This is a genomic window from Streptomyces sp. LZ34, from assembly GCF_053890475.1.
In genome coordinates, this window is record NZ_CM132680.1 from 12,039,039 (window position 1) to 12,152,342 (window position 113,304).

Genomic DNA, 113,304 nt, shown 5'->3' on the forward strand with positions numbered 1-113,304 from the left:
GCGCACGGCTCCGGCACCCGGCAGAACGACCGCCACGAAACAGCCGCCTTCAAGCGCGCGCTCGGCGAGCGGGCCCGCGAGGTGCCCGTCAGCTCCATCAAGTCCATGGTCGGCCACTCGCTCGGGGCGATCGGCGCGATCGAGGTCGCCGCCTGCGCGCTGGCGCTGGAGCACCAGGTCGTGCCGCCCACCGCCAATCTGTGTCACCGGGACCCCGAATGCGACCTGGACTACGTCCCGCTGACGGCCCGCGACCACACCATGGACGTGGTGCTCTCGGTCGGCAGCGGCTTCGGCGGCTTCCAGACGGCGATGCTGCTCAGCCGGCCCGGGAGGGCCCGGTGACCCCCGCGGCCGGGCCGGCCACGCGCACCGCCACCGCCGTCGTCACGGGCCTTGGCATCGTCGCGCCGGGGGGCATCGGCGTCGAGGAGTACTGGTCGGCGATGCTGCGCGGGCACAGCGCCATCGGCCCCATCACCCGCTTCGATGCCTCCGGCTATCCGGTGCGGCTGGCCGGCGAGGTGTCCGGCTTCCGCACCGAAGAGCGCATCCCCAGCAGACTGGCCGTCCAGACCGACCGCTGGACCCACCTGGGCCTGGCCGCCGCGGAGGCGGCGCTCGCCGACGCCGGGGCCGAGATATCCGCGAAATCTCGACTGTCTGCACTATCTGCACTGTCTGAACTGTCCGAATACGACATGGCGGTCGTGACCGCCTCCTCCTCCGGCGGCACCGAGTTCGGGCAGCGGGAGATCGAACGGCTGTGGTCGCGCGGCCCCCGGCACGTCGGCGCGTACCAGTCGATCGCCTGGTTCTACGCCGCGACCACCGGCCAGATCTCCATCCGCCACGGCATGCGCGGGCCGTGCGGGGTCATCGCGGCCGAGCAGGCCGGCGCCCTGGACGCACTCGCGCACTCCCGCCGGGTGCTGCGCGACGGCGCCCGGCTCGTGGTCAGCGGCGGCACCGACGCCTCGCTGTGCCCCTACGGTCTGGTCGCCCAGCTCTCCACCGGCCGGCTGTCCACCCGCCAGGACCCGGCGCGGGCCTATGTGCCCTTCGACGCCGAGGCCTGCGGCCATCTTCCGGGCGAGGGCGGGGCGATGCTGATCGTCGAGGACGCGCGCTCGGCCCGGCGGCGCGGCGCCCGCCACGCGTACGGCGAGATCGCCGGGCACGCGGCCACCTTCGACCCGCCACCGGGCTCCGGCCGTGAGCCCGGGCTGCGCCGCGCCGTCATGAACGCCCTGATCGACGCCCGGATGGCCCCGGAGGAGATCGACGTCGTCTTCGCCGACGCCGCCGCCGTACCCGCCCTCGACCGTGCCGAGGCGGACGCCCTCGCCTGGGTCTTCGAGCCGTACGGCGTGCCCGTCACCGCGCCCAAGACGCTGACCGGCCGGCTCTACGCGGGCGCCGCGCTGGACGTGGCCACCGCGCTGCTGGCCATCCGCGACGACGTCATCCCGCCTACCGCGGCCGGGGTGACCCCGCACCCGGACCACCGGCTCGACCTGGTGGTGGGCGAGCCGCGGCCCGGCCCCGTGCGGGCGGCCCTGGTGGTCGCCCGGGGCTTCGGCGGCATGAACGCCGCGCTGGTCCTGCGCCGGACGGACCCGCGCGGGTGAACGAGCAAGGAGACACCATGACCGAATTCACCATCGACGACCTGAGGCGGATCATGCGCGGCAGCGCGGGGGCCCAGGACGGGGAGCGCATCGACGGGGAGAACCTCGACGCCGACTTCGCCGACCTCGGCTACGACTCGCTGGCCGTACTGGAGATCCAGTCGCAGATCGAGAACACCTTCGATCTGACGCTGCCCGACGACGCCCTCAGCCAGATGCGCACCCCACGGGAGACCGTCTCGGTGGTCAACGCCTGTATCGGAAAAGAGGAGTGAGCCGACACATGACCGAAGCGATCGAAGCGACTGAAGCGACTGAAGCGACCGAGCATGCCCGCACCGACAACTCCATCGTCATCGATGCGCCCCTGGACCTGGTCTGGGACATCACGAACGACGTCGAGAGCTGGCCGCGGCTGTTCAGCGAGTACGAGAGGGCCGAGATACTCCACCGCGACGGCGACACCATACGGTTCCGCCTCACCATGCACCCGGACGAGGACGGAACCCGCTGGAGCTGGGTCTCCGAGCGCACTGCGGACCCGGCCACCCACACCGTCCGCTCCCGCCGCGTCGAGACCGGCCCCTTCGCGTTCATGGACATCTTCTGGGAGTTCACCCCGGAGCCCGAAGGGGTGCGGATGCGCTGGGTCCAGGAGTTCCACATGTCGCCCCGGGCGCCCGTCGACGACGCCGCCATGACCGCGCACATCAATCGCAACACCAGGATCCAGATGGCGCTGATCCGCGACCGGATCGAGGCCCGCGCCCGCGCGGCGGCCTCCTGAGCCGGCCCACCCCGACCACCGCAACCCCACACCGAGGAGATCCCCATGGCCACGACCTTGATCGTCGCCCGGCTGAAGCCCGGCGACCACCAGACCGCGATCAGCGGCCTGTTCGCGGAGTCGGACGCCACCGAACTGCCCGACCTGGTGGGTGTCCAGGAGCGGCGGCTGATGACCTTCCAGGACCTGTACTTCCACCTCGTCCGCACGGACGAGGCGCTCTCCAAGACACTCACCCCGCAGCACGACAACCCGCTGTTCCGGTCGATCAGCGAGGCGATGGACGAGTACGTCACCCCGTACGAGGGCGCCTGGGGCAGCGTCCAGGAGGCCTCGGCCCGGCAGTTCTACCACTGGAAGCGCGGCATCGGCCAGGTCCAGCCCTGACGCGCGGCCACGAAGTCACGCGCCCGGCGGACCCCGCCGCGTCCGGCGACGGCCCGGCCGCGGCCCACCATCCCTCACGAGAGGCGGAAACGCTGTGACCGACACCGACTACACCCCCGAGCTCGCGACCGCGGCCCGGGTGAAGGAACTGGCGATGGGCCTGTGGGTCTCCGCCATGATGATGACGGCCGTTCAACTGCGGATCCCCGACGAGATCGACGACAAGCCGGTCGAGGCGGGCGAGCTCGCCGCCCGGCTGGATCTGCACCCCGAGGCCCTCGCCCGGCTGCTGCGGGCACTGGCCGCGCAGGGCGTCTTCGCGGAGGTGGCCGAGGACCGCTTCGGACACACCGAGCTCTCCAGGGTGCTCCGCGAGGACCACCCGAACAGCGTGCGCTACCAGGTGCTGTGGACCGTGGCCCCCTGGACCTGGCAGGCCTGGCCGCACCTGGAGGAGGCGGTACGCACCGGCGAGCGGGTCTTCCCGCGCCTGTACGGCAAGGAGTTCTTCGCCTATCTCTCCCAGGACGCCCCGCAGTCCGCCGAGGTGTTCAACCGGGCCATGACCCAGTCCTCCACCTTCACCTCGGCCATGGTCGCCGAGGCCCTGGACATGACCGGCGTACGGGTCGTGGTCGACGTCGGCGGCGGCCGCGGCCACCTGCTGCGGACCGTCCTGGAGCGGTACCCCTGGCTGAGCGGGGTGCTCTACGACCTGGCGCCCGTGGTGGCCTCGGCGGATCCCGCGCTGCGGCCCGGCGGCGAACTCGCCGACCGCGCCCAGGTGATCGCGGGCAGCTGCCTGGACGGCGTCCCGCCCGGCGACCTCTACATCCTGAAGAACCTGCTGGAGTGGGACGACGAACGGACCGTCACCACCCTGCGGCATGTGGCCGGGGCGCTGCGCTCGGGCGGCCGGGCGGTGCTGGTGCAGAACCTGGTCGACGACAGCCCCGAACCCAAGGTCACCACCGGGATGGACCTGCTGCTGCTCCTCAACGTCGGCGGGAGGAAGCACACCAGGCGGCAGCTGACCCGGCTGCTGTCCGAGGCGGGCCTTGAGATCACCGAGACCCGCCCCACGGCCAGCAGCCTCTTCGCCATCGAGATCGCCCTGCGCGGCTAGGCCGCCCCGTCCCCGCCCCGTGCGTGTCCTCGCCCGCCGGTCTGTCCGGGCGGTCGAGGGCGACCGGGGGCAGGAATTCGCGGATGAGCGTGCGGTGCCACCACGCGCCGGTGGCCCGCAACTCACGCCAGGTCGTGAAGCGGTACAGAAACAGGCGGGCGCGGATGTGCGTGGGCGGCGCGTCGGGGAAAGGGCACACCCGCAGCAGCTTCAGCGTCGCCCGGTCACCCTCCAGCAGCTTGGTGACCAGCGGGCCGAACCAGGCCCGGGCGTAGGCCGGCGAGATCCCGGCGAACCACATCATCCAGTCCAGACGCAGGTGGTACGGGGCGAACTGGCGCGGCATCCGGCGCACATCGCCCGGCTTGCCCCGGAACTCATACTCCTTCCACACCGCGTCCGGCGTGGGCAGCGGCTCGTCGGTGCCCTGGATCACCACCTCGAACCGCGCGCGGTTGACGCTGCCGAAGGCGCCGTAGGTGTTCACCAGGTGCAGCGGATTGAAGGAGTAGTTCATCAGCTGACTGCCCGACACCAGGTTGCGGGCCGGCCAGTAGCTGAGCACCACCACCAGAGCGGTGGCGGCCGGCACCAGGGCCTCGAACCACAGCGGGGGAGCGGCGAGCGGCGGTGGCTCGGGCAGCCCCAGGGCCTGGGCCGCGCGCCGCCCGTCGACCACGGTGAGGGCCAGCAGGATGGTCACCCAGTTCAGCCAGGAGAAGTTGCCGGACGCGACCAGCCACAGCTGGGTGACCACGATCACGCCCCCGGCCACGCTCGCCACCGGCTGCGGCGTGAACAGCGCGAGGGGCACGATCAGCTGGGCGAAGTGGTTGGCCGCGACCTCGACCCGGTGCAAGGGCTTCGGCAGCCGGTGGAAGAACCAGCTCAGCGGGCCCGGCATCGGCTGAGTCTCGTGGTGGAAGTACAGACAGGTCAGCTGCCGCCAGCAGCGGTCCCCCCGGATCTTGATCAGTCCGGCGCCGAACTCGACCCGGAACAGCAGCCAGCGCAGCAGCCACAGCACCAGGACCGGCGGCGCGGTGCGGGCGTTGCCGAGGAAGACGGCGAGGAAGCCGGTCTCCAGCAGCAGCGACTCCCAGCCGAACCCGTACCACACCTGCCCCACGTTGACGATCGACAGATACAGCAGCCACAGCACCAGCCAGATCAGCATCGCGGCCCACAGCGGCACCCGGTCCGCGGCCCCCGCCACCACCGCGGCGGCGAGCGCGGCCCCCAGCCAGGCGCAGCCGGTGAAGAAGCGGTCCGAGAAATGGAGGTGGAAGAGGCTCGGGGAGCGCCGGAACGGCACCCGCGCGGTGAACCGGGGCACCGGCGTCAGGCCCCGCTCGCCGATCAGGGCCCGCCCCTGGCTCGCCGCGACCACAAAGGCGATCAGGTAGACGGCCGCCAGCCCCCGTTGGAAGACCAGCCGGGTCAGCCAGTAGTCGGATGAGGTGAACCACTCCATGCGGAACCGCTCCCTGGGCCTGTTTCCCGGCTCGGTTCGTGCTCGCTGCCGGGCACCCGGCTATCCGTACCACCTGCGGCCGGACGCGCGCGCCCCGGCGGGCCCCGGGGCGGGCCGGTTCATCCGGTCGGCACGCTCGCCCGCCGGCCCTCGCTTAACCGGTTCAGGGCCGCCGTGGCGGGGCGGTGCTGCCGCGCGGGGTGAGGGCCGGAGTGGGCGCTTGGTGGGCGCTGGGCGCCGCCTGGCCGAGTACGTCGAACAGGCGGCGGGCGACCTCGGCCCCGAAGCCGAAGACGTCGTGGCTCATCGCCGACAGCGTGGGGTGGGTGAGCTGGCACAGCTGGGAGTCGTCCCAGGCCAGCAGCGAGACGTCCGCGGGCACCGACAGACCCATCTCGGCGGTCACCGACAGGCCCGCCACCGCCATGATGTCGTTGTCGTAGATGATCGCCGTCGGCCGGTCGGCCGAGGCCAGCAGCGCCCGCGTGGCGCGCGCCCCTTCCTCCCCCGAGAAGTCGGTGGCGACCGTGCGCCCGTCGGCCAGGCCCAGCTCCCGCACGGCCGCTTCCAAGGCGGCGGTGCGGATCACGCTGTGCCCCAGCGTGGCGGGGCCGCTCACCCGGGCGATCCGCCGGTGGCCCAGGGCCGCCAGATAGCGCACCGCCTCGGTGACGGCGCTGCCGTCGTCGGTCCATACGCAGGTGAAGCCGCCGACCAGGGAGGGGTGCCCGGCGGCCACGGCGGGCAGCCCGAGCCGGCGCAGCTCGGGGACGCGCGGATCTCCGTCGTGGAGGTCGACGAGAATCGACCCGCCGACCTGCCGCCCCCGCCACCACGCCTCCTGGACCGCGATCTCCTCCCGCACATCCCGCACCAGCCGCAGCAGCAGCGAGCAGGACCGCTCGACGAGCACGCTCTCGATGCCCGAGACGAACTCCATGAACCACGGCTCGAGCCCCAGCATCCGGGCCGGCCGGGCGATGGCCAGACCCACGGCGTCCACCCGCGCGTTGGACAGCGACCGGGCGGAGAGATGCGGCGCCCAGCCCAACTCCCGGGCGGCCTCGAAGATCCGGGCCCGGGTGGCCTGCGAGACGCCCGGGCGGTCGTTGAAGGCCAGCGACACGGCGCCCTTGGAGACCCCGGCCCGCGCGGCGACGTCCCTGATGGTGACGCGCCGCGGTGGGCCCGCCGTGACCTCGCTGTCCATGCACCGACTCCCGCTGCTCGGCTGCCGCTCGCGACGAACGCCACACCCTACCGCGTCGGTAAACCGGTCAAGGTCGCTTTTCGCGTGCGCAGCGCCTCGAACGGCCACCGGCCGAGCCGTGCACGGTCCCTCACCCGCTCCGCCGGTACGCCGACGGCGAGGGTGAGGGGCCGCGGCCGAGGACCTGGCCGAGCGTGCCCATCGGCGGCTTGAGCAGGTCGCCGGCGCGGGGGAACGACGGGCGCGGCGCCACCAGGTCCCGCAGCCCGGCGGGGAGGGGTAGCCGGTGCCAGGGGACGTACCGGTTGACCAGGTCGAAGGCCGCGCGCACCGGGGCCGGCAGGACGGCGTCACGGCGCGGTGCGACGGGAGTGAACGGCTCGATGGGGGCGAGCCGTTCGACGGAGGTGAGCGGTTCGAGGGGGATGAACGGCTCGACGGGGGTGAGCGGTTCGACGGGGGTGAAGCGCGGCCCCGGCCGATGAGCGCCGCTCGCCTCGTACGCGGCCTTGCGGGCGCGGTTGAGGTTGCCCAGCGGGCGGAACTCCTCCGTGGTGTACCAGGGGTTGAAGGCGAGCTGTTCCACCCGGCGCGCCGCCGAGTGGGCCGCGGCCGCGTCCAGGTCCTGGCGCGGCACGGTCAGCAGGGCCACCGGGACGACGGGCGTGTCGCTCTCCTGCCACTCCACCGAGCCGTCCTCGACCGGGGTGCGGCGCTCGTCCAGATACCGCTGCACACACAGCTCGAAGCAGATGTCGCCGGTGAACAGGCGCTGCGTCAGCTCCCGGTGGAGGTAGCCGGGATCGCCGCGGTCGGGCGGCGGGGCCGGGGTGCCGCCGGGGGCGGGGCGCAGCTGGTAGCGGACCGGCCCCGCGTCGCCCCACAGGATCGCTCCGCAGCTCCAGAAGGTCTCGCGGGCCAGCGAGCCGACGGCGTACCGGGCGGCGGTGTGCACATTGCGGCGCATCCGGGCGGCGGTGGACCAGCCGACGGCCAGCGGAAGCTTCACCAGCAGCCCGAAGGCCTGCTCGGCGGCGCTGCCCGCGCCCGCCATGGCCTTGGCGAAGGCGACGTATTCGCGCGCGTCGGCGGCGTGCGACACCGGGAAGCTGGTGGCCAGCAGATCGTGTGTCCCCTCGGGCCCGGCCAGCACCCGCACGGCCATCCCGCGCAGATCGGGCGCGGCGTCGGGCCGCTCGGTGCCGTTCGCGTTGGACAGCCGTACCGTGGCCGGGTACTCGGCGCCCGGCTGCGCGTAGCCGACCCGCAGCGCCTCGGGCAGGTCGTCGTGGAAGCGCAGCCGGGCGTTGTCCACGCCGAGCGCGGGCTTGGTGTGAAAGGTGCGCAGGAGGTGCGCGGGGCCGCCGCCGTGCCGGTTCGCCCGCTGCACGCCCACCAGCTCGTGCGCCAGCTTGTCGAGGACCAGCCGCTCCGCCTCCAGGCTGCCTCCCTCGTACCGTTCGTAGCGGAGGAATGACGCAGCGTGATGTCGCGTGGACCGCTCGTGCTGTGCGGTGTCGACCATGGGGGAAGCCTCCGTGCGGGACGGGGAGAGACGTGGTACGGCGGGGCGGCGCGGGCGTGCCGAGCCGGTGCGCGGCGCCGGTCCGGCTCTTGGGTCAGCGTAGGGGCGGGCCATCGGACCCGCAGCTCAGCGCCGCCGGCGGGGTGACCGGCGGGGGCCCGGCCGCTGCGGCACACTGGTCTCATGCCGGAACTGCCGGAGGTGGAGGCCCTGGCCCAGATCCTGGCCGAGCGCGCCGTCGGCCGGGAGATCGCCCGCGTCCACCCCGCCGCGATCAGCGTCCTGAAGACGTACGACCCGCCGCTGACCGACCTCGAAGGGCGCACCGTCACCGCGGTCCGCCGCCACGGCAAGTTCCTCGACCTGGCCACCGACGGCCCGCATCTGGTCCTCCACCTCGCCAGGGCGGGCTGGCTGCGCTGGCGGGACGGCCTCCCGGAGGCCCCGCCCCGCCCGGGCAAGGGCCCGCTCGCGCTGCGGCTGCGCCTGGCCGGCCCGGAGGGCTCCGGCTTCGACCTCACCGAGGCCGGCACCCACAAGGCGCTGTCCGTCTCCTGTGTGCGCGACCCCCAGGAGGTGCCGGGCATCGCCCGGCTGGGGCCGGACCCGCTGGCGGAGTCCTTCACCCTCGAGGCGTTCGCCGGGCTGCTGCGCGGAGTGCGCCACCGGATCAAGGGCGTGCTGCGCGACCAGAGCGTCATCGCCGGCATCGGCAACGCCTATTCGGACGAGATTCTGCACGCCGCCCGGATGTCGCCCTACCGGCTGGCCGGAGACCTGACCGAGGAGGAGGTCGCCCGGCTTTACGGGGCGATGGGCGCCACGCTGCGCGACGCCGTCGAGCGCTCCCGGGGGCTGGCGGCGCGCGACCTGAAGGCGGAGAAGCGCGGCGGCATGCGGGTGCACGGCCGTACCGGCGAGCCTTGCCCGGTGTGCGGCGACATGGTCCGCGAGGTGTCCTTCGCGGACTCCTCCCTCCAGTACTGCCCCACCTGCCAGACCGGCGGAAAGCCGCTCGCCGACCGGCGGCTGTCCCGGCTGCTGAAGTAGCGCCGACCGGGGCGGTCTCAGGCGCGCGTCGCCGTCTCGTAGTCGCCCAGGAAACGGAACCGCCCCTTCTCGACCCGGTAGAGGAACAGCCCGGTGCCCGGGGTCAGGGAGCCGTTGCCCCGCTCGAATCCGTACGTCTTGGTGATCCCCCGGTACCGGACCGCGCGCAGCCGGCGCGCCATGGCTTCCCGGTCGACGCCCTGCGGACCCAGCTCGCGCAGCGCCTGGGCGATGAGCCCGACGATGTCGTACGCCTCCGCGGCGTAGCGCCCGGGCGCGGCCCTGTACCGCTTCCGGTAGGCGGCCGCGAAGGGCCGCGCCGCGGGCAGGGCCGTCGCGTCGGTGAACGCCGAGCTGAGCAGCCAGCCGTTCGCCGCCTCGCCCGCCCGCCCCGGGAACGCGGCGTCGATGACCGGCTGCGTGGCCAGCCGTGCTCCGGTGAAACCGGCGGACGCCAACTCCCGGGCGAACCGCGCGGCCCGGGGCGCGAGGCCGCCGAAGACCACCGCGCGGACGCCGCTTCGGCGCACCTCGTCCACCGCCCGGCCGAAGTCCCTCGCGCCCGCCGGGACGGTGACGGTCACCGACGGCAGGTCCCCGCCGCGCATCGCGGTGGCCATCGACCGGATGAGGTTCCAGCTGTAGTCCCCGGCGGCGCGGTCGTCGACCAGGGCCGTGCGGTGCGGCCGGATGTGCCGGGCGAGATAGGACAGCAGCGGAAGGCCGAGGCCGCCGTCGTCCGGCCGGGTCTGTAGATAGGACGTGTACTCGACGGTGGACACCTCGGCCGTGCCGACCGACACCGACAGCAGGGGCAGCGACTCCTGGTCGTAGGTGCCGATCGCGGCCGCGCAGGTCGCGTCGGTCGTCGGCCCGATGACCGCCATGACCGCGGGGTCGGTGGCCATCCGCTGGGCGACGGTACGCGCGCCGGCCGGGGCGCCACGGTCGTCCAGGACCTTGAGGGCGAGCGTGACGGGCCGGTCCGCACGGGCGTTGAGGTGCTCCACCGCCAGCTCGGCGCCCCGGCGCTGGGCCGTCCCGGCCGCGGCCTGCCCGCCGGTCAGATCCGCGTGCACCCCGACCGTCCACCGGGGCGGGGTGCGCCGGCCGCCCCCGCCCGCCCGGCCGCCCCCGTCGGGGCGCGCGGCCGCCCAGATGGCGAAGCCGCCCCCGGCCGCCAGCACCGCGCCGCCCGAGGCCAGCACCAGGAAGCCGCGGCGGCCGGGGCGCGGCTGCGGCGCCCCACCCGCCGGACCGACCACGGTCGGCGGGATGTCGGGCAGCGCCAGCAGCTCCGCCGAGCGCTTGGCGATCAGCTGGGCGACCGGCCGCGGCAGCCACCGCGTACCGTCCGGCGGCGGCTCGCCGTCCGCCGGCCGCCGCCCTATCTCGGCGGCGGTCGGCCGGCGCTCGGGGTCCTTGTCGAGGCAGGCCTCGATGAGCGGGCGCAGTTGATCGGGCACGCCGGTCAGATCGGCCGTGTCGTGCACCGTACGGAACAGCATCGCGGCCACCGGACCGGTGCCGAACGGCGGGCGTCCGGTGGCGGCGTAGGCGAGGACGCAGCCGAGCGAGAAGATGTCGCTCGGCGGCCCGAGCTCCGGGCCCCGGCCCAGGGCCTGCTCGGGCGAGAGATAACCGGGCGATCCTATGACCACGTCCCGCGCGGTGATGGCGGTGTCGTCGAGGGCGCGGGCGATGCCGAAGTCGATGAGGCGGGGGCCGTCGGGGGCGAGGAGGATGTTGGCGGGTTTGACGTCGCGGTGGATGAGTCCTGCTTGGTGGATGGCGTGGAGTGCTTGGGCGAGGGTGGTGGCGAGGGTGTGGGTGGTGGTGTGGGGGAGGGGTCCGTGGGTGGTGATGGCTTCGGTGAGGGAGGGGCCTGGGATGTAGGTGGTGGCGAGCCAGGGGGTGTCGGAGTTGGTGTCGGCGTCGGGGACGGTGGCGGCCCAGGGGGTGTTGATGCGGCGGGCGGCGGTGACTTCGCGGTGGAAGCGGGTGCGGAATTGGGGGTCGTGGGCGTATTCGGCTTGGATGACTTTGAGGGCGAGGAGGGCGCCGCCGGGGGAGCGGGCGAGGTAGACGACGCCCATGCCGCCCGTGCCGAGTCTGGCCAGCAGCCGGTAGCCCCCGATCCGCGCCGGATCCCCGGAACGCAGCGGCCGCACGGCTAGCCGTCCTCGTACGGGGCGTCGCCCAGGAAGCGGAACCGGCCCCCTTGGACCCGGTACAGGAAGAGCGTCCCCTTCGTGTGTTCGAAGGAGCGGTCCTCCGCGCTGAACGTGAACTTCTTGGTGATGCCCTGATAGTCCGTCTTCAGCAGTTGCGACAGCACCGAGGCCCGGGCCGGCGCCCGCCCGCCGGCGGTCCGGATGCTCCGGGCCAGCAGCCGCCCCGCGTCGTAGGCCTCGGCCGCGTACCGCTCCGGTGCGGCCTTGAAGCGGCGCCGGTAGGCGGTCATGAAGCCGGCCGCGGACGGTTTGGCGGCCGGGTCGACGAACGTGGCCGTACACGTCCACCCCTCGGCCGCCTGCCCGGCCCGCGCCACGAAGCGGGGGTCGACGACCGGCTCGGTGGCGTAACGGGGCCCGCGGAACCCCGCCCCGTCCAGCTCCCGGGCGACCTTCGCCGCCGACTCCCAGAAGCCCGCGAAGACCACTGCCGCCACCTTCTCGCCCATGAGATACGACACGGCCGGGCCGAAGTCGTCGGTTCCCGCGCGGACGACCTTCGGGACGATCTCGTACTGGGCCGACTGCATCAAGCGGGCGAACGTCAGGGCGAGCCGCTGGCTGTAGTCGTCGCCCTTCCGGTCCTCGATCAGCCCGATCCGCCGGCTGTGCAGCGTCTGCCGGAGCCGGAGGCCGAGGGGGTACCCCTGCCAGATGTACTCCGGCCGGGCCAGCAGGGCCGATCGGTAGGCGACGGCCGGCGGGAACGTCCTGACGGACACCGCCAGCATCGGCAGCTTCGCCTCGTCATAGACCGCGACGGCGGTCTCGGCCGTCTCGTCGGTGGTCGGGCCGATGACGGCCAGCACCGAGCGGTCGGCGGTCAGCTTCTTCGCGACGGCCTTCGCCACGTCCGGCCGACCGCCGTCGTCGAACACCTTCAGGACCAGCTCGAAGGGTCTGTCCTCGCGGGCGTTGAACTCCTCGACCGCCAACTGGGCGCCCCTGGCCTGGGCCCGGCCCGCCGCGGCGGCGCCGCCCGACAGATCCGCGTGCAGCGCCACGGTACGGCGGGGCAGCCCGGGGGCCTTCTCGGCTCCCTTCGCGTCCCGGCCCCAGGCCGCCCACGCCGCGAGGCCGCCGCCCGCGAGCACCACGGCCCCGGAGGCCGCCAGCAACCGCCGGCGGCCGGGCCGGGCCGGTGCCTTCCCCGGCTCCCCCGCCGGGTCGGCCTCGGTCGCCTCGACGCCCGGCAGACCGACCAGCGCCGCCGACCGCTCCGCGATGAGATGGACGACCGGTTCCGGCAGCCAGCCGTCACCCTCCGGCGGGACGTCCCGGGCCAACTCCCGCGCCAGGTCAGCGGCGGTCGGCCGGCGCCCGGGGTCCTTGTCCAGGCAGGCCTCGACGAGCGGGCGCAGTTGATCGGGCACGCCGTCCAGCGGGACCGCGTCATGGACGGTGCGGAACAGGACCGCGGCGGGGGCGCCGGTGCCGAACGGCGGGCGTCCGGTGGTGGCGTAGGCGAGGACGCAGCCGAGCGAGAAGATGTCGCTCGGCGGCCCGATGACCGCGCCATGCGCCTGCGCCTGCTCGGGCGACAGGAACCCGGGAGAGCCGATCACCATGTCGGTGGCCGTGATGGCGGTGTCGTCGAGGGCGCGGGCGATGCCGAAGTCGATGAGGCGGGGGCCGTCGGGGGCGAGGAGGATGTTGGCGGGTTTGACGTCGCGGTGGATGAGTCCTGCTTGGTGGATGGCGTGGAGTGCTTGGGCGAGGGTGGTGGCGAGGGTGTGGGTGGTGGTGTGGGGGAGGGGTCCGTGGGTGGTGATGGCTTCGGTGAGGGAGGGGCCTGGGATGTAGGTGGTGGCGAGCCAGGGGGTGTCGGAGTTGGTGTCGGCGTCGGGGACGGTGGCGGCCCAGGGGGTGTTGATGCGGCGGGCGGCGGTGACTTCGCGGTGGAAGCGGGTGCGGAATTGGGGGTCGTGGGCGTATTCGGCTTGGATGACTTTGAGGGCGAGGAGGGCGCCGCCGGGGGAGCGGGCGAGGTAGACGACGCCCATGCCGCCCGCGCCGAGTCTGGCCAGCAGCCGGTAGCCCCCGATCCGCGCCGGATCCCCGGAACGCAGCGGGATCACTTCAGCTCCTCCTTCACGGCCTGGGCCATCTTGATCAGCGGGGAGTACAGCATGTCGTCGGTCTCCTTCTCGCTGTATCCCTTGGCTCCTTTGATCATCACCGCCACGGTCACCGGCCCGATCCGCGAGCTGCCCCAGATGTAGGGATACGGGCCGCCGGCCGAGTCGCTCTCGTACTCGCCGTGCTCCCAGATCTGGTCGTCCGCCGTCTCCTGGCCCCGCCGCCCCCACGGGGCGCCCGAGGACAACAGCGAGATGATCCGCTCGTCCTGGTTCAGCCGCTGCTCGGGGCAGCGCACCACCTCCTCCAGCGTGGTGGCCATCTCCTGGTCGGCGCTGTCGGCATCGGCGTGCACCGATACCACCGCCATCACCCGCACCGGCCCCTTCCCGGCCTCCTTGGCGGGCAGCACGCTGTGCTGCGACAGACTGGCGAGCACCCCCTCGGGCAGCTCCTCGCGCTGCCACACACACGCTCCGTCCAGCACCGCCCAGGTACGCGCATCGCTCTCGAAGGGGCGCTGCCGCACGAACTCCGCCCCGAAGTCCCGCGGCCCGGCGATCACTTGGCGGGCCAGCCGCAGCGCCCGCGCGGAGGTGTCGGGCACCCGGTCGGGGCGCACCGTGAAGTCGGGGCCGGCCGGGCTCGGGCTCGGCTGAGGCGCGTCGTTCACCGACGGCGGCGACCCCAAGTCCGGAGGCGCACCGGAGCCTTTGGGGCCCGGCCCGCCGGACCCCGATGAACAGCCGGCCAGCAGCACGCCGACCGACAAGGCGGCCACACCGCCCCGAAGCACCACGCGCCATCGCACAGTTGCCCCCTCCCCCCACACACGAGCGTCAATGACACCTTAAAATGCCGCCGTTCCGCGAGGGACCCGGCGTCACATCGGCCGGGGACTGGACGGCGTCGGCCGACCCTGATAGCGCTGTGCCGAGAAGCACCCGCACCACCCACAGTCCCCCCACCCCACCCCACTCCACGGAGCACCATGACCAATGCCCTGATCATCGGTGGCGGAATCGCCGGAACCGTGACCGCGATCGCCCTGCGCAAGGCCGGGATCAACGCGGCCGTGTACGAGGCGTACCCCACCAACGATGCAGCTGACACAGCCGAGACAGCCGACACCGAGGCGGGTGCGTTCCTGCTCATCTCCGCCAACGGCATGGAGGCGCTGCGCACCATCGACGCACACCAGCCGGTGCTGGACAACTCCTTCCCGGCAGGCCGCGCCGACTTCATCAGCAACACCGGCAAACGGCTCGGCGGGCGGCCCATGGCCGGCTCCGAGGAGGGCGCGCTCGGCGCCCGTACGATCAAACGCGCCACCTTGGGGCGGGTGTTGCGCGAGGAGGCGGCGAGCCGCGGCGTGCGCGTCGAGCACGGCAAGCGCCTCCTGGCGGCCCAGACCGGCCCTGACGGACGCGTGGTGGCGTCTTTCGCGGACGGCGGGCGGGCACAGGGGGACGTGCTCGTCGGCGCCGACGGAATCCACTCCCTCATCCGCAGGACCATCGAAGCCGCGGCGCCCCGGCCGCGCTTCACCGGCCAGCACACGGTGTGCGGCTACACCCGGGACGCCGCGTCGCCACCGGACCGCGACACCTACGCCATGATCTACGGCAAGCGCGCGTTCTTCGGCTGCACCACGGCCCCCGACGGTGAGGTCTGGTGGTTCGTCAACACCCCGGGCACCGAGCTGTCCAAGGACGAGCTCGCGGCGATCACCCCGGAGCAGTGGCGGGAGCAGCTCGCCGGTCTGTTCGCGGAGGACAACACCCCCGCGGCCGAGATCATCCGTGCGAGCGGCGAGTCCATCGTCGCCACCAACGCCTACGACATCGCCTCGACGCCCACCTGGTCCGACGAGACGATGGTCCTGGTGGGGGACGCGGTGCACGCCTGTGCGCCGAACGCCGCCCAGGGCGCGTCACTGGCCATCGAGGACGGCGTGGTGCTCGCCAAGTGCCTGCGCGACCTGCGCAGCCCCCGGCCGGCCTTCGCCGCGTACGAGAGGCTGCGCCGCGAGCGGGTGGAGCGGGTGGTCGCGACGAGCGCGGGCCTGGTCCGCCGCACCGCGCCCGGGCCGGTGGGCCGGGCCCTGCGGGACGCGATACTGCCGCGGAAACTCGACCGGGCGGACACCGGCGGCGCGGACTGGTTGACCGGTTACCGCATCGACTGGGACGAGCGCGTCTCCGAGGAGGTGGCGCGGGCTCGGCGGTGACGGGCCGCGGACGCGGCACGGCGGCGGGGGGTCAGGGGCGCGCGGGCCCCTGAAGCCCGGCCCGGCCGGGACACCTCCCAGCGGGAGCTGGGAGGGGACACCTCCCAGCGGTAGCCGGGGGAGAACCGAACCCTGGGAAGAGGGCCCAGCCGTCGCACGGGTTTGGCCTCGGTGCAAGGGGGGCACTTGGAGCGTTCTGTGAGATCCACACGCCCGGGAGCCCCGCGTGAACCGAGTCCGCATCGTGATCGTCGGCGCCGGATTCGCCGGCTACCAGGCGGCCCGTACGCTCTCCCGCACCCTGCGGGACGAGGCGGAGATCGTCCTGGTCAACCCCAACGACTACTTTCTGTATCTGCCGCTGCTGCCGGACGTGGCGGCCGCGGTCCTGGAGCCCCGCCGGGTCTCGGTCTCCCTGACCCAGACCCTGCCGGGGGTCCGCCTGGTGCTCGGCGAGGTCGACTCCGTCGATCTCGACGCCCGCCGGATCGGCTGGACGGACCCCGAGGGCCGGCGCGGCCGGATGGACTACGACCGGCTCGTCCTGTCCGTCGGCGGCGTCAACAAGTTGCTGCCGATCCCCGGCGTGGCCGAGCACGCGCACGGCTTCCGGGGCCTGCCCGAGGCGCTCTACCTGCGCGACCACGTGATCCGCCAGATCGAGCTGGCCGGAGCCACCGACGACCCCGTGGAGCGGGCCGCCCGCTGCACCTTCGTGGTGGTCGGCGCGGGGTACACGGGCACCGAGGTGGCCGCCCACGGGGTGCTGCTCACCGACACGGTCGCCCGCCACAACGCCGGGCTGCGCGGCGCTCCGCCGCCGCGCTGGCTGCTGCTCGACATCGCCGACCGGGTGCTGCCCGAGCTCGACCGGAGGCTGTCCGACACCGCGGACCGGGTGCTGACCAAACGCGGCGTGGACATCCGTACGGGAACCTCGGTCAAGGAGGCCACCGTGGACGGCGTGCTGCTCAACACCGGTGAGTTCATCGCGACCCGGTCGCTGATCTGGTGCGTGGGCGTCCGCCCCGACCCGCTGGTGGCCGACGTCGGTCTGCCGACCGAGCGGGGGCGGCTGTGCGTCGACCAGTACCTCGCCGTGCCGGGCCACCCCGAGGTGCTGGCCTGCGGGGACGCGGCGGCGGTGCCCGACCTGACCCGCCCGGGCCAGTACACGCCGATGACCGCGCAACACGCCCAGCGGCAGGGCAAGGTGGCGGGCCGCAATGTGGCCGCCTCGCTCGGGTACGGCACGCGGCGCCCGTACAAACACCACGACCTCGGCTTCACCGTCGACCTCGGCGGGTTGCAGGGAGCCGCCAATCCGCTGCGTGTGCCGCTGTCCGGACCGGTGGCCAACATGGTCACCCGCTGCTACCACCTGATGGCGATGCCCGGCAACCGCGCCCGGGTCGCCGCCGACTGGCTGATCGACGCGGTGTTGCCACCCCAGGGTGTACAGCTGGGGATGGTGCCCTCCTGGGCGGTCCCGCTGGACACCGAGGCGCCCGAGCGGATCCGGATGCCCCACACGGCCCCGCACGGCCGCTGAGGGACCAGGGACCAGGGAGCCACGGCCCCGCAATCGGAAGGAGAGATATGCAAGACCACCTGCTCAGCGAGCTCGGGCAGCAGCTCCGGGTGGACTCGGTGCGGGCCGCCGCGGCGGCGGGGTCCGGCCATCCGACCTCGTCGATGTCGGCCGCGGACCTGATGGCCGTCCTGCTGGCGAACCACCTGCACTACGACTTCGAACAGCCCCGCCACCCCGGCAACGACCACCTGGTCTTCTCCAAGGGACATGCGTCACCGCTGCTGTACTCCCTGTTCAAGGCGGCCGGGGCGATCAGCGACGAGGAACTCCTCACCTTCCGCAAGCTCGGCAGCCGGTTGGAGGGACACCCCACGCCGCGGTTGCCGTGGGTGGATGTGGCCACCGGGTCGCTGGGGCAGGGGCTGCCCGTCGGTGTCGGGCTGGCGCTCGCCCGTAAGCGCCTGGACAAGGTGAACAGCCGCGTCTGGGTTCTGTGCGGGGACAGTGAGCTGGCCGAGGGGTCGGTGTGGGAGGCCGTCGAGCACGGCTGGTACGAGCACCTCGACAACCTCACCGCCATCATCGATGTGAACCGGCTGGGCCAGCACGGGCCCACCCGCCACGAGTGGGACCTCGGCGCGTACGCGCGCCGCATGCACGCCTTCGGCTGGCACACCGTCGAGATCGACGGCCATGACATCGCCGCGATCGACCGCGCCTACGGCGAGGCGGTGTCCACGGTCGGCCGGCCCACGGCGATCATCGCCCGCACCGTGAAGGGCCGGGGCGTGGCCTCGGTGGAGAACCGGGAGGGCCTGCACGGCAAGCCGCTGCCGGACCCCGAGGAGGCGATCGCCGAACTCGGCGGCGTACGGGAGATGGCCGTACCGGTCCTCGGCCCGCCCGCGGTCGGCGGCGCGCAGCCGTCCCGCGAGGGCCTCCTGAGTCTGCCGCGCTTCGACCTCGGCGAAGAGGTCGCGACGCGGGACGCGTTCGGGCAGGCGCTGGCCGCCCTCGGCACGGCCCGCGGCGATGTGGTCGTGCTCGACGGCGAGGTCGGCGACTCCACCCGCACCGAGCTCTTCGCCAAAGAGCACCCCGAGCGGTTCTTCGAGTGCTACATCGCCGAACAGCAGCTGGTGGCCGCCGCCGTCGGGATCCAGGCGCGCGGCTGGACCCCGTACGCGTCCACCTTCGCGGCGTTCTTCACCCGCGCCTACGACTTCGTACGGATGGCCTCCATCAGCCGGGCGGACCTCAACCTGGTCGGGTCGCACGCCGGGGTGGCCATCGGCGAGGACGGCCCGTCGCAGATGGGCCTCGAGGACCTGGCGGCCCTCCGCGCGGTGCACGGCAGCACGGTGCTGTACCCGTGCGACGCCAACCAGACCGCCCAGCTCACCGCCGCGATGGCCGAGGAGTCGGGCATCCGCTATCTGCGCATCACGCGTGGCAAGACCCCGGTCATCTACCCGCCCTCCGAACGCTTCCCGATCGGCGGCAGCAAGCTGGTACGCGCCACGGACGAGGACCGCGTGACCATCGTCGCGGCCGGAGTGACCCTGCACGAGGCGATCGCCGCCGCCGACCGGCTCGCCCAGGAGGGCATCCCCGCCCGCGTCATCGACCTGTACACGGTCAAGCCGGCGGACGCGCAAACCCTCAGGGCCGCCGCCGATCTGACGGGAAGCCTGGTCACCGTCGAGGACCACCACCCCGAGGGCGGGCTGGGGGACGCGGTGCTCGAGGCCCTCTGCGACGGCCACCCGGCGCCCCGCACGGCCAGGCTCGCCGTACGCGACATGCCGGTCTCCGCCACCCCGGCGCAGCAACTGGCCGCGGCCGGGATCGACGCGGAGGCGATCGCCGCCGCCGCCCGCCAACTGGTCGGCGCGGCGACCTGACCCACAACCGCCCACTGTTCGAGGAGCGGACCATGAGCAACGACCGCGGAAAGCGTGTGGTGGTGGTCGGCGCCACCGGCAACACCGGCACCAGCGTCATACGGGCGCTCGGCGAGGACCCGGACGTCGCCTCCGTCGTGGGGATCGCCCGCCGCGTCCCCGCCTGGACGCCGCCGAAGGTGACCTGGGTCCGGGCCGACATCGCGGAGGAGGCGGACGACCTGCTCCGGCCCCTCGAAGGCGCCGACGCCGTGATCCACCTGGCCTGGCTCATCCAGCCCAGCCACGACCCGGAGACCACCTGGCGGACCAATGTCCTCGGCAGCATCCGCCTCTTCGAGGCCGTCGCGGCCGCGGAGGTGCCGGCGCTGGTGTACGCGTCCTCGGTGGGGGCGTACTCGCCCGGCCCTCAGGACCGCCGGGTGGACGAGTCCTGGCCCACCCACGGCTGGCCCGAGGCCGCGTACTGCCGCGAAAAGGCGTATGTGGAGCGGGTGCTGGATGCCTACGAGGGCGAGCACCCGCAGGTGAGAGTGGTGCGGATGCGCCCCGCCTTCCTCTTCAAGGAGCAGTCCGCGGCCGAGCAGCGCCGCCTGTTCCTGGGCCCGCTCCTGCCACGCCGGCTGGTGCGCCCGGCCCTGCTGCCGGTGGTGCCCGACATCCGCGGCCTGCTGCTGCAGGCCCTGCACACCGACGACGCGGCCGAGGCCTACCGGCTCGCGGTCGGCCGGGACGTGCGCGGCGCCTTCAACCTGGCCGCCGAACCGCCGCTCGACGCGCGGGTGCTCGCCGAGATGCTGGGCGCCCGAGTGGTGCGGATGCCGCGCGTCGCCGCCCGCTCAGCGCTGGCCACCGCCTGGCACCTCCGCCTGGTCCCGGCCTCTCCCCAACTGTTCGACGCGGCGCTGCGGCTGCCACTGATGGACGCCGGCCGCGCCCGCGCCGAACTGGGCTGGCAGCCGCGACACACCTCCGCGGAGACGCTTGAGGAGTTTCTCCACGGCCTGCGCCACGGCACCGGCATGGAGACGGCACCCCTGGCCCCGAAGGCGCCCGGCGGGCGGGTCGGCGAAGTAGCCGGAACCGCGCGGCACACGCCCGGCTGGTGACGCGCGGTTCCGTATGCAAGGCCCAGAAGGGGACACGCTTTCCGTCTCTTCGAGGCGGAAAGCGAGGAAGTCGGTTCCAGACGGGGGCGGAAGAAGGTGCTGTCCACCAGCGCGCAGAAAGCCCGAGGCCGCGCAGTGGCTGCCGAACTGGGGCTGACGGTTCGGCACGTGTGGGTGGAAGTCGGATCCGCCTCCCGCTTCAGCAAGCGCAAGGCACGGGACGAGCAACACGAGGCCCACGAGAATGGCGTGCGGCTTTACTCCCGCCCGACGGCCGGCGCCGTTCCTGCGCTCCCCGCTCTCTCCTCCGGGTAGAAGCGCGGTCGAGCGGCGCCGGACGTAAATCTTGTCGAGAGGTGTCGCGACGGATGAGACATGCACTGCAGCCTTATTTGGGGTGACGCGCGGACCTTATGGTCCCCGATCAGGCGTCAGCCCTGCGGTGGTCTCCATGACGACTCCTCCCCGATACCCCCCAGTCTCGCCCTGTAAGCATGGGGTGTACACATCGTAGCGCTAGGGGCGTTCCGCGTGCGACTACGCAGCGCGTGCCCGTTGTAGCGGCTAGGGATATCACGGTCCGAGCAGCCGACTCCCCGTACCGCACGCTGTCGGACGATGGGACCCGGGCAGCACCGGAGGGACGTAGCTCAGTGGTAGAGCGCTGGTCTCCAAAACCAATTACCGAGGTTCGATTCCTCGCGTCTCTGCGACTGTCGCGCACACCCAATGGCCTCCGGGCCACGTCACTGAGCACAGAGGGCATGGCCGTGGACGCATCCAGGGGACGTAGGGAAGCGGCGCGACGCCCGAATCCTAGGCAGGGCCGGAGGAATCCGGTAACGCAGGGTAGAACGGCCCTGCCTGGCTGACTTCCTACTTCGGCAGCTTCACGACGAAAACGGAATGGACTTCTCCGAGTCGTCTCCATCGTCCGACGAGCAGCCCACCAGAACGGCCCCGAGAAGGGCCGCAGACGCCGCTCTGACGACGTATCGGGACGTGCGCATGGAATCCGCCGATCCTGTGGGCGGCTCCCCATGCCGCCCGAGAGGCCTCAGTACGCATGGAAGTGCGACGGGATGTAGCTCAGTAGGCAGAGCGCCCGCTTTGGGAGCGGGAGGCCGCAGGTTCGAGCCCTGCCATCCCGACTGTCTATCGACTCCAGAGCCACGCGGCGACGCCTGTTGCTGCGCTGGACATGAGTGTCAGGAAGCAGGAGGGTATCCGGTCTGAGGCGATGCGGAAGCCGCCGATGCGAAGTTCAAAGTACGGCTGTTCGTTTGCTGACGTGCGCGGCATGACCCAACTCCCCGCCAGACAGGACCCCTTGGTTGGGCCTCGATCTCTGGAACGGTAACAAGAGATCGGCGGTTCGCAAATTCAATCTCGCAGGTCAGACCGGTTTTCCTGGCTGGGCTGCCGTTGCATGCCACAGCCCCGCCCCGTCATCGGCCCTGGACGAACCCTGCATCGGCAACGTGGGCATGAGCGTGACCGACGCCACGGCACAGCGAACGCGGCGTTAAGACACAGGCGGGGGAGCATGAGGTGCTATGGCGTGGCAGGGAAGCACGCGTAGAGGGCCCCTACCGAAGGACTGGCCACGCATACGACTGCGCATCATCCGCCGGGATCGTGTGTGCGTGTGGGTACTGAGCGACGGCACGGTGTGCGGTGATGGGGATGCCCGAAATTGGCTCTGGCCGCGATTTCGTGAATCCGCAGGTCATCCACAACCAGGATCGTGGTCTGCCCCCCACCAGGGAGGAGTCAGGTCACCCCGGTCCTCACTGGGTGTCGATGCGGAACTAATCTTCGGGCCATGGCCTTACGACCTGACGAGTTCTACGACCACGCGCTTGCCGCTGCGGATGGTGAGCGTCGGCTCCCGCTCGCGCGCATGACAGGGTGGGATATCAGCCCGTTCGAACCGGACGGATTGCGCGTCGCGCCGCTGCGCCCTCCGGTTCTGCCCGAGCCTCCGCGACACGGCGAGGACCCGTCGAACTGCGAGGCGTGCCGTGACCGAGGCGATGGGATCTGGTTCAACGACAGTTGGCGGCTCAGCCGGATCACGGGAGTTGGTGTGCCGCTGGTGCTCATGCTGCATCCGCGTGAGCACTATGACATGGCTGACCTGTCCGATGAGCTGGCAGCCGAGCTGGGGGTCCTGTCCACTCACATCGTCCGCCACGTGCAGGCCCTGCCACACATTTCGCGAGCCCACGTCTACCGCATCGGAGATGGAGGCGCACACCTGCACATCTGGTTCTTCGCCCGGCCCGAGGGACAGACCCAGCTGCACGGATCATGGATGCCCGTCTGGGACGATCTGCTGCCGGAATACCCAGCAGATGTTGCAGAGGCAGATGCGGCGATCGTGGCAGACGCATTGGTCGCCTCCATCGGAGGTCGTCGCTCGGCTGCCAGCGAATCGTCGCACGACTGATCACTGGCCGCAGTTCCGTGAAGGTCATGGCTGGGTGAGGCCAGCAGTGACGGCGTCGAGGTCCCGGCGGAGTAAGCCGGCGAATCCGCTCATCGGCTTCGGAGCGTCCTGCTCGGCTTGGCGGATCCACTCCTGGAGCAGGTGTCCGCGCTGGTGACGCACCAGATCGGCGAATGCGCGGGCGAGGTCGCAGGCCCGGGTGATATCCGGGCAGGCGAGCCGGACCTGAAGCAGCCGCTCCTCCTGGCTGTCGGTAAGCGTGTCACGCGGGTGCATGATCCACGAGGTGATCTTCCACGGGATGGGAATGTCGGCCCGGGCCGGCTCGGCGGTGCCCGCACGCAGGGCGGTAGGTGCTTGCGGACGACCTGACGGCTGCCCCGGTAGCCGCGTTCACGGATCTCCGGGAAGAGACGAGTGCCGCTGACCTGGCCCTGTGCTTTGGTGAAGCGGGCGTTGAGGTAAGCCTTGAACGGCTCCAGGACGCCGTTGGGCCGACGGTCGCGGGCGGAGACCAGCAACTGGTCAAGGTCAGAGTCGCGGAAGCGGCGCACGGTCTTGCGGTCGAGGTTCAGCCTCCGGGCGATGGCACTGATCGTCCAGCCCTTCTCCAAGAGGCGATGGATGTCTTCGTAGCGGTGGCGGGTCCGTTCGATGATCTGGGTGCGGGGCAGCTCGGCCGGCGGTAACAGCATCGGCGGCGGCTCCGGCACCTGCGTCGACGTCTCTGTCTCCTCCTCGCTGTGTTTGCGCAGGCAGTCGCGGTGCTGGTGGCAGGTCTTCTCCACTGCGGCGGACAGGTTTTGAAGCAAATGCCAGCGATCGGCAACTTCGAGGGCGTCCGGGGCGGCCTCCTTGACCGCCTTGGTGTAGGCGGTGGCCCGGTCGTGGCAGATGATCTCGGCGCCGGGATGCCCGGCCAGCCAAGCGGCGAACGTCTCGGAGGTGCGGTCGGGCAGCACGTCCACGACCCGGTCGGCTTCGACGTCGACCAGCACGGTTCCGTAGATGCAGCCCTTGCGGAAGGCGAACTCGTCCACCCCAGCACCCGCGGGACATGGTCCGGCGCCGCTGGCGCCTTCAGCAGCCTCAGCAGCCGGGTCCGGGCCGCGGCCAGCCGCAGACGGTGGCACAGCCGTGCGGCCGGACGGCCGCCCAGCTCGACCGCGATCGACCGCAGCCCCCTCGTTAGCCCGACGCTCGACCGGCGGTGCCGTTCGGTCAGCCCGCCGACCTGCTCGACGAACGTCCTGCGGGAACAGCTCCCGCGATCGCAGAAGTACCGGCGAACGCGGAGCCGGATCACGACTCTGCGGGACCCAACGGCTTTTCGTGCAGGATGCGTTGGTACGAACTGTGTACCCGCCTCGCTGGCTTCCGGCAGTCCAGGCACCGGCCCGGACGGCTGGTGGACACCGCCTCCACCACCAGGCTGCCGGAGGAGTCGCGGACACGCTCCACTCGCACATCGATCCAGGGAAACAGCATGTCCTCGACCGTCTTGCTCGCCATGGCAGGAAACACCCTGCTGAAACGATCCCTCGTTCCCGTCCCTGACCTGGGGGTTCACGGAACTGCGGTCAGAGCCCCGAAATTTCCCAGGGTGTGCTCGATTCCCCACTTGGTTGAGCGGTGAACGATGAGGCCGGGGCCGCGCCCCGGACCGCCTTGGCTCAGCCCGGCGCGTCCATCAGGGCGGTGACATAGGCATCCAGCCGCTCCTCCACGGCTCGCGTCGTCAGCTCTGTCCTCCCTGCCTCCCGCCATGGCTGCGACACCAACTGGACTTCTTCTGAGAACGCCAGCCCGTCCCGCACCCGCCAGTACAGCCGCTCGCTCGCGGCAGCGGCCAGCACCCCGCCGGCCTCCTCATACGCCTCAGCGAACCGCAGACCCCACGCCGGGCCGTGCAGCAGCGCGAGATTGGTGGAGCAGTGCGCCACATCGAGATCCGGCGGGCCCCAGGAGGTAGCCGCCCAGTCGACGACGCCGGTGATCCGGGCACCTGCCGGCCTTGGGAGCGGCACGTCGAACAGCACGTTGCCGGGCTGGAAGTCCCGGTGCAGGAATCGCCCGTCATAGGGCGGCGCGGGCTTGCGGATCACGTCGATCGCCGCGGCCCATGCCGCCGCGTCGGCGCCCGTCGGAGTCACGACGGTGTCGGCGGTCGTTAACGCCACATACTCCCGGGGCCGCTCGGCGGGCCGCAACGCGTGGATCGCCACGAGTTGACGGGCCAGCAGAGGGACGCGCGTCTCCAATCCCTCATCGTCGAGGACCGTCCGACCCGCCAGATGTGTCATAAGGAGCGATGGATACTCGCAATGCGCGGCGGTCGGATCAACCGCGACCAGTCCAGGAGCCGACACGCCGGTCCCCGTGAGCAGGGTCAGGGCGCCAGCCTCCCTGTTCAGCCAGTCCTCGGCCTGCTCCGTGTTGACGAAGGTCCGCAGCACCAGGTCACGGGTGCCTCCGTCCCGCGTGCTGATGGTCAGCCTCCGCATTTCGGCAGTGATGCCGCCGTGCAGCGCCTCAGTTCTGACGATCCGTTCGCCGACCTCCAGGTGCCGGCTCACCCAAGCCAGGGTCAACGGTCGGACAGCCGCCGCCTCATCGTGGTTGGTCACCGTGCCACCTCATCATCCCAACGGCGGCACGCGCGAAAGTTTTGTTGGAGGTGATGGCCGTGCGGCTCAGTCAGAACTCCACCGGCATGAGGCGGACCGTAGCCAGCGCCGACGCCCGCCCGGCGATCTTTCCGCGAACCCCAGCGGCAGCCGCATCACAGCTGCCTCATCGACTGACCCGCGGACGTGGGCACGCACAAAGAAGCTGTCCAGGCGACGGCAGGCGTCGGGCTGGGCTTCGTCCTCTGCGTCACAGGAGGTGGCCAGGATGGTGCAATGGGTTAACCCGGAGAGGGTCGCTCTCGTGAACCTCGTAGACCAGCTCCGGGCGCCGGCCGAGCGACCGGGCAACGCGTGCGGCTGCACGAAGCCCCGCAGGATGCCCGCCGTTGTCTTCGTCGGCCAGGACGGCAAACCGTTCCTGGTGCCGTGCAATGCCTGTGGCGGTACAGGTATCGCCCCGTAAGTCAGTCCGCAAACGGCCCCGTCCGTGCGTTTCCCCGTGGCGTCGGGCGGGGCTTCGTCATGTCTCCCGACGGCCGTAGCGGAGGTTCCTGACGGCTACCAGGGCCATGGGGGAGAGGCCGATGACGCTGTGCCGGTCGTCGATCTCCCGCATGAGGATCCATCCCTTGGAGCGGAGGGACGCGACGTCCCGCGCCGCGCTCCTGCCCGCCTCCTGTGACAGCTCGTCCACGCTCGGCGCGTCGCTGGCGTCCAGGTGGGCGATGATCAGGAAGAGGACGCTCTCCTCGTCCGCGGTGATGCGGAAGTCCATGGATCGACGGTACGCCGGTACGGTACGCACGATCTACGTTCGGCGAATCCACTCTGCACTACCGCTTTGTAGGGCACTGAGTCGCGGAACCGCGCAGCCTGGTGCACCGTGGAAGGAGGCCTGACTCCGTGTGAGGGGAGAGACCGTGTCCAACCACACGTACCGCGTGACGGAGATTGTCGGCTCGTCTGAGGAGGGCGTGGACGGAGCCATCAGGAACGGGATCGACCGGGCTGCGAAGACTCTCCGTGAACTGGACTGGTTCGAAGTGACAGAGATTCGCGGGCATCTCGAAGAGGGGCGCATCGCTCACGTTCAGGTGAGCCTGAAAGTCGGTTTCAGGCTGGAGGAACCCGACTCTTGATCTCTGCCGGGCGAGAGTTGAAACTGCTCACTTCTCCCAGTCGAGATTCCGCAGGGGCTTCCAAGCACGCCTGATCCCGCCGCGGATCGCGTCGTCGATGCTCTCGGTCGACGAGCCGACCGTGCCTCTCCAGGGGCGCGCCCGCGAGCCGGGCGCCCGGCCGTCCGGCCGCCCGGTCAGGGGACCACCGTCACCGGCCAGCGCCCGGCCTTGACCAGCCGGATCGCCACCGAGCCGATCAAGCGGTGCCCCGCCTGCTCCGACGCGCCCACCACCACGGCGTCGGCCTTGAGCTCGTCGGCCGCCTGCACCAGACCGTTGTACGGGTCGCCGCGGAAGGTGTGGAACTCCCAGCGCACCTCGAAGACCCCGCGCAGCCGCTCCGTGGCCTGCCGGATCTCCTGGATCAGCTCCTCGGCGACCGCCTCGGTGGTCTGGACCACCGAGGCCCCCAGCGCCGCGCCTGCGGCCAGCACCGGCTGCACGTAGACCACGGCGAGCAGGGCGTGCTGCCGCCGGGCTAGCCCGGCCGCGTACGCCGCGGCCCGCCAGGAAGAATCGGAGCCGTCCACTCCGACCACGATGACTTTCGGGCCGTCCGTGCCGCGTTCGAAGGACGCGGGGAGTTTGTCCACCACATCTGCGAGGCTAGCGCCAGGAACGGGTAGGTGATCAACCGGCCCGGACCGCGGCGCCCACGCGCCGCGACCGCACCAGGACCGGCACCGTACGACAGGAGAATCGATGGGCGGAACGCACCGTGGCGAGCTCCTCGCCATCAGTGATCTGCATGTGGCCTACCAGGAGAACCGGGAGATCGTGGAACGGCTGCGGCCGGGCTCCGACGACGACTGGCTGATCGTCGCCGGGGACGTCGGCGAGCTGTTCGCCGACATCGAGTGGGCGCTGGGCCTGCTGAGCGAGCGCTTCGCCAAAGTCATCTGGTCGCCCGGCAACCACGAGCTGTGGAGCCATCCCAAGGACCCGGAGAAGGCCCGCGGCGTGCGGCGCTACCAGGCGCTGGTGGACATGTGCCGGGCGAAGGGCATCGTCACCCCCGAGGACCCCTACCCGCTGTGGGAGGGCATCGGCGGGCCGCTGACCATCGCCCCGCTGTTCCTGCTCTACGACTACTCGTTCCGACTCGAGGGCCTGGACACCAAGGAGGCGGCCCTCGCTCATGCGCACGAGGCGGGGGTCGTGTGCACCGACGAGCACTTCCTCCACCCGGAGCCGTACGCCACCCTCGACGCGTGGTGCCGGGCCCGCGTCAAGGAGACCGAGGCGCGGCTCGAGGCCTGCGACCCCGAGCTGCGGACCGTGCTCATCAACCACTGGCCGCTGACCCGGCTGCCCACCCGGGTGCTGCGCTACCCCGACTTCGCCCTGTGGTGCGGCACCGAGCTCACCGCCGACTGGCATGTGCGGTTCCGTGCCGAGACCGTGGTCTACGGACATCTGCACATCCCCAGGACCACGGTGGAGGACGGGGTGCGCTTCCAGGAGGTATCGGTCGGCTACCCCAGGGAGTGGAAGCGCCACGGGCTGCTGCCGGAGGACCCGCTGCGCCGGGTGCTGCCGGTGTCGGTGTCCTGACCCGCCGGCGTCCTGTACGCGCCCGTCTTGACGGCACCGGCGGGTGGCGCCGTACGGTCACGGCTGTGAACCCTGACGCGGTGTTCCTTCCCGAGACCTACGCCGCCGGTGTCCCGTACGCGCTCTTCACACAGGCGCGCGCCACCCGCCCCGTCTGCTGGATCGAGGAACCCGCGGTCGGGGCGTGGCCCGCGGGCCCCGGCTTCTGGGCGGTCTTCCGGCACGCCGACGTCAAACACGTGCTGCGCACGCCGGAGGTCTTCTCCTCCCATCTGGGCGCCACCCAGATCCGCGACCCGGACACGTCCGGCGACCTGCAGTTCGTCCGGGCGATGATGCTCAACCAGGACCCGCCGGACCACTCCCGGACGCGGCGCGTCGTCGCGGCGGCCTTCACCCCGCGCGCGGTGCGCGAGCTCCAGACGGTCATCGAGGCACGCGCGCGGGCGCTCGTCGAGGCCGTGGCGCCGCGGGGCGAGGCGGACTTCGTGGAGCTCGCGGCGGACCTGCCGGTGTGGACGCTGGCCCATGTCATGGGCGTCCCCGAGAGCGACCGGAGGCTGCTGTTCGACTGGGCGAGCCGGGTCATCGGCTACCAGGACGCCGAATACGCCGCGTCGAGCACCGCCGAGGCCGCGGGGCTCAGCCCGATAGGGCACGCCGCCCTCGCCCACCGGCCGCGGTCGCTGATCCGCCCGGACGGCCGGCCGATGAACCCGCGCTCCCGCGAGGCGCTCGCCGACATGTTCGCCTACGCCCACGCCCTGGCCGAACGACCCCGGCCCGGCACCGTGATGGCCCACCTACGGGAGGGCGGCCTGAGCCGCGAGGAGTTCGAGAACATGTTCTTCCTCTTCGCCGTGGCCGGGAACGAGACCCTGCGCAACGGCATCCCCGGCGGGCTGTTGACCCTGCTGGACCACCCCGAGAGCCATGAACTCCTGCTGGCCCGCCCGGAGCTGACCGACTCCGCCGTGGAGGAGATGCTGCGCTTCTGGCCGCCCGTCATCGACTTCCGGCGCACCGCGACCCGCGAGGTGGAGCTGGGCGGGCAGCGCATCCGGCGCGGCGACAAGGTCGTCGTCTACCACGCCTCCGCCAACCGCGACGAGACGGTCTTCGCGGACCCCGACCGCTTCGACATCACCCGCAGCCCCAACGACCACGTCAGCTTCGGCCACGGCCCGCACTTCTGCCTGGGCGCGCACCTCGCCCGGCTGCAGATGCGGGCGATGCTGCGCAGCGCCCTGACTCGCCTGCCCGGGCTGCGCCGGGCAGGCGAGCCGGTGCGGCTCACCTCCAACTTCCAGAACGGCCTCAAACACCTCCTCGTCAGCTGGGAAACAGATCGGTGAACGGTGAGGCCGTGTCCCCGACCGACCGGCCGAAGGGTGCGTCGAAGTCCCAGACCAGGAAGAGCAGAAAGACGATCAGCGCGCTGAACATCGCCGCCATCGCCAGCTCGCGCGGTGTACGGCGGATCTGCAGCGTGAACAGCAGCCCGATCACCAGCGCCGCGCCGATGCCCAGCCCGAGCCAGACCACCGTGGGCATCGTCGGCCCGGCGTTCTGCGCCCGGGTCGCGCGGGCCGCGTCCACCGCGGCGACCTGCTCCACCAGCGGCTGGTAGAGCTGCCACTCCCGCTCGGAGTGCGGCGTGTAGTCGGTGACCTCTCGCCGCAGCTCCGCCAGCAGGGCGGTGCCGCGGTCGGTGAGTTCGCCCTTGTCGACCATCACCTGCCACTCCTTGGACACCACATGGTCCGCGTACGCCTGGGCGTCCGCGCGGATGCGGTCGCGCACCGGCGCGGGGTAGCCGGCCGCGCGCTCGCTCACCTCGTGCAGCGCCTGCGCCTCCGTGCGCACGCCGTCCTGAGCGGCGCCGCGCGCCTCCCAGACCCCGGCGATGGCCAGGCCCAGCACGATGGCGTACACCACGCCGATCATCATGGTCATGTACTCGATGACATCGGGGGTCTGGGAGGGGTCGTCGTCCTCGAGGATCCGCCGCTGGTTGAGCAGCGTGACAGCCACGACGAGCGCATAGACCCCCGCCGTCACGAGGATCAGAATCAGCCATTCGGGCATGGGCAACCTCCGTCAGGTCGTCGGCGTCGGCGTCAGCCGCGCGACCCGCCGCCGCGCGCCGCGGAGCGCGAGCGTGAACGGGGGCGCAGGGCGGCGGCCGCGAGCACCGCGGGCGCGGTGATCAGCAGGGTGAAGGTGACCAACGAGACGCCGCCGCCCGACTGTTGCGGCGCGGGCTTGTGGTACGCGCGCAGGTCCGCGGTACGAGGGGGGCCGGTCGGCGCCGGTGAGCTCGGCGGCGGTGTCTTCGGCGGTTTGGGCGGCTTCTTGGGAGCCGGCCGGGACGCCGGCGGGGGAGCAGCGGGGCGTGCGGGGGGCGGCGCGGCCGAGGACGGCTTCGCGGGCGAGCTCGGCGCCGGGGTGTGGGTGGGGCGGTGGGTCGGCGTGGGGGTGGCGGTCGGTGTCTGTGTCGGCGTTGACGTGTGCGTCGCGGTGGGGGTCGGCGTGGGGGTGTCCGTGGGCGTCGGCGTCGGGGTTGGGGTCGGGGTGGTCGTCGGGGTCTGGGTGGGGGTGGGCGTCGGCTTCGGACACCACCCCGGCCAGATCACGTCAACGCCCGGAATGCGCACCTCGACGCGGAGGTGGATGCCCCCGTGCAGGCCGAGCGCCGAGCCACCGACACCGTCCGCCCCGTCCCCGGCCCGGTCCGCCCCGGCCACGGGGCCCGCCCCCGTCGAGGCGAGCACCAGGGCCGTGGCGAGAATCCCTGAACGCCACGTGCGTTGCCATCGGTTCACGACGGAGATCTTCGGCTGATCGGACCCGTTACAGCCGTATGCCCGCGCGGATTCCCTCGAATAGGTGAATTTGCGCGGAATCCGTCCGTCCGGGCCCACGGCCCCCACCGGGCCGAGGGCCCGGCGAATCGAGCCCTTGAAAAGAGGCGAACCGAGCCCTTACGGACCAGTCACCGCGCGTCCTTGAGCCGCGTCCGTTCCAGGATCGGGCCGGTGTCCACGCCGGGCGGCAGGGTGCCGAAGGCGTGGCCCCAGTCGCCGCCGAGCCGTGAGGCGCAGAAGGCGTCCGCCACCGCCGGGTGGCTGTGCCGCACCAGCAGGCTGCCCTGTAGGACCAGCGTCATCTGCTCGGCGAGGCGGCGGGCGAGCAACTGCGCCCGTTGCGGATCGGTGAGCTGCGGCAGCAGGTCGCGGAGGCGGGCGACGGCCGCGTCCAGCCGCGCGTCGGCCCCGGCGGCGGCGTCCACCTCGGCCAGGAAGGCGTCCAGCGCGCTCGTCTCCCGGCCCAGCGCCCGCAGTACGTCGAGGGCCGCGACATTGCCCGAGCCCTCCCAGATCGACAGCAGCGGCGCCTCCCGGTAGAGGCGCGGCATGCCGGAGTCCTCCACATAGCCGTTGCCGCCCAGGCACTCCAGGGCCTCGGCCGTGTGCGTGGCGCCGCGCTTGCACACCCAGTACTTGCTCACCGCCAGCCCCAGCCGGCGCAGCGCCGCCTCCGACTCGTCCCCGGCCTGGGCCCGGTCCAGAGCCGCCGCCAGCCGCATCGCGAGCGTCGTGGCGGCCTCCGACTCGACGGCCAGGTCGGCGAGCACATGGCGCATCAGCGGCTGGTCGATCAGCTCCGCGCCGAACGCCCGCCGGTGTTCGGTGTGGTGCAGGGCCTGCCGGAGCCCGGCCCGCATGCCCGCCGCCGAGCCGATCACACAGTCCAGCCGAGTCACATTCACCATCTCGACGATCGTGCGCACACCCCGGCCCGGCTCGCCGACCCGCCAGGCCACCGCCCCGTCGTACTCGACCTCGGAGGAGGCGTTGGAGCGGTTGCCGAGCTTGTTCTTGAGCCGCTGCAGCCGCATGGCGTTGCGGGTCCCGTCGGGCAGCACGCGCGGCACCAGGAAACAGGTCAGGCCCTCATCGGTCTGGGCGAGGGTGAGGAAGATGTCGCTCATCGGCGCGGAGGTGAACCACTTGTGGCCGGTCAGCAGGTAGCTGCCGTCCGCCTGGGGGAGCGCCCGCGTGGTGTTGGCCCGTACGTCCGAGCCGCCCTGCTTCTCCGTCATCGACATGCCCGCGATCAGCCCCCGCTTGCCCAGCGGCGGGCGCAGCCCGAAGTCGTAGACGCGGGCGGCCAGCAGCGGCTCGTAGGCGGCCGCGAGCTCAGGCTCGGCGCGCAGCGCCGGGACCGCGGCGTACGTCATGGAGATGGGACAGCCGTGGCCCGGCTCCGCCTGCGCGAAGACGTAGAACTTGGCCGCGCGCACCAGATGCGCCCCGGAGCGGGGCTCGCTCCAGGCGGCGGCGTGCTGCCCGCCGGCCACGGCGGCGGCCATCAGCTGGTGGTAGGCGGGGTGGTACTCGACCTCGTCGACGCGGTGGCCGTACCGGTCGTGGGTGTGCAGCACCGGAGGGTGCTCCTCGGCCATCCGCGCCCAGTCCTGGACCTCGGCGGACCCGGCCAGCACGCCCAGCTCCCGCACCTCCTGCTCGCCCCAGCCCCCTCCGTCCCGCCGCAGGGCCTCCAGCAGCGCCGGCTCGTCGGCCGTGCTGAAGCCGGTCAGCGGCGGGGCCTGGTTGAGGACTTCATGCGTGGCACCCATGGCATCTCCTCGTGCGCCGGCCCTGCTCTCTTACACTTCCATCATGCTTGACGAAGAACTGTAATGGATAGGGTTCGGGCACACATGGACGACACCCACGACACCCACGACACCCGAGATTCCGCTGAACCCCGCGCCGCCGCTGCTCCCCTCGCCACCGACGGAAGCGCCGCGGCCGGGACCCTCGCGCTGCGCCCGCTGACGGCCCGCTCGATCGTGCTCAGCACCCTGCTCGGCCACCACCCGCCGCAGCTGCCCGCCCGCGCCCTGGTCCGCGTCGGAGCGCTGTTCGGCACGGCGGAGGGCACCGTCCGGGTCGCGCTCACCCGCATGGTCGCCGCCGGCGACCTCGAGCAGCGCGGCGGCGCCTACCGGCTCACCGACCGACTCCTGGCCCGCCAGGCCCGGCAGGACGACAGCCGGGCCCCCCGCACCCGGCGCTGGGACGGCGGTTGGGAGATCGCGGTCGTCACCTCCGACCGCCGCGCCGCGCCCGAGCGGGCCGCGCTGCGCCAGGCGATGGCCACTTTGCGCCTGGCCGAGCTGCGCGAGGGCACCTGGCTGCGCCCCGCCAACCTCGTACGGCCGCGCCCGGCCGTCGCCGCCGAGCAGTGTGCGTGGCTCACCGGCGCGCCCGAGGGCGACCCGGCCCGGCTCGCGGCCCGGCTGTGGGACCTGGACGGCTGGGCCGCTCGGGCCCGGCTGCTGTCGGCGGCCCTGGAGCGGGCGAACGAGGCGGCCGAGCGGTTCACCGTCGCGGCCGCCGTGCTACGCCACCTCCTCGCCGACCCGGTCCTGCCCACCCGGCTGCTGCCCCCCGACTGGCCGGGCGCCGAGCTGCGCCGCCGCTACGAGACCTTCGAGCGCGAGTTCCGGGCCCTGCTGCCCCGGTACGCTGGGGACTGACCGCAGGCGGTGCAGGGCTCGGTTCGGGCGGCGGTCCGGCGGTACCCGTCGCCGGCCTCGGACAGCGCCATCCGGGCCGCCTCAGGCCGACTCGCGGAGGACCAGTTCGGTCGGCAGGACCAACGACGACTCGATCTGCTCGCCGGAGGCGAGGCGCAGCAGCTGGCGGGCCAGCCGTTGGCCGATCAGCGCGATGGGCTGGCGGACCGTGGTCAGCGGCGGATCGGTGTAGCGGGTGGTCTCGATGTCGTCGAAGCCGACCACGGCGACGTCGTCCGGCACCCGGCGGCCGGCCTGCCGCAGCGCCCGCAGCACGCCCACCGCCATCAGGTCGGAGGCCGCGAACACGGCGTCAAGACCCGGCTCTTCGCGCAGCAGCTCGCGCATCGCGACCACGCCCGACTCCTGCGTGAAGTCACCGACGGCCACGGTCGCGGGCAGCCGCGCCTCGTCCAGCGCCGCCCGGTAACCGGCCAGCCGGTCGATCCCGGCGACCATGTCCTGCGGGCCCGCGACGGTGGCGATCCTGGTGCGCCCGGAGCGCACCAGATGGCGCACGGCGGCGGCCGCGCCGCCGGCGTTGTCCACGCCGACGTACGGCAGGGACACCGGGCCGAGCAGCCGCTCGTTGGAGACCACCGGGATGCCCATGCGGGCGAGGGCGGCGGGCAGCGGGTCGGCGCCGTGCACGGAGGCGACCATGACTCCGTCGACATGGCGCGCCAGGGCGAAGCGCTCGATGCGGTCCCGGCTGGCGGGGGAGCGGGCCATCATCAGCACCAGCTGCTTGTCGGCCTCCTCCAGCTGCTGGCTCACCCCGCGCACCACGCCGGGGAAGAACTGGTCGTCGGAGAACACCCGGCCCGGCTCCTCGGGCAGGACGAGGGCGAAGGAGTCGGTGCGCTGGGTGACCAGGCTGCGGGCCGCCTGGTTGGGGACGTACCCCAGCTCCCGGATGGCCCGCTGCACCGCCTCGCGGGCGTCCTCGCCGACCCTGGTGGAACCGTTGACGACGCGGGACACCGTGGCGCGCGAGACGCCCGCGTGCAGCGCCACGCTCTCCAGTGTGGGCCGGGTCCGGTGCATGGGCGCAATACCCCGTTCTTCGTCGTTCTTCGTCGCTCTTCGTCGAGCCGCTGGTCCGTGGTGGCTGGTCGACACAGCATGGATCACCCGGCGCGGCGGACGGCACCCTTCGGCCGAACTGTCATCGGCTGACGGCTCCCGGCGGCGCCCGCTCAGGGTGCGAGGACGCGGGCCCGGCAGACGGAGGGGGAGCCCCAAGCGGTGCGCAGCGCACGGGCCTTGCGGATCCACAGGGACAGGTCGTACTCGTCCGTGTAGCCGATCGCACCGTGCAGCTGTAGCGCGGTCCTGGCCGCCGCGTACGCCGCCTCACCTGCGGAGACCTTGGCGGCGGCGACCTCCGCGCCGGCCCGGGCGGTGCCGTCCGCCAGCGCCAGCGCGGCCCCGTACAGCAGCGGCCGGGCGAACTCCAGGGCGATGAGGACGTCCGCGAGCTGGTGCTTGACCGCCTGGAACGAGCCGATCGGGCGGCCGAACTGGGTGCGCTGCTTGGCGTATGCCACGGTCCGCTCCAGCAGCGCGAGCCCGGTGCCGAGCGCCTGCGCGGCCGTCGCGAAGGCGGCCCAGTCCGCGGCACGCGCGGCCGCCGCCGCGACGGCCGGGCCGCTCGCCAGCGCTTCGCCGCCGCCGAGCGGCCGGGCCAGCCGCCTGGCCGGATCCAGTGAGGGCTGCACCGGCCCGTGCCCCGCGGCCGGCCGCAGCCGCTCGCCCTCGACGAGGAACACCGCGTCGGCGGCGTCCGCGTCCAGCGCGTACGGACCGCCCGCGGGCGCCGCGAGGGTGACCATCGCCTGCCCCGCCGCGATGCGCGGCAGCCAGTCCTTCGCCGCCGCCGCTGCCGCGTCGCCGCGCTCGGCGAGCGCGGCGAGGAGGACCGCCGCGGCGGCCGTCTCGACCAGCGGCCCCGGCACCGCGTGCCGGCCTGCCTCGACGTACGCGACGGCGAGCTCCACCGGCAGCGGCCCCGCGCCCTCGTACGCCTCCGGAACGGCCAGCGCGAACACCCCGGCCTCGCCCAGCCGCCCCCACACCGCCCGACCCGGCTCGCGCTCGCCCCGCGCCCAGGCCCGCACCGCCCCCGGGGTCCCGGCGGCGGAGAGCATCCGGTCCAGGGTGCGGCCGAATTCCATCTGCTCCTGGTCCAGCAGGAATCTCATCCGTACTGCCCCTTCATCGCTCGTCCCGGCAGGGGACCCCGCCTCATCTGCGGCCCTTCGGCAGTCCGAGCAGCCGCTCGGCGATGATGTCGCGCTGGATCTCGTTGGTGCCCGCGTAGACCGGGCCCGCCAGGGCGAAGGTGTAGCCGTCCGCCCAGGCGCTGCGCGCGGGCGCGTCGGGGGCGGAGTCGGAGAGTTCGCCGTGGGGGCCGAGCAGGTCCAGGGCCGTTTCGTGAAGGGCGATGTCCAGCTCGGACCAGAAGACCTTGTTGAGGCTCGACTCGGCGCCCAAGGAGCCTCCGGCGGCCAGCCGGGACGCGCCCGCGTAGGCGAAGAGCTCGTATGCGCGGGCGCTGATCACCGCGTCGGCCACCCGGTCGTGCAGCGCGGACGAGACGGCGGCCGCGGGGTCGGCGTCGGCCGCCCGTGCGCGCCACAGCGCCGTCAGGCGGCGCGCGGCCGCCGTGAAGCGCCCGGGGCTGCGCAGGGTCAGCCCTCGCTCGTTGCCCGCCGTGCTCATCGCGACCCGCCACCCTTCGCCCGGCTCGCCGATCACCTCCTCGTCGGGCACGAAGACCTGGTCGAGAAAGAGCTCGGCGAAGGCGGGCTTGCCGTCGAGGCGGCCGATGGGGCGCACGGTCACGCCCGGCGCGCGCAGCGGGAACATCAGATACGTCAGTCCGCGATGGGGAGCGGATGCGCCCCGGTCGCTGCGGAAGAGTCCGAAGGCGCGGTCGGCGAAGGCGGCCCGGGACGACCATGTCTTGAGGCCGTTCAGCAGCCAGCCGCCGTCGGTGCGTTCGGCGGTGGAGCGCAGGGACGCGAGGTCGGAGCCGGACTCGGGTTCGGACCAGGCCTGCGCCCAGATGACCTCGCCGCGGGCCAGCGGCGGCAGCACCTTGGCCCGCTGCTCAGCCGTGCCGTGCTCGAAGAGCGTGGGCGCCAGCAGGCTGATCCCGTTCTGGCTGACCCGGCCGGGCGCTCCCGCCGCGTAGTACTCCTCCTCGAAGAGCAGCCACTCGAAGAGCGACGCGCCCCGCCCGCCGTACTCCTCGGGCCAGCTCACCGCCGACCAGCGGCCCGAGGCGAGCGTCCGCTCCCAGGCGCGGTGGGCGGCGAAGCCCTCGGCGGTCTCCAGGGAGGGCAGCTGCTCGGCGGGCGTATGCGCCGCGAGCCACTGCCGGGCCTCGTCCCGGAATGCCCACTGCCGCTCGGTCAGGTCGAGATCCACCGGAGCTCCCGCCCTCTCCCCGTTCCCTAACAAGTGTTTGGTAGGTTACCGTGGCGCCGTGACGGACAACAAGGCCACCCCAGCGCCCTATGTCCCCGGACACGGCCTCCTCACCGGCCGCTCGGCCGTCATCACGGCCGCGGCGGGCACCGGCATCGGCGGCGCCACCGCCCGCAGATTCCTCGAGGAGGGCGCCCGCGTCGTCATCGGCGACGCCCACGCCCGCCGGCTGAAGGAGACCGTCACGGCGCTCGCCGGGGAGTTCGGAGCGGACCGGGTCGCCGGGACGGCCTGTGACGTGACCGACGAGGACCAGGTGGCGGCACTCCTCGACCTCGCCGAGGAGGCCCACGGCCGCCTGGACGCCGTCGTCAACAACGCCGGGCTCGGGGGCACCGCCGAGCTGACCGAGATGACCGACGAGCAGTGGCAGAAGGTCATCGGCGTCACGCTGGGCGGCACATTCCGCTGCACCCGCGCCGCGCTGCGCCGGATGAAGGCCGACGGCCGCGGCGGGGTCATCGTCAACAACGCCTCCGTCGTCGGCTGGCGCGCCCAGGCCGGCCAGGCCCACTACGCGGCCGCCAAGGCCGGCGTGATGGCCCTCACCCGCTGCGCCGCCGTCGAGGCCGCCGCCTACGGCGTACGGGTCAACGCGGTCTCACCGAGCCTGGCCATGCATCCGCATCTGGCGAAGGTGACCACCCCCGAACTGCTCGCCGAACTCACCGAGAAGGAGGCGTTCGGCCGGTACGCCGAGCCGTGGGAGGTGGCCAATGTCATCGTCTTCCTGGCCAGCGGCTACTCCTCGTACATGACGGGCGAGACGGTGTCCGTCAGCAGCCAGCACGCGTGAGGCCGAGAGCCGAGAGGCTGGAGAGGCCGGAGAGACCGGAGAGACCGAGACAATGGCCATGTGCCGAAGACCAGCGAGAACAGCAAGAAGACCACCGTGACCCCGTCCCCCCAGCGACGCCGCGAACTGCTCTCGACGGCGGCGGAGGTGTTCGCCGCGCACGGGTACAACGCGACCACCGTGCGCCGCATCGCCGACGAGGCGGGGATGCTCGCGGGCAGCCTCTACTACCACTTCGACTCCAAGGAGGCGATGGTCGACGAGATCCTCTCCACCTTCCTCGACGAGCTGTGGGCCGGCTACGCGGCCGTGCTCGGCGCCGGGCTCGGCCCCAGGGAGACCATCGAGGCGCTCGTCACCGAGTCCTTCCGGGAGATCGACCGGCACCGGGCCGCGGTCGCCATCTACCAGAAGGAGTCCAAGCACCTCTCCGCCCAGCCCCGCTTCGGCTATCTCACCGTCTCGCAGCGGAAGTTCGAGGAGGCATGGCTGGGCACGCTCGAGCGCGGGGTGGCCGAGGGGGTCTTCCGCGCCGACCTCGACATCCGGCTGGCGTACCGCTTTCTGCGCGACACCGTCTGGGTCGCCGCCTCGTGGTACCGGCCGGGCGGACAGCACAGCCCCGAGGAGATCGCCCGCCAGTACCTGTCGATGGTCCTGGACGGCATCACCCCGCGGGCCTGACCACCGGGCTGACACCGGGCTGAAGGAGCGATCATGGCCGAGGCATACATCGTCGAAGCGGTACGGACCCCGGTCGGCAAGCGGAACGGCGGACTGGCGTCCGTCCACCCGGCCGACCTCGGCGCGCACGCCCTGCGCGCCCTGATGGAGCGCTCGGGCGCCGACCCGGCCGCCGTCGAGGATGTGGTCCTCGGCTGCCTGGACACGGTCGGCCCGCAGGCCGGGGACATCGCACGCACCTGCTGGCTGGCCGCCGGGCTGCCCGAGGAGGTCCCGGGCGTGACCGTCGACCGGCAGTGCGGCTCCTCACAGCAGGCGATCCACTTCGCGGCGCAGGCGGTCCTCTCCGGCACTCAGGACCTGGTGGTCGCGGGCGGCGTGCAGAACATGTCGATGGTGCCGATCGCCTTCGCCAGCCGCCAGGCGACCGTGCCGCTCGGCCTGACCGAAGGCCCCTACGCGGGCTCCGAGGGCTGGCGGGCGCGCTACGGCGACCGGCCGGTCAACCAGTTCTACGGCGCCGAGCTGATCGCCGAGAAGTGGGGCATCACCCGTGAGGCGATGGAGGAGTTCGCGCTGCGCTCGCACCAGCGGGCGATACGCGCCATGGACGAGGGCCGCTTCGACCGCGAACTCGTGCCGTACGGGGAGGTCGCCGCCGACGAGGGGCCGCGCCGGGACACCAGCCTGGAGAAGATGGCCTGCCTCAAGCCGGTCATGGAGGGCGGCCGGATCACCGCCGCCCTGTCCTCCCAGGTCTCCGACGGGGCCGCGGCGATGCTGATCGCTTCCGAACGGGCGGTGCGCGAACACGGCCTGACGCCGCGCGCCCGCGTCCACCACCTCTCGGTGCGCGGCGAGGACCCGATCCGCATGCTGTCCGCGCCGATCCCGGCGACGGCGCACGCGCTGAAGAAGACCGGCATGACCATCGACGACCTCGACCTGGTGGAGATCAACGAGGCCTTCGCCCCCGTGGTGCTGGCCTGGCTGCGGGAGACCGGCGCCGACCCGGAGAAGGTCAACGTCAACGGCGGCGCCATCGCCCTCGGCCACCCGCTCGGCGCCACCGGCACCAAGCTGATGACCACCCTGCTGCACGAACTGGAGCGCACGGGTGGGCGATACGGCCTGCAGACGATGTGTGAGGGTGGCGGCCAGGCGAATGTGACGATCATCGAGCGGTTGTGAGCGGCAGCGATATCAGGCGGTTGTGAGCCGGCCCATGACCTCCGCCGCCTCCGCCATCACCCGCTCCACCAGCTCCGCGCACGACGGCAGGTCGTCGATCACCCCGGCGACCTGCCCGGAGGCCATCACCCCGCTGTCCGTACGGCCGTCCACCATCGACGCCTTCAGCAGCATCGGCGTGTTGGCGGCCAGCAGCACCTGACTCCAGGTCAGCTCCTTGCCGTGCTTCATCGCGAGCCCCTCGCGCACCATCCGCGCCCAGCTCAGCCCGGACAGCCGCCGGAAGGCCGCGGCGTGTCGCAGTGCCCGCGCCAGTGCCGCGGCGCGCCCGGACCGCTCCAGGGAGGCGACCAGCTCGCTGCGGAGCATCCGGTGAGGGAGCCCGTCGACCGCGGTGGTGACGGTGACGTCCGTGACCGACGCCGTCAGGTAGCGGGCCTTGACTGCGTCCGGGACCGTGCTGTCGGAGGTCAGCAGAAAGCGGGTGCCCATCGCGATCCCCGCGGCGCCGTAGGCGAGCGCGGCCACCAGGCCGCGCCCGTCGAAGAAGCCGCCGGCCGCCACGACGGGGATGTCGACCGCGTCCACGACCTGGGGCAGCAGCACGGCCGTGCCCACGCTCCCGGTGTGGCCGCCGCCCTCGCCGCCCTGCACCACGACCGCGTCCGCGCCCCAGGCGGCGACCTTCTCGGCGTGTCGCCGCGCGCCGACGGACGGGATGACGACCACGCCCGCGTCCTTCAGCCGGGCGATCAGCTCCCGGGTGGGGGCGAGCGCGAAGGACGCGACCCGCACCCCCTCCTCGATGATGATCCGCACCCGCTCCTCGGCGTCCCCCGCGTCCGCCCGCAGATTCACGCCGAAGGGCGCGTCGGTGCGCGACCTGACCTCCCGTACGGCCGACCGCAGCTGGTGCGGGGTCATGGTGGCGGAGGCGAGGATGCCGAGGGCGCCGGCGCCCGCAGTGGCGGACACCAGCCGGGGCCCGGCCACCCACCCCATGCCGGTCTGCACGATCGGATGCCGGACGCCGACGAGCTTGGTCAGCGGGGTGTCCATCAGGCGGGCACCTCCCGCTCACGCAGCCCCTCCGGGTCGAGGACCTCCCGGATCAGCCGCAGCTCCTCGCCCGTGGGCTCGCGGGTGTACGGGACGTCGTCCGCGATGTCGAGCGCGAAGCCGGTCGCCTCCCGCACCTGCTGGGCGGTCACGCCCGGGTGCAGGGAGCGTACGCGCATGGTGCGGTCGGGCGTGGCGAAGTCGAGGACCGCGAGGTCGGTCACGACGCACGGGATGCGGTGGTAGCGGGTGGCGGACGGCCCGGCGGCGGCCGCCCGGTCGTAGCCGACGCCGCAGACCATGTCGACGCGCTCGACGAAGACCCGCCGGGAGTGCCGGGGCACCCAGTAACTCGTCGGGTTGTTCAGCGTGTTGACGGGGGCGCCGCGCACGCCCAGCAGCTGCCGCCGGGGCCGCTTCCAGTCGCCGATGCAGCTGATGTTCTGGTTGCCGTGCCGGTCCAGCTGGCTGGCGCCCATCATCACGTGCCGCCTGCCGCCGGTGACCATGGCCAGGTGCTGGCGGTAGGGCAGCCAGCCCTCCACCACCCCCGGTTCGCCGCCCAGCAGCATCGCCTCGCCGTCGGTGAGCAGCAGGCCGGGCGCGAAGGTGAGCCGGGCCAGGCGGGCGCCGACGCGCGGCACGGCGCCCATGGGGGCGGCGAGGATCTCGCCGTCGCCGCGCCAGGCCTCCGCGCAGGCCACCACGCAGTACTCGGCCCGGGTGACCGTACTCATGCGTCCTCCTTGGCGAATGCCGCCACCGCCGCCTGGTACGCGTCCTCGTCGCCGGCCAGGAAGCGCTCGGTGAACTCCCGCCACGCGCCGGGGTCGGCGGCGGCCTTCGCGTACGCGCGCTGGAATGCCTCGTCGCGCCCGTAGTCGGGGGCGCAGGAGGTGAAGTGCGCGCCGTTCGGGGTCTCGATCACGCCGGTCACCGAGTGGCGCTTGACCAGCAGCGTCTGCGGACCGCCCGCGTCCGCGAACTCCGCCGCGCCGACGACGCGCTCGCACGAGACATAGGACTCCGCGGCCGCCTCGCAGAACAGGTCGTCGAAGTACGGGTCCGGGCCCAGGTACTGGCCGTTGCCGTATGCGTCGGCCCGGTTGAGGTGCACCAGCGCGGCGTCCAGCCGCAGCGCGGGCACCGCCACCAGCTCCTCCCCGTCCTCGTACGGCGAGGTCACCGTCCGCAGCCCCGGGTTGACCGTCATGACGTCCGAGCCGAGACCCGCCCGCACCGGCATGAACGGCAGCCGGTGGACGGCGGCGGTCAGCCCCCACATGAACATCGCCTCGTCCAGCTCCACCAGTTCGAAGTCCCCGCGCTCGCGCGCCGCCCTGAAATGCGGCTCCAGGGGGATCGAGTCGAGCGTGGCGAAGGCGGCGACCAGCTTGCGGATCTTCCCGGCGGCGGCCAGCAGCCCGACGTCCGGCCCGCCGTACGAGACCACGGTCAGATCGGTGACCGGCGAGCGCAGCAGCGCCCGTACCAGCGCCATGGGTTTGCGCCGCGACCCCCAGCCGCCGATGCCGACCGTCATGCCGCTCTCGATCCGGCCGACGGCCTCCTCCGGGGTCATCTGCTTGTTGCCGGGGCTCAACGCCGCTCACCCGCCTCGGACAGGCCGGACACGCCGGACGAGTCGGACGGGCCGGACACGAACGCCTCGCGGTGCCGGTCGGCGATGCCGCTCAGGTTGGCCTCGAAGGTGAAGCCCTGCTCGAAGCGGTAGCTGCGGCGCACATCGACCGGGTCGATGCCGTTGATCGCGGCCTTGGCCAGCCGCAGCAGCGCCCCGTCCTTGGCGGCGATCTCGCGGGCCAACTCCAGCGCCGCGTCCGACAGCTCCGCGCGCGGCACGACCCGCCACACCGAGCCGTGCCGGTGCAACTCCTCGGCGGTCACGGTGCGCGAGGTGTAGTACAGCGCGCGCATGAGGTGCTGCGGCACCAGCCGGGCCAGATGGGTGGCCGCGCCCAGGGCGCCCCGGTCCAGCTCCGGCAGCCCGAACGTCGCGTCGTCGCTCGCCACGATCGCGTCGGCGTTGCCGACCAGGCCGATGCCGCCGCCGAGGCAGAAGCCGTGCACCGCGGCGACGACGGGCACCTGGCAGTCGTACACGGCGGCGAACGCCTCGTAGCAGCCGTGGTTGGCGCCGATCAGGGCCTGGTGCCCCTCGGTGCGCTGCATCTCCTTGATGTCCACGCCCGCGTTGAAGCCCCGGCCGGCGGCGGCGAGGACGACGCAGCGCACGTCCGGGTCGGTGCCTGCGCCGCGCACGGCCGACGCGAGCTCGTACCAGCCTTGGACGGGAAGGGCGTTGACCGGTGGGAAGTCCACGGTGACGACGGCGACGCCCGCGTGTGGGGCGGAGGTGGAGACACCCATGAGCAGATCCGCTACCTTTCCACCAAACATTTGTTAGGTGAGAAGGTAGCAGCGCTCGAGGCGCGGCGGGAGGTGTCACGTGGCCGTCACCATCGACCTGGCCGGGCGGGTCGCGGTCGTCACCGGAGGGACGCGGGGCGTGGGGGCGGGGATCGCGCGGGCGCTGCTCGCCGCGGGAGCCGAGGTCGTGGTCTGCGCGCGCCGGCCCGGGGAGCGGCCCGTCGAAGCGGCGGGCCGCACCGCCCGCTTCCTGCCGCTGGACGTGCGCGACGCGGACGCGGTCGGCGCCTTCTTCGAAGGGCTGCGCGGCTCGTACGGCCGGCTCGACCTCCTGGTCAACAACGCCGGAGGCAGCCCGTTCGGACTGCTCGCCGCCGCCGGGCCGCACCGCGCCGCCCGCGTCGTCGAGCTGAACCTCATCGCCCCCCTGACCGTCTCCCTCGCCGCCTACGAGGTGATGCGGCATCAGGAGCGCGGCGGCTCCATCGTGATGATCGGCAGCGTCAGCGGGACCCGCCCGTCCCCCGGCACCGCGGCCTACGGAGCCGCCAAGGCGGGCCTCGAGAACCTCGCCCGCTCCCTGGCCGTGGAATGGGCCCCCACGGTCCGGGTCAACACCGTCGTGCTCGGCATGGTCCGCACCGAACTGTCCCAGCTGCACTACGGCGACGAGGCCGGGCTCGCCGCCGTCGGCCGCACCGTCCCCCTCGGGCGGCTGGCCGAGCCGGACGAGGCGGGCGACGCCTGCGTCTTCCTCGCCTCCGACCTCGCCGCGTACGTCAGCGGCGCCGCCCTGTGCGTCCACGGCGGCGGTGAGCGCCCGGCGTTCCTCGACGCCGCCAACGTCAACCAACAGGAGGACCCAAGATGACCGGACTGTGCGGCGGGCGCGTCGCCGTCGTCACCGGAGCGGGCCGTGGCCTGGGCCGGGCACACGCGCTGGCCCTCGCCGCCGAGGGGGCCAAGGTCGTCGTCAACGACCTCGGCGTGGCCCTGGACGGCGCGGCGGGCCGGGGGAGCCCGGCCCAGGACGTCGCCGACGAGATCCGAGGGCTGGGCGGTGAGGCGGTCGCGCACGGCGGCGACATCGCCACCACCGACGGCGCGGCCTCGTTGGTCGCCACCGCCCTCGACACCTACGGCCGGCTCGACGCCCTCGTCAACAACGCCGGTTTCCTGCGCGACCGCATGCTGATCAACCTGGACGAGGACGACTGGGACGCGGTGCTGCGCGTCCACCTCAAGGGCCACTTCCTGCCACTGCGGCACGCCGCCGCCCACTGGCGCGCCGAGGCGAAGGCGGGCCGCGCCCCGGCCGCCCGCGTGGTCAACACCAGCTCGGGGGCGGGGCTGCTGGGCAGCGTGGGCCAGGGCAACTACTCCGCCGCCAAGGCCGGGATCGTCGGGCTGACCCTCGTGGCCGCCGCCGAGCTGGGCCGCTACGGCGTCCAGGTCAACGCCATCGCCCCGGCCGCCCGCACCCGGATGACCGAGCGGACTTATCCCGACTCCATGGCCGCCCCGGACGAGGCCGGCGCCTTCGACACGATGGCCCCCGAGAACGTCTCGCCGCTCGTCGTCTGGCTCGCCTCCGCCGACAGCGCGGGCGTCACCGGCCGGGTCTTCGAGGCGGAGGCCGGGCGCATCACCGTCATGGAGGGCTGGCGGCCGGGCCCGACCGCCGACAAGGGCGCCCGCTGGACCCCGGCCGAGGCGGGCGAGGCCGCCCGGAAGCTGCTCGCCGCCGCGGAGCCGCCCCGCCCGGCGTACGGGGCGTCATGAGCCCGCCGGGACCTCGGGGGCGCATCCCGCACGGCGCAGAGTCGTCAGGAAGCGCGCGGCGAAGACGGGGTGACCCGCGGGCCCGGGGTGCAGCCGGTCCAGGCCCTCGGGCTCCAGCAGCAGCCGCGTACAGCTGGGCCCGAACACCTTCGGGCCGTGGATGTAGTGCAGGTTCGTGTCCCCGTGTGTGCGCAGCAGCTCGACCGCGCGCCGTATGTGCGCCCGGCACTCGCGCATCGTCATGCCGGAGGGCCCCGGCACCTCCTCCCGCTCGGGCGCGACGATGTTCGACATCACCGCGAACGGCGTCCTCGGATGCCCCTCGCGCACCGTCCGCACGAAGCCGACGAGCGCCGAGGCCAGCGAGTCGCGGTTGTGGCTGCCCAGCGCCTGGATGTTGATCCCGACGCAGACGGTGAGCAGTTCGGCCGGCAGGTCCCGCATCAGCCGCGCGGTCATCGGCTGGAGCTGGCAGGCCGCGCCCAGCGCCAGGGAGGTCAGCTCCCAGCCGGCGCGCCGGGCCACCAGGGCCGCCCACGTCCGGCTCGGGGAGGCCGCGCCGCGCCCCTGCGAGATGGAGCTGCCGTAGTGGACCCAGCGCGGCCGCCCCTCGGCCCCGTCACGCTCGACCGCCGCGCCCGCGTCCAGGGTCACCTCGCACAGCCGGAACTGATGGTAGAAGGGCAGCCACAGCTCGACCGCCGCCATTCGCCCCGGCAGGCCGTCGACCCGGAACTCCGCGTCCCGGCCGTCTGTCCGCAGCTCGACGGTGGCCGAGTGCCGCCCCTCGCACAGCACATCCAGCCGCGCGGCCTCTGGCGGGCCATTGAGCTTCGGCGCGGGATCCGCCTGGTAGCGGCAGGTCAGCCCGGTGCTGTCGGTACGCAGCGCCACCCGCACCCCCGACGGCATCGCGGCCCGCCCCAGCCCGCCCTCGGGCAGATACAGCGCGGCCTCCGGGTGCGGCAGCCGCCAGGGCGCGGTCCAGCCGGGGCCCCGCTGGAGCGACACCGCCCCCCGGTAGCGCAGCCGCGGGTCGTCGTGGGCCAGACGCACGCCGCACTGTCCTCCGTTTCCCGTCCGGGGGAGGGCGCGTACACCGCCCCACCGCGGGCGCACGATGCCCCGCACCTCGCACATCGTGCCACGGAGCGCGGCCGAGGCCGACCGGAAATGCGTCGCGGACGGCCCCTCCGCTACGGCAAACTGACGTGGTGCCCAGGCGGAGGGGGTGGTGCGATGCCGTGGCCGCGGCGACGCAACCAGCAGGCCACTGACGAGACATCGGAGTCCGAGCGCCTGCTCTTCGGCGGACGGCTCCGGTACGACATGGGATTCAGCCGCTACGACGACGCCTATCTGCATCTGTCGTTATGGGCGATGGCCCGCAGGCTGCCCCGCCTGGTGGGCTCCACCGTACGGCTCGCCTGGGCCGCCGACCGCAAGGCGCTGCGCACGGTCGCGGCGGCGGAGATCGGCCAGGGGATCGGCCAGGCGTTCAGCCTGGTGGCGGTGAACGACGCGCTGGCGGCGCTGCTGTCCGACGGGGCCACGGCCGACCGGCTGCGACACGCTCTGCCGCCGCTGGTCGTGGTCGGCGTGGTCGCGGTCCTCGGCGCGCTGCTGGCCTCGGCCTCGACGGCCGGGACCGGCCGACTGGAGCCGAAGGTCGAACGGCTCGCGACCGAACGGTACTTGGAGTGCGCGGCCCGGGTGGAGCTCTCCGCCATCGAGGACGCGGAGTTCCACCGGCTGCTGGACTCCGCCCAATACGGGGCCTCTTCGGCTCGGCGCATGGTCAGGTACTGCGTGGCGGTGGTCAACGGGCTGCTCGCCGTCATCGCCGCCGCCGGAGTGCTGACCGTTCTGCACCCCGTGCTGCTGCCGCTGCTGGTGCTCATCGCCCTGCCGCGCAGCTGGAGCGCGCTGCGCATCGCCCGCCGCCGCTATCTCTCCTTCCACACCATGATCGAGCACGCCCGCGCGGGCCATCTGCTCAGCCGGCTGCTCACCGAGCGCGAGGCGGCGCAGGAGGTCCGGGTGCACGGCGTCGGCCGCTTCCTGCTGCGTCACTTCCGCCGGATGTCGGAGTCCGCCGAGACGGAGCAGACCCGGCTTGCCGACGCCGCGGCCGGCACCGAGCTGGTCGCCGCGGCGCTCACCGGCGCGGCGACCCTCGCCACATACGCGGCGCTGGCCGGACTGCTGCTCACCGGCGGCATGGAGCTGTCCGTCGCGGGCACCGCGGTCATCGCCATCCGCACCGGCTCGCAGAACCTGTCCACACTGGTTCTTCAGCTCAACCAGCTCTACGAGGAGATGCTGTTCGTCCAGGATCTGGACCGCCTGTGCGAGGATTCCGAGCGGTGCGCGATTCCCCAGGGCGGGCTGCCGCTGCCGAAGGAGCCGGAGGAGATCCGCTTCGAGTCCGTCTCCTTCACCTACCCGGGCAGCGACCGGCCCGCGCTGGACAAGGTCAGCCTCACCATTCCCGGCGGGGGCGTGGTCGCGCTCGTCGGCGAGAACGGATCCGGCAAGTCCACCCTGGTCAAGCTGCTCGCCGGACTCCATATGCCGGACTCGGGGCGCATCCTGTGGGACGGCACCGACATCGCGGAGGCCGACCGGGAGCAGCTCTTCTCCCGGATCGCCATGGTCAACCAGGACTTCAAGCGCTGGCCCTTCACGGCCAAGGCCAACGTCGCGATCGGCAGCCCGGAGACCCCCATCCGCACCGAGGCCCTGGACCGCGCGGCGGCCTACGCCGGGGCCGACGACATCGTCGCCGGGCTGCCGCACGGCTGGGACACCCTGCTGGCCCGGGAGTTCCGCGGCGGCCACCAGCTCTCCGGCGGCCAGTGGCAGCGGCTGGGCATCGCCCGCGCCCGCTACCGTACGGCCCCCGTGCTGCTGGTCGACGAGCCCACCTCCGCACTCGACGCCCGCGCCGAACTCGCCGTCTTCGAGCAGATCCGCGCCCTCGCGGGGGAGGGGCAGACCGTCGTCCTGATCACCCACCGGCTGGCGTCCGTCCGGCACGCCGACCTCATCCACGTCCTCCACGAGGGGCGGGTGACCGAGTCGGGCACCCCCCAGGCTCTGCTGGACCAGGGCGGCATCTATGCCGAGCTGTTCCATCTCCAGGCGTGTCAGTACGACCTCAGCGGGCCGTGACCACGCCATGTCCGGCGAGATCGGACAGCAGACGGTCCCTGCGGCGTGCGGCCTCGGCCGGGTCGCGGACGTCGGCGCTCAGCATCCCGAGGCGGTCCACCAGCTTCTCGACCACCGCGTTCCGCGCCGGGGACCGGTCGGGCAGCAGGGGGGACTCGAAGCCGTGCTGCCACACCCGGGCGATCGCGTGGTCGTTCTTCCAGCGCACCTCGCGCAGGGTCTCCAGCTGTAGTCGGGCGGCGGTGCGGCTGTCCATCCCGTGGTGGGTCCAGTCCTCCGCCTCGCCGTCCAGGTCGAAGACCTCCAGGCCGAAGCGGTCGGCTTCCTGCCAGACCGGCATGGTCTCGTCGTTCATCATGAAGACGTAGAGCGCGAACTGGCCGGAGTACTCCGACACCAGGAACCGTTTGGTGTCCTCGAAGAGTTCGGGCGTCTCGCCGGGATAGCCGACGATGAACGAGACAAAGGAGTGGATCGAGCTGTTCTGGAGCAGCTCGAAGGCCGTTCGGTTGGCGCGCGCCTTGACCTGCTTGTGCATATGGCCCAGCGTCGTGTCGTTCATCGACTCGAAGCCGATGGACAGCGCGCGGCAGTGCGCCCGCTCCAGGTCCTCCACGACCCCCCGGTTCCGGATCGAGTTGGCGCGCGTGTACGCCTCCCAGCCGACGTTCGCCTCTGCCAGGAGCGGCAGCAGCGCGCGCAGCCGGGTCGGCGGCACGGTGAAGGTGGAGTCCAGGGCCTTGATGTACTCGGCGCCGTTCTCACGGCGGTAGCGCAGGAAGTCGTCGGCGATCTTCTGGGCCGACTTGTAGCGCCATTTCGGTGACGCGGCGGGGAAGGAGCAGTACTTGCAGCTGAACGGACAGCCGCGCATGGACTCGTACGGGACGACCGGGAGCGCGCCGACCGGACTGGGCGAGGGCAGCGCGTCCAGGTCGACGTACTCGATCCGGGTCATGCGCACCCGGTCCGTATCGCGGTCGCGCCACACCAGGTTGGGGATGTCGGCCGCATCGTCCTTGGTGCGCAGGGCCCGCAGCAGAGCGGGCAGGGTGGCCTCGGCGTCGCCTCGGACGATGTACCGGACGAAGGGGTGATCGGACAGGATCCGCTGGAACTTGAGGTTGCTGTACTGTCCGCCGAGCACCAGGACCGCCGTGGGGCAGTGTTCCTCCACCCATGCGACGGCCTTGGCGAGGGTACGGCGGTCCCAGATGAAGGTCGTCGAGAGCAGCACGACGTCAACGTCATCCGGGGGTTCCACCGCGGAGCCGGTCCAGATCCGCTCGATCGGGAACACCTCGTGGTCGATTCCGGCGGACAGAAGGATCGACTGCAGGGTGAAGGTGGTCAGATGGGGTGCCGTCTCCGGCTCGCGTTCCTCCTCGACGGGTGCGGAGAGGCGTACGGAGCTGACCGCGCGGGCCCGGCCGCCAGTGCGCCTCGGGCGCAGCAGGGGCTGCCTTGCCGTGTCCGCCGTGCGCAGGAGGGACAGGTCGAACACATCGCGTCGCCCGGCGGCCGCGCGGTGGCCCGGCGGGGCCAGTAACGCCTCGAACGAGGAGCCCTCCAGAAGCTTCTTGTTCGGTACTTCCGGCCCCATGCCGGAGATCAGGAGAACGTTCATCGGCTTCCTCCCCGGGAAGTCTGTGCTGCCTTGGTGCCTTCAGCGCAGGAAGGCCCTGACCGTCGCGGCGATGCCCGCCTCGTCGAGCGCGGGGGCGGGCGTCGCGGTGTCCCAGGGGACGCCGAGGGCGCGGAGCCGGTGCGGGACGTTCACCAGGGCCTCGGCGACACAGCGCGCCGAGGTGCCCGCCAGATGGGGCTCGACCAGGACGACGTCGGCCCGGTCGGCGGCAAGCACCGCGGTGCGCAGGCCGACCGCGTCGAAGGGGCGGATGGTCGAGGCGTACAGGACGGTCAGATCCAGGCCGGTGGTGGCGCGCACCACCGTGTCCAGCGTGGGGCCCACGGCCAGCACCACACCGCCCGCGCCCAGCCTGATGACGTCGAACACCCCCGAGGCGCCGTGGGGCTCGGCGTTGCCCTGCTCGGGAAGTCTGATGTACGCGCTCCCGTCGCCGGCCGCGGCCTCCCGCAGCAGCCGCCCGACCTCGTCGGGGTGTCCCGGCACATGAACGCTCCAGCCGGGGAGCGCGCCGAAGAGCGCCACGTCCTGCGGCGCGGTGCCGTACGAGGCGCCATAACCGACCAGCACCGTACGTGCCTCGGGGCGGCCGAGCGCCGGCCCGAGCTGTTCCAGAACGCGCTCGACGGGTGCGCCGAGGTCGATCGGAACCGATCCGGCCAGGGTCGAGAGCGTGTCCGGATCCCATCCCTTGCCGAATCGATCGAGAATTGCTGACGGCGGATCCGACAGTCGAGTCATACCCGGTCCTCCCCGGTCCTCTCGTGAATACCGTTCGGGTTGCCGTGAGAATGGTGCGATCCGGAGTGTGGCGCGAGGCAAGTAAGGATGGCGTTAAATATTCAACCTTTAATTACTTGTCCATTCGTTTACTCTTTTGATGCCTTGGCTAGGGATGCGCCGGAGGCGTCCGGGGTTACCGTGATTCACCGTCAGGAAGGTTGCGGCGGAGGGGATTTCGATGGCTGGATCACCTGGCGGAAGCCCGCAGTTCGTGCATGTCATCGCCGGACCCACCGGCGTCGGAAAGAGCGCGGCCGCCACCGCGCTGGCCCGGATCACGGGCGCTCCGATCGTGGTGGCCGACCGGATCCAGTGCTTCACCGACCTGGCCACCACCAGCGCCCGGGCCGGTGAGGAGACGGTGGACGTGGAGCGTTCCTGGCTGGGCGACCGGACCGTCGCCGACGGGGACTACCCGCCCGAGGAGGCGGCGGACGCGCTCGTCCGCAAGCTGGCGGAGCTCGGCGAGCGTCACCGGTTCGTGATCGTCGAGGGCGGCTCGATATCGCTGCTTCAGAGTTTCGCGGAGCGGCTCCCGGATCTTCCCTGCCGGCTGACCGTACGGCTGCTGCATATCCAGGACCGGGAGGGCTATGTGGCCCGCCTGGCGCACAGGGCGCGCCGGATGCTCGCCCCCGAGGGGGCGCAGAGCAGCATGCTCGAAGAGCTGGCTTCCCTTTGGGAAAGTCCGGACCATCGATTCTTCGCGGCATCCGTCAACGGGCTCGAAGCGATTCTGGAATGGTGCGCCACCTATTCGGTGGGCGTGGAATCGCTGACCTCGTATGAGCTCTCCGAGGCACAACTGGAGAAGATGGCGTGGATGGTGGCGGAGCGCCACGCCGAACACGGCATTTTACAGGACAGAATCTTCTCGAAAGTTTTCGGTGGAATGCCCTCGGCTGTTTATGGCGCGGCGTGAGTTCCGACGCGCGCCTGCGCCGGGTCACGGTTTTCTGCGGAGCCTCTTCCGGCTGCCGCCCGGTCCATCTCCGAGCGGCGGCCGAGTTCGGCCGGGCCGTGGCCGAGGCCGGGCTCGAGCTGGTGTACGGAGGGGCCCGGGTCGGGCTGATGGGGGCGGTCGCCGACGCCGCCCTGCGCGGGGGAGCCGCCGTCACGGGCGTCATCCCGCACCACCTCGTGCGCCACGAGATCAGCCACACCGGTCTCACCCGGCTCCTGGTCGTGGCGGACATGCACCAGCGCAAGGCGCGCATGGCGGAACTCGGTGACGCCTTCGTCGCCCTGCCGGGCGGCCTCGGCACCGCCGAGGAGATCTTCGAGGCGCTGACCTGGGCTCAGATCGGGCTGCACGACAAGCCCTGCGCCCTTCTCGACACCGGCGGCTACTACCAGCCCCTGCTCGCCTTTCTCGCCCACGCCGCGGCCGAAGGGTTCGTATCGCACCGCGACGTGGACGGCATCGTGGTCTGCGCGCGCCCCGGGGACGTCCTGCCCCGGCTCGCCGAGCGCCGACGGCTCAGATGCTGACGCCGTGTGAGCGCAGATAGGCCAGCGGGTTGATGTCGGAGCCGTAGCCGGGGCCGGTGCGGATCTCGAAGTGGAGGTGCGGGCCGGTGGCGTTGCCCGTCGAGCCGGAACGGCCCACCTGCTGGCCGCCGCCCACCTGCTGGCCCGCCCGGACGGACAGCTGCGACAGATGCGCGTACTGGCTGTATCTGCCGTCCGGGTGCTGGATGACCACCTCGTAGCCGTACGCGTCGGCCCACCCCGCCGAGACCACCCGGCCGGCGCCGACGGCCTTGACCGAGGTGCCGATGCCCACGGGGAAGTCGACGCCGGTGTGATGGCCGCTCGACCAGCTGCTTCCGGCCGCGCGATAGGCCGTGGTCGGGCTGACCCCGCTGACCGGTGCGGTGAAGCCGGAGCCGGTGGCGGGCTTGGCCGCCGCGGGCTTGTGGGTGGTCCGGTGGGGGCGGTCCGGCTTGGCGGCCTTCGACGGCCGCTCGGCCTTCGGCTTCGCCTTCGCCTTGGCTTTGGGTTCGGCTTTGGGTTGGGCCTTGGGTTCGGCCTTCGCCTTGGGCTTGGCCTTGGCTTCGGAGCCGTTCAGGGAGAGCTTCTGGCCCGGGTAGATCAGATCCGGGTCGCCGCCGATGGTCTCGCGGTTGGCCTGGTAGATCGTCTGCCAGCCGCCGTCGACATCGTGCCGGCCGGCGATCCGGGACAGCGAGTCGCCGCTGATCACCACGTACGCGGCGTCGCCCTTGGCGGGCGTGCGGCCCGGGAGGCTGATGGGTGTCGGCGTGTCGTGCTTGGCCGACGGGGTCCGGTCGGCCTGCTGGTGTGTCGGCACCGACGCATTGACGGCCTTGGCCGCGCTCTGCGGGGCGGCGTCGCCACGGGTCAGCCCCGCCCGCGCCGAGCAGTTCGGCCAGGCACCGGGGCCCTGGGCGTCGAGCACCTTCTCGGCGACGGCTATCTGCTGGTCCTTGGTGGCCAGGTCGGCCCGGGGCGCGTACGCGGTCCCGCCGTACGCCTCCCAGGTGGACTGGGTGAACTGAAGGCCCCCGTAGAAGCCGTTCCCCGTGTTGATGTCCCAGTTCTCGGTGGACTCGCAGTGGGCGACCTTCTCCCAGGTCTCCCCGGAGGCGGCGCTCGCGCCGGCCGCCCCGACCAGCGGCAGGGCGATACCGGCGCCGCCCGCGGTGACGCTGAGCGACGCGCGGGAGATGCGATTGGGCTTGTAGCGGCGGTGGCGTCCGCGTAAGGCCATGGACGGCTCCTTCTCATGCGCCTTCGCGGCGCGCTGCCGGGCGCGCCAAAGATTAAGGGTGTGGATTTCGCCACAACAAGAGGGAGTTGGGGCGCGGTTGAGGGCCGCAGCGCGCTGTGCTGCGGCCTCACCGCTGGAGAGTGACGTGGATCACATTATTTCGCTCGGTGTTGCGGGTGGAACGGAGTGTAGTGATCTCAAAAGGGGGTGGTGACGGCGGAGTCGCGCGCCCCCCGGCCCTGGCGTCTACACCCGGACCGCGAGCGACAGCGCGAAGCGCCCCTCACTGTCGGTCCACCACCGCCGCGGCCGCAGCCCCGCCGCGGTGAGTTCCGCCCGCACCCGCTCCCGCCGGAACTTCGCGGAGACCTCGGTGCGGATCTCCTCCCCGGCCGCGAGGTGCACGGCGAGGTCCAGCGCGGGGATCTTCGCGGTGATGGCGCCGCGGGCCCGCAGCCGCATCTCGACCCACTCGTGCTCGGCGTCCCACAGCGCCACATGGTCGAAGTCCGCCGGGTCGAAGTCGGCCCCCAGCTCCCGGTCGAGGACGGCGAGCACGTTCTTGTTGAACTCCGCCGTGACGCCCTGCGCGTCGTCGTACGCGGCGACCAGCGTGGCCTCGTCCTTGACCAGGTCGGTGCCCAGCAGCAGCGCGTCGCCGGGCGCGAGCAGGGCGCTGACCGAGGCGAGGAACCCGGACCGCTCGACGGGCAGCAGATTGCCGATGGTGCCGCCGAGGAACGCCACCAGGCGCGGGCCCGGCGTGTCCTGCGGCAGGGCGAGCCGGTCCAGGAAGTCGGCGACCAGCGCGTGCACCGTCAGCCGCGGGTGCTCGGCGAGCAGGGCGCGCCCCGCGAGGGTCAGCGCGCTCTCGCTCACGTCCACGGGTACGTAGGCGTGCAGATCCGGCAGGGCCAGGAGCAGATGGCGGGTCTTCTCGGAGGAGCCGGAGCCCAGCTCGACGAGGGTGCGGGCGCCGGTCGCGGCGGCGATCTCCGCGGCCCGGGCGACGAGGATCTCCCGCTCCGCGCGGGTCGGGTAGTACTCGGGCAGCTCGGTGATCCGCTCGAACAGCTCGCTTCCGCGGGCGTCGTAGAACCACTTCGGCGGCAGTTGTTTGGGGGTGCGGGTCAGCCCCTCGGCCACATCGGCGAGCAGCGCGGCGGCCGTGGCGTCGGCGGGCAGGGTACGGGTGATGGTGAAGGGGCTCACAGGGAAGCCTCCTTGAGTGCGGTGAGCTGAACATCGGAGCGGGTGGCGGTGAGCAGGGTGCGGTCGGGGACGTCGGTCCAGCGCGGGTCGTCGTCGTAGGGCTCGGAGGCGACCACGACGCTGTGGCCCGGCTCGGCCAGATAGCTGAGGGTGTCACCCCAGGTGGTGGCGGCGATGGTCTCGCCATCCGTGAGCAGCAGGTTGAGTCGCGACCCGGGCGCGGCGGCGGCCACCGTGCCGGTGGTCTCGCCCAGCGCCGTGGGCAGGTCGTGGCCCAGGCGCAGCCGGTGCAGCGCGAGCGCCCACAGGAACGCCGCGTCGCAGCGCGCCTCCAGCCGCAGCAGGTCGGCGGGCGGCAGGGTGGTGGCGAGGCCTGCCACGGAGTGGGGCCAGTCCTCGACCCTGCCGTTGTGGCTGAACAGCCACGCGCCCGAGGCGAAGGGGGCGGCGCCCGCTTCCCCGTCGGCGCTCGCCTCGGAGGCGTTGCGCACGGCGGCCAGCAGCGCGCCGGTCCGGATCACCCGGGCCAGATCGGTGAACGGCAGATCGGCCCAGATGGGCCCGGCGCGCCGGTAGCGGGCGGCCACCGGGTCGCCCTCCGCGTACCAGCCGACGCCGAACCCGTCGGCGTTCATCCGGCCGTGCCGCTGCCGCCGTGGCTCGTACGACTGGCGGTACAGCCCGTGCGGGGGCGCGATGAGGAGTTCCCCCACGGGTGTGCTGGGTCCGAGATAGGCGAGATGCCGGCACATCGGCATCACCCCCTTCCGATCCGGGTGGGGTTCGATCCGGGTGGTGTTCATGCTTCGTCGGGCCCCGCGTCGCGCGCGGTGCGGAAGCCCGAGAAGATCTGGCGGCGTATCGGCAGGTCCCAGTTGCGGAAGGTGCCGCGGCAGGCGACCGGGTCCACGGCGAAGGAACCGCCGCGCAGCACCTTGTACGCCTCGCCGAAGAAAACCTCCGAGTACTCGCGGTACGGGAAGGCCCGGAACCCCGGGTAGGGCAGGAAGTCGCTGGCCGTCCACTCCCACACGTCGCCGATCAGCTGCCGGACGCCGAGCGGCGAGGCACCGCGCGGGTAGCTGCCGGCCGGGGCCGGCCGCAGATGGCGCTGGCCCAGGTTGGCGTGGTCCGGGGTGGGGTCGGCGTCACCCCAGGGGTAACGCCGCGACCGGCCGCCGGCCGGGTCGTGCCGGGCGGCCTTCTCCCACTCCGCCTCGGTGGGCAGCCGCCGGCCCGCCCAGCGGGCATAGGCGTCGGCCTCGTACCAGCTCACATGCACCACGGGCTCCTCGGGCTCCACCGGCTCCGTCACGCCGAACCGCCGGCGCAGCCACTGCCCGCCCTCGCGCCGCCAGAACAGCGGCGCGGTCAGCCGGTGCTCGCGGATATGACGCCAGCCCGCCCCGGTCCACCAGCGTTGCCGCTCGTAGCCGCCCTCCTCGATGAACCGCGCGTACGCGCCGGCCGTGACCGGGGTGGTGTCGATGAAGAAGGCGGGGACCACCCGCCGGTGGGCCGGGCGCTCGTTGTCCAGGGCCCAGGGCTCGGTGGAGGTGCCCATGGTGAACGAGCCGCCGGGGACCAGCACCTCCGCGGGCAGCGGGGCGCCGTCCGCGGTGTCCGCCGGGGGCGGGGGCGGGGCGGTGAGCGCGGCGGGCCCGCGGCGCAGTTGGTGGGTGATGAGCATCGTCTCGTCATGCTGCTGCTCGTGCTGCGCGATCATGCCGAACGCGAAGGCGGCGTCGACCAGCGGCCCGCCCCGCAGCGGGATCCGCTCGAGCACGTCGAGCACCCGGCCGCGCACATCGGCGACGTATCCGCGGGCCTCGACGGGCGGCAGCAGCGGCAGCGAGGGCCGCTCGGCGCGCGGGTGCTCGAAGGCGTCGTACACCGAGTCGATCTCGGGGCGCAGCGCCTCCTGCCCCGCGACCGCGCGCAGCAGCCACTGCTCCTCCTGGTTGCCGATGTGCGCCAGGTCCCAGACCAGCGGTGACATCAGCGGGGAGTGCTGGGCGGTGAGGTCGTGTTCGTCGACGCAGGTGGTGAGGGTGCGGGTGCGCTCGCGCGCGCGCCGCAGCGCCGCTTCGGCGCGCCGGCGCAGCGCCTCGGGGTCGGTGTCGGGGCCGGGAGCGGTCATGGCCGGTACTCCTTCCCGGTAACGGGGGTGAGCAGATCGTCGGCCGGACACCGGCCGCGGGCGACATAGCGGTCGGTGAAGGCGGCGACGGCGGAGGTGATGGCGGGGGAGGCCCCGAGCCGGGGCAGCGCCTCCAGGGCCGTGGTGAAGCAGACGAAGGCGGCGGCGCGGAGCTCGGGGTCGGCGAGGGCGTGGCGGGCGGCGGAGCGCCACAGCGGGTTGGCGGGCGCGGGCTCCGGGCCCGCCGTCTCGGCGAGCGGTTTCACCACGCGGTAGACGGTCTCCGTCGCCTCGGGGTCGTCGAAGAGGGCCACGGTGACGGCGAGCGGGACGATCCAGCCGTCGTCGCCGCACTGCGCGTCGATCATACGCAGCTCCAGATGGCCGCGGGGCCGGACGGGCGGGAAGAGGGTCGATATGTGGTAGTCGAGGTCGTCCCCGGTGGGCGGCCGCGGCGCGCCGGTGCGGATCCAGTCGCGGAAGGTGAGGCCGTACGGCACGGCCCACGCCCCCTCGCTGTCGCGGATGGCCATGACGGGCGCGTCCAGCACATAGGCGGCCCAGGCGGCGCGCGGGTCCCGGCCGGTGGGCGGCGCCAGCGTCCGGCCCGGGTCCATCGCGGTCCACAGGGCCTGCCGCGTCGAGCGGTAGCCGGTGGGGGCGCCCTGGCGCAGGGGAGAGTTGGCGAAGGCGGCGGTCAGCACGGCCCCCAGCAGGTGGGCCAGCTGCCAGCGCCGCCCGATGCCGAGCGGTCCTGGCTCGTCATGGCCGGCGTCCACGCAGACCTGCACGGAGGCGGTGTTGCACATCATGGAACGCCCGGCCGGTCCACGGCGGTCGAAGTAGGTCTCCATCGTGGCGTAGCGAGGGGTGGTGAGAAACCGGCGCGGCGGGCGCCAGGGGTCGTGCCCGTGGCCGGCGATGCCGAGGCCGAGCCGGGCGAGGAGCGGGCGTACGAGCGCCAGGTCGGCGGCGGCGGACTCCACCAGGGCGGTGAGCGAGTCGGCCGGGAGGGAGCTGAGCTCCAGCTGGCCGCCCGGTTCGAAGGTGAGGGTGGACCGGAGCGGCAGTGCGCGCAGTGCGGTGACCGCGGCCTCCAGCCGGGCGGTCTCCACCGGGTGTGCGGGGTGGTGCGCGTCGTGCACGAGCCATTCGAGCTCGACACCGAACCGCCGCGGCGGCCCGGTCTTGAAACAGATGCCGCGTATTCGGGCCTCCGTCTCTGCTTCGCTGATCGCCGGGTTCTCGGGCACAGTCGTCATCTCCCGTTCGCCTTTCCGTGGGCTCGGTTCTCCCCCAGCTACCGCTGGGAGGTGCCCCCGGGGGCGCCTCAGTCCCTGTCGACGGTCGACCACGCGGCGGTAGCCGGCTGTATCGATCTGCGGCTCCGCCGCGTGGCGATTGCAGCCGGCTGGGTCTCCACACGCTCTCCCTTTCGACAGGGCCGCGCCCCTTCGGCTCGCCCCCAGCTACCGCTGGGAGGTGCCGCCGGCCGCCCGGTACCGGGGGCCACCGCGGTGCGAGCCGCGTTGCCGCTGCCCACCCTCACCTGTCGGTGGCGTCTGACTCAAGGGCCCATCCAGTCTCAGGGCCCGTCCAGCGTCGCACAAGAGTTCATCGGTCGCCCGGCGGAGTGGTCCGGGCGCGTTCCGCGGACGGTTCCGCTGGTCGTACCGACTGGTTAGTATGCGATCGGCGCGGGGATCGCGCGCCGACCGACTGGGTGTGGGAGGCCACCGGTATGCAGGCATGGCGAGTGCACGAGACGGGCGAGCCGCGCGCGGTGATGCGCCTGGAAGAGGTGGCGGAGCCGGTCGCCGGGCCCGGGCAGCTGCTGCTGCGGGTGAGGGCCGCCAACGTCAACTTCCCCGACGCCCTGCTGTGCCGCGGGCAGTACCAGGTGCGCCCGCCGCTGCCGTTCACCCCCGGCGTCGAGGTGTGCGGCGAGGTCCTGGCCGTCGGCGAGGGCGTCCAGGGCCGCCCGGGCGACCGAGTCGTCGCCACCCCCGCGCTGCCCGCCGGCGGCTTCGCCGAGACCACGGTCGTCAGCGCCGCGGCCGCGCTGCCCGCGCCCGGCGCGCTGGACGACGCGCAGGCCGCGGCGCTGCACATCGGCTACCAGACCGGGTGGTTCGGCCTGCACCGCCGGGCCCGGCTGGAGCCCGGCGAGACGCTGCTCGTGCACGCCGCCGCGGGCGGCGTCGGCAGCGCCGCCGTCCAGCTCGGCAAGGCCCACGGCGCGCGGGTGATCGGCGTCGTCGGCGGCGAGGACAAGGCCAAGGTGGCCCGGGAACTCGGCTGCGACCTGGTCATCGACCGGCGGCACGAGGACATCGTGGCGGCCGTCAAGGAGGCCACCGGCGGACGGGGCGCCGATGTGATCTACGACCCGGTCGGCGGCGACGCGTTCGCCAAGTCGGTCAAGTGCGTGGCCTTCGAGGGCCGGATCGTGGTCGTCGGCTTCGCCAGCGGAGTGGTTCCCCAGGCCGCCCTCAACCACGCCCTCGTCAAGAACTACGCGATCCTCGGCCTCCACTGGGGCCTGTACAACACCCACGACCCCGCCGCCGTCCGTGCCTGCCACGACGAGCTGACGGGGCTCGCCGCCCGGGGCGCGGTCAGCCCCCTGGTCAGCGAGCGGGTGCCGCTGGAGGCGGCCGCCGACGCCGTCCAGCGCGTCGCGGACGGCACCACCACCGGCCGCGTCGTGGTCGTCCCGGGGCAGGCCGGGCGAACCGAGCCCTCGAGAAAAACCGAACCCTCGGAAAAAGAGGAGCTGGGACGGTGAGCGCGGCCACCGAGCGGGAGCGGATGACCGCCGACGAACTGCGCGTCCGGGCCCGGCAGCTGCTCGCCGAGCACCCCGTGGCCACCACCGCGAGGCTGGACTTCCTGCGGGCCCGCTTCGACGCCGGACTCGCCTGGGTCCACTACCCCGTGGGGCTCGGCGGCCTCGGCGCCCCCCGCGCACTGCAGTCCGCCGTGGACGCCGAGCTCGAAGCCGCGGGCGCGCCCGACAACGACCCCCGCCGCATCGGCATCGGCCTCGGCATGGCCGCGCCCACCATCCTCGGCTTCGGCACCGACGAGCAGCGCACCCGTCTGCTGCGCCCCCTGTGGACCGGCGAGGAGGTGTGGTGCCAGCTGTTCAGCGAACCGGGAGCCGGCTCCGACCTCGCGGCCCTCTCCACCCGGGCCGTACGCGACGGCGACACCTGGGTGGTCGACGGGCAGAAGGTCTGGACATCCAGCGCACATCTCGCCCGCTGGGCGATCCTGATCGCCCGTACCGACCCCGACCTGCCCAAGCACCGCGGCATCAGCTACTTCATCTGCGATATGACCGACCCCGGCGTCGAGGTCCGCCCGCTGCGCCAGATCACCGGCGAGGCGGAGTTCAACGAGGTCTTCCTCACCGGCGTGCGCATCCCCGACAGCCGGCGCCTCGGCGAGGTCGGCGAGGGCTGGAAGGTCGCCCAGACCACCCTGATGAACGAGCGCGTCGCCATCGGCGGCGGCCGCGTCCCCCGCGAGGGCGGCATGATCGGCCCGGTCGCCGGAGCCTGGCGCGAGCGGCCCGAGCTGCGCACCCACGACCTGCACCAGCGGCTGCTCGGGCTGTGGGTGGAGGCGGAGGCGGCCCGGCTCGCGGGCGAACGGCTGCGCCAGCAGCTCGCGATCGGCCAGCCCGGGCCCGAGGGCTCGGCGATGAAGCTCGCCTTCGCCCGCCTCAACCAGGAGATCAGCGGCCTGGAGGTGGAACTGCTGGGCGAGGAGGGCCTGCTGTACGACGACTGGACGCTGCGCCGCCCCGAGCTCGTCGACTTCACCGGGCGCGAGGCCGGCTACCGCTATCTGCGCGCCAAGGGCAACTCCATCGAGGGCGGCACCTCCGAGGTGCTGCTCAACATCATCGCCGAACGCGTCCTGGGCCTGCCGTCCGAGCCGCGGACCGACAAGGACCTCCCGTGGAAGGACCTGCCCCGATGAGCACCCCGGACCCGCTCTACGCCGAGGCCGACCTGCTCTACTCCGAGGCCGAGGAGGATCTGCGCGCCGCCGTGCGGTCGCTGCTCGCCGACCGCTGCCCGCCCTCCGCCGTCCTCACCGAGGCGGAGAGCCGCCGCCCGTACGACCCCGCGCTGTGGCGTTCGCTGGCCGTGGAGATGGGGACGGCCGGGCTGCTGGTGCCCGACAAGCTCGGCGGACAGGGCGCCACCGCGCGGGAGGCCGCGGTCGTGCTGGAGGAACTGGGCCGTTCCGTCGCCCCCCTTCCCTACCTCACCAGCGCCGTGCTCGCCGCCTCGGCCCTGCTGGGCTGCGACACCGACGAGGAGCAGGTGGCCCGGCTGCTCGGCGCGCTCGCCGAGGGGCGCGCGGTCGGCGCGCTCGCGCTGCCGCTGTCCACCGCGCCCGGCGGTGCGCCGCCCGCCACCGTCACCGCCCGCGCCGACGGCGCCCTGAGCGGCCGGGTCGGTGGCGTGGCGGGCGCGGTCGGCGCGGATGTGCTGCTGGTCCCCGCCGAGGGGCCGGACGGGTACGGGCTCTACGCCGTGGACATCGACGCCGTGGACATCGACGCCGCGGGTACCGGTGTCACCAGCGGCGTCATCGTCGAGCCGGTGACCCCGCTCGACCTCACCCGGCCGCTCGCCGCGCTCCACTTCGCCGAGGCCCCGGCGCGCCGCCTCGCCGGGCCGGACCGTGCCCGGGCCGCCGTCGGCCGGGCCCTCATGGCGGGGGCAGGACTGCTCGCCTCCGAGCAACTGGGTCTGGCCGAATGGTGCTTGGCGGAGACCGTACGGCACACCAAGGAGCGCCATCAGTTCGGCCGCCCCATTGGTTCGTTCCAGGCGCTCAAACACCGCATGGCCGGACTCTGGCTGGAGCTGGTCTCCGCCCGCGCGACGGCCCGGCACGCCGCCGACGCGCTCGCCGCGGACAGTCCCGAGGTTCCCATCGCGGTGGCGGTCGCGCAGGCGTACTGCGCGCGGGTCGCGGTGCACGCGGCCGAGGAGTGCGTGCAGCTGCACGGCGGGATCGGCATGACCTGGGAACACCCGGCGCACCTCTACCTCAAGCGGGCCAAGAGCGACGAGCTCGCGCTGGGCACCCCCGGCCGCCACCGCGAGACGCTGGCCGGGCTGGTGGATCTGCCCGCCCCCGTCGGCTGAGTGGCCCGCTTCCGGCCGCCTCGCGGGGCGCTTCGCGCGGCCCCGGGAGCGGCCGGAGCGTGCCGTCAGGAGGCGGCCGGGGCGTTCGTACCCGTGATCGGCACTCGTATGGAGCACCGCGATGGCGCGGGTCAAGGGCACAACTGGGCCAAACTGGCGGCCGGATTCCGATCCTCATGAAGCGCCTGAGGAGGCTCGCCATGGCCATTTCGATCTCCGTGGTCCTACTGCTGCTCATCCTGGCAGTGGTCTTCCTGCGGAGCGGAGGGCTGCGTATCTCCCATGCGCTGGTCTGCGTCACGCTGGGCTTCTACCTGGCCAGCAGCAGCATCGCGCCGACCATCTCCGAGGGGCTGGCGGCGACCGCGGACGTGGTCAGCAGCGTCCGGCCCTGACCGCCGGGGCCACGGCGCGCGGGGTCAGGGCCGGTCGTCGGGCCGAGACCGAGGCCGGGGCCGGTTGTCGGGTCAGGGCCGGCTGAACACCCCGATCCCGTTGGGGACCAGCCGCTCCGTGCCGCCCGAAGGATGGTTGCGCACGGCCACCCGCCCGCTGTCCGCCTCCCGCGCCACCAGGGTGGAGGAGCCGCCGCCGTCGAGGTTGACCACATCGTCGGCGCCGAGGCCGAGCATCACATCCGCGAGCTCGCTGAGGGTCAGCCCGGCGCGGTAGGTCATCTCGCCGTCGAGCACCAGCAGATGCAGCAGATGCCCGCCGTCGTCGATGCCCGCCGCGGTGCGCACCGCCCCGGTGAGCGGGTCGAGCCCGTCGAGCCTGTGGTGGTCGCGCACGATCGGAAAGCCGCCGAGCGCGAAGGCGAACCGTGGGCCGTGCGTGTCGCGCAACCCGTACTCGAAGCGCACCGGGTCGCCCACCCGCAGCTCACGCAGCGCCCGCGCGCCCGCCTCCCGCCCCACCAGGACGAACGAATCCGCCGCGATCGGGCCCTTGCCGGGCGTGACCGCCCGCTGGGCGACCCGGCCCTCACGCACCGTCACCTCGTAGGTCTCCGCGCTGCAGGGCGCCGACCGGGCGGTGTCCACACCGCAGGTGGCCCGCACCCGGGACGCGCTGCCCCAGCCGGAGGTGTACGCCCCGATGCCGTCCACGGCCACCGCGTACTGGTTCAGCCCGCCCAGCGGCCGGGTGCCCCGTCCCTCGGCCGTCACCGTGCCGCGCAGCGTCAGCCGGCCCACCCGGGCGATCCGGTCGGCGCCGACCCCGATGACGTCCTCGGTGGAGGTGCCGGGCGGCGCCGCCGGGCCGAACCGCTGGCCCTGGGGCACCGCCGACTTGAGCAGCAGCCCGCCGGTGACCTCCGGGCCCACCGCGGCGCCCGTCGCGTCCACACCCGGGTGCTGGGTCTCGGTGATGTCGAAGAAGTCGCCGTTCACGGCGGCGATCGCGGAGCGCTCGACGGCCATCGCGGAGACCCGGGCGCGCGAGGCGACCGCGTCGGGGTGGAGCAGGTCGAGTGAGATCCCCGGCTCCCGCAGGTCGACGGTGAGCAGATGGCCCAGCGCCGTGCCGTGCGAGGTGGGCAGCGTGAACTGGCGGTACTCCACGCCGGGCGCCAGCGCGGTGCGCTCCACGTAGCGCGGCGCGGAGCGGAGCGTGGGCGCGGAACCCGCCCCGGCCGGGCCCGCGCCGGCCAGCACGCCCCATGTGAGGACCACCGCCACCACCACGTGCGTCCGCTTGGCTCCCGGGCGTCTCCTCACCGCCACGGCGCACCTCCCGTCAACCACCAGGCGCGACCCGCCGCTTCGGCGCGCGCCGCGCGTCCCGTGGGAACGGCACGGAAATGGCTGGAGACCACCCGCGGAACTCTTCGCACGCCTCTGCCCAACCGACCCACGCCGCCCCGATACTCACTGGCGTCCGTCGTGCACCCCCGGCCCCGCGCCGGGGCAAGAGCCGGGAGGCCCCCATGGTCCGCCGTACGCGCCGCGCCTTTGTCGTCACCCTCGGAGCAGCTCTGGCGGGCGGGATAGCCGCCCCCGCATACGCGAGTTCGGGATCCGGCAGGGGCAAGCCGCCGCTGGCCAGAGCCCACGCCCACAACGACTACGAACACCCGCACCCGCTCACCGACGCGCTCTCCCACGGCTTCGGCAGCGTCGAGGCCGACATCTGGCTGGTGGACGGCCAGTTGCTGATCGCCCATGACGCGACCGATCTCGACCCCTCCCGCACCCTGGAGTCGCTCTACCTCGACCCGCTGGCGCGGCGCGTCAAGCAGAACGGCGGCCGGGTCTACCGCGGCCACGACCTGACGCTGCAACTGCTCATCGACATCAAGACGGCGGGCGAGCCCACCTACCTCGAACTCGCCAAGCGCCTGCGCCGCTACCACCCGATGCTCTCCACCGCCCACGGCGGCATCGACGGCCGGGTGCGCCGCTCCGCGGTGACCGCTGTCATCTCGGGCGACCGCGGCGCGCGGGCCCCCATGGAGGCCGAACGGGTGCGCCACGCCTTCTACGACGGCCGTCTCGACGACCTGGGCAGCGGCGTGCCCGCCTCCTTCATCCCGCTCATCAGCAGCAACTGGACGGAGAGCTTCAGCTGGCTGGGCACCGGGCAGATGCCGTCGGCCGAGCGGGAGAAGCTGCGCCAGATCGTGGGCTCGGCGCACGCGAGCGGCCAGCGCGTCCGCTTCTGGGCCACCCCCGACGTGGCGGGGGCGGAGCGCGAGGCGCTGTGGCGCGAACTCCTCGCCGCCGACGTCGACTACATCAACACCGACGACCTGGCGGGTCTGGAGGACTTCCTGCGCGGCGCTCACTGACCCGCCCCGCGGGCTCACGGCAGTCACTGGCAGATCGTATGATCACCACACGCGCCTCCCCGGGAGGCGCGTGTCGGCCAGTCGGGCGACAGCGCTCACGACACGCCGAGCGAGCCGCACGACACGCCGAGCGAGGCGGTTTGCGAGCCCCGCACCTCTTACGCGCCGTGCTCTCTCAGCACCGCCGGGTCGTCCAGGACCGCTTGGACCACCGAGCCCGCCGCGCCCAACACCGGGCCGTCGGAGCCCAGCCGGGAGACGGTCACCACGTCCTGGCCTGGCCGCGCCGGATCCGTGAGCCGCCGCGCCAGCTCCCGCTCCAGGGCGGGCAGCAGCCAGGGCGCCAGCGGGGTCAGCGCCCCGCCGAGCACCACCTTCTGCGGGTCCAGAAGGTTTACCGTGCCCGCCAGGGCGATGCCCAGCGCCGCGCCCGCGCCGCGCAGCGCGCGCCGCACCCGCTGGTCGCCGTCCGCCGCGCGCCGGGCCAGCAGGGCGATCCGGCCCCCGGGGGCCCGGTACTCGGCCGCGTACTGCTCCGCCTGGACGCCCCCGGCCCGCAGCACCGCCTCCTCGCCCGCGTACTGCTCCAGACAGCCGCGCCCGCCGCACGCACACTCGGGGCCCTCGGGCCGCACCGGCACATGGCCCAGCTCGCCCGCGAATCCATGCGTCCCGCGCAGCAGCCGCCCGTCGATCACGACGGCGGCACCGATGCCGATCTCGGCGGAGACATGGACGAAGTCATACGGCGCCGGATCGTGGCCGCCCAGCCACAGCTCCGCGAGCGCGCCCAGGTTGGCCTCGTTGTCGACGGTGAGGGGGAGGCCGGGCAGGACCTCGCGCAGCGCGGGGCCCACATCCACGCCCTCCCAGCCGAGGTTCGGCGCCCGCACCACGACGCAGGACTCGCGCGCCACCAGACCCGGCACCGCCACCGCGAGCCCCACCGGCCGCAGCCCCGCGTCCTCCGCCTCCGCCGCGACACGCCGTACGAGCTCGGCGAGCCGCCCGAGCACGGGGCCCGGTGCGCGGCCCCGGTTCGCCGACTCGACCTGGGCCCGCACCCGCACCCGCCTGCCGAGGTCCATCGCGCACACCGCCAGGTGGTCCACGCCTATCTCCGCGCCCAGTCCGGCCGGTCCGCGCTCGTTGAGCTGCAGCGCGCTGCCGGGACGGCCGACCGTACCCGGCCGGGACGGCCCGAGCTCCACCAGCAGCCCGTCCCGGGCCAGCTCGTCGACGAGGGTCGAGACGGCGGCCCGGGTCAGCCCGATCCGGGCCGCGACGGCGGCGCGGGACAGCGGGCCGTGCGCGGCCACGGCATGCAGCACGAGGGAGAGGTTGCGTCTGCGCATCGCCTGCTGAGTGTTGGGCAGTGGCGCTGCCACCTGACGGTTCTCCTCTCCTGGCGGTCGTCCTGGACCCTGCGTTGTCCGTGGCCCGGCCTCGAAACCTTACGGTGCCGGTCGGCGCAGCAACGCGTCGGCGTCGGACAGGACCCCGGCCACGCGATCCAGCGCCGCCTGGTCGCGCTCCACCGGCTCGTACGAGGGCCCCTCCGCCGTATTCCAGCGCCGGGCCACCGCCGCCGGGTCCTCGCCCAGCAGCAGGCCCGCGGCCTGGGCGGCGGCGCCGAGCGCCACCAGCTCCTCGGCCCGGGGCACCTGGACGGGCCGGCCGCTGAGGCGGCGTACCGTCTCCCGCCACGCCGCGCCCTTGGCGCCGCCGCCGATGAGGAGCAGCGGCTCGGGCGCGGCGCTGCTGCTCGGCGACTCCGAGGGCGCGCCGTCCGCGTCCAGGACCCGGTCGAGCGCGGTGAGCAGCGCGAACACGGCCCCGTCGTAGGCCGCCTGGAGCAGCTGACCCGCCGTCGTGTCATGGCGCAGCCCGTACAGCAGCCCGGAGGCCAGCGGCAGGTCGGGGGTGCGCTCGCCGTCGAGGAACGGCAGCAGGACGGTCGAGCCGCCCTGCTCCACCGCCTCGCGGTCGAGGCCGAGCAGGGCGGCGATCCGGTCCACGGCCAGCGTGCAGTTGAGCGTGCAGGCCAGCGGCAGCCAGGCGTCGCGCGCGTCCGCGAACCCCGCGACCACCCCCGTGGGGTCGGCGGGCCGGCGCGCCGAGACGGCGTAGACGGTGCCGGAGGTGCCCAGGCTCAGCACGGGCTGCCCCGGCCGCAGCCCAAGGCCGAGGGCCGCCGCCATGTTGTCGCCCGTGCCGGTGGCCACCAGGGCGCCGGCGGGCAGCGGCAGGTCCGGGAGGTGCCGTACGGTCCCGGCCGCCTCCCCGTGCCGCAGCACGCGCGGCAGCAGGTCGGGGGAGAGGCCGACGCGCTCCAGGATCTCCCCGTCGTACGCCTCGCTCGCCGACGCCCACCAGCCGGTGCCGGAGGCGTCGCCGCGGTCGGTCGTGCCCTGGCCGGTGAGCCGCTCGGTGAGGTAGTCGTGGGGGAGCCGCACGGCGGCGGTGGCCCGCGCGGCCTCAGGCTCGGTCTCCTTCAGCCAGGCCCACTTGGTGACGGTGAAGGCGGGCGCGGGCACGCTGCCGACCCGCTCCGCCCACACCTTGGGCCCGCCCAGCTCCTCGACCAGCCGGTCGCGCTGCGAGGCCGAGCGTACGTCGTTCCACAGCAGCGCCGGACGCACCGGGCGCCCCGCGGTGTCCAGCGTGACCAGGCCGTGCTGCTGGCCGCCGACCGAGACCGCGGCCGCCTGCCGGGCGTGCGCCCCGCACTGGCCGAGCGCTTCGGCCAGCGCGCGCCACCACTGCTCCGGGTCGCTCTCCTTGCCGTCACCCCCCGCCCCGCCGCCTACGGTGTGCGGCGCCTGGCCGCGCGCGACGACCTGGCCGGTCGCGGCGTCGACGACCAGCGCCTTGGTGGACTGCGTGGAGCTGTCCACGCCGACGACCAGCGGTCCCTCGGGCACGGGCACGGCTGCTGCTGCCATCGCGCTCTCCCTTTCACGTCCCTGTGTGCGGCTGACCAGTGTGTGGCTGACCAGTGTGTGGCTGAGCGGGGCTTCCCCGGAATGCTCGTGCATACTAATTTGTAAAGCGCCATGACGAAATAGGCGAGGGAGCCGCAATGAGCTACAACCCCACCCCCGAGGACAGGTTCACCTTCGGTCTGTGGACGGTCGGCTGGCAGGGCAGGGACCCCTTCGGGGACGCCACCCGCCCGGCGCTCGACCCCGTCGAGTCCGTGACACGGCTCGCCGAGCTCGGCGCGTACGGCGTAACGTTCCACGACGACGACCTGATCCCCTTCGGCGCCTCCGCGACCGAGCGCGAGTCACACATCAAGCGCTTCCGGCAGGCCCTGGACGCCACGGGCATGACCGTGCCCATGGCCACCACCAACCTCTTCACCCACCCGGTCTTCAAGGACGGCGCGTTCACCGCCAACGACCGGGACGTGCGCCGCTACGCGCTGCGCAAGACCGTCCGCAACATCGACCTCGCCGTCGAGCTGGGCGCCAAGACCTATGTGGCCTGGGGCGGGCGCGAGGGCGCCGAGTCCGGCGCCGCCAAGGACGTGCGCGCCGCGCTCGACCGGATGAAGGAGGCCTTCGACCTGCTCGGCGCCTATGTCACCGAGCAGGGCTACGACCTGCGGTTCGCCATCGAGCCCAAGCCCAACGAGCCGCGCGGCGACATCCTCCTGCCGACCGTCGGCCACGCGCTCGCCTTCATCGAGCGGCTGGAGCGGCCCGAGCTGTTCGGCGTCAACCCCGAGGTCGGCCATGAGCAGATGGCCGGGCTGAACTTCCCGCACGGCATCGCCCAGGCGCTGTGGGCGGGCAAGCTCTTCCACATCGACCTCAACGGCCAGTCCGGCATCAAGTACGACCAGGACCTGCGCTTCGGGGCGGGCGATCTGCGGGCCGCCTTCTGGCTCGTCGACCTCCTGGAGACGGCCGGCTACCAGGGCCCGCGCCACTTCGACTTCAAGCCGCCGCGTACCGAGGACATCGCGGGCGTCTGGGCGTCCGCCGCCGGGTGCATGCGCAACTACCTCATCCTCAAGGAGCGGGCCGCCGCCTTCCGGGCCGACCCGGAGGTCCAGGAGGCGCTGCGCGCCTCGCGCCTGGACGAACTGGCGCTCCCCACGCTCGGCGAGGGGGAGACCCTGGCCGGTCTGCTCGCGGACCGCGCCGCGTTCGAGGAGTTCGACGTCACGGCCGCGGCGGAGCGCGGCATGGCCTTCGAGCGCCTGGACCAGCTCGCGATGGACCACCTGCTGGGTGCCCGCGGCTGACCGCGAATCCCGGCCGCGCCCGGCGGTCGGCCCGCGTGCCGCGGACGTGGGCCGGCCGCCGGTCCAGCCCCCCGACGGGACCGGCGGCCGGGTCTATGGGACCGGAGCCGTCAGGGCGTCCAGTCGCCCAGCCAGTCCGCGATCTCGTAGTCCGCGGCCTGGGAGTCGCTCAGCTGAGGCCGGTCGGTGCTCGCCGACCCGGAACCCGCCCCGGTGTTCTTGTACTCGGCGAAGCGGTCGTCCTTCCAGGAGAAGCCGCTCATATCGGTCCACGGGGTGGTCCGGATCGCGGCGCTCAGGGAGGTGTTGCGGACGACCGCCTGCGGGTCCAGGCTCGCGTCGCCGCCCGCGTGCCAGGGGCGGCCGAGGTAGTGGCTGCGGTCGCTGACATCGCCGGTGATGTTGCTGTTGATGATCAGGAAGCCGTGTTTGCCGGCCGCGGTCGAGGGCGCGGCCACATACCCGGCCGAGCTGCCGTCGTACCGCTTGACCAGCCGTATCGTCGACTTGGTGATGACGGCGGAGGCACGGCCGAAGATGAAGTCGACATTGCCCTGGATCCAGGCGTTGTTGACGTACACGCGGCCGACCTTGTCCTTGCTGGCCGAGTCCAGCAGCAGGGTGTCCTGGTCGCCCAAGGCCCCGATGTTGTCGAGGACGATCTTGTCGCCCGCGGTGCGCAGCGCCACCGCCTGCTTGGCGGTGATGCTGCTGTCGGCCTCGTTGAAGTCGTTCACGAACTGGAGATTGCGGGCCTGGAAGTCGTCCGCCTCGACGGCGAAGGTCGCGCTTCCGCTGGTGCCGTAGGTCCCGCCGCCGGGCTTGGGGGTGCCCGAGGCGTTGTTGTAGACGATGGTCACGTCGTTCTTGCTGCTGGTGGTGGACACCAGCCGGATGTGCGGCTTGTTGCTGGGGATCTTCACGGTCTCGCGGTACGTGCCGGGCTTGACGGAGATGGTGACGGCGGAGGGGTTGTTCGCCGGCACCGCGTTGACCGCGGCCTGCACGGTGGTGTAGTTGCCGCTGCCGTCCTTCGCGACGACGATCGTCGCCGCGGCCTTGGCCTGCGCCGCCGGTGCGCCTGCCGCGACCAGCACGGCACCCGTGGCCAGGGCGAGAGGGGCGCTGACGAGCGATCCAGTAAGGCGCCGCCGAGGGCGCCGGTCCGTTGTGGGCATGGGGGGTGACTCCGTCCCGTGGAGACGTGCCGGACATGCTGATGCCCTGCGGTTGCCGCGCGAGGCGGAAAGGTTGCCGGGTGGGGTTGGCCGGTCGGGGCTTGCCGGACCGGTTTTCCTGATCTCCGCCGGGGCCGGGGTGCCTGGTGTGCGCCTCGGTTGCTGCTGCGGCGCGGGGTGGACGAGCTGCCGGGTGGGGTTGGCCCGGTCGGGGCCTGGAGCCGGTTCCTGCGAACTCCGCGGGGCCGCGGCTCCTGGGTACGCCCCGGCTGCCGCTGGGCGGGATGCCCGCGGCCTTCGGCCGGGGGGTGCCTCCGTCCGGCGGTGGCCGGGGCGCCTCTCTGGCGACGCGGGCCCGTGGCGCCGGCCGCCGAAGACTCCGCCGCGGAGGGAGTGGTTCACCCTGCTGGTGCCGTAGCCCGCCGCCCCTCGCCAAGTCCCCCTTCGCGGCGCGGGCGCTCGGGCCGTCGGCCCGGCGTCCGCGTCGCCTTGCGGCGTCCGCGTCGCCTTGCGGCGTCCGCGTCGCCTTGCGGCGTCCGCGTCGCCTTGCGGCGTCCGCGTCGCCTTGCGGCGTCCGCGTCGCCTTGCGGCGTCCGCGTCGCCTTGCGGCGTCCGCGTCGCCTTGCGGCGTCCGCGTCGCCTTGCGGCGTCCGCGTCGCCTTGCGGCGTCCGCGTCGCCTTGCGGCGTCCGCGTCGCCTTGCGGCGTCCGCGTCGCCTTGCGGCGTCCGCGTCGCCTTGCGGCGTCCGCGTCGCCTTGCGGAAGGCACGGCGCTGTCCCGGGTCGGCAGCCGCAGGACGCCCCGCAGCGGTGCCCGGACCGGAGAGACCGGTACAGCGGCGGCGCTGCCCAGAGGCAGGGCCGCCGCCCGCGCGGCACCGTCAGCCCGTGCCGCCCAAACTCCCCAACCCCCCAGAACCCTTCGCCGCCGCCGATCCGCCCGGCGGCACCGCGTCCAGGGCCGCCAGCGCCGTCGCCGGGTCGTGGTCCGGCGGCCCGGCCGGCCACCAGCGGCCGTGCTCCTTGCGGTACGGCCACCAGCGCCCGTCCCGGCCGTAACGCAGTTGCGCGTCCGCGCCGACCACCGTCCAGCGGTGGCCCGCCGTCCGCAGCCGCGGCGCCCGCTCCTCTCCCTCCCAGGCGGCGGCGAGCGAGGCGCGGGCACGCGCGAGTGCCTCGTCGGCCGGGGCCCACTCCTCCTCCAGAACGGCGAGCCCGGCAGGACCGCCGTGCCCCCAGGCGCGTACGGCCCGCGCCAGTTCGCCTCGGTCGCGGCCGCAGCCCGCGGCGAGGCGGTGGGCTATGCCGGCCGGAGGGTCGGCGGCGGCCAGCCGCACCGCGTCCTGCCAGGGTGTGAGCGCGGGCGGCAGCGGGGCCGTGGCGTGACCCGGAGCCAGCGCCTCGGCCAGCAGCCGCTGGGCGCGCACCGCGGCGTCCGCCGCCAGGAACTCCAGCGCGGCGACGTCCAGCCCCGGGGCCGGCTCGCTGCCGCCGCTGAGCACCGGCGGCCGGCCGGGTTCGGCCACGGCCGGCGGGAGCGCGGGCAGCGGCGGCCGGGAGGCGGCCGCGCCGAACGCCTCCTGGGCCGGCACGCCCTCCGGGACGCTCCGCGCGGCCTCCTCCGCCGCGTCGCCCGAGGCGCGCCGCCCGGTGGCGCGCGCCACGCTGCGCACCTGGAGCTCGTCCAGGAGCTCGCGCTCCCCCCGGCCGCGCATCAGCAGCAGCACGAACGGGTCCTCGTCCAGCAGCCGGGCGACCTGGTAGCACAGCGCGGTGGTGTGGGGGCAGTGGTCCCACGCCTCGCATCCGCACTGCGGCTCCAGGTCGCCGACGCCCGGGAGCAGTTCGACGCCCGCGGCCGCCGCGTCCTCGACGAGCTGCGGGGGGATGTCCCGGTCGAGCAGGGCGGCGATATGCCCGGACCGGTCGGCGACCACGTCCAGCAGCCGTTCCCACTCGGCGCCGGTCAGCTCCTGGAGCAGCACATCGGAGCGGTGGGGCGTACGGTCGCGGTCCCGTACCACCGCCGTGATCCGGCCCGGGCGCACGCACACCGCCCCGACCGCGCCCTCGCGCGCGTGCTTGCGCCCGCGCCCCAGCTGCTGCCCGTCGAGAGCCGTGTCCTCCAGCGCCTTGAGCCACGCCCGCCCCCACCAGGTGCGGGCGAAGCCGCGGCCGTGCGCGGGCGGCAGGGCCTCGAAGGTGCGCTCGCGCCCGTCGTACCCCGCCCGGACGTCCCCGGCGTCGCTCATCGCTCGGTCCCCCTCAACTCCACGAGCTGTGCCAGCTCGGCGTCGGTCAGTTCGGTCAGCGCCGCGTCCCCCGCGCCGAGCACCGCGTCCGCCAGCTCCCGCTTGCGCTCGAGCATCGCGGCGATCCGGTCCTCCACCGTCCCCTCGGCGATCAGCCGGTGCACCTGCACCGGCTGGGTCTGCCCGATCCGGTACGCGCGGTCGGTGGCCTGCGCCTCCACGGCCGGGTTCCACCAGCGGTCGTAGTGCACGACATGCCCGGCCCGGGTGAGGTTCAGGCCGGTGCCGGCCGCCTTCAACGACAGCAGGAACACGGGCACTTCGCCCTGCTGGAAGCGGTCCACGAGTTCCTGGCGGCGCGCCACCGGCGTGCCGCCGTGCAGCAGCTGCGCGGGGATGCCGCGCGCCGCCAGGTGGTCCTGGAGGATGCGCGCCATCTGTACGTACTGCGTGAAGACGAGGACGCTCGCGTCCTCGGAGAGGATGGTGTCCAGCAGCTCGTCGAGCAGCTCCAGCTTTCCCGACCGGCCAAGGATGACGGGCCGGTCCTCCTTCAGATACTGCGCGGGGTGGTTGCAGATCTGCTTCAGGCCGGTCAGGAGTTTGACGATGAGCCCGCGCCGGGCCAGCCCGTCGGCGCCGGAGATCTCGGCGAGCATCTCGCGCACCACCGCCTCGTACAGCCCGGCCTGCTCCTTGGTGAGCGACACGGCGCGGTCCGTCTCGGTCTTCGGCGGGAGCTCGGGCGCGATACCCGGGTCCGACTTGCGGCGCCTGAGCAGGAACGGGCGGACGAGCTTCGCCAGGCGTTCGGCGGCGGCCGGATCGCTTCCGCTCTCGACGGCCTGGGCGTAGTGGGTGCGGAACCAGCCGAGGCCGCCGAGCAGCCCGGGCGTGGTCCAGTCGAGGATCGCCCACAGCTCGGAGAGGTTGTTCTCGATCGGGGTTCCGGTGAGCGCGACGCGCGCCTTGGCGCCGATGGCGCGCAGCTGCTTGGCGGTCGCCGAGTACGGGTTCTTGACGTGCTGTGCCTCGTCGGCGACCACCAGGCCCCAGCCCCCGGGCAACGCCTCGGCCAGCCGCCGCGCGTCGAGCCGCATCGTGCCGTACGTGGTGAGGACGAACTCCCCGTCCGCCAGGTCCTCCAGGGTGCGCGCGGCGCCGTGGAAGCGGCGCACCGGGGTGCCGGGCGCGAACCGTTCGATCTCGCGCTGCCAGTTGCCCAGCAGGGAGGCGGGCGCGACCACGAGGGTGGGGCCGGCGGCCTCGGGGACGGCCTGGCGGTGGAGGTGGAGGGCGATCAGGGTGATGGTCTTGCCCAGCCCCATGTCGTCGGCGAGCGTGCCTCCGAGGCCGAGCGAGGTCATCCGGCTCAGCCAGCCCAGGCCCCGTAGTTGGTAGTCGCGCAGGGTGGCGGCAAGGCCCGTGGGCGGGGCGACGGGCCCGTGTCGCGGGCCTTCCGGGTCGGCGAGGCGGTCCCGCAGCGTGGCCAGCCAGCCGGCGGCCCGCACCTCGACGCCGGTGCCCTCGGCCTCGGTCCGACCGGTCAGGACGGCGCCGAGCGCGTCGGCGGTGGTGATGTCGCGGTCCTCGCGGCCGTGGGCCCGGCGGACCGCCGCCGGGTCGATGACGACCCATCGGTCGCGCAGCCGCACCACCGGGCGGGCGGCCTCGGCGAGCCGGTCCAGCTCCGCCCGGGTGAGCTCCTGGTCGCCGACGGCGAACCGCCAGCTGAAGCGGAGCAGCGCGTCGGCCGACAGATACGAGGGCATCGCGGATCCCGCCGGCCCCGGCCCCTCGTCGTCGGCACCGCCGTGCGGGCCGACGACGGCGCGCGCGGTCAGCCCGCGCGCCAGCTCCTTCGGCCAGTGGACCTGGACTCCCGCGGCGTCCAGCGCCCCGGCCGCCGGGCCGAGCAGCTCGATGACCTCCTCGTCGGCGAGGTCGAGCGCCTCGGGCACGGCGGCGGACAGCAGCGGTGCGAGCGACGCCCAGGCGCGGGCGGCCCGTCGCAGCGTCAGCAGCGCGTCCATACGGGCGCGCGGGCCGAGGGCCGCGGCGGCGGCCGAGGTGCCCGCCCACACCTCGGCGGCGTCCGCCACCAGGGCAGGGTCGGCCAGGCTGTGGAGTTGGAGGACGGCGCGGAAACGGGGGCCGGACGGGGCCTTCTCGTCGTCGCCGTGCTCACCGCCGCCGGCCAGGTCACCGTCCAGCAGCTCGATCCTCAGCGACAGCCGGACGCCGGCGTCGTGCCCGGCGGCGAGGTCCGCCGCCCAGGCCCGCTGCTCGGGCAGGCGCCGCGGCGCGGCCGCGGCGAACGCGGGGCCGCCGGCGGCCATGGCCGCCGCGGGCGAGCGCGGCAGCCCGTCCGCGACCGCGTCGAGGAACGCGCGGATGTGCCGCTCCGGCTCCGGCAGGCGCAGCGGATCGGTGCCGGGCAGGGGCACGGCGTGTGCGGCCGGGGGCATGGCGGCGGCCAGGTCGCGCACCCGCCGCAGATCCTCGTCGGCGAGCGGGCCGACGCGCCAGGCGTCGTGGTCGGTGGCCGTGAGCCCGGGCAGCAGCCGTCCGCGGGCGGCGAGCTGGAGGGCGAGCACCGCGGCGGCGCCCCAGAAGGCCGCCGTGGGATCGGCCTGGGGGGAAGGGGCGTGCGCGGCGCGTGCCCGGGCGCGGGTGAGCACCGGAAGCGCCTCGGCCAAGGGCAGGACGAGGGCACGTACGGCGCGGGTGCGGACGCCCCGGCCCTCGTCGGCCCCGTCAGAAGGGTCCGGGACCACGACGGTGATCTCTTCGGTGGTGCCCGGGCTGGTGGGGTCCGGGCCGTCCGGCCGCCAGAAGGCGACGCGTCCGGTCCGCGCCGGGTCGGCGGGGAGGAAGACGGTGGTACAGCGGCTGAGTTCGGCGATCTCGGAGGGCGTTGCCACGGTGGGTGGTGTCACGGAGCTGACGCATTCCTCAAATTTGACTAGTGGGAGCGGCCGAGGGTACCGGACGAGTGGTCCGGCCGGGCGGGCGTCCGATGTGAAGCGCCTCACCTGGATCCTTCGCACTCAGGAACCGGACGCCGCCGGTGTCCGTTGACAGGAGTGAAGCGGCATGAGCCGTGAAGGAGGCAATGGGAGATGTCCAAGCGCGCTGTGGCCGTCGCCGGGGGTGCGGCGATAGGAGTGATCCTGCTGTGTCAGCTGCTGCCGTTCTGGGCGGCGGTCCTGGTGATCGTCGGTGTTCCCGCACTGGCGTATCTGCTGCTCGACCCTTCCCAGCGGCGCAGACTGCGCCGGGTGTCGCGCAAGGAGCTGGGGCGCTGACCGTGGCCGCGGCAGCCGCCCCGCCTGCCGGTGACCGGCGCCACGCCATCGGGTCACCCTGATAGCGAATTCCCGGACGGAAACCGGGAGAAGGGACACGGCGGGACGCGGCGTGGCGGAGTGTGCCGGATCGTCGGCCGGGCTCGGGGCCCGGGGTGACACGCGCCTGGGAGTGACCGCGCAACACCGATCGCGGGTGTCACCCGGACCCCGTCCACGCATGCCGCGGGGGCCCGGCCGACCTGGTGCCCCCTGCCTTTGGCCCGGCGGCCCGGCGGTGCGTAAATGGCTTGTGCGGCTGACCGGCACCGGGCGATGATCCTCCCCATGACACATGGAAAGGACGGCCTCGCGATCTCTCGGTGATCGCCCATGGCCGCATACGGAACTCCTCAGCCGCTGACCCCTTCCTGGCTCCGGGCGCACTTCGACCCGCTGCCCTTCCCCGCCCGGATGAGCGCCCTGGCACGGTACGCCCGCACGCTCTCCCCGGACGCCTGCACCGCCCTGCACACCGCCCTCGACTCCTCCCCGGAGCCGGACGACCGGCACCTCGCGCTGTTTCTCGCCGTCTCCCGCCGCGACCTCGATGCCGTGGCGGCCGCGCTCGCCGACCCTCTGCTCCGGCGCCGCGCCCTGTCCGCGGCCATCCGACTGCCGGTGCCCGAAGAGGCCCTGGCCCCACTCGCCTTGAGCGAGAGCCGCTCCATACGGCATGAGGCGTACCGCGTGCTGCGCGCCGGCCGGCGTACCGCGCTCGCCGACCGGCTGCTGCCGCGGGCGCACGTCGCGTACGGCCCCGTCGACGCCGCCCGTCTGCTGCCCGCCTGCTCACCCGGCGTGGCCGCCGAGTGGCTGCCCCGCCTCGACCCGCCGATCGGTGTCCTGCACACCCTTGCCCGCACCGCCCCGGCGGCCGTCGCCGCCCGGCTGGCGGCCGACTACCAGGCGCGCGACGACCACGGCCGACGGCGACTGGCCCGCCGCCACCGCCTGTTGGCCGCCGTCGTGGCCGAACGCGACACCGACGCCGGGCTGCTGCTCTTCGAACAAGCGCCCGCGTTGATCGAGGGCCGCGGCGCGGTGGCGCTGCTGCGCAGGCCTCGGGAGGTGCTGGCGATCCTCCAGCGAGCCGCGGCCCGCGCCGACAGCGACCGCGCCGACAGCGACCGGGGCGACAGCGACCGGGGCGTCGGGTCGGAACGGACGCCCGCCCTCCGGCTGCCCGCCGGGCCGCTGCCGCGGTCCGTACTGCGGGCACTGCGCGCCCTCACCCCCGAGGAACTCGCCGAACTGGCCGAGGCGGCCCAGGCGGGCGCCGGCGGCATCCGCTGGTACGGCCCCGACCGGCTCGACATCACCCCCGACCCCCTGCTCACCCTGCTCCCCGCCGCCACAAGGCGCCGCATCGTCGAAGCCCGGATCCCCGCGCGCGGCCTCGGCAGGAGGACGCGGCTCAACGCCCTCGCCGCGCTCGACCCGGCGGACCGCGCGGACCTCCTGCGCCCTGCCCTCGCCCGGCCGCGTCAGTCGCCGATACTGCGCAACCGACTCGCCGCGGTGGCTCCGCTCGCCGACGCCGAACCGATCCTCCTCGAGGCGGCGGCGAGCCACCGCCCCTACGAACGCGCATACGCCTGGCGTGCGCTCCTCGCGTGCGCCGAGCTGAACGCCGACCCGGCGGCGTTCGCGCGGACCGTGGCGGCCTGCGAGCGGGCCTGGCACGACAGGGAGGAGGTACGGCGCGCCGCGCTGGCGCAGGCCGCCGACGCGCCGCCCCGGATGCTGGCCGCGGTGCCGCTGAGCGTGTTGCGCGACGCGGCGCTGACCACCGTCCACTCCCGCGACTCCACGCCCGCCACGGTCGCCGCGGCCGAACGGTGGCTGCGCCGCACCGCAGAGAGCGCGGCGGCCCGGGGAGACGCCGAACGGGCGGCGCACGCGGCACGTCTGCTGTGCCAGGTCCTGTGCGACCCGCGCCGTCGTGGCCCGGTCGCGCCACTGAGGCTCGACTCCCGGGCGGCGGCGGCCGTCTGGGCCGGGACGGCCCCCGACCACCTCGGCGAACCGACCGACCGTCCCCAGGCACAGGCCGGCCGGCCGACCGGAGAGGCCGACCAGCCGACCGGGCAGGCGGAGAGCCACCTCCCCGCCTCCCGGCTCGTACCCCTTGCCGAACTCCTCGTGCCCCATCTCGCCACTCTGCCCGCGCTGGACGCGCTGGTGGGCCATACCGCGCTCGACGGGGAGGACCCCGGGGCGGCAGCCCGGGCGGCGGCGGCATGGATCACGGCCCCCGCCACACGGGAGCGCCGCTGCGCCCAACTGGTCGCCTCTGACCCGTCGTTCGCCACGGTGGAACCGGTGCTGCGGACCCTGGCCGCCCGCCGCACCGACCTGTTGGAGGACGTGCTGCGCTCCGCCCGGCACGGGTTGCCCGGTCAGCTGTCGTGCCGCCCCACCGACCGCTGGGTGCCGCGTATGCCGCGCTCCGTCACCGGCCGGTGGACCGCGCGGACGCGCCGCCTGCTGGCCGCTCATCTCGCGGCGGTGGCCGCCGCCGACGAGGCCCCGCCGCGCGCACGCGCCGACGCGGCGGCCCTGCTGCGCGACCCGGTGCTCCTGGCCGACCTGGCGTCCAGCGCACCGCAGCCCGTGGCCGCGGCGGCGCTGACCGCACTGGGCGAAACCGCGGCGCTCGGCGTGTGCTCCGACGCCCCTCCCAGCGCCCGCCCGAACGACCGGCGGGCCCCCGCCCACAAGCCGCGCGGCGACACGCCGCCCCCGGCCACGCCCGCCCGCGACGCGGCCGACCCGGTCGTCACGGAAACGCGTGTGCCCGGTGGCGACGGTTCGGGTGCCGAGGTGCCCGGTGGGGCCATGGGCGATTCCGGGGCCGTCGGTCCGGGCGTGTCTGGACCGGCCTGGCCTGACGCCCCTGAGGCGCGGGCGGTCGGCCGGGACATGCGTTGCCCCGACCTGCCTGACCGCGATGTCGTCGACCCGGCTTTGCGTGACCCCGTCGGTCGGGAGCCTGCTCGCGGGGCCGGGCCTGGTTCGGGTGTCGAGGTGCCCGGTGGGGGCCTGGGCGACTCCTGGCCGGACGCCCCCGAGCCGCAAGCCGCCGACCGGGACACGCCCGCCTCCGACACTCGTTCGGCCCCCGATGTCCTCTCTCTCCTCCTCCGACACGCCGGAACCGGCGGAGCACGCGGGCGGGCGGCGATGGCAGGGGTGCGGCGCCTTCTGGGCGGCGTGCCCGACCGGAAGGCCGTCGCGCTCCTCGCACCCGCCGTGCGCTCGGTTTCGGCTCCGGTCGGCAGCCGCAAGGAGGCCGCCCGCGCTCTGGCCGAGCTGCCCGGCGACGTGGCGTTCGCCGCCCTGCTCGCGGCCTGGGACGAGCCCGGGCAGCACCGGGACGTGCGGGTGGTGCTCGCCCGCTCGCTCCTCGCCCGCGTCGACGCGCCGGGCGTGGCCGACCGGCTGACGGGGCATCTGCACGAGCCCGCCGTCCGCGAGGCCGTGATCGTGAGCGATCCGGAAGCGGCGGGGATCCGTGCTCGCTCGGCGTATGCGTCCTTCCTCGCCGGGGTGGTCCGTACCGGGGACGACGACGCGGCTCGGGCCGCCTGCGCCGCGCTGCCCCACTGCATGGTGACCGGGACGGCCGGGACGTGCGCGGAAGGAACCGGCGCGCTGGCGGCGGCCGCCGTCGCCGCGAACCGGCCGTCACGAGTGTGGCGTGCCGCGGTGGACGCGCTCGGGCGCGTCGCTGGGGACGCGGGGGCCGCCGCCCTGCGCGGCGTGCTCGAGACCCTGGTCGCCCGGACATGCGCCGACACCGGCGTGGGCGTGGGGAGCGGACGAGGCGCTCGCGCCGACGCGCTGCGGCGGCTCGCGGGCTGCGGGTCCGCCGTCACCAACCGACTCGCCCAAGAGCCGGCCGGTGAACTCTCGCAGGGCGACGCCGTGGTGGACGCGCTCCTGGCCGCCGGGTTGCGCCGCGAGGCCACCGGCGCCGTGCTGAGTGTGGCCTGTGCCGCGCTGCGCGCGGGCGACCCCGGCCTCGGCCGTTGGGAGCGCTATCTCTCGCTGGTCCAGGAACGGCCGGACCGCCTGCGCTTCGTCGACTACCTCGCGTTCGACCACGACGACGAGCAGGTGCGGGAGGCGGTGCGCACCGTCGTCGGCGTGTTGCGCGAGCGCGGCGACGCCCTGGGCGGACTGACGGCGCTCGCTTTGGTGAAGGCGACGGGCGGCAGGAGCGGCTGGCCGGACCCGTGGCGGGCGGAGATCGAGGAGCTGTGTGGGCACCCCGACCCGGACACGGCTGAGGCGGCCCTCCTCGTCGACCCGCACCGCCGCTGGTGACCCGCGACCGGCGGCGATCCGCGCACCGGCCGGGGGGCGCCCCACCGACCGAGGCGGCCCGCCCGGCCCGTGGAGCCCCGGACCCGACGCCGACTCAGCCGGGGCGTACGGCCAGCTGGTCCAGTGCCGTCAGCAGGCCCGGCAGCTCCGGGCCGCGGCCGACCGGCACCACCTCGCCCGGCGCGTCGTCCATCAGCACGAACGCGATGTCGTCCGTACGGGCCACGATGCTCCAGCCGGGCCCATCGGCCCGCAGGGTCCGCGCGTCGCCGGAGGCGAAGGCGGAGCGGACCCGGCCGGGCGGCGGGGGCGCGTCCAGGTATCCGCGCGCCTCCGCCAGTACGCGTCGCACGCCCTCGTGCGGCTTCTCGCCGGGAGGTACGAACGTGACGTCGCTGTCGACCTGCTCGCGCCACAGGGCCCACTGAAGCGCGATCTCGTCCGCACCCAGCCGCCGCTGCGCCGGGCCCCACCGCTCGGTGTCCGGCGGGGCGAGCGGCGGTGTGGCCGCCTCCCCGCCCTCCGGGCCGGGGTCGGGGTCGTGCGGCGCCGGGACGCCCGGCGCGGAGACGGCGACCGAGAGCGGCCAGCCGGGGAGGGAGACGACCACCGTCCGGTCGTCGATGGCCAGGTTGTACTCCATCCCGCAGTCCCACGCGGCGACGGCGCAGGCGACCAGCGACGCGTCGTCGATGACGACCGTCCACCGGGCGCCGTCGCCGTCCTGGCCCAGCACCAGGCCGTACCCGCCCTCGTACGGCTCAAGACCGAGCGCGGCGCAGGCCTCGGGATAGTCGTCGCCCAACACGCTCGGGAATTGCGCGGGCGTCAGCACCACCGCGGTGAGCACATACAGCGCGTCGTGGTCCGACACCTCACTGGCGGGCACGGCAGCCTCCTCTTTGCGGGGCCGGAATCCGGGGGCCCAATGCGTTGTGCGGCGCACCTTAACCAGCCAGTAGCCACGGCGTCGAGACTCCGTGCGCGGATGCGGAGCGGGTCTGTCGGCCGCATCGCCGTCAGGCGCCGCCGGTCGCCCGCAGCGAGTCCAGGGTGCGGCGCAGCCAGGACTGTTCGGCCTGGCTGGCGGCGCGGGCGATGGTGAGGATGCCGCGCCGGAAGGGATCCTCGATCTCCTCGGCGCGCAGCGGTCGGTCGTCGTCGTAGAAAAAGCTCGTGGGCTGCCGGAGAAACGCGAGTCGGCGCTCCAGCACTGTCGCCTGGGTCGCCGGGTCCTCCAGGTGCCGCAGAAACGCGAGCACGGTGAACCAGCGGTTCTCGTCGGTGATGTCGGCCTGCGCCGGCTCCGCGAGGCGGCGGCGGAGCTCGGCCCGGCCCTCGGCGGTCAGGGTCAGCACATGCCGTGGCGCGGCACCCGTGCCCGGCTGGGTCTCGCGGGCCAGCAGCCCGGCCATCTCCAGACGCTTGATCGCCGGGTACAGCGTGCTTTCGGCCACCGGCCTGACGTGCCCGGTCAGCGCGGCGATTCGCTTGCGCAGCTCGTAGCCGTGCAGCGGCGTGTCGCTGAGGAAGCCCAGGATGGCGAGTTCCAGCATGTGCGCATTGTGCCGCACGGACGCTGTATCTCGACTGCGTGATACATCGGCAGCGATGCATTGATGGCGATGCATCGCTCCGCCGGCTCAGCCCTGACGGACCGCGAGGGCCAGGAAGCGAGTGTCCCGGTCCGTGTACGAGGTCAGCCGCCAGCCCGAACGGGCCAGCAGCGGGCACAGGTTGGGCTCGGCCCGCAGGTCGTCGGGGGTGATCGGGCGGCCCTTCCGGGCGGCGAGCGCAGCCCGCCCCACGGGGTGGAACAGCGCGAGCCGGCCCTGGGGGCGCACCACCCGGGCCAGCTCCCGCAGCCCGGCCTCGGGCTCGGGCAGGTGGGAGATCAGCCCGGCGCCGAACACCGCGTCCAGACAGCCGTCGCGCAGCGGCAGTCTGGTGACGTCGGTGAGGGCGAGCGCCGCGTCCCGTTGCCGGCCGGCACGTATGGCGGCCGTCAGCATCGCGGGCGTCGCGTCGGCGCCGAGGACCGTTCCGGTGGGGCCGACGGCGGCGCGCAGCGCGGGCAGGGCACGGCCTGTACCGCAGCCGGCGTCGAGCACCGCGTCCCCGGCGCGCAGGCCGAGCTCGGCGACGGCGGCGGCGTAGGCGGGGCCGTCGTCGGGGAAGCGGGTGTCCCAGTCGGCGGCCCGCGGGGTGAAGAATTCCCGGACCTCGGCCAGGCGATCGGCAGGGGTGCGCTGGTGGCTCATATGGCTCCTCGGGTGGGCCGGATCTGGAGGAAGCTGAGGGGAAACCCTGAGCGAGAACCCGAATAGTGTGCACGTTCGGGCATCGGTCGATCGTTCTGTCATCTGTCCCTGTCAAATTCCAGCATCTTCCGAATGCGCCCCCTGCGCGCGCCCCCTCCCGGCTAGCGTCTCTGGGCCATGGGACAGCTCCCGACAGAAGGAGACGGCCATGACCGAGCACCGCAGAATTGCCGCCCGCTTCCCGGACGGTCTCGACTGCCTTCTGGACGATCTGGTGGTCCGCGTCGGGGACGTACGACACGCCGTCGTACTGTCCGGTGACGGAGCGACGGTGAGCGCTTCCCGCGGGCTCGACCGCCGTGACGCCGAGCAACTGGCCGCTGTCGCCTCCGGGTTTCACGGCCTCGCCGTCGGTGCGGCGCGCCGACGGGCGCGCGGTGCGGCGCGCCAGACCATGGTGGAGATGGAGGCCGGCAACCTGTTCGTCGTGGCGGCGGGCGAGGGCTCGTACCTGGCCGTTCTGAGCGCGGCCACCGCCGACCCCGCGCTGATCGCCTCCGAGACGGCCCGGCTCGTCGAGCGGGTGGAGGAGCATCTGCGCGCCCACCCGCGCCTCCCGGAGACCCCGGCCGCCCCGGCCTGACCGGTCGGCTCCCGCCATCGCAAAGGCCGCGACCGGCAGGGGGCGGTTGGCCGCTTGGCCGCCCTTCGCGCGGGTACTCGCCTGCTCATGGCTGGAATCGAGCTCAACAGCCCCGCGTTCGACGACCACGACCGGATCCCCCGCCGCCACACGAAGGACGGGGAGGACCTCTCGCCGCCGCTGACCTGGTCCGGCGTCCCGGCGGGCACGGCCGAGCTGGCCCTGCTGTGCGAGGACCCGGACGCCCCGTCCGGGGCGTTCGTCCACTGGCTGGTCACCGGCATCGCTCCCGCCAGCGGCGGGGTGGGTGCCGGGCAGACGCCCTCGGGCGGCCTGCCGCGCACCAACGGATACCACCAGGAGGGCTGGGGCGGGCCGCACCCGCCCGCGGGCGATCAGCCGCACCGGTACTTCTTCCGGCTGTACGCCCTTCCCGAACCGCTGGTCCTCCCCGACGAGCCCTCGGCCGACGAAGTGCACCGCGCCGTCGACCGCAGCCAGCTCGCGAGCGGCACGCTGGTCGGCCTCTATCAGCGCTGAGTCACCTGGCCCTGCTGAGTCACCTGGCCCAAGCGCTGGACCGGCTGTCCCGAATCCTGGCCCTCGTCGAGGGCCCGTCGGAGAGCGATGGGTTTCGGCCGAATCCGGCTAGTCGGCAATGTCGGCGAGAGCGACGACTTTCTCGATGCGGACCCGTACCAGCAGCTCGCCCGGGACGCCGTTGCGGGCGCCGTACTGCTCCGCGCGGTCCTCGCCCATGTACCGCGCCGCGATCCTGGTGGCCCAGTCGCGGACCTCCTCGAGCCGGTCGCTGAACTCGGCGCGCCCCTGCAAAGTGACGAACGAGAACGGGGGCCGGTCGTCGTCCACGCACAGGCTGACCCGCCCGTCGCGGGCCATGTTGCGGCCTTTGACGGTGTCCTCGCCCGTGTTGAAGACGACGTCGTCGCCGTCGAGCAGGAACCACACGGGCGCGAGGTGCGGGCTGCCGTCGGCCCGCACGGTCGACAGCTTCGCGGTGCGGGTGCCCTCCGAGAGGAACTTCTGCCACTGATCCTTGGTCATTTTCTGTGCCATGTCTCCATCTTGTGTCAAGCGGCGCACATCGGCGTGCCGACAGGCGGGCCGGGTTGCCCGGAGAGCGGCAGTGAGAAAGGCTGGCCCGGCAGCTGTGGTGGATGGCCGGACGGGGAGGAACGGTATGGCACTCAGCAAAGGGCTCGATTGGCTGTTGGACGACCTGACCGAGCGGATCGCACAGATACGGCATGCCTTGGTGCTGTCGAACGACGGGCTGGTGACGGGCGCCAGCTCCACGCTCGTCCGGCAGGACGCCGAACATCTGGCCGCCGTCGCCTCGGGGTTACACAGCCTGGCCAAGGGGTCCGGGCATCACTTCCGCACGGGGCGGGTGCGGCAGACGATGGTCGAATTCGAGGAGGGTGTGCTGTTTGTGACGGCCGCCGGGGACGGCAGCTGTCTGTGCGTGCTCAGCGGCCCGGAAGCCGACGTCGGCCAGGTCGCGTACGAGATGGCGCTGTTGGTCAACAGGGTGGGGGAGCACCTGGGCGTCGAGGTCAGACAGGAGAGCGGCGCGCCCAGCGGGCTGTGAGCGGAAGTTATCCACAGGCCTGACGGGCGGTCTCGCTCAGCGGCCATCGTCATCACTGTCAGTGATTGACCAGTCGCGGGGGAGGACCGTCGTGGTAGTGGGGGAACGCCAGAAGTCGCTTCAGAAGTCGCCTCAAACGCTTCAAGAGTCGCGTCAGAAGTCGAGTCAGAAGCCGGGGAGGAGCCCGGCGCCGCCGGTGTCGGACGGCGCCGAGGAGACCGTCGCCTTCGACAGAGCGGCCAGGGAGCTGGGCCTCAGGCGCGGCGAGTTCGAGCTGGCCGTGCAGCTGGGCGAGGTGCGCACCGTCGCCGTGGGGGCCATGGGCCGGCGGGTGGCGCGCGCGGAGCTGCTTCGGCTCGCGGCCGCCGCGGGCTTCCCGAGCGCGCTGCGCGCCCGGCTCCGCGTGGTGGGCACGGCCGAGGGAGCCGAGCTGCTGGGCATCAGCCAGGGGCGGTTCACCCGCCTGGCGCGCGGTGGCTTCTTCACCCCGGTCCGGTTCTACGTCAACCGGTACCGGGCCGTGGTGTGGCTGTATCCGGCCGCGGAGCTCGGCGCGTTCGCCGAGCGGGAGCCCGCCCTGCTGACCGGCCGCATCCCGGCCGGTCTGCGTGCCACACTCGGCGCGGGGGAGGACCAGCGGGCCGCCAGATGGCGCGGCCGTCGCGTCGAGCAGCTGCTCGCCCGGACCGATGACCCCTGGGAGCGGGCCGCGGTATGGGCCGCGGCGCTGGCCCCCGCCGAGCTGGACGCGGTCGTCACCGACCCGGCCGAGCGGGCGTATGTGCGTGAGCTGATGCCCCGGCTCGCCCCGGCGCCCGCCGGGACCGGTCCGGCGGCGGAGGTGACCGCCGCCCTGATGACGGCGGACGGCCCCGCGGAGATCCGGCGCTGCCGGGCCGCGTTGGACACCTGCGTGCGGGACGCCCGCCGGACGCGGCCCATCCCGCCGCCCGTCCCGCGTCCGGCCGAGGCGGCGAAGGTGGCGGAGTCGCCGGGCGGCGAGCCCGCCCCGCCTCCGGCGCGGCTTCGCAGGCTCCCGCTCTGGCACCGCCTCATCCGTGGGCGCCGGAGCGCGGCGGACGGCCCGGCGGCTCCCTACACGGGGCGGAAGAGCCCTTCCTGCACCACGGAGACGAGGAGTCGGCCGGCCCGGTCGTAGATCCGGCCGCGGGCCAGCCCGCGGCCGCCGGTGGCGATCGGCGACTCCTGGTCGTAGAGGAACCACTCGTCAGTGCGGAACGGCCGGTGGAACCACATGGCGTGGTCCAGCGAGGCCATGTCGAAGCCGCGACGGCCCCACAGCGGCTCCACCGGCACCCGCACCGCGTCCAGCAGCATCATGTCGCTCGCGTAGGTGAGCGCGCAGGTGTGCACGAGCGGGTCGTCGCCGAGCGGGCCGACCGCCCGCATCCATACAGCGCTGCGCGGCTCCGCGCCCTCGAGCTCCTTGGGCGTCCAGCGCAGCCGCTCCACATACCGGATGTCGAAGGGCTGGCGGCGCGCCATTCTCTCGAGCGACTCAGGGAGCGCCCCGAGATGCTCGCGGATCTCGTCGGCGAGCATCGGCAGGCTCTCCGGCTCAGGCACCTCGGGCATCGGCAGCTGCTGTTCGATGCCCGGCTCGGGAAGATGAAAGGAGGCCGTCAGATTGAAGATCGTCCGACCCTGCTGGACGGCGACGACCCGGCGCGTGGTGAAGGAGCGACCGTCGCGGACCCGCTCCACCTGGTACACGATCGGCACCCCCGGCCGCCCCGGGCGCAGGAAGTACGCGTGGAGCGAGTGCACCGGGCGCTGCCCGTCGGTGGTCCGTCCCGCGGCCACCAGCGCCTGCCCGGCCACCTGCCCGCCGAACACCCGCTGCAGCGACTCGTCGGGGCTGAGTCCGCGGAAGATGTTCAGCTCGATCTGCTCCAGATCCAGCAGATCGACCAAGCGCTCGGCGGGATTGGTCATCGGTGGTGCTCCTTCGCTGGCGGTGCTCGCCGCGGGGCCGGGCCCCGCGTGTTCGGGCCCCGCCTGTTCTGGGGCCGTGACGACTGGGAGGCTACAGCTGCCCCACCTCGGTGATCCGCACCACCGCTCGTCCCTCCTCGTCGGAGGCGGCCAGATCGACCTCCCCCGAGATGCCCCAGTCGTGGTCCCCGTTGGGGTCGTCGAAGGTCTGCCGCACCCGCCACAGCCCGTGCTCGGGCTGCTCCTCGATGTGCAGCAGCTTCGGGCCGCGCGCCTGCGGCCCGGTGCCCAGGTCGTCGTACTCCTCCCAGTAGGAGTCCATCGCCGTCGCCCACGCGTCCTCGTCCCACCCGGAGTCCGCGTCCATCTCGCCGAGCTCGGCCACCTTGTCCAGCGCGGCGAGCTCGACTCGGCGGAACATCGCGTTGCGCACCAGGACGCGGAAGGCGCGCGCGTTCGCGGTGACCGGCCTGACCTGGTCGGCGCGCTCCTGAGCCTCCTCCGCGGACTCCTCCTCGGGGTTCGCGAGCTGTTCCCACTCGTCCAGCAGGCTGGAGTCGACCTGCCGCACCATCTCGCCGAGCCAGGCGATGATGTCCTGGAACTCATCGGACTTCAGATCGTCCGGCACCGTGTGGTCCAGGGCCTTGAAGGCGCTGGCGAGGTAGCGCAGCACGATGCCCTCGGTCCGCGCCAGGTCGTAGAACGAGGTGAACTCGGTGAAGGTCATCGCGCGTTCGTACATGTCGCGGATCACCGCCTTGGGCGACAGCGGATGGTCGCCGACCCACGGGTGGCTCTTGCGGTAGAGGCCGTACGCGTGGAAGAGCAGCTCCTCCAGCGGCTTGGGGTACGAGACGTCCTGGAGCCGCTCCATGCGCTCCTCGTACTCGATGCCGTCCGCCTTCATCGCGGCCACCGCCTCGCCGCGGGCCTTGTTCTGCTGCGCCGCCAGGATCTGCCGTGGATCGTCCAGGGTCGACTCGACGACCGAGACCATGTCCAGGGCGTAGGAGGGGGATTCGGGGTCCAGGAGCTCGAAGGCGGCGAGCGCGAAGGTGGACAGCGGCTGGTTCAGCGCAAAGTCCTGCTGGAGATCCACCGTCAGCCGTACCCTCCGCCCCTCGGCATCGGGCTCCTTGAGCTGCTCCACCACGCCCCCGTCCAGCAGCGAGCGGTAGATCGCGATGGCGCGGCGGATATGGCGCAGCTGGTTCTTGCGCGGCTCGTGGTTGTCCTCGAGGAGGTGTCGCATCCCCTCGAAGGGGTTGCCCGGCCGGGCGATGACCGACAGCAGCATCGCGTGGGTGACCCTGAACCGGGAGGTGAGCGGCTCGGGTTCGGAGGCGATGAGCTTCTCGAAGGTGTTCTGTCCCCAGTTGACGAACCCTTCGGGCGCCTTCTTGCGCACCACCTTGCGCCGCTTCTTCGGGTCGTCCCCGGCCTTCGCCAGCGCCTTCTCGTTCTCGATGACGTGCTCGGGCGCCTGCGCCACGACAAAGCCGGCGGTGTCGAACCCGGCCCGCCCGGCCCGGCCCGCGATCTGGTGGAACTCCCGGGCCCGCAGCGTCCGCACCCGCTGGCCGTCGTACTTCGTCAGCGCGGTGAACAAGACCGTGCGGATGGGCACGTTGACGCCCACGCCCAGGGTGTCCGTACCGCAGATGACCTTCAGCAGCCCGGCCTGCGCCAGCTTCTCCACCAGTCGCCGGTACTTCGGCAGCATCCCGGCGTGGTGCACCCCGATACCGTGCCGCACATAGCGGGACAGGTTCCGGCCGAACTTGGTGGTGAACCGGAAGTTCCCGATGAGCGCCGCGATCTCGTCCTTCTCCGCCCGCGAGCACATATTGATGCTCATCAGGGCCTGGGCCCGCTCCACCGCGGCCGCCTGGGTGAAGTGCACGATGTAGACGGGCGCCTGCCGGGTCTCCAGCAGCTCGGTCAGCGTCTCGGTCATCGGCGTGGCGCGGTACTCATAGCTCAGCGGCACGGGCCGGGTCGCGGAGCGCACCACCGAGGTGGGCCGCCCGGTGCGCCGGGTCAGGTCCTCCTCGAACCGCGTCATATCGCCGAGCGTCGCCGACATCAGCACGAACTGGGCCTTGGGCAGCTCGAGCAGCGGGATCTGCCATGCCCAGCCGCGGTCCGGTTCCGCGTAGAAGTGGAACTCATCCATCACCACTTGACCGATGTCGGCGTCCTTGCCGTCCCGCAGGGCGATGGACGCCAGCACCTCGGCCGTGCAGCAGATCACCGGCGCGTCCGCGTTGACCGACGCGTCGCCCGTGAGCATCCCGACGTTCTCGGTGCCGAAGAGCTTGCACAGCTCGAAGAACTTCTCCGAGACGAGAGCCTTGATCGGCGCGGTGTAGAAGGTGACCTCGTCACGGGCGAGGGCGGCGAAGTGGGCGCCCGCCGCCACCAGACTCTTGCCCGAGCCGGTGGGGGTGGACAGGATGACGTTCGACCCGGACACCGCCTCGATCAGCGCTTCCTCCTGGGCGGGGTAGAGCGAGATGCCCCGCTCCTCGACCCACGTGGAAAACGCCTCGAAAAGGGCGTCGGGGTCGGCGTCGCTCGGCAGCTGATCGATAAGAGTCACGCCCCTATACTGCCTGCTTTCCCGCGCGAGCCGGGAACCGGCTGCTGGGACGAAGATCGTCCGCCGCTAGGCTGTGCCCGGCGAGTGAGCCGAAGGGGCGTACCGAGCCCTGGAGAACTTCCGAACAGACCGACTCCCGCGCTTATGCGGGCACGAACAGGGGCGGGGTTAACACCATGATGGGACCGGCGCATTCGCTGTCCGGGGCGGCAGCCTGGCTGGGGGTGGGTGCGGCGGCCGCGGCAGCGGGCCATGAGATGCCCTGGCCGGTGCTTGTCGTCGGCGCTCTGATCTGCGCCGGGGCGGCGCTCGCCCCCGATCTCGACCACAAGGCGGCGACGATATCCCGCGCGTTCGGACCGGTCTCCCGGGGCCTGTGCGAGGTGACCGACAAACTCTCGCACGCGGTCTACAAGGCGACCAAGAAGCAGGGCGACCCGCGCCGCTCGGGCGGTCACCGCACCCTCACCCACACCTGGCTGTGGGCGGTGCTGATCGGCGCGGGCGCCTCGGCGCTCGCGATGACCGGCGGCCGCTGGGCGGTGCTCGCGATCCTCTTCGTCCATATGGTGCTGGCCGTCGAGGGGCTGCTGTGGCGCATGGCGCGGGTCTCCAGCGATGTGCTGGTGTGGCTGCTCGGCGCCACCAGCGCCTGGATCCTCGCCGATGTGCTGCACAAGCCGGGCAACGGCGCCGACTGGCTGTTCACCGAGCCGGGCCAGGAGTATCTGTGGCTCGGCCTGCCGATCGTCCTGGGGGCCCTGGTGCACGACATCGGGGACGCGCTCACCGTCTCCGGCTGCCCGATCCTGTGGCCCATACCGATAGGGCGCAAGCGGTGGTACCCGATCGGACCCCCGAAGGGGATGCGGTTCCGGGCGGGCAGCTGGGTCGAGCTGAAGGTGCTGATGCCGGTCTTCATGGTGGTGGGCGGCCTGAGCGGCCTCGGTGCCCTCGGCATCATCTGACCCCGGGGACCCGGCGGCTGACCCCGGGGACCCGGCGGCGCGGAGCGAGCCGCACCGCCGGGGGCGGTCGCTACTGGTGCCAGGAGCGCCACAGCGCCGCGTAGGCGCCGTCCGCCGCGACGAGTTCGTCGTGGCTGCCCAGCTCGCTGATCCGGCCCTGCTCGACCACCGCGATCAGGTCCGCGTCATGGGCGGTGTGCAGCCGGTGGGCGATGGCGACCACGGTCCGGCCCTCCAGCACCCGGCCCAGGGACCGCTCCAGGTGCCGCGCCGCCCGCGGATCGAGCAGCGAGGTGGCCTCGTCCAGGACGAGCGTGTGCGGATCGGCCAGGACCAGCCGGGCCAGGGCGATCTGCTGAGCCTGCGCCGGGGTCAGCGCCAGCCCGCCCGACCCGACCTCGGTGTCCAGACCGCCCTCCAGCGCCCGCGCCCAGCCCTCGGCGTCCACCGCGCTCAGGGCCGCCCACAGCTCGGTGTCCCGCGCGGAGGTGCGGGCCAGCAGCAGATTGTCGCGCAGCGACCCCACGAAGACATGGTGCTCCTGGTTGACCAGCGCCACATGCTCGCGCACCCGCTCCGCCGGCATCCGGGCCAGCTCCGCGTCGCCCAGCGTCACCGTGCCCCTCCGGGGCGCGTAGATCCCGGCGAGCAGCCGGCCCAGGGTGGACTTGCCCGCGCCGGACGGCCCGACCAGAGCCAGCCGCGTCCCCGGCCGTACCCGCATCGTCACCCCGTGCAGCACATCGATGTCCGCCCGGTACCCGAACCGCACCTCGTCCGCGCGCACCTCCCGGCCGCCGGGCGCCACCGTGTCGTCGGCCGAGTCCGGCTCGATCTCCCGCACCCCCACCAGCCGGGCCAGCGACACCTGCGCCACCTGTAGCTCGTCGTACCAGCGCAGAATCAGCCCGACCGGCTCCACCAGCATCTGTGCCAGCAGCGCCCCCGTCGTCAGCTCGCCGACCGTCATCCAGCCCCGCAGCACAAAGGCGCCGCCGATCATCAGCACCGACCCGGTGATCAGCGAGTACGTCACATTGATCACGGGGAAGAGCACGCTGCGCAGCCAGAGCGTGTACCGCTCCCACGCGGTCCATTCGCGGATCCGGCGCTCGGACACGGCGGTCCGCCGGTCGCCCAGCCGCTGCGCCTCGATGGTCCGTCCGGCGTCCACCGTCTCGGTGAGGGACGAGGCCACCGCCGCGTATCCGGCCGCCTCCGAGCGGTAGGCGCTCGGCGCACGCCGGAAGTACCAGCGGCAGCCGATCACCAGCACCGGGAGCGCGATCAGCACCGCCAGCCCCAGCGGCGGCGCCGTCACGGTCAGCGCGCCGAGCAGCAGCCCGGTCCACACCACCCCGATGGCCAACTGGGGCACCGCCTCGCGCATCGCGTTGGCCAGTCGGTCGATGTCGGTGGTGATCCGGGACAGCAGATCGCCGGTCCCGGCCCGCTCCAGCACGCTCGGCGGCAGGCCCACCGACCGTACGAGGAAGTCCTCGCGCAGATCGGCCAGCATCTTCTCGCCCAGCACCGCGCCGCGCAGCCGCACCATCCGGACGAACGCGGTCTGCACCGCGAGCGCCACCGCGAACAGTGCGACGGTGCGTCCGATGTGCAGGTCACGCTCTCCCGCCGCGAGGTCCTCGACCAGCCCGCCCAGCAGATACGGGCCGACCATGGAGGCGATCACGGCGGTCGCGTTCACGGCCATCAGCAGGGCGAAGGCCGCCCGGTGCCGCCGCAGCAGCTCGCGGACGTAGTCCCGCACGGTGGCGGGGGTACCGACCGGCAGTGTCGTCGCCGACTGTGGTGCGGCCGGGTCATAGGCCGGTGGGGCCACTCCGATCATGCCGACTCTCCGATCTTCCCGATCCGCTCCGCGGCCCTGGGCCCCGTGGTCTCGTGCCCGTTCGCGTCCTGGCCCGCGTCCTGGTCCGCTTCCTCCGGTTCGCGCGTGACCACCGCGCGGTACGCGTACTCGGTGCCCAGCAGCTCGCGGTGCACGCCCGCGGCGGCCGCCTTGCCGTCCCGTACGAACACCACCCGGTCGGCCCGGTCCAGCAGCAGCGGGCTGGAGGTGAAGACGACGGTGGTCCGCCCCGTCCGCAGCCGCCGCAGGCCCTGCGCGATCCGCGCCTCGGTGTGCGAGTCCACCGCGGACGTCGGCTCATCGAGCACCAGCACCTCAGGGTCGGTCACCAGCGAGCGGGCCAGCGCCAGCCGCTGCCGCTGTCCGCCCGACAGGGAACGGCCGCGCTCGGTGATCCGTGCACGTAGCGGGTCCGCCGTGCCCGAGTCGTCCACCGAAGCCTGTACGAGCGCGTCCAGCACGTCGCCGCACTGCGCCGCCTCCAGCGCCTCCGCCACCGTGACCGCCTCCGAGCGGGGCACATCGAGCAGCTCGGCGAGCGTGCCCGACAGCAGCACCGGGTCCTTGTCCTGGACCAGCACCGCCCGGCGCGCGGCGGCCAGCGGCACCCCGTCCAGCGGCACGCCGCCCAGCAGCGCCGACGGAGCCCGCCCGGGCTCCGCCTCCGCCGCGCCTCCGCCGTCATCGCCGCCGTCGCCATCGTCGTCGTCCGGAGCGTGTCCGCCGAACCGGTCGGCCAGTCGTCCCGCCAGGTCCGGGTCTCCGCACACCACCGCGGTCAGCTGCCCGGCGGGCGCGAGCACCCCGCTCATCGGGTCGTACAGATCGCCGCCGAGCTGCTCCCCGCCCGGTCCGTCGGCCGCCGTGTGCGCGCCGGGGCGCTCGGCGCCGGTCGTGGAGCGCCGCAGCCCCAGCACCCGGGCGGCGCGCCGCGCCGAAGGCCGGGAGAAGGAATAGGCCATCGCGATCTCCTCGAAATTTCTCAAGGGGAAGAGCAGGAAGGTCACCGCGCTGTAGACGGTCACCAGCTCGCCCACCGAGATCCGCCCCTCCCGGGCGAGTGTCGCCCCGTACCAGACGACCCCGATCAGCAGCAGCCCCGGCAGGGCGACCTGGACGGCGGCGATCAGCGCCCACATGCGGGCACTGCGCACCGCCGCCGTCCGCACCTCCTGCGAGGCCCGCCGGTAGCGGTCGAGGAACAGCTCCTCGCCCCCGATGCCGCGCAGCACCCGAAGCCCCGCCACGGTGTCCGAGGCCAGTTCGGTCGCCCGGCCGGCCTTCTCCCGCTGCTCGTCCGCCCGCCGCGTGGCCCGGGGCAGCAGCGGGAAGACCGCCAGCGCCAGTGCGGGCACGCCGAGGGCCACCACCACCCCCAGCGCCGGCTGGTAGACGGTCAGAGCCACACACACCCCGACGGTGGTGATCGCGGCCGCCGTGAAGCGGGACAGCGCCTCCACGAACCAGCCGATCTTCTCCACATCGCCGGTGGAGACGGCCACCACCTCGCCCGCCGCCACCCGCCGCGTCAGCGTCGAACCCAACTCGACCGCCTTGCGGGCGAGCAGCTGCTGCACCCGTGCCGCCGCCGTGATCCAGTTGGTGACCGCCGCCCGGTGCAGCATGGTGTCCCCGAGCGCGGTGAGCGCGGTCAGCCCGGCCATCAGCCCGCCGGCCAGCGCCAGCCGCCCGCCCGAGCCGTCCACGACGGCCTGGACGCCAAAGCCGATGGCCACGGGGAAGGACACCAGGGCGGCCATGTGCAGCAGACCCCACAGCGCCGCCTTCACCTGCCCGCCCAGTTGATTTCTGCCCAGCCACCACAGGAAGTGGGGTCCTGATCGGACGTCGGGTAGGCCGGGATCGGGATATGGAAGATCGCGAATGTGCATGACGTCCCAGGGCTCGGGCGGGGTGACGGGCAGGCAGGAGCCGTGAAAGCCTCGCGCCCCATCCCTGCGGCATTCAACTGGTTTTCCCACGCCGGGACACGGAACACGCCAATCCCGTGTGCGTCTCCGCGCCACGGGAGTGGGACGATGGGGGACATGCGAATTTCCGGCACGACGTCCATGCGCGCGGCGGCCGCCACCGGCGCCGCCCTCATCCTCCTGACGGCCTGCGGCGGCGGTGCGGGCGGCGACGGCGACAAGAGCGGTGGCCAGGGCAAGCAGGCGCTGCGCAGCTCCGCACCCGTGTCGGACCCCACGCGCATCCCGGATGTGGGCGACGCCCTCCAGGCGAAGATCCCGGCCGCCGCGCGGCAGGTCGTCGCGGTCTACGGCAATGGCGTGAACTCCGCGGACGCGACCGTCGTGCTCTATACCAAGCAGGGCAAGAAGTGGGAGCGGACCCGCAGTTGGGCCGGACACAACGGCAAGCGGGGCTGGACGACGGACCATCACGAGGGCGACAAGCGCAGTCCGGTCGGCGTCTACACGCTCAGCGACGCGGGCGGTGTGCTGCCGGACCCCGGTGCCCGGCTGCCGTACAACCAGGCCGCCGCCTTCGCCGCCCCGCACTACTGGCCCAAGACCCACTGGCACGACTTCGACTACGTCATCGCCATCGACTACAACCGCGTCAAGGGCACCTCACCGCTCGACCCGACCCGGCCTCAGGGCCAGAGCAAGGGCGGATCCATCTGGCTGCACATGGACCACGGCAGCGGCACCTCGGCGTGTGTGAGCCTGCCCAAGTCCGGCATGGAGTATCTGCTGAAGAACCTCGACCCCACGCTGCACCCGGTCGTGGTGATGGGGGACAAGGCCCACCTGGCCGGGTGAGCCGCGGACCGGCCCGCCCGGCCCGTCAGGTCCGTCAGGGGTCGGACCTCTCACTGCGGAGCGAGGGAGGCCCGCAGTACATCGATCACCTCATCGTCGCGGACCTGTGCGAAGTCCTCGTACCACAGGCCGACCGCCTGGAACGGGTCGGGCTGGTCCAGGCACACCAGGTCGTCGACCTCCGGGCGGACCGCCGCGGCGGCCTCCCGTGAGCACACCGGCACCGCGAGGATCACTCGGGCGGGCCCGCGATGGCGCAGGGAGCGCAGCGCGGCCCGCGCGGTGACACCGCTGGCCAGCCCGTCGTCCACGACGATCACCGTACGGTCCCGTAGGTCGGCGGAGGGGCGCCCACGACGGTAGAGCTGTTCGCGGCGGCGCAGCTCGGTGCGCTCTTCCCGGGCCCGCGGGGCGAGCTGGGCCGGCGTCAGATCCAGCAGGGCCAGCGCCCGCTCGTCGTACAGCGGCGGGTCGTCCCCGGCGAGTGCGCCGACGCCCAGCTCGGGGTTGAACGGGGCGCCGATCTTCCGGGCCACCAGCACGTCCAACGGCACCTGCAGCGCCTGGGCGATCTCGTCCGCCACCGGCGCGCCGCCCCGGGGCAGCGCCAGCACCACGGGGTTTCTCAACCGCTCACCCCGCGGCGGCTCGCGCAGCCGCTCGGCCAGCTTCCGCCCGGCTTGCCTCCGGTCGCGAAAACGCATCGTCCCACCTCTCCCTTCCGTTGCTGTCCCCTGCGTCGGGCCCGTGGTGGCAGGTCTGCTCCGTTCCTCGCCCCTGAGTGCCCGTCGGCCTGGGCGCTATGCGCGGGCAGGATTTTCCCCGTTGTTACACGGGGCCCTTCCATGGACCATCACGCTCCGCCATAGTGGCGCATCGCGGAATTTACTTTCCGCATCTCAGAAACTAGCCCGGAGGAGCCCACGTGCCGCTCGCCGCACCATCCCTTCCCCTGCGCGCCCTGAGACTGCTGCGCACCTCGCTGTTCACCCAGGTCGCCTGCGCCCTCGTGCTCGGAGTCGCCGTCGGGCGGCTCTGGCCGGACGTGGGAACGGCCGTCCAGCCGCTCGGCGACGGGTTCGTGCGTCTGATCAAGGCGGTGATCGCCCCGCTGGTCTTCTGTGTCGTCGTCGCCGGGATCGCCAAGGCCGGGGACCTCAAGGCCTTCGGGCGGATCGGCCTCAAGGCCCTCATCTGGTTCGAGGTGGCCTCCACCGTGGCGCTGCTCCTCGGTCTGGTCGCGGCCAATCTGACCGGCCCAGGCACCGGTATGCACGTCGACCCCGCCTCGCTCGACTCCTCCGCCGTCGACGACAAGACCGGCGGCGGGCATCTGCCCTCGACGTCCCAGTTCATCCTGGACGCGCTGCCGGACAGCGCCGTCGGCGCCTTCGCCCAGAACTCCCTGCTCCAGGTCCTCGTGCTGGCCTGTCTGGTGGGCGCGGCCCTGCTCCACCTGGGCAAGACGAAGGTGCCCGCGATCCTGTCGGCGGTCGAACAGGCCCAGGAGGTCGTCTTCGCGATCGTCGGCTTCATCATGAGGCTCGCCCCGCTGGCGGTCTTCGGAGCCATGGCGCATCTCGTCGGCCAGTACGGGATGGGGGCCCTGACGACGTACGGGAAGCTGATCGCGCTCTGCTACGGCGTCGCGCTGCTGTTCCTGGTGCTGCTCGGCGTCGCCCTCAAGGCGATGACCGGGCTGAGCCTGTGGAGGTTCGTCAAGTACACCCGCGAGGAGATGCTGCTGGCCCTCGGCACCGCCTCCAGCGAGACCGTGCTGCCGCGGATGATGCAGAAGCTGCGCGCGGCCGGGTGCCGGGACGACGCGGTCGGGCTCGTGCTCCCCACCGGATACTCCTTCAACCTCGACGGCGCCGCCATCTATCTGTCCATCGGCACGTTGTTCATCTCGCAGGCGGTCGGCGTGGACCTGAGCCTGGGTCAGCAGATCACCGTTGTCCTCGTGCTGATGCTCACCAGCAAGGGCATGGCGGGCGTGCCCGGTTCGGCCTTCCTGGCACTCTCGGCCACGGCCTCGGCCCTCGGGGTGATCCCCGCGGCCGCCGTCGCGCTGCTGCTCGGCGTGGACCGGATCATGGACTCGATGCGGGTGGCGACCAATCTGCTCGGAAACTGTGTCGCCGTCTTCGCCGTCTCGCGCTGGGAGGGCGCGCTGGACGTGGCGAAGGCCAAGCGCGTGTTCGACGGTGAGCGGCCGGCCGCCGAGGAGGAGCCCGCGGAGTCCGCCACCCCCGCGGAGTCCGCCGCGCCGGCGGGGGCCATGGCCCCCGCCGAGACCGTCCCGCCCGTGGAGGCGTCCGCGTCCGGACACTGAGCGGCGTCACCGGATGCGGAAAGTGCCTCGGGGTCGGGCTCCTCAGCAGCGGCCCTGGCCGGGTGTGCCGGCGAGCGTGTCCAGCAGCTCGCCGAGCACCTCGCGCTGGCGGTCGGACAGCGGGGCCAGGATCTCCTCCGCGGCGACTCGGCGCGCGTCGCGCAGCGCGCGCAGCGTCGCACGGCCGGTGTCGGTGAGCTCGACGCGCACCACTCGGCGGCTGTCCGGATCGGGCGCACGCCGCACCGAGCCATGCGCCTCCAGGGCGTCCACCAGCGTCGTCACGGCGCGCGGGACCACTTCGAGCCGCTGCGCGAGGTCCGCCATGCGCGGCGGCCGGTCGCTGTGCGCCACCGTGCGCAGCAGGCGGGACTGGGCGGGGGTGATGCCCAGGGGCTCCATGTGCCGCTTCTGGGCGCGGTGCAGTCTGCGGGTCAGGCGCAGCAGCTGCTCCGTGAGGAGGCCTGAGGTGTCGGACGTGGGCATGATCGCAGTCTATCAGGACAAGGCTCATTGTGAGTATAGGTAACAATGAGCTATGCTCTGCAAGGCCTCACCCGCCCCGGGCCGCGGGCCACCCCCTCCCTGCCCAGAAGGAGCCCATGCACCACGACACAACCCAGTGGACCCCGCCTTCCGCCGACCTCGATCAGCCCGCCCAGCTGCGGCGCATCCTCGGGCTCTTCCGCCCCTATCGTGGCCGCCTCGCCGTCGTCGCCCTGCTGGTCGCCGCCTCCGCCCTGGTCTCCGTCGCCTCGCCGTTCCTTCTGCGCGAGATCCTCGACACCGCGATCCCCGAGCGCCGCACCGGACTGCTGACCCTGCTCGCCCTCGGCATGATCGCCGCGGCCGTCGTCACCAGCGTCTTCGGAGTGCTCCAGACCCTCATCTCCACCACCGTCGGCCAGCGCGTCATGCACGACCTGCGCACCGCCGTCTACGACCGGCTTCAGCGCATGCCGCTCGCCTTCTTCACCCGTACCCGCACCGGCGAGGTGCAGTCCCGGATCGCCAATGACATCGGCGGCATGCAGGCCACCGTCACCTCCACCGCGACCTCACTGGTCTCCAACCTCACCAGCGTCGTCGCCACGGTCGTCGCGATGCTCGCCCTCGACTGGCGGCTGACCGTCGTCTCGCTGCTCCTGCTGCCGCTGTTCGTCTGGATCAGCCGCCGGGTCGGGCGCGAGCGCAAGCGGATCACCTCGCAGCGCCAGAAGCAGCTGGCGGCCATGTCCGCGATGGTGACCGAGTCCCTGTCGGTGAGCGGGATCCTCCTCGGCCGCACGATGGGCCGGTCCGAGTCGCTGACCCGGGAGTTCGCCGGGGAGTCCGAGCGCCTGGTCGGCCTGGAGGTGCGCTCCAGCATGGCCGGGCGCTGGCGGATGTCCACCATCGGCATCGTCATGGCAGCCATGCCCGCCGTCATCTACTGGGCCGCCGGCCTGGTCCTGGACTCGGGCGGTCCCACCGTCTCCATCGGCACCCTGGTCGCCTTCGTCTCGCTCCAGCAGGGGCTGTTCCGGCCCACGGTCAGCCTGCTGTCCACCGGCGTGGACATCCAGACCTCCCTCGCTCTCTTCCAGCGCATCTTCGAGTACCTCGACCTGCCGATCGATATCACCGAGCCCGCCGAGCCCGTGCGCTTGGCGAAGGTGCGCGGCGAAGTCCGCTTCGACCGCGTCGACTTCTCGTACACGAAGGACACGAAGGACACGAAGGACACGAAGGGCTCGAAAAGTTCGATGCTCACGCTCGGCGGCATCGATCTGACCGTCCCGGCGGGCGGCAGCCTGGCCGTCGTCGGGCCGACCGGCTCCGGCAAGACCACCCTCAGCTATCTGGTGCCGCGGCTGTACGACGTCACGGGCGGCCGGATCCTGATCGACGGAGTGGACGTCCGCGACCTCGACTTCGACACCCTCGCCCGCGCGGTCGGCGTCGTCTCCCAGGAGACCTATCTCTTCCACGCCTCCGTGGCCGACAATCTGCGCTTCGCCAAGCCCGGCGCCACGGACGAGGAGATCGTGGCGGCCGCGCGGGCCGCCCAGATCCATGACCACATCGCCTCGCTGCCCGAGGGCTATGACACTCTCGTCGGCGAGCGCGGCTACCGCTTCTCCGGCGGCGAGAAGCAGCGCCTGGCCATCGCCCGCACCATACTGCGCGACCCGCCCGTGCTCATCCTCGACGAGGCCACCAGCGCCCTGGACACGCGCACCGAGCACGCCGTGCAGCAGGCCATCGACACCCTCTCCACCGGGCGGACCACGATCACCATCGCCCATCGCCTGTCCACCGTGCGGGACGCCGACCAGATCGTGGTCCTCGACGGCGGTCGCATCGCCGAACGGGGCAGCCATGACGAGCTGCTGGCCCAGGGCGGTCGGTACGCCGCCCTGGTGCGGCGCGACGAAAGCCTCGCCCCCGTGGCCCCGGCGGGGTAGGCGCAGCTCCCGGCCCTGCCTGGTCCGCTGCCAGGTCCGTCCCGCCTGGTCCGCTCCGCCAGGCGCCGCGGTACCCCCGAGCGGCCCGCTATCGGGAAAACTCGGCGCGCACCACCTCCGTGTGCTCGCCGAGCGCGGGCACCGGCCGCATCGCCGCCTGGCGCCCGTCGACCTCGACCGGCGGCAGCAGACCGCGCAGCGGACCCACCGGCGAGTCGAACTCCCGCCACCGCGCGCGTGCCTCCAACTGCGGATGGGCGGCGAACTCCGCGATATCGCGGAGCCGGGCGTTGGCGATGCCCGCCCCGTCCAGCAGGGCGATCAGCCCGTCGGCGGTGTGTGCCGCGAAACACTCCTCGAGCTCCGCCGTCAGCTCCTCGTCATGCTCGCGGCGCGCCGGGTTCTCGGCGAACCGCGGATCGCGGATCAGCTCGGGGCGGCGCAGCACCCGCTCGCACAGGGCGATCCACTCACGGTCGCTCTGCACGCTGAGAAAGACCCGCGCGCCGTCCCCGCAGCGGTAGGGACCATACGGCGAGATGGACGGATGGCGGGCGCCGCTGCGCGCCAGCGGCGCCCCGCCGTAGGCCTGCGCGAAGTACGGGTGGCCCATCCATTCGCCGAGCGCGTCCAGGAGACTGACGCTCAGATCGGTCCCTTCGCCCGTACGCTCCCGCTCGTACAGAGCGGTGAGAATCCCGGTGTACGCGTACATCCCGCCCGCGATGTCCGCGATCGAGATCCCCGGCCGCGCCGGAGCCCCCGGGTCGCCGGTGATCGACAGCAGACCCGCCTCGCACTGGACCAGCAGGTCGTATGCCTTCTTGTCCCGGTAGGGGCCATCGGCGCCGTATCCGGAGATGGCGCAGGTGATCAGGCGGGGGTGCCGGTCGCGCAGCACCCGCGCGCCGAGGCCGAGCCGGTCCACGGCGCCGGGCGCGAGATTGTGCACAAACACATCCGCGGCGGCGACGAGCGCTTCCAGAAGCCTGCGGTCCCTGTCGCACTTGAGGTCCAGGACGACGCTCTCCTTGCCGCGGTTGACCCAGACGAAATACGCGGACATGCCCTGGACGGCACGGTCGTAGTCGCGGGCGAAGTCCCCCCGCCCCGGCCGTTCCACCTTGATGACGCGGGCGCCGAGATCGGCGAGCTGGCGGGTGGCGAACGGGGCGGCGACGGCCTGTTCCAGAGCGATCACGGTGATGCCGTCCAGGGGCTGCGCGGGCACGGGCGACTCCTTCGGTGCGTCCTCAGGCCCTTTCTTCCCCTCCGGAAGCGGCGGCAGAACGCCCGGCGCCCCCGGAGGGGTGCTCCTCAGCCGAGCAGGCCGCGCAGAAACGCGATCTGCTCGGCCTGCTGGTGCACGCCCCCGCCCTCATGGCCGTTGAAGGCCCATACCTTCAGGTCCTTCTCGCCCGCGTAGTGGTTGTACGCGGCGAATCCACAGGACGTGGGGGTGATCGCGTCGCGCAACGCCGTCGAGAACAGTGCGGGTGCGCCTGCGCGGGCCGCGAAGTTGAGCCCGTCGAAGTGGTCCAGCGTGGCCAGGACCTGGTCCGCCAGGTCCCGCCGGCCGGCGCAGAACCGGGCCACTTCGCCGTACGGGTCGGCGTCGGTGATCTCCACGGCGCGGCGTATGTGCGTCATAAACGGAACATCGATCAGCGCCGCGGTCAGATCCGGCACCAGACCGGCCGCCGCAAGGGCCAGGCCGCCGCCCTGGCTGCCGCCGCTGACGACGATCCGCCCCTCGTCGACCAGCGGGTGCGTGCGGGCGGCCGCCACGGCGCGTACCGCGTCGGTGTACAGCCGTCGGAAGTAGTAGTCGTCCGGGGACAGGATCCCCTTGGTCATCTTGCCGGGAGCCTCGGGCCCGGTGCCGCCGACCGGGTCCGGCGTGTTCCCGGGGCTGTTCGGGGACGCGCCCTGGCCGCGGCTGTCCATGACGAAGACCGCGTAGCCGACCGAGGGCCACAGCAGCCAGTTGTGCGGCAGACCCCGGCCGCCGTTGTAACCGATGTACTGCACCACGCACGGCAGCGGGCCCGTCGCCTCCCGCGGCGCCAGCAGCCAGCCGCCTATCCGGTGCCCGCCGAACCCGGAGAACTCCACGTCGTAGGTGTGCAGACGCGTCAGCCCCGCGTCCGTTTCGGTGAAGACCGCGTCCAGAGCGTGTTCGCCCGCTTCGGCGAGGGTGCGCTCCCAGAAGGCGTCGAAGCCGTCGGGCTCGGGCAGTGCCGGCTGGTAGGTGCGCAGTTGGTCCAGGGGCATGTCGACGAACACGGCGGGGGTACCTCCCGGGTGAGTGGTGCGACGGCGCGGGTGGGGCACGGCTCGTTCGGAAAGCGCTTACCGCAGCGGCGGCGGCACTCACCGTCGTACATGATCGTCCGGATATCCGATCAGCGTTCGACTTCTCGGTCAAGAGGGAAGACCGCGCGGGGGAGCGGTGCTGGAGCGGATCACGAGACGGGTGGACAGCTCCGTCCGGGTGCCCTCGGGCACCTCGCCCGACATCAGCCGCAGCAGACTGCGCAGCGCTGTCGCCGCCATCTCGGACAGCGGCTGACGCACCGTGGTGAGCGCGGGCGTGACCCAGCGGGCCTGCGGCAGATCGTCGAAGCCCACCACGCTGATGTCGTCCGGCACCCGCAGCCCCCGCTCCGCCAGCGCCTGATACACGCCGAGCGCCATCTGGTCGGAGCAGGTGAAGACCGCGGTGGGCCGCTCGGGCAGTTCGAGGAGCTCACACATCCGCTGATGGGAAACGGTTTCATCGAAGTTGCCGTATCGCACATAGTCCGGCGGGACGCGCAGCCCGGCCGCCGCCATCGCCGAGCGGTAACCGGCGACCCGGGCGCTGCTGCACAGCTTGCGCCGATAGCCGCCGATCACCGCGATCCGCCGGTGCCCGAGGCCGATCAGGTGCTCGGTCGCGCTCACCCCGCCCTGCCAGTTGGCCGCGCCGACGGACGGCACGCCGGGCGGCGGGTCCAGTACGGGGTCGATCATCACGAACGGGATGCGGTGCTCGTCCAGCCAGGCGTACTGGGTGGGCGTCAGCTCGGCGAGGTTGAACAGCACCCCGGAACTGCCGCGGGCGCAGAGCTTGTCCAGCCAGCCCCGCTCGGGGCGGCCGCCGCGGGTGCGGGTGAGCCCGGCCGAGACCACCACGTCCAGCCCCGCGTCGTGCGCGGCCTGCTCCACGCCGTGCAGCACCGCCCCCGACCACGCGGTGTCCAGCGAGTGCACGACCAGGTCGATCAGGGCCGGCGGCTTGGATGCCTCGAAGCGGGGCCGGCGCACATACCCCAGGCGGTCCAGCACCTCGGTGACCCGGCGCCGGGTGTCCGGGGCGACATCCTCCCGGCCGTTGACCACCTTTGAGGCGGTCGGTACCGACACCCCCGCCTCACGGGCGATGACCGCCAGGGTAGGCCCCGTCGACCCCGAGGATCGCGCCATCGAGAATCCCCTTCCGTACCCACCGGTTGGCGAAAGTTTCGAATACGGGAACCCACCCGCTCGAAGTGTTGACTGGATAGCAACCGGTTCCTACATTAAGGCGCCCCAAGTCGGCGGGGAACCCCTCGGAATTGAGGATGCGGCAACTGGTTGATATCGGACCGAAACTTTCGAAAAACCGCAGACAGGCCCCGTACGCTGGGGGGCGTACGGGGCCGCGGTGCGGGTGTCTACAAGCCGTAGCGGCTCTTGAGGTGGCGCCAGAAGTCGCGGTACATCCACTTGTCGAACTCGGTGATGTGATCGGCCGTCCCCGCCTGCATCAGGAAGCCGCCGACACCGGTCGGGGTCCAGTCGTAGAAGTCGTCCAGACCGTAGGTGTGGCCTATCTCGTGCAGCAGGATATGGATGTTGTCCTGGTTCACCGCGCCGACCATGTACTCACTGCCGATGCGCTGGCCCCAGTCGCCGCCCGCGCCGCCGCCGAAGCCCTTGGTCAGCCACAGCGACTGGTCGTAGTGGCGCGCCGCGCCGCCGGGGCACTTGGAGTAGTTGCCGTCCTGGTGGAAGAAGCGGCCGCAGTCGGGGGAGCACTGCGGCGCGCCTTCGCTCTCCAGCCCGGTGTAGATGTCGACCGAGTTGTCGGTCCACTGGAGGGTCGAGCGGTTCTTGACGGCCCAGCCGACGATCTTGACCGGGACGTCGTTGTACGGGAAGCCCTCGAAGCCCGCGACGGAGTCGATCCACTTCTTGGACTGCCGCTTGAGGGCGGTGTGGATCTGGTCGCGCAGCGCGGCACTGACGGGCTGGTCGGATTCCCAGCGGACGCAGTAGTTGAGGCTGCCCTTGTTGGCCATCACCTGGTCCCAGCCGTAGTTCTTGAAGCCGTACAGGTTCGGGTAGGTGGACTCGACGTGCCTCCAGACCTCGTTCAGCGGCTGGACGAGGTTGCTCGGCGGGTTCCAGGTGTCGGCCGTCGCCGAGGGGGCGGCCCCCGCGGGTGCGGAGAAACCGATGACGGACAGCGCCCCGGCCGCCACGGCGACCAGGAGCATTCGGAGTCTTCTTAAGAGCGGCATGGCGGCTCGCTTCCGGGTCGGGAAGTGGAAGCGGGCGGCACGTCCCCGCGGAGGGGCGGTACGGGTGCGTGGCCGCCCGCGACGGTTGGTCGCCACCGCTCGCCGAAACGTTGCCGCCTTCGCCCGCCGGAAATACGCCGCTGTCGCCGCGGAGCGGCTCCCGCCCTGACGCGGTCCTAACGCCGCCGTCGCCGCCTGCGCCGCTTGCTCCAGAACCAGCCGGCCGGAGGCTCGTCGGTGCGCCACGGCTGCGGCTCGGGCGCGCGGCGCCGCCAGCGCGCGGTCAGGATCCGGGTGCGCGCGGCGGGCTCGGACACCTCCGCGCCGCGTATGAAGTCCTCGTCCAGGACGACGTCGTCCCAGTCGCCGGACTCGCCGGACTCGCCGGGGTCCGCTCCCCGGTCCGTGGAGCCGGTGCTCAAGGGACACCTCCCGTTCGCCGGTGCCCTCGGGCACAAGACCGTGTTCCTCAGCGGCACAACGTCCGGACCGTGCGGCAGGTTCCACAGCTCGGTGCGAGGGCACGGCGCGTGGGAGCTCGCACAAGCGCTTACACCGGAATCCACACCCGCATCGCGCCGGCCTCGCGGTTCGCCCACGCGTAGTAGGGGATCGCCGTCACCCGGACCGACCCGGCGGCGAGGGCATTCGGCGCGCCGGGCGCGCCGGGTGCGCCTGCCTCGGTATCGGCGTACGGCCACCAGCCCTCGGGCCGGACCTGGGAGCGCAGCGCCCCGGCCGTGATCGCGGTGACCCCGCCGAGCAACTCCGGCCGGTGCGCGGCGTGCAGCGCCGCCCCGGGGTTGAGCCGGACGCGGTCGAGCCTCAGGCCGGCCGACTGGTCCGGCGTCTCCAGGCAGTACACCAGCGGCCCGCGCTCGATCGCGACACAGCCGCGCACCGCGTCCACCCGGGGGTCGGGCCGGGTGAGCCGGGGGCGCAGCGGTAGGTCCAGCACCACCGTCTCGCCCGGCCGCCAGCGGCGCCGCAGCCGCAGCCAGTCGCTCTCGGCCCGCGCGACCACCGGTTCGCCGTTCACCGTCACCCCGTACTCGTCCGCCCAGTGCGGGATGCGCAGCGACAGGGTCCAGTCCCCGTCGCCGGGGACCTGGTCCACGACGACCGCGATCCGGCCCTCCCAGGGGTAGCCGGTGCCCACCCGCACCGCCCCGCCGCCCGCCGCGTACGAGCCCGACGCGTACTGGTGCAGCTGTAGGCCGTCCGCGTCGCCGCTGGCGATGTAGTGCGGCAGCGAGGCCAGCAGCCGCATCACGTTCGGCGGGCAGCAGGCGCAGCGGAACCATTCCGTGCGGCGTGCCCCCTGGTCGCCGTGCGGAATGGTGCAGTCCTCGCGGACCTGCAACGGATTGACGTACAGCCAGCGGTTGCCGTCCAGCGAGACGCCTGACAGGAAGCCGTTGTACAAGGTGCGCTCGACCAGGTCGCTGTAGCGGGCCTCGCCCGTCAGCAGCGCCATGCGCCAGCTGAACTGGATCGAGGCGATGGCCGCGCAGGTCTCGGCGTACGCCCGGTCGGGCGGCAGCTCGTACGCGTCGCCGAACGCCTCCAGGTCGTGCCGGGAGCCGACCCCGCCGGTCAGATAGGTCTTGGTGGCGGCCATGTCCTCCCACAGTCGCACCAGCGCCTCCCGCAGCCGTGGATCGCCGGTCTCGGCCGCCAGATCCGCGGCCCCGGCGAGCAGATACAGCTGGCGCACGGCGTGCCCGGTGACCTCGGTCGCGTCCCGCACCGGGGCGTGGTCCTGCCAATAGGGCGCGCCCGGGCGGCGGTCGGCCTCCCGGTCCTCGGCGCCGTCGCCGAGAGTGCCCGCTCCCCGCCGGTCCACGAAGTAGGCGGCGAGGCCGAGATAGCGCCGCTCGCCCGTCTCCCGGTACAGCTCGACCAGCGCCGTCTCGATCTCCGGGTGTCCGCACACCGCGTCCGCCGGCTTGCCGGGGCCGAAGGTGGCGTCGATGTGATCGGCGAACCGCACCGCCACGCCGAGGAGTTCGTCGCCTCCGGTGGCGCGGTGGTGCGCGACCGCGGCCTGGATGAGATGGCCCGCGCAGTACAGCTCGTGCCCCCAGTGCAGCTCGGTCCACCGCTGGGCGCCGGGCCTGACCTGGTAGTACGTCTGGAGGTAGCCGTCGGTGTCCTGCGCGGCCGCCACCAGCCCGGCCAACCGGCCGACGTGCCGGGCCAGTTCCCCATCGGCCGGCTCGGCCGCGCCCGCGGCCCCCGCACCCCCGTCTGGTCCCTCGGCCAGCTGCCAGGACGCGGCCTCCAGCCACTTGTGCACATCGGAGTCCTGGAACTGGAAGTCGCCGCTGAACCCCGGCGCCTTCGCTCCGGCGGCCGCCCGCAGATTGTCCAGGTTGCCCGCCTCTTCGAGCCGGTGCGGCCCCTGCGCGATGCTCACCTCGGCGTTGGTGCGGCGCCTGGCGGCCCAGAAGCCGCCGGTGATGCGGGCCGTGGTGGCCGGTCGCAGTGCGGTGTGCGCACCCTCGGAGAGCCGGATCGGTCCTGCGGTCATCTGCCTACCACTTCTTCCTGGTCACAGACACGGAAACCGGTTGTCGCGGCGAGCTTAGGTAAGCCTGGTCTCCGCGACAAGGTTTCCGTCTCGACAAGTACATGGCCCGGGCCACTGCGTTTTCGAAACTTTCGTACTCTCCCCAGGGCCTGTCAGAAGTCATCAGAAGCCTTAATCTCCGAACAAAATCGATCACGGGGGTCCGTCGCGTCATTGGGAGACAGACAGACATGAGCCGCAGTGAACAGCAACCCGGCCGCCGGCTGGTCCTCAAGGGTGCCCTCGCCGCGGGCGCCGTCATGGGCGCGCCCGGCCTGGCCCACGCCGCGGGCCCGGCCGCCGCGCCGGGTGGGGCCAATGCGGAGCCGTACCGCAATCCGCTCGTCCTCCAGCGGGCCGACCCGCACATCGTCAAACACACCGACGGCTACTACTACTTCACCGCGACCGCACCCGAGTACGACCGCATCGTCCTGCGCCGCTCCAGAACCCTGAAGGGCCTGGCCACCGCCGCCGAGTCGGTGATCTGGAGGAAGCACGCCGGCGGCGACATGGGCGCCCACATCTGGGCGCCGGAGATCCACTTCATCGACGGCAAGTGGTACGTCTACTTCGCCGCGGCACCCGCCAACGACGTCTGGAAGATCCGGATGTGGGTGCTGGAGAACGCGAGCGCCGACCCCTTCGCCGGGACCTGGACCGAGAAGGGCCGGATCACCACCCCGCTGGACTCCTTCTCCCTCGACGCCTCCACCTTCGTCCACCAGGGGACCCGCTATCTGATCTGGGCCCAGTCCAACCCGGCCGTCGGCAACAACTCCAGCATCTACATCGCCCGGATGGCGAACCCATGGACCGTCACCGGCCCGCAGGTGGAGATCTCACGCCCGACGTACGACTGGGAGACCCGCGGCTACAAGGTCAACGAAGGCCCCTCGGTCCTCCAGCGGAACGGCCGGGTCTTCCTGACGTACTCCGCGAGCGCCACCGACAGCAACTACTGCATGGGGCTGCTGACCGCCTCCGCGAGCAGCGACCTGCTGGACCCCGCTTCCTGGGCCAAGAGCCCGACGCCGGTCTTCACCAGCAATGACACCACCAAGCAGTACGGTCCGGGGCACAACTCCTTCACCGTCGCCGAGGACGGCCGCACCGACGTCCTCGTCTACCACGCGCGCCAGTACAAGGACATCACCGGCGACCCGCTGCACGACCCCAACCGCCACACCCGCGTCCAGCCCCTGCACTGGAAGGCCGACGGCACCCCGGACTTCGGCATCCCGGTCGCCGACGCGCCCGTACGCGAGGCGAAGGCGACGTCGCGGTACACCATGACCGCGTTCACCAACAGCAGCGAGTCCAACATGTACGTCTACGACTCGCCGGACGCGCTGGCCTACACGCTGCTCAAGGGCCCGGCCTACACACCCCCGGCCCAGCTGATCCGCGACCCCAGCATCATCAAGCACACCGACGGCTTCTACTACATCGTCTACACCACCAACTGGACCGGGAACACCATCGGCTTCGCGCGCAGCCGCGACCGGGTGAGCTGGACCTTCGTACGTGACCACACTCTCCCGGTGGCCGGTCTGGAGCGCACCTGGGCGCCCGAGTTCTTCGTGGACACCAACGGCAGCGTGAACGTCATCGTCTCGCTGGACACCACGTCCACCTCCGGCCAGACGTTCCGGCCGCATCTGCTCACCGCCACCAACGCCGCGCTGTCCTCGTGGACCACCCCGAAGCCGCTCACCGGCCTGGACACCGCCAACTACATCGACACCTTCGTGGTCCGCTACGCCGGTCAGTACCACGCCTTCACCAAGCAGGAGACGACGAAGTACATCGAGCACGCGACGGCGACCAGCCTCGGCGGGCCGTACACCTTCCGCGGCACCGGCGACTGGGCGGGCTGGGGCAGCTGGCGCGAGGGGCCCGCCCTGGTCCACCTGGACAACGGCGCCTGGCGCATCTACTTCGACGGCTATGCGGACCACAAGTACTACTACAGCGACAGCCTCGACGGATTCCGGACCTGGACCCCGATCAGGGAGCTGCCCGGCCTCTCCGGATTCGCCCGCCACTTCACCGTCCTGAAGGAGAGCGTGTGATGCCCGCCCCGAAGATGAGGCGCCCCCGCCTCTGGGTGCTCGTGGCCGCCGTGTGCGCGGCCCTGCTGGCCCCGCTGATGGGCGCGTCCGGCGCCCAGGCCGCCCCCGTGACCGTCCTCAACGGGACGCAGTACGCCACCACCTCGGGCGATCCGGTGCATGCCCACGGTGGGGGAGTCATCAAGGTCGGCGCGTACTACTACTGGTTCGGCGAGAACCGCAACGCGGACAACACCTTCCGCTATGTGTCCGCCTACCGCTCGAAGGACCTCAAGAGCTGGGAGTTCCGCGGGCACGTCCTGACCCAGGCGACGGACCCCGAGCTGGCGCAGGCCAATATCGAGCGGCCCAAGGTCCTCTACAACCAGCGGACCAAGCAGTTCGTCATGTGGATGCACAAGGAGAACGGCACCGACTACAGCGAGGCGCGCGCCGCGGTCGCCACCTCCCCGACCGTCGACGGCGACTACACCTGGCGGGGCAGCTTCCGGCCGCTGGGCCAGCACATGTCGCGGGACATCACGCTGTTCCAGGACAGCGACGGCACCGGCTACATGGTCTCGGCGGCCCGGGAGAACTACGACCTGCAGATCTACCGGCTGACCGACGACTACACGGGCGTGGCGAGCCTGGTGGCCAACCCGTGGCCCGGCGGCCACCGCGAGGCGCCCGCCCTCTTCAAGCGCGGCAACGTCTACTTCATGCTGACCTCCGGCGCCACCGGCTGGAACCCCAACCAGCAGAAGTACGCCACCGCGACCGACCTGGCGGGGCCGTGGACCGAGATGGCGAATGCCGGCGACGCGACCGCGTACGGCTCCCAGACCGCGTACGTCCTGCCGGTGCAGGGCGACCGGGCGACGTCCTATCTGTACCTGGGCGACCGCTGGGGCAACTCCTTCGGCGGCAAGGTCAACGACTCCCGCTATGTGTGGCTGCCGCTGTCCTTCCCGACCTCCCGCACGATGACGATGGACTGGTTCCCGCAGCTGGCCGTCGACACCGAGGCGGGCACCGTGACCGGCAGCGGCGGGCCGTACCGGACGCTGGTGGCCCGGCACAGCGGCAAATGCGCCGACATCACCTCCGCCGCGCAGGCCGACGGCACCGCGGCCGTGCAGTACCCCTGCAACGGCGGTGGCAACCAGCTGTTCTGGTCCAAGGACGCCGGCGGCGGCTACGTCCAGCTGGTCGCACGGCACAGCTCCCAGTGCCTGACCGTCAGCGGCGCCTCCGCCGACGACGGCGCGAAGGTCGTCCAGTCGGCCTGCGGCGCGGGGACGAACCAGCAGTGGCAGGCCACGGACGCGGGCGACGGGTATGTGCGGCTGACCGCCCGGTCCAGCGGCAAGTGCCTGGACGTCGCGGACGAGTCCACCGCGGACAAGGCCGCGATCGTGCAGTGGACCTGCACGGGCGGTGCCAATCAGCAGTGGCGGCGCGGCTGACCGGCCCGGCGCCCTGCTCCTGCTGGGACTGTTGACTTCCACGGAAGTGCCGGTAGCGTCGCCGTGCACAACATGTCGGACATTGTTCGTAATTTCGAACCTCTGTGAGGGAAGACATGAACGAACCAGTCGACAGACGGCACTTCCTCGCCACCACGGCGTCAGGTGCCGCGGCCGTCGCGCTCACGGCCGCGGCCGGCGGCACGGCCATGGCGGCCGCCCCCGCCGCCCCGGCCGCAGCCCGCGGCCGGGCACGGGCGCTCACCAGTGTCCGGCCGTTCCCGCTCGGCGCCGTCACCCTGCTGCCGGGCGTCTTCAAGGACAACCAGTCCCGCAACACCGGCTATCTGCGATACGTCGACATCGACCGGCTGCTCCACACCTTCCGGCTCAACGTCGGCCTGGCGAGCGGTGCCCAGCCGTGCGGCGGCTGGGAGAGCCCGACCACCGAGTTACGCGGCCACAGCACCGGCCACCTGCTGTCCGGGCTGGCCCTCACCTACGCCAACACCGGCGACACCGCGCTGCTGGACAAGAGCCGCAAGCTGGTCTCCGCGCTCGCCGCCTGCCAGGCGAAGTCCCCGGCGGCCGGATACGGGTCGGGCTATCTCTCGGCCTTCCCGGAGAACTTCTTCGACCGGCTGGAGTCCGGGTCCGGGGTGTGGGCGCCGTACTACACCATCCACAAGATCATGGCTGGGCTCGTCGACCAGCACCGGCTGGCGGGCAGCGCCGAGGCCCTGGAGGTCGTGCTGCGCCAGGCCGCGTGGGTGGACACGCGCACCGGCAAGCTCAGCTACGACCAGATGCAGCGGGTGCTGCAGACCGAGTTCGGCGGCATGAACGAGGTGCTGGCCGACCTGCACGCGATCACCGGCGACACCCGCTGGCTGGAGGTCGCCGAGCGCTTCACCCACGCCCGCGTCTTCGACCCGCTCGCCCGCAACGAGGACCAGCTCGCCGGGTTGCACGCCAACACCCAGATCCCCAAGACGGTCGGCGCCCTGCGGCTGTGGGAACAGGGCCGAAGCAGCCGCTACCGCACCATCGGCGAGAACTTCTGGAAGATCGTCACTGACCACCACACCTATGTCATCGGCGGCAACAGCAACGGCGAGGCATTCCACGAGCCGAACGCCATCGCCGCCCAGCTGTCCAACAACTGCTGCGAGAACTGCAACAGCTACAACATGCTCAAGCTCACCCGGCTGATCCACTTCCATGCGCCCGACCGCACCGACCTGCTCGACTACTACGAGCGCACGCTCTTCAACCAGATGCTGGGCGAGCAGGACCCCGGCTCGGCCCACGGCTTCAACATCTACTACACGGGCCTGGCACCCGGCGCCTTCAAGCAGCAGCCGTCCTTCATGGGCACCGACCCGGGCCAGTACTCCACCGACTACGACAACTTCTCCTGCGACCACGGCAGCGGCATGGAGACCCAGGCCAAGTTCGCCGACACCATCTACACCTACGCCGACCGCAGCCTGCTGGTGAACCTCTTCATCCCCTCCGAGCTGCGCTGGCAGGAGAAGGGCATCACCTGGCGCCAGACCACCGGCTTCCCCGACCAGCAGACCACCACCCTCACCGTGGCCTCCGGCGCAGCCTCCCTCGAGCTGCGCGTGCGCATCCCGGCCTGGGCCACCGGCGCCCGCGCGGCGCTCAACGGCACCACCCTCCCCGACCGGCCGAAACCCGGCAGCCGGCTGATCATCGACCGCTCGTGGAAGGCCGGCGACCGCGTCGAGCTGACCCTGCCGATGGCGCTGAAGCTCGACCCCACGCCCGACGACCCGGACGTCCAGGCCGTGCTGTACGGGCCGGTCGTGCTCGCCGGGGCGTACGGCAATCGCCCCAACATGACCATGCCACGGCTGGTGAAGGACTCGGTGCGGCAGCAGTCCGGTGCCACGCTCAAGTTCACCGCCACCGCGAGCGGCGAGACCGTCACCCTGCTCCCCATCGCCCGTGTCCATCACCAGAACTACAACGTCTACTGGCTGACCGGCGAGCCGCCCACCCCGCCGCCCGCCTTCGCCGCCTGGCACCGCTTCGACGAGACCAGCGGGACCGGCGCCGCCGACGCGACCGGCAACGGCAAGACCGCGGTGCTCACCGGCAGCGCCTCCTGGACCACCGGGAGGACGGGCGGCGCGGTCGCGCTGAACGGTACCGACGGCTACGTCGACCTCGCCGACGACGTCCTGGCCGGGGCGTCCGCGTACAGCGTGGCGGCCTGGGTCCGGCTGGACGGCCAGGCCGTGGAGTGGTCCCGGATCTTCGACATCGGGACGGGCGTGACCGCGAACATGTTCCTCACCCCGCGCGCCGACTCCGGCAGGCTGCGCTTCGCCATCACCGCGGGGGGAGGCGACGCCGAACAGCGCATTGAGGCCGACCCGCTGCCGACCGGCCAGTGGACCCACATCGCCGTCGTCTACGGCTCGGGCACCGCCGTGCTGTATGTGAACGGACGCGAGGTGGGCCGCAACACGCGGGTCACCGTGGAGCCGCGCCACTTCGGCAACCACCTCCGCGCCACCTATCTCGGCAGGTCCCAGTACCCCGACCCGTACCTCAAGGGCGCGATCGACGACTTCCGCGTCTACGGCAGGACGCTGACCGCGGCAGAGGTCACGGCCCTGGCACAATGACCACGGTTGACACCGAGGTCGCAAAAGATACGAGAACGAGAACGACACGGGAACGAGGACGAGACACATGGTCTATCTCGCCGCCGAGGGCCGCTACGGCTCCATGCACTACCAGCGCTGTGGCCGCAGTGGCGTGCTGCTGCCGAAGGTCTCCCTCGGCCTGTGGCACAACTTCGGCGACACCCACCCGGTCGAAACCCAGCGCGCGGTGCTGCGCCGCGCCTTCGACCTCGGCGTCACCCACATCGACCTGGCCAACAACTACGGCCCGCCGCCCGGCAGCGCCGAGTCCAACTTCGGCACGATCTTCGCCCAGGACTTCCGCCCGTACCGCGACGAGCTGTTCATCGCGAGCAAGGCCGGATACCTGATGTGGCCGGGCCCGTACGGCGAATTCGGCTCGCGCAAGTACGTC

96 protein-coding genes and 2 tRNA genes (2 of these 98 running past the window's edge) are annotated in these 113,304 nt (G+C 72.8%); 46 read left to right on the forward strand and 52 right to left on the reverse strand.

The genetic code is table 11. The features are described from left to right. From ACWY4P_RS51570 to ACWY4P_RS51595, 6 genes are all read left to right on the forward strand, one after another. On the forward strand, positions 1–345 hold the 3' portion of the coding sequence (locus tag ACWY4P_RS51570) for a beta-ketoacyl-[acyl-carrier-protein] synthase family protein (protein ID WP_456207737.1). 921 nt of this gene lie to the left of the window's left edge; the window shows 345 of its 1,266 coding nt (coding positions 922–1,266); its start codon lies beyond the left edge, outside the window; its stop codon occupies positions 343–345. Beyond that, positions 342–1,631: a ketosynthase chain-length factor gene (locus ACWY4P_RS51575; protein ID WP_456207738.1), complete on the forward strand. Its 1,290-nt coding sequence runs from the start codon at positions 342–344 to the stop codon at positions 1,629–1,631. The genes ACWY4P_RS51570 and ACWY4P_RS51575 overlap by 4 nt, the downstream gene beginning before the upstream one ends. Positions 1,632–1,648: 17 nt before the next feature. Further along, a complete protein-coding gene (locus tag ACWY4P_RS51580) occupies positions 1,649–1,906 on the forward strand; it encodes an acyl carrier protein (RefSeq protein ID WP_456207739.1) in 258 nt (85 codons plus the stop codon). Positions 1,907–1,914: 8 nt separating this feature from the next. Continuing rightward, positions 1,915–2,418: an SRPBCC family protein gene (locus tag ACWY4P_RS51585; protein WP_456207740.1), complete on the forward strand. Its 504-nt coding sequence runs from the start codon at positions 1,915–1,917 to the stop codon at positions 2,416–2,418. 45 nt (positions 2,419–2,463) lie between these two features. Further along, positions 2,464–2,805, forward strand: a complete 342-nt coding sequence (locus ACWY4P_RS51590) for a TcmI family type II polyketide cyclase (protein WP_456207741.1) — start codon at positions 2,464–2,466, stop codon at positions 2,803–2,805. 94 nt (positions 2,806–2,899) lie between these two features. Beyond that, positions 2,900–3,931: a methyltransferase gene (locus tag ACWY4P_RS51595; protein ID WP_456207742.1), complete on the forward strand. Its 1,032-nt coding sequence runs from the start codon at positions 2,900–2,902 to the stop codon at positions 3,929–3,931. Here ACWY4P_RS51595 and ACWY4P_RS51600 read toward each other — a convergent pair. The 3 genes from ACWY4P_RS51600 to ACWY4P_RS51610 form a co-directional block, all read right to left on the reverse strand. Further along, a complete protein-coding gene (locus ACWY4P_RS51600; protein ID WP_456207743.1) occupies positions 3,870–5,405 on the reverse strand; it encodes a lipase maturation factor family protein in 1,536 nt (511 codons plus the stop codon). The two genes, ACWY4P_RS51595 and ACWY4P_RS51600, sit on opposite strands and share 62 nt — an antisense overlap. Positions 5,406–5,568: 163 nt before the next feature. Further along, positions 5,569–6,615, reverse strand: coding sequence for a LacI family DNA-binding transcriptional regulator (locus tag ACWY4P_RS51605; protein ID WP_456207744.1), 1,047 nt, complete (start codon positions 6,613–6,615; stop codon positions 5,569–5,571). Positions 6,616–6,745: 130 nt separating this feature from the next. After that, a complete protein-coding gene (locus ACWY4P_RS51610; RefSeq protein ID WP_456207745.1) occupies positions 6,746–8,140 on the reverse strand; it encodes a hypothetical protein in 1,395 nt (464 codons plus the stop codon). Between the two features lie 183 nt (positions 8,141–8,323). Between ACWY4P_RS51610 and ACWY4P_RS51615 the strand changes: the two genes are divergently transcribed. Then, positions 8,324–9,190: an Fpg/Nei family DNA glycosylase gene (locus tag ACWY4P_RS51615; RefSeq protein WP_456207746.1), complete on the forward strand. Its 867-nt coding sequence runs from the start codon at positions 8,324–8,326 to the stop codon at positions 9,188–9,190. A gap of 17 nt (positions 9,191–9,207) precedes the next feature. Here ACWY4P_RS51615 and ACWY4P_RS51620 read toward each other — a convergent pair whose 3' ends face one another. From ACWY4P_RS51620 to ACWY4P_RS51630, 3 genes are all read right to left on the reverse strand, one after another. Then, entirely contained in the window at positions 9,208–11,286 is a 2,079-nt protein-coding gene (locus ACWY4P_RS51620) for a bifunctional serine/threonine-protein kinase/ABC transporter substrate-binding protein (protein ID WP_456213331.1), read from the reverse strand. 77 nt (positions 11,287–11,363) lie between these two features. Further along, complete coding sequence (locus ACWY4P_RS51625) at positions 11,364–13,502, reverse strand: bifunctional serine/threonine-protein kinase/ABC transporter substrate-binding protein (protein WP_456207747.1); 2,139 nt, start codon at positions 13,500–13,502, stop codon at positions 11,364–11,366. Then, a complete protein-coding gene (locus tag ACWY4P_RS51630) occupies positions 13,499–14,176 on the reverse strand; it encodes a hypothetical protein (RefSeq protein WP_456207748.1) in 678 nt (225 codons plus the stop codon). The genes ACWY4P_RS51625 and ACWY4P_RS51630 overlap by 4 nt, the downstream gene beginning before the upstream one ends. 318 nt (positions 14,177–14,494) lie before the next feature. Between ACWY4P_RS51630 and ACWY4P_RS51635 the strand changes: the two genes are divergently transcribed. The 7 genes from ACWY4P_RS51635 to ACWY4P_RS51665 all read left to right on the forward strand — a co-directional run bounded on the left by ACWY4P_RS51635 (position 14,495) and on the right by ACWY4P_RS51665 (position 22,732). Then, positions 14,495–15,733, forward strand: coding sequence for an FAD-dependent monooxygenase (locus ACWY4P_RS51635; protein ID WP_456207749.1), 1,239 nt, complete (start codon positions 14,495–14,497; stop codon positions 15,731–15,733). A 226-nt stretch (positions 15,734–15,959) separates the two neighbouring features. Continuing rightward, complete coding sequence (locus ACWY4P_RS51640) at positions 15,960–17,285, forward strand: NAD(P)/FAD-dependent oxidoreductase (RefSeq protein ID WP_456207750.1); 1,326 nt, start codon at positions 15,960–15,962, stop codon at positions 17,283–17,285. A gap of 47 nt (positions 17,286–17,332) precedes the next feature. Further along, positions 17,333–19,171, forward strand: coding sequence for a transketolase (locus ACWY4P_RS51645; RefSeq protein ID WP_456207751.1), 1,839 nt, complete (start codon positions 17,333–17,335; stop codon positions 19,169–19,171). Positions 19,172–19,203: 32 nt separating this feature from the next. Then, complete coding sequence (locus ACWY4P_RS51650) at positions 19,204–20,280, forward strand: NAD-dependent epimerase/dehydratase family protein (protein ID WP_456207752.1); 1,077 nt, start codon at positions 19,204–19,206, stop codon at positions 20,278–20,280. 639 nt (positions 20,281–20,919) lie between these two features. Beyond that, positions 20,920–20,990 (forward strand) — tRNA-Trp (locus ACWY4P_RS51655). Positions 20,991–21,358: 368 nt separating this feature from the next. Beyond that, positions 21,359–21,431: transfer RNA gene (locus ACWY4P_RS51660), tRNA-Pro, on the forward strand. Between the two features lie 674 nt (positions 21,432–22,105). Then, positions 22,106–22,732, forward strand: a complete 627-nt coding sequence (locus ACWY4P_RS51665; RefSeq protein WP_456207753.1) for a hypothetical protein — start codon at positions 22,106–22,108, stop codon at positions 22,730–22,732. Positions 22,733–22,821: 89 nt separating this feature from the next. On the opposite strand, the gene ACWY4P_RS51670 is transcribed toward ACWY4P_RS51665, so the two are convergent. The 4 genes from ACWY4P_RS51670 to ACWY4P_RS51685 form a co-directional block, all read right to left on the reverse strand. Next, positions 22,822–23,772, reverse strand: coding sequence for a transposase (locus ACWY4P_RS51670; RefSeq protein ID WP_456207754.1), 951 nt, complete (start codon positions 23,770–23,772; stop codon positions 22,822–22,824). Positions 23,773–24,034: 262 nt separating this feature from the next. Further along, positions 24,035–24,244, reverse strand: coding sequence for a hypothetical protein (locus ACWY4P_RS51675; RefSeq protein ID WP_456207755.1), 210 nt, complete (start codon positions 24,242–24,244; stop codon positions 24,035–24,037). A gap of 161 nt (positions 24,245–24,405) precedes the next feature. Beyond that, on the reverse strand, positions 24,406–25,359 hold the full coding sequence (locus ACWY4P_RS51680) for a phosphotransferase family protein (protein ID WP_456207756.1): 954 nt from the start codon (positions 25,357–25,359) through the stop codon (positions 24,406–24,408). A gap of 523 nt (positions 25,360–25,882) precedes the next feature. Then, positions 25,883–26,137 carry a hypothetical protein gene (locus ACWY4P_RS51685; protein ID WP_456207757.1) on the reverse strand — a complete coding sequence of 85 codons (255 nt, stop codon included), beginning with the start codon at positions 26,135–26,137 and terminating at the stop codon, positions 25,883–25,885. 145 nt (positions 26,138–26,282) lie between these two features. Between ACWY4P_RS51685 and ACWY4P_RS51690 the strand changes: the two genes are divergently transcribed. Then, on the forward strand, positions 26,283–26,501 hold the full coding sequence (locus ACWY4P_RS51690; RefSeq protein ID WP_456207758.1) for a dodecin: 219 nt from the start codon (positions 26,283–26,285) through the stop codon (positions 26,499–26,501). Positions 26,502–26,528: 27 nt separating this feature from the next. Here the strand turns inward: ACWY4P_RS51690 and ACWY4P_RS51695 are convergent, their stop codons facing one another. Together ACWY4P_RS51695 and ACWY4P_RS51700 are read right to left on the reverse strand one after the other, a co-directional pair. After that, positions 26,529–26,702: a dodecin domain-containing protein gene (locus ACWY4P_RS51695; protein WP_456213332.1), complete on the reverse strand. Its 174-nt coding sequence runs from the start codon at positions 26,700–26,702 to the stop codon at positions 26,529–26,531. After that, positions 26,678–27,139, reverse strand: coding sequence for a universal stress protein (locus ACWY4P_RS51700; RefSeq protein WP_456207759.1), 462 nt, complete (start codon positions 27,137–27,139; stop codon positions 26,678–26,680). The genes ACWY4P_RS51695 and ACWY4P_RS51700 overlap by 25 nt, the downstream gene beginning before the upstream one ends. A 106-nt stretch (positions 27,140–27,245) precedes the next feature. Between ACWY4P_RS51700 and ACWY4P_RS51705 the strand changes: the two genes are divergently transcribed. Both ACWY4P_RS51705 and ACWY4P_RS51710 read left to right on the forward strand, forming a co-directional pair. After that, positions 27,246–28,097, forward strand: coding sequence for a metallophosphoesterase family protein (locus tag ACWY4P_RS51705; RefSeq protein WP_456207760.1), 852 nt, complete (start codon positions 27,246–27,248; stop codon positions 28,095–28,097). Between the two features lie 65 nt (positions 28,098–28,162). Next, positions 28,163–29,452, forward strand: coding sequence for a cytochrome P450 (locus tag ACWY4P_RS51710; RefSeq protein WP_456207761.1), 1,290 nt, complete (start codon positions 28,163–28,165; stop codon positions 29,450–29,452). Here ACWY4P_RS51710 and ACWY4P_RS51715 read toward each other — a convergent pair. The 3 genes from ACWY4P_RS51715 to ACWY4P_RS51725 all read right to left on the reverse strand — a co-directional run bounded on the left by ACWY4P_RS51715 (position 29,430) and on the right by ACWY4P_RS51725 (position 32,739). Beyond that, positions 29,430–30,185, reverse strand: a complete 756-nt coding sequence (locus tag ACWY4P_RS51715; RefSeq protein ID WP_456207762.1) for a bestrophin-like domain — start codon at positions 30,183–30,185, stop codon at positions 29,430–29,432. The two genes, ACWY4P_RS51710 and ACWY4P_RS51715, sit on opposite strands and share 23 nt — an antisense overlap. Before the next feature lie 32 nt (positions 30,186–30,217). Next, positions 30,218–30,922 (reverse strand): hypothetical protein, encoded by a 705-nt coding sequence (locus ACWY4P_RS51720; protein WP_456207763.1) that lies wholly within the window; start codon positions 30,920–30,922, stop codon positions 30,218–30,220. Positions 30,923–31,092: 170 nt separating this feature from the next. Further along, entirely contained in the window at positions 31,093–32,739 is a 1,647-nt protein-coding gene (locus tag ACWY4P_RS51725) for an acyl-CoA dehydrogenase family protein (protein WP_456207764.1), read from the reverse strand. A gap of 84 nt (positions 32,740–32,823) precedes the next feature. Between ACWY4P_RS51725 and ACWY4P_RS51730 the strand changes: the two genes are divergently transcribed. Then, a complete protein-coding gene (locus ACWY4P_RS51730; protein WP_456207765.1) occupies positions 32,824–33,645 on the forward strand; it encodes a PaaX family transcriptional regulator C-terminal domain-containing protein in 822 nt (273 codons plus the stop codon). 81 nt (positions 33,646–33,726) lie between these two features. On the opposite strand, the gene ACWY4P_RS51735 is transcribed toward ACWY4P_RS51730, so the two are convergent. From ACWY4P_RS51735 to ACWY4P_RS51745, 3 genes are all read right to left on the reverse strand, one after another. Further along, on the reverse strand, positions 33,727–34,731 hold the full coding sequence (locus ACWY4P_RS51735; protein ID WP_456207766.1) for a LacI family DNA-binding transcriptional regulator: 1,005 nt from the start codon (positions 34,729–34,731) through the stop codon (positions 33,727–33,729). Positions 34,732–34,883: 152 nt separating this feature from the next. Then, on the reverse strand, positions 34,884–35,888 hold the full coding sequence (locus tag ACWY4P_RS51740) for an acyl-CoA dehydrogenase family protein (RefSeq protein WP_456207767.1): 1,005 nt from the start codon (positions 35,886–35,888) through the stop codon (positions 34,884–34,886). A 43-nt stretch (positions 35,889–35,931) separates the two neighbouring features. Then, positions 35,932–37,119 (reverse strand): acyl-CoA dehydrogenase family protein, encoded by a 1,188-nt coding sequence (locus ACWY4P_RS51745; RefSeq protein ID WP_456207768.1) that lies wholly within the window; start codon positions 37,117–37,119, stop codon positions 35,932–35,934. A gap of 58 nt (positions 37,120–37,177) precedes the next feature. On the opposite strand from ACWY4P_RS51745, the gene ACWY4P_RS51750 reads away from it, so the two are divergent. Genes ACWY4P_RS51750 through ACWY4P_RS51760 form a run of 3 tightly spaced genes read left to right on the forward strand, consistent with a single transcriptional unit; the run spans position 37,178 to position 39,850 of the window. After that, a complete protein-coding gene (locus ACWY4P_RS51750) occupies positions 37,178–37,975 on the forward strand; it encodes an SDR family oxidoreductase (protein ID WP_456207769.1) in 798 nt (265 codons plus the stop codon). Positions 37,976–38,035: 60 nt separating this feature from the next. Further along, on the forward strand, positions 38,036–38,659 hold the full coding sequence (locus tag ACWY4P_RS51755; protein ID WP_456207770.1) for a TetR/AcrR family transcriptional regulator: 624 nt from the start codon (positions 38,036–38,038) through the stop codon (positions 38,657–38,659). Between the two features lie 33 nt (positions 38,660–38,692). Beyond that, complete coding sequence (locus ACWY4P_RS51760; RefSeq protein WP_456207771.1) at positions 38,693–39,850, forward strand: acetyl-CoA C-acetyltransferase; 1,158 nt, start codon at positions 38,693–38,695, stop codon at positions 39,848–39,850. A gap of 12 nt (positions 39,851–39,862) precedes the next feature. Here the strand turns inward: ACWY4P_RS51760 and ACWY4P_RS51765 are convergent, their stop codons facing one another. The 4 genes from ACWY4P_RS51765 to ACWY4P_RS51780 are packed head-to-tail and all read right to left on the reverse strand — an operon-like array spanning position 39,863 to position 43,300. Beyond that, positions 39,863–40,909 carry an NAD(P)H-dependent flavin oxidoreductase gene (locus ACWY4P_RS51765; RefSeq protein ID WP_456207772.1) on the reverse strand — a complete coding sequence of 349 codons (1,047 nt, stop codon included), beginning with the start codon at positions 40,907–40,909 and terminating at the stop codon, positions 39,863–39,865. Continuing rightward, positions 40,909–41,646 carry a CoA-transferase subunit beta gene (locus ACWY4P_RS51770; RefSeq protein WP_456207773.1) on the reverse strand — a complete coding sequence of 246 codons (738 nt, stop codon included), beginning with the start codon at positions 41,644–41,646 and terminating at the stop codon, positions 40,909–40,911. Before ACWY4P_RS51770 ends, ACWY4P_RS51765 begins: the two co-directional genes overlap by 1 nt. After that, positions 41,643–42,491: a CoA transferase subunit A gene (locus tag ACWY4P_RS51775; RefSeq protein ID WP_456213333.1), complete on the reverse strand. Its 849-nt coding sequence runs from the start codon at positions 42,489–42,491 to the stop codon at positions 41,643–41,645. Before ACWY4P_RS51775 ends, ACWY4P_RS51770 begins: the two co-directional genes overlap by 4 nt. Before the next feature lie 17 nt (positions 42,492–42,508). Further along, positions 42,509–43,300 carry an enoyl-CoA hydratase family protein gene (locus ACWY4P_RS51780; RefSeq protein ID WP_456207774.1) on the reverse strand — a complete coding sequence of 264 codons (792 nt, stop codon included), beginning with the start codon at positions 43,298–43,300 and terminating at the stop codon, positions 42,509–42,511. A 79-nt stretch (positions 43,301–43,379) separates the two neighbouring features. On the opposite strand from ACWY4P_RS51780, the gene ACWY4P_RS51785 reads away from it, so the two are divergent. Next, the gene (locus ACWY4P_RS51785) at positions 43,380–44,171 is read left to right on the forward strand and encodes an SDR family oxidoreductase (RefSeq protein WP_456207775.1); all 792 of its coding nucleotides are present in this window, start codon (positions 43,380–43,382) and stop codon (positions 44,169–44,171) included. After that, positions 44,168–45,082, forward strand: a complete 915-nt coding sequence (locus tag ACWY4P_RS51790) for an SDR family oxidoreductase (RefSeq protein ID WP_456207776.1) — start codon at positions 44,168–44,170, stop codon at positions 45,080–45,082. The genes ACWY4P_RS51785 and ACWY4P_RS51790 overlap by 4 nt, the downstream gene beginning before the upstream one ends. Here ACWY4P_RS51790 and ACWY4P_RS51795 read toward each other — a convergent pair. After that, on the reverse strand, positions 45,077–46,138 hold the full coding sequence (locus ACWY4P_RS51795; protein ID WP_456207777.1) for an SGNH/GDSL hydrolase family protein: 1,062 nt from the start codon (positions 46,136–46,138) through the stop codon (positions 45,077–45,079). The two genes, ACWY4P_RS51790 and ACWY4P_RS51795, sit on opposite strands and share 6 nt — an antisense overlap. A gap of 183 nt (positions 46,139–46,321) precedes the next feature. Here ACWY4P_RS51795 and ACWY4P_RS51800 point away from each other — a divergent pair, with 183 nt between their 5' ends. After that, a complete protein-coding gene (locus tag ACWY4P_RS51800; protein WP_456207778.1) occupies positions 46,322–48,256 on the forward strand; it encodes an ABC transporter ATP-binding protein in 1,935 nt (644 codons plus the stop codon). Here ACWY4P_RS51800 and ACWY4P_RS51805 read toward each other — a convergent pair. Both ACWY4P_RS51805 and ACWY4P_RS51810 read right to left on the reverse strand, forming a co-directional pair. After that, the gene (locus ACWY4P_RS51805) at positions 48,243–49,883 is read right to left on the reverse strand and encodes a B12-binding domain-containing radical SAM protein (protein WP_456207779.1); all 1,641 of its coding nucleotides are present in this window, start codon (positions 49,881–49,883) and stop codon (positions 48,243–48,245) included. The two genes, ACWY4P_RS51800 and ACWY4P_RS51805, sit on opposite strands and share 14 nt — an antisense overlap. A 39-nt stretch (positions 49,884–49,922) precedes the next feature. Then, positions 49,923–50,645 (reverse strand): transketolase, encoded by a 723-nt coding sequence (locus ACWY4P_RS51810; protein ID WP_456207780.1) that lies wholly within the window; start codon positions 50,643–50,645, stop codon positions 49,923–49,925. 253 nt (positions 50,646–50,898) lie between these two features. Here ACWY4P_RS51810 and ACWY4P_RS51815 point away from each other — a divergent pair, with 253 nt between their 5' ends. Continuing rightward, the gene (locus tag ACWY4P_RS51815; protein ID WP_456207781.1) at positions 50,899–51,609 is read left to right on the forward strand and encodes an isopentenyl transferase family protein; all 711 of its coding nucleotides are present in this window, start codon (positions 50,899–50,901) and stop codon (positions 51,607–51,609) included. Further along, positions 51,606–52,178 carry an LOG family protein gene (locus ACWY4P_RS51820; protein WP_456207782.1) on the forward strand — a complete coding sequence of 191 codons (573 nt, stop codon included), beginning with the start codon at positions 51,606–51,608 and terminating at the stop codon, positions 52,176–52,178. The genes ACWY4P_RS51815 and ACWY4P_RS51820 overlap by 4 nt, the downstream gene beginning before the upstream one ends. Here the strand turns inward: ACWY4P_RS51820 and ACWY4P_RS51825 are convergent. From ACWY4P_RS51825 to egtA, 5 genes are all read right to left on the reverse strand, one after another. After that, on the reverse strand, positions 52,168–53,421 hold the full coding sequence (locus tag ACWY4P_RS51825) for a transglycosylase family protein (protein ID WP_456207783.1): 1,254 nt from the start codon (positions 53,419–53,421) through the stop codon (positions 52,168–52,170). The two genes, ACWY4P_RS51820 and ACWY4P_RS51825, sit on opposite strands and share 11 nt — an antisense overlap. Before the next feature lie 246 nt (positions 53,422–53,667). Continuing rightward, entirely contained in the window at positions 53,668–54,633 is a 966-nt protein-coding gene (gene egtD / locus ACWY4P_RS51830; RefSeq protein ID WP_456207784.1) for an L-histidine N(alpha)-methyltransferase, read from the reverse strand. Further along, positions 54,630–55,385 (reverse strand): ergothioneine biosynthesis protein EgtC, encoded by a 756-nt coding sequence (gene egtC / locus ACWY4P_RS51835; RefSeq protein WP_456213334.1) that lies wholly within the window; start codon positions 55,383–55,385, stop codon positions 54,630–54,632. Before egtC ends, egtD begins: the two co-directional genes overlap by 4 nt. A 47-nt stretch (positions 55,386–55,432) precedes the next feature. Next, complete coding sequence (gene egtB, locus ACWY4P_RS51840; RefSeq protein WP_456207785.1) at positions 55,433–56,773, reverse strand: ergothioneine biosynthesis protein EgtB; 1,341 nt, start codon at positions 56,771–56,773, stop codon at positions 55,433–55,435. After that, positions 56,770–58,035, reverse strand: coding sequence for an ergothioneine biosynthesis glutamate--cysteine ligase EgtA (gene egtA, locus ACWY4P_RS51845; protein WP_456207786.1), 1,266 nt, complete (start codon positions 58,033–58,035; stop codon positions 56,770–56,772). Before egtA ends, egtB begins: the two co-directional genes overlap by 4 nt. A gap of 479 nt (positions 58,036–58,514) precedes the next feature. On the opposite strand from egtA, the gene ACWY4P_RS51850 reads away from it, so the two are divergent. The 4 genes from ACWY4P_RS51850 (at position 58,515) to ACWY4P_RS51865 (ending at position 62,342) form a co-directional block, all read left to right on the forward strand. After that, positions 58,515–59,561 (forward strand): NADPH:quinone oxidoreductase family protein, encoded by a 1,047-nt coding sequence (locus tag ACWY4P_RS51850; RefSeq protein ID WP_456207787.1) that lies wholly within the window; start codon positions 58,515–58,517, stop codon positions 59,559–59,561. Between the two features lie 23 nt (positions 59,562–59,584). After that, positions 59,585–60,763 (forward strand): acyl-CoA dehydrogenase family protein, encoded by a 1,179-nt coding sequence (locus ACWY4P_RS51855; RefSeq protein ID WP_456213335.1) that lies wholly within the window; start codon positions 59,585–59,587, stop codon positions 60,761–60,763. Next, complete coding sequence (locus tag ACWY4P_RS51860) at positions 60,760–61,947, forward strand: acyl-CoA dehydrogenase family protein (RefSeq protein WP_456207788.1); 1,188 nt, start codon at positions 60,760–60,762, stop codon at positions 61,945–61,947. The genes ACWY4P_RS51855 and ACWY4P_RS51860 overlap by 4 nt, the downstream gene beginning before the upstream one ends. Before the next feature lie 200 nt (positions 61,948–62,147). Continuing rightward, positions 62,148–62,342: a hypothetical protein gene (locus tag ACWY4P_RS51865; RefSeq protein WP_014174314.1), complete on the forward strand. Its 195-nt coding sequence runs from the start codon at positions 62,148–62,150 to the stop codon at positions 62,340–62,342. Between the two features lie 72 nt (positions 62,343–62,414). On the opposite strand, the gene ACWY4P_RS51870 is transcribed toward ACWY4P_RS51865, so the two are convergent. Then, a complete protein-coding gene (locus ACWY4P_RS51870) occupies positions 62,415–63,668 on the reverse strand; it encodes a phosphodiester glycosidase family protein (protein ID WP_456207789.1) in 1,254 nt (417 codons plus the stop codon). 209 nt (positions 63,669–63,877) lie between these two features. Between ACWY4P_RS51870 and ACWY4P_RS51875 the strand changes: the two genes are divergently transcribed. Then, a complete protein-coding gene (locus tag ACWY4P_RS51875; protein WP_456207790.1) occupies positions 63,878–64,738 on the forward strand; it encodes a phosphatidylinositol-specific phospholipase C/glycerophosphodiester phosphodiesterase family protein in 861 nt (286 codons plus the stop codon). 158 nt (positions 64,739–64,896) lie between these two features. On the opposite strand, the gene ACWY4P_RS51880 is transcribed toward ACWY4P_RS51875, so the two are convergent. After that, positions 64,897–66,126, reverse strand: coding sequence for an ROK family protein (locus ACWY4P_RS51880; RefSeq protein ID WP_456207791.1), 1,230 nt, complete (start codon positions 66,124–66,126; stop codon positions 64,897–64,899). Positions 66,127–66,192: 66 nt separating this feature from the next. Continuing rightward, complete coding sequence (xylB, locus tag ACWY4P_RS51885; protein WP_456207792.1) at positions 66,193–67,683, reverse strand: xylulokinase; 1,491 nt, start codon at positions 67,681–67,683, stop codon at positions 66,193–66,195. A 137-nt stretch (positions 67,684–67,820) separates the two neighbouring features. On the opposite strand from xylB, the gene xylA reads away from it, so the two are divergent. Beyond that, complete coding sequence (gene xylA / locus ACWY4P_RS51890) at positions 67,821–68,993, forward strand: xylose isomerase (protein WP_456207793.1); 1,173 nt, start codon at positions 67,821–67,823, stop codon at positions 68,991–68,993. A 110-nt stretch (positions 68,994–69,103) separates the two neighbouring features. Here xylA and ACWY4P_RS51895 read toward each other — a convergent pair whose 3' ends face one another. The 3 genes from ACWY4P_RS51895 to ACWY4P_RS51905 form a co-directional block, all read right to left on the reverse strand. Then, a complete protein-coding gene (locus ACWY4P_RS51895) occupies positions 69,104–70,171 on the reverse strand; it encodes a pectinesterase family protein (protein ID WP_456207794.1) in 1,068 nt (355 codons plus the stop codon). 880 nt (positions 70,172–71,051) lie between these two features. Then, a complete protein-coding gene (locus ACWY4P_RS51900) occupies positions 71,052–72,422 on the reverse strand; it encodes an SWF or SNF family helicase (protein ID WP_456207795.1) in 1,371 nt (456 codons plus the stop codon). Beyond that, the gene (locus ACWY4P_RS51905; protein WP_456207796.1) at positions 72,419–75,361 is read right to left on the reverse strand and encodes a DEAD/DEAH box helicase; all 2,943 of its coding nucleotides are present in this window, start codon (positions 75,359–75,361) and stop codon (positions 72,419–72,421) included. The genes ACWY4P_RS51900 and ACWY4P_RS51905 overlap by 4 nt, the downstream gene beginning before the upstream one ends. A gap of 183 nt (positions 75,362–75,544) precedes the next feature. Between ACWY4P_RS51905 and ACWY4P_RS51910 the strand changes: the two genes are divergently transcribed. Both ACWY4P_RS51910 and ACWY4P_RS51915 read left to right on the forward strand, forming a co-directional pair. Further along, entirely contained in the window at positions 75,545–75,730 is a 186-nt protein-coding gene (locus tag ACWY4P_RS51910) for a hypothetical protein (protein ID WP_014174305.1), read from the forward strand. Between the two features lie 372 nt (positions 75,731–76,102). Beyond that, positions 76,103–80,101: a hypothetical protein gene (locus ACWY4P_RS51915; protein ID WP_456207797.1), complete on the forward strand. Its 3,999-nt coding sequence runs from the start codon at positions 76,103–76,105 to the stop codon at positions 80,099–80,101. A 94-nt stretch (positions 80,102–80,195) separates the two neighbouring features. Here ACWY4P_RS51915 and ACWY4P_RS51920 read toward each other — a convergent pair whose 3' ends face one another. The 3 genes from ACWY4P_RS51920 to ACWY4P_RS51930 form a co-directional block, all read right to left on the reverse strand. Further along, positions 80,196–80,990 (reverse strand): hypothetical protein, encoded by a 795-nt coding sequence (locus ACWY4P_RS51920; protein ID WP_456207798.1) that lies wholly within the window; start codon positions 80,988–80,990, stop codon positions 80,196–80,198. Positions 80,991–81,120: 130 nt separating this feature from the next. Next, positions 81,121–81,657, reverse strand: a complete 537-nt coding sequence (locus tag ACWY4P_RS51925) for a PadR family transcriptional regulator (protein WP_456207799.1) — start codon at positions 81,655–81,657, stop codon at positions 81,121–81,123. Positions 81,658–81,744: 87 nt separating this feature from the next. Then, positions 81,745–82,362 (reverse strand): class I SAM-dependent methyltransferase, encoded by a 618-nt coding sequence (locus tag ACWY4P_RS51930; RefSeq protein ID WP_456207800.1) that lies wholly within the window; start codon positions 82,360–82,362, stop codon positions 81,745–81,747. Positions 82,363–82,570: 208 nt separating this feature from the next. On the opposite strand from ACWY4P_RS51930, the gene ACWY4P_RS51935 reads away from it, so the two are divergent. Together ACWY4P_RS51935 and ACWY4P_RS51940 are read left to right on the forward strand one after the other, a co-directional pair. Continuing rightward, a complete protein-coding gene (locus ACWY4P_RS51935) occupies positions 82,571–83,005 on the forward strand; it encodes a roadblock/LC7 domain-containing protein (RefSeq protein WP_456207801.1) in 435 nt (144 codons plus the stop codon). Positions 83,006–83,092: 87 nt separating this feature from the next. Then, positions 83,093–83,545: a YbhB/YbcL family Raf kinase inhibitor-like protein gene (locus ACWY4P_RS51940; protein ID WP_456207802.1), complete on the forward strand. Its 453-nt coding sequence runs from the start codon at positions 83,093–83,095 to the stop codon at positions 83,543–83,545. Positions 83,546–83,653: 108 nt separating this feature from the next. Here ACWY4P_RS51940 and ACWY4P_RS51945 read toward each other — a convergent pair whose 3' ends face one another. Then, complete coding sequence (locus tag ACWY4P_RS51945) at positions 83,654–84,082, reverse strand: PPOX class F420-dependent oxidoreductase (protein WP_456207803.1); 429 nt, start codon at positions 84,080–84,082, stop codon at positions 83,654–83,656. 124 nt (positions 84,083–84,206) lie between these two features. On the opposite strand from ACWY4P_RS51945, the gene ACWY4P_RS51950 reads away from it, so the two are divergent. Next, a complete protein-coding gene (locus tag ACWY4P_RS51950) occupies positions 84,207–84,617 on the forward strand; it encodes a roadblock/LC7 domain-containing protein (RefSeq protein ID WP_456207804.1) in 411 nt (136 codons plus the stop codon). A 196-nt stretch (positions 84,618–84,813) separates the two neighbouring features. After that, positions 84,814–85,776 (forward strand): DUF6397 family protein, encoded by a 963-nt coding sequence (locus ACWY4P_RS51955; protein ID WP_456207805.1) that lies wholly within the window; start codon positions 84,814–84,816, stop codon positions 85,774–85,776. Here ACWY4P_RS51955 and ACWY4P_RS51960 read toward each other — a convergent pair. Continuing rightward, positions 85,713–86,573, reverse strand: coding sequence for an acyl-CoA thioesterase (locus ACWY4P_RS51960; RefSeq protein WP_456207806.1), 861 nt, complete (start codon positions 86,571–86,573; stop codon positions 85,713–85,715). The genes ACWY4P_RS51955 and ACWY4P_RS51960 overlap by 64 nt on opposite strands. Before the next feature lie 91 nt (positions 86,574–86,664). Further along, positions 86,665–89,178 (reverse strand): DEAD/DEAH box helicase, encoded by a 2,514-nt coding sequence (locus ACWY4P_RS51965; RefSeq protein WP_456207807.1) that lies wholly within the window; start codon positions 89,176–89,178, stop codon positions 86,665–86,667. A gap of 176 nt (positions 89,179–89,354) precedes the next feature. On the opposite strand from ACWY4P_RS51965, the gene ACWY4P_RS51970 reads away from it, so the two are divergent. Further along, a complete protein-coding gene (locus tag ACWY4P_RS51970; protein ID WP_456207808.1) occupies positions 89,355–90,146 on the forward strand; it encodes a metal-dependent hydrolase in 792 nt (263 codons plus the stop codon). 70 nt (positions 90,147–90,216) lie between these two features. Here the strand turns inward: ACWY4P_RS51970 and ACWY4P_RS51975 are convergent, their stop codons facing one another. Both ACWY4P_RS51975 and ACWY4P_RS51980 read right to left on the reverse strand, forming a co-directional pair. Continuing rightward, on the reverse strand, positions 90,217–91,998 hold the full coding sequence (locus tag ACWY4P_RS51975) for an ABC transporter ATP-binding protein (RefSeq protein WP_456207809.1): 1,782 nt from the start codon (positions 91,996–91,998) through the stop codon (positions 90,217–90,219). Further along, positions 91,995–93,911, reverse strand: coding sequence for an ABC transporter transmembrane domain-containing protein (locus ACWY4P_RS51980; RefSeq protein ID WP_456207810.1), 1,917 nt, complete (start codon positions 93,909–93,911; stop codon positions 91,995–91,997). Before ACWY4P_RS51980 ends, ACWY4P_RS51975 begins: the two co-directional genes overlap by 4 nt. Before the next feature lie 156 nt (positions 93,912–94,067). On the opposite strand from ACWY4P_RS51980, the gene ACWY4P_RS51985 reads away from it, so the two are divergent. Beyond that, positions 94,068–94,805 (forward strand): hypothetical protein, encoded by a 738-nt coding sequence (locus tag ACWY4P_RS51985; protein ID WP_456207811.1) that lies wholly within the window; start codon positions 94,068–94,070, stop codon positions 94,803–94,805. Between the two features lie 50 nt (positions 94,806–94,855). Here ACWY4P_RS51985 and ACWY4P_RS51990 read toward each other — a convergent pair whose 3' ends face one another. Continuing rightward, positions 94,856–95,509, reverse strand: coding sequence for a phosphoribosyltransferase (locus ACWY4P_RS51990; protein ID WP_456207812.1), 654 nt, complete (start codon positions 95,507–95,509; stop codon positions 94,856–94,858). Between the two features lie 221 nt (positions 95,510–95,730). On the opposite strand from ACWY4P_RS51990, the gene ACWY4P_RS51995 reads away from it, so the two are divergent. Further along, positions 95,731–97,140, forward strand: a complete 1,410-nt coding sequence (locus tag ACWY4P_RS51995; protein ID WP_456207813.1) for a cation:dicarboxylate symporter family transporter — start codon at positions 95,731–95,733, stop codon at positions 97,138–97,140. A 42-nt stretch (positions 97,141–97,182) separates the two neighbouring features. On the opposite strand, the gene ACWY4P_RS52000 is transcribed toward ACWY4P_RS51995, so the two are convergent. Continuing rightward, entirely contained in the window at positions 97,183–97,626 is a 444-nt protein-coding gene (locus ACWY4P_RS52000; RefSeq protein WP_456207814.1) for a MarR family winged helix-turn-helix transcriptional regulator, read from the reverse strand. A gap of 116 nt (positions 97,627–97,742) precedes the next feature. On the opposite strand from ACWY4P_RS52000, the gene ACWY4P_RS52005 reads away from it, so the two are divergent. Then, positions 97,743–99,587: an ABC transporter ATP-binding protein gene (locus ACWY4P_RS52005; protein WP_456207815.1), complete on the forward strand. Its 1,845-nt coding sequence runs from the start codon at positions 97,743–97,745 to the stop codon at positions 99,585–99,587. Between the two features lie 88 nt (positions 99,588–99,675). Here ACWY4P_RS52005 and ACWY4P_RS52010 read toward each other — a convergent pair whose 3' ends face one another. The 6 genes from ACWY4P_RS52010 to ACWY4P_RS52035 form a co-directional block, all read right to left on the reverse strand. Beyond that, complete coding sequence (locus tag ACWY4P_RS52010; protein WP_456207816.1) at positions 99,676–100,818, reverse strand: CaiB/BaiF CoA transferase family protein; 1,143 nt, start codon at positions 100,816–100,818, stop codon at positions 99,676–99,678. 86 nt (positions 100,819–100,904) lie between these two features. Next, positions 100,905–101,873, reverse strand: a complete 969-nt coding sequence (locus ACWY4P_RS52015; protein WP_456207817.1) for an acetylxylan esterase — start codon at positions 101,871–101,873, stop codon at positions 100,905–100,907. Positions 101,874–102,011: 138 nt separating this feature from the next. Next, on the reverse strand, positions 102,012–103,055 hold the full coding sequence (locus ACWY4P_RS52020; RefSeq protein WP_456207818.1) for a LacI family DNA-binding transcriptional regulator: 1,044 nt from the start codon (positions 103,053–103,055) through the stop codon (positions 102,012–102,014). A gap of 230 nt (positions 103,056–103,285) precedes the next feature. Then, positions 103,286–104,110: a hypothetical protein gene (locus ACWY4P_RS52025; protein WP_456207819.1), complete on the reverse strand. Its 825-nt coding sequence runs from the start codon at positions 104,108–104,110 to the stop codon at positions 103,286–103,288. Between the two features lie 200 nt (positions 104,111–104,310). Beyond that, positions 104,311–104,556 (reverse strand): SGM_3592 family protein, encoded by a 246-nt coding sequence (locus ACWY4P_RS52030; RefSeq protein ID WP_456207820.1) that lies wholly within the window; start codon positions 104,554–104,556, stop codon positions 104,311–104,313. Between the two features lie 128 nt (positions 104,557–104,684). After that, the gene (locus ACWY4P_RS52035) at positions 104,685–106,667 is read right to left on the reverse strand and encodes a glycoside hydrolase family 127 protein (RefSeq protein ID WP_456207821.1); all 1,983 of its coding nucleotides are present in this window, start codon (positions 106,665–106,667) and stop codon (positions 104,685–104,687) included. Positions 106,668–106,897: 230 nt separating this feature from the next. On the opposite strand from ACWY4P_RS52035, the gene ACWY4P_RS52040 reads away from it, so the two are divergent. The 4 genes from ACWY4P_RS52040 to ACWY4P_RS52055 form a co-directional block, all read left to right on the forward strand. Further along, positions 106,898–108,781, forward strand: a complete 1,884-nt coding sequence (locus ACWY4P_RS52040) for a family 43 glycosylhydrolase (protein ID WP_456207822.1) — start codon at positions 106,898–106,900, stop codon at positions 108,779–108,781. After that, on the forward strand, positions 108,781–110,229 hold the full coding sequence (locus tag ACWY4P_RS52045; RefSeq protein ID WP_456207823.1) for an RICIN domain-containing protein: 1,449 nt from the start codon (positions 108,781–108,783) through the stop codon (positions 110,227–110,229). Before ACWY4P_RS52040 ends, ACWY4P_RS52045 begins: the two co-directional genes overlap by 1 nt. 116 nt (positions 110,230–110,345) lie before the next feature. Then, entirely contained in the window at positions 110,346–112,889 is a 2,544-nt protein-coding gene (locus ACWY4P_RS52050; RefSeq protein WP_456207824.1) for a beta-L-arabinofuranosidase domain-containing protein, read from the forward strand. Positions 112,890–112,956: 67 nt separating this feature from the next. Further along, a protein-coding gene (locus tag ACWY4P_RS52055; RefSeq protein WP_456207825.1) for an aldo/keto reductase crosses the window boundary here: on the forward strand, positions 112,957–113,304 show its 5' portion. 660 nt of this gene lie beyond the right edge of the window; 348 of the gene's 1,008 nt are visible here — the first part of the coding sequence; its start codon is at positions 112,957–112,959; its stop codon lies off the right edge, out of view.

What these genes read in the sequence shown, in the direction of transcription:
- ACWY4P_RS51580 (WP_456207739.1), top strand. Translation starts at nt 1,649, where the DNA reads ATGACCGAATTCACCATCGACGACCTGAGGCGGATCATGCGCGGCAGC.
- ACWY4P_RS51585 (WP_456207740.1), top strand. Translation starts at nt 1,915, where the DNA reads ATGACCGAAGCGATCGAAGCGACTGAAGCGACTGAAGCGACCGAGCAT.
- ACWY4P_RS51590 (WP_456207741.1), top strand. Translation starts at nt 2,464, where the DNA reads ATGGCCACGACCTTGATCGTCGCCCGGCTGAAGCCCGGCGACCACCAG.
- ACWY4P_RS51600 (WP_456207743.1), bottom strand. Translation starts at nt 5,405, where the DNA reads ATGGAGTGGTTCACCTCATCCGACTACTGGCTGACCCGGCTGGTCTTC.
- ACWY4P_RS51605 (WP_456207744.1), bottom strand. Translation starts at nt 6,615, where the DNA reads ATGGACAGCGAGGTCACGGCGGGCCCACCGCGGCGCGTCACCATCAGG.
- ACWY4P_RS51610 (WP_456207745.1), bottom strand. Translation starts at nt 8,140, where the DNA reads ATGGTCGACACCGCACAGCACGAGCGGTCCACGCGACATCACGCTGCG.
- ACWY4P_RS51615 (WP_456207746.1), top strand. Translation starts at nt 8,324, where the DNA reads ATGCCGGAACTGCCGGAGGTGGAGGCCCTGGCCCAGATCCTGGCCGAG.
- ACWY4P_RS51620 (WP_456213331.1), bottom strand. Translation starts at nt 11,286, where the DNA reads ATGGGCGTCGTCTACCTCGCCCGCTCCCCCGGCGGCGCCCTCCTCGCC.
- ACWY4P_RS51635 (WP_456207749.1), top strand. Translation starts at nt 14,495, where the DNA reads ATGACCAATGCCCTGATCATCGGTGGCGGAATCGCCGGAACCGTGACC.
- ACWY4P_RS51645 (WP_456207751.1), top strand. Translation starts at nt 17,333, where the DNA reads ATGCAAGACCACCTGCTCAGCGAGCTCGGGCAGCAGCTCCGGGTGGAC.
- ACWY4P_RS51650 (WP_456207752.1), top strand. Translation starts at nt 19,204, where the DNA reads ATGAGCAACGACCGCGGAAAGCGTGTGGTGGTGGTCGGCGCCACCGGC.
- ACWY4P_RS51665 (WP_456207753.1), top strand. Translation starts at nt 22,106, where the DNA reads ATGGCCTTACGACCTGACGAGTTCTACGACCACGCGCTTGCCGCTGCG.
- ACWY4P_RS51675 (WP_456207755.1), bottom strand. Translation starts at nt 24,244, where the DNA reads ATGGCGAGCAAGACGGTCGAGGACATGCTGTTTCCCTGGATCGATGTG.
- ACWY4P_RS51685 (WP_456207757.1), bottom strand. Translation starts at nt 26,137, where the DNA reads ATGGACTTCCGCATCACCGCGGACGAGGAGAGCGTCCTCTTCCTGATC.
- ACWY4P_RS51705 (WP_456207760.1), top strand. Translation starts at nt 27,246, where the DNA reads ATGGGCGGAACGCACCGTGGCGAGCTCCTCGCCATCAGTGATCTGCAT.
- ACWY4P_RS51715 (WP_456207762.1), bottom strand. Translation starts at nt 30,185, where the DNA reads ATGCCCGAATGGCTGATTCTGATCCTCGTGACGGCGGGGGTCTATGCG.
- ACWY4P_RS51725 (WP_456207764.1), bottom strand. Translation starts at nt 32,739, where the DNA reads ATGGGTGCCACGCATGAAGTCCTCAACCAGGCCCCGCCGCTGACCGGC.
- ACWY4P_RS51730 (WP_456207765.1), top strand. Translation starts at nt 32,824, where the DNA reads ATGGACGACACCCACGACACCCACGACACCCGAGATTCCGCTGAACCC.
- ACWY4P_RS51735 (WP_456207766.1), bottom strand. Translation starts at nt 34,731, where the DNA reads ATGCACCGGACCCGGCCCACACTGGAGAGCGTGGCGCTGCACGCGGGC.
- ACWY4P_RS51740 (WP_456207767.1), bottom strand. Translation starts at nt 35,888, where the DNA reads ATGAGATTCCTGCTGGACCAGGAGCAGATGGAATTCGGCCGCACCCTG.
- ACWY4P_RS51760 (WP_456207771.1), top strand. Translation starts at nt 38,693, where the DNA reads ATGGCCGAGGCATACATCGTCGAAGCGGTACGGACCCCGGTCGGCAAG.
- ACWY4P_RS51765 (WP_456207772.1), bottom strand. Translation starts at nt 40,909, where the DNA reads ATGGACACCCCGCTGACCAAGCTCGTCGGCGTCCGGCATCCGATCGTG.
- ACWY4P_RS51770 (WP_456207773.1), bottom strand. Translation starts at nt 41,646, where the DNA reads ATGAGTACGGTCACCCGGGCCGAGTACTGCGTGGTGGCCTGCGCGGAG.
- ACWY4P_RS51775 (WP_456213333.1), bottom strand. Translation starts at nt 42,491, where the DNA reads ATGACCCCGGAGGAGGCCGTCGGCCGGATCGAGAGCGGCATGACGGTC.
- ACWY4P_RS51780 (WP_456207774.1), bottom strand. Translation starts at nt 43,300, where the DNA reads ATGGGTGTCTCCACCTCCGCCCCACACGCGGGCGTCGCCGTCGTCACC.
- ACWY4P_RS51790 (WP_456207776.1), top strand. Translation starts at nt 44,168, where the DNA reads ATGACCGGACTGTGCGGCGGGCGCGTCGCCGTCGTCACCGGAGCGGGC.
- ACWY4P_RS51800 (WP_456207778.1), top strand. Translation starts at nt 46,322, where the DNA reads ATGCCGTGGCCGCGGCGACGCAACCAGCAGGCCACTGACGAGACATCG.
- ACWY4P_RS51805 (WP_456207779.1), bottom strand. Translation starts at nt 49,883, where the DNA reads ATGAACGTTCTCCTGATCTCCGGCATGGGGCCGGAAGTACCGAACAAG.
- ACWY4P_RS51810 (WP_456207780.1), bottom strand. Translation starts at nt 50,645, where the DNA reads ATGACTCGACTGTCGGATCCGCCGTCAGCAATTCTCGATCGATTCGGC.
- ACWY4P_RS51825 (WP_456207783.1), bottom strand. Translation starts at nt 53,421, where the DNA reads ATGGCCTTACGCGGACGCCACCGCCGCTACAAGCCCAATCGCATCTCC.
- egtC (WP_456213334.1), bottom strand. Translation starts at nt 55,385, where the DNA reads ATGTGCCGGCATCTCGCCTATCTCGGACCCAGCACACCCGTGGGGGAA.
- egtB (WP_456207785.1), bottom strand. Translation starts at nt 56,773, where the DNA reads ATGACCGCTCCCGGCCCCGACACCGACCCCGAGGCGCTGCGCCGGCGC.
- egtA (WP_456207786.1), bottom strand. Translation starts at nt 58,035, where the DNA reads ATGACGACTGTGCCCGAGAACCCGGCGATCAGCGAAGCAGAGACGGAG.
- ACWY4P_RS51850 (WP_456207787.1), top strand. Translation starts at nt 58,515, where the DNA reads ATGCAGGCATGGCGAGTGCACGAGACGGGCGAGCCGCGCGCGGTGATG.
- ACWY4P_RS51855 (WP_456213335.1), top strand. Translation starts at nt 59,585, where the DNA reads ATGACCGCCGACGAACTGCGCGTCCGGGCCCGGCAGCTGCTCGCCGAG.
- ACWY4P_RS51860 (WP_456207788.1), top strand. Translation starts at nt 60,760, where the DNA reads ATGAGCACCCCGGACCCGCTCTACGCCGAGGCCGACCTGCTCTACTCC.
- ACWY4P_RS51865 (WP_014174314.1), top strand. Translation starts at nt 62,148, where the DNA reads ATGGCCATTTCGATCTCCGTGGTCCTACTGCTGCTCATCCTGGCAGTG.
- ACWY4P_RS51875 (WP_456207790.1), top strand. Translation starts at nt 63,878, where the DNA reads ATGGTCCGCCGTACGCGCCGCGCCTTTGTCGTCACCCTCGGAGCAGCT.
- xylB (WP_456207792.1), bottom strand. Translation starts at nt 67,683, where the DNA reads ATGGCAGCAGCAGCCGTGCCCGTGCCCGAGGGACCGCTGGTCGTCGGC.
- xylA (WP_456207793.1), top strand. Translation starts at nt 67,821, where the DNA reads ATGAGCTACAACCCCACCCCCGAGGACAGGTTCACCTTCGGTCTGTGG.
- ACWY4P_RS51895 (WP_456207794.1), bottom strand. Translation starts at nt 70,171, where the DNA reads ATGCCCACAACGGACCGGCGCCCTCGGCGGCGCCTTACTGGATCGCTC.
- ACWY4P_RS51900 (WP_456207795.1), bottom strand. Translation starts at nt 72,422, where the DNA reads ATGAGCGACGCCGGGGACGTCCGGGCGGGGTACGACGGGCGCGAGCGC.
- ACWY4P_RS51910 (WP_014174305.1), top strand. Translation starts at nt 75,545, where the DNA reads ATGTCCAAGCGCGCTGTGGCCGTCGCCGGGGGTGCGGCGATAGGAGTG.
- ACWY4P_RS51915 (WP_456207797.1), top strand. Translation starts at nt 76,103, where the DNA reads ATGGCCGCATACGGAACTCCTCAGCCGCTGACCCCTTCCTGGCTCCGG.
- ACWY4P_RS51925 (WP_456207799.1), bottom strand. Translation starts at nt 81,657, where the DNA reads ATGCTGGAACTCGCCATCCTGGGCTTCCTCAGCGACACGCCGCTGCAC.
- ACWY4P_RS51930 (WP_456207800.1), bottom strand. Translation starts at nt 82,362, where the DNA reads ATGAGCCACCAGCGCACCCCTGCCGATCGCCTGGCCGAGGTCCGGGAA.
- ACWY4P_RS51935 (WP_456207801.1), top strand. Translation starts at nt 82,571, where the DNA reads ATGACCGAGCACCGCAGAATTGCCGCCCGCTTCCCGGACGGTCTCGAC.
- ACWY4P_RS51940 (WP_456207802.1), top strand. Translation starts at nt 83,093, where the DNA reads ATGGCTGGAATCGAGCTCAACAGCCCCGCGTTCGACGACCACGACCGG.
- ACWY4P_RS51945 (WP_456207803.1), bottom strand. Translation starts at nt 84,082, where the DNA reads ATGGCACAGAAAATGACCAAGGATCAGTGGCAGAAGTTCCTCTCGGAG.
- ACWY4P_RS51950 (WP_456207804.1), top strand. Translation starts at nt 84,207, where the DNA reads ATGGCACTCAGCAAAGGGCTCGATTGGCTGTTGGACGACCTGACCGAG.
- ACWY4P_RS51960 (WP_456207806.1), bottom strand. Translation starts at nt 86,573, where the DNA reads ATGACCAATCCCGCCGAGCGCTTGGTCGATCTGCTGGATCTGGAGCAG.
- ACWY4P_RS51970 (WP_456207808.1), top strand. Translation starts at nt 89,355, where the DNA reads ATGATGGGACCGGCGCATTCGCTGTCCGGGGCGGCAGCCTGGCTGGGG.
- ACWY4P_RS51975 (WP_456207809.1), bottom strand. Translation starts at nt 91,998, where the DNA reads ATGATCGGAGTGGCCCCACCGGCCTATGACCCGGCCGCACCACAGTCG.
- ACWY4P_RS51980 (WP_456207810.1), bottom strand. Translation starts at nt 93,911, where the DNA reads ATGCACATTCGCGATCTTCCATATCCCGATCCCGGCCTACCCGACGTC.
- ACWY4P_RS51985 (WP_456207811.1), top strand. Translation starts at nt 94,068, where the DNA reads ATGCGAATTTCCGGCACGACGTCCATGCGCGCGGCGGCCGCCACCGGC.
- ACWY4P_RS51990 (WP_456207812.1), bottom strand. Translation starts at nt 95,509, where the DNA reads ATGCGTTTTCGCGACCGGAGGCAAGCCGGGCGGAAGCTGGCCGAGCGG.
- ACWY4P_RS52000 (WP_456207814.1), bottom strand. Translation starts at nt 97,626, where the DNA reads ATGCCCACGTCCGACACCTCAGGCCTCCTCACGGAGCAGCTGCTGCGC.
- ACWY4P_RS52005 (WP_456207815.1), top strand. Translation starts at nt 97,743, where the DNA reads ATGCACCACGACACAACCCAGTGGACCCCGCCTTCCGCCGACCTCGAT.
- ACWY4P_RS52020 (WP_456207818.1), bottom strand. Translation starts at nt 103,055, where the DNA reads ATGGCGCGATCCTCGGGGTCGACGGGGCCTACCCTGGCGGTCATCGCC.
- ACWY4P_RS52025 (WP_456207819.1), bottom strand. Translation starts at nt 104,110, where the DNA reads ATGCTCCTGGTCGCCGTGGCGGCCGGGGCGCTGTCCGTCATCGGTTTC.
- ACWY4P_RS52035 (WP_456207821.1), bottom strand. Translation starts at nt 106,667, where the DNA reads ATGACCGCAGGACCGATCCGGCTCTCCGAGGGTGCGCACACCGCACTG.
- ACWY4P_RS52040 (WP_456207822.1), top strand. Translation starts at nt 106,898, where the DNA reads ATGAGCCGCAGTGAACAGCAACCCGGCCGCCGGCTGGTCCTCAAGGGT.
- ACWY4P_RS52045 (WP_456207823.1), top strand. Translation starts at nt 108,781, where the DNA reads ATGCCCGCCCCGAAGATGAGGCGCCCCCGCCTCTGGGTGCTCGTGGCC.
- ACWY4P_RS52050 (WP_456207824.1), top strand. Translation starts at nt 110,346, where the DNA reads ATGAACGAACCAGTCGACAGACGGCACTTCCTCGCCACCACGGCGTCA.